The organism is Streptomyces sp. NPDC094143 (assembly GCF_040303825.1).
Taxonomy (GTDB): domain Bacteria; phylum Actinomycetota; class Actinomycetes; order Streptomycetales; family Streptomycetaceae; genus Streptomyces.
The window spans coordinates 141116-253317 of the sequence record NZ_JBEOTZ010000005.1 but is presented as its reverse complement, the minus strand read 5'-3'; the positions used below and the strand labels follow the sequence as shown (position 1 = coordinate 253317).

The following is a 112202-nucleotide window of genomic DNA, read 5'->3' as shown; positions in this document are numbered from 1 at the left end:
CCGCTGAGGTTCTGCATCCAGCCGGGCTGCTGGGAGTGCCAGGCCAGGGTGTGGCCGCGCACCTGCTTGCCGTTCTGCACCGCCCAGTTGTAGACGCGGTCGGCGGCGGTGAAGTTGAACTGGCCCCGCTGCGGCTCGGTGGCGTCGATCTTCATCTCGTTCTCGGCCGTCACCGAGTTGAACTCGCGGTTCGCGATCGTCGTGTACGTCGAGTCGCCCAGCTTGCCCGAGGCGATGGCGGTGCCGAAGTAGCGGCCGCTCTGGGCCGCGGCGGCGCCGAGCGTGCTCTCGGCGGCTTGCGCGGTCGGCGGCGCGACCAGTGCGCCGACCGTACCGAGGACGCCGACGAGCAGCGCCGGCAGCAGGCCGCGGAGTCTCCGGCGGCCGAGGGGTCCGGGAAGGGCGTAGCCCATGGCTGTGCCTCCAAGGTAGATGTCACGGAAGGACTGGAGCGCAGGGGGTGCGTCGTCCGCGTCCTTTCGGCGGGGCGGACGGAGGGGGGGGCCGAAAGCCGGCGGCACGGAACCACCGGAGTGTGCAGCTGTACGTGGATCTGCCGTGCGGCATGGGTGACTCAGGGCGGACATAGTTCGACATGCCGAACTGCGCTCGGTTCCTCAGACAGGGATGATTGAGGCGAGGGTGACGGGTCGTCAACAGCTTCCGCAGAAGAAATTTCGATTCATCGATCGAAACATTCGGAAGCGGGCTGTGCCACCTAGGTGAACTCTGCGACACCGCACGTCACTTATGAACCGCTTAGCGCAGCAGCTCCCGGCCCAGAGGCGGAGGCGCTGTTTGTGGACAGTTCAGCGACAAGCCTTGACCAGAGGACCCCACATTCCTAGCTTGGGCCGTCATGGCATCCGGGAACTCCTCGAAACATTCGAGGTTTGCCGCGCTCCCGGAACGTCCGCTCCGCGATTCATCGGGACCTCACCCCACTCCCCAAGGAGGCCCTCTGATGTGGTTCCACCCCCAGTCCCCGGCCCGTCCAAGACGCTTACTCGCCGTCCTCGCGCCCTTGTTGCTCGTGGCCACCTTCCTCGGCGCCCAGCCCGCCGAGGCCGCCACCGTAGACCCCGACGCCTCGTACGTGCTGGTCAATCGCAACAGCGGCAAAGCCCTGGACGTCTACAACATGGCGACCAGTGACGGCGCCCGCATCACCCAGTGGTCCAGAAACGATCAGAGCCAGCAGCAGTGGCAGTTCGTCGACGCCGGAGGCGGCTACTACCGCATCAAATCCCGCCACTCCGGCAAGGTGCTCGACCTCCACAACTGGTCCACCGCGAACGGTGGCTCGATCGTCCAGTGGGCCGACCTGAACGCCACCAACCAGCAGTGGCGGCTGGCCGACAGCCCGGACGGCTACGTGAGGCTCATCTCGCGCCACAGCAACAAGGCCCTCGAAGTACAGGGTGCCTCCACCGCCGACAACGCCAACATCGTCCAGTACGACGACTGGGGCGGCACCAACCAGCAGTGGCAACTCGTGAAGGTCGGCGCCGACAACCCCGGCTCGTGCAGCCTTCCGTCGTCCTACCGCTGGACGTCGACCGGGGCGCTCGCGCAGCCCAAGCCGGGGTGGGTCTCGCTGAAGGACTTCACCGTCGCCCCCTACAACGGCAGGCAGCTCGTCTACGCGACGACGCACGACACGGGCACGCGATGGGGCTCGATGAACTTCGGCCCGTTCACCAACTGGTCGGAGATGGCCTCGGCCAGCCAGAACGCGATGTCGACTTCCACGGTCGCCCCGACGCTCTTCTACTTCGCGCCGAAGAACATCTGGGTGCTCGCCTACCAGTGGGGCAGGACTGCCTTCTCCTACCGGACATCGAGCGACCCCACCAACCCGAATGGCTGGTCAGCGGAGCAGGAGCTCTTCTCCGGAAGCATCGCCGGCTCCGGAACGGGCCCCATCGACCAGACGCTCATCGCTGACGGCACGAACATGTACCTGTTCTTCGCCGGCGACAACGGCAAGATCTACCGGGCCGGCATGCCCATCGGGAACTTCCCGGGCAGTTTCGGCTCGACCTCGACAGTCGTCATGAGCGATACGACGAACAACCTGTTCGAAGCGCCGCAGGTCTACAAACTGCAGGGCCAGAACCGCTACCTCATGATCGTCGAGGCGATCGGCGCGCAGGGCCACCGCTACTTCCGCTCGTTCACGGCCACCAGTCTGAACGGTTCATGGACTCCCCAGGCCGCGACCGAGAGCAACCCCTTCGCCGGCAAGGCCAACAGCGGGGCGACCTGGACCAACGACATCAGCCACGGCGAACTGCTCCGCACCAGCGCTGATCAGACCATGACCGTCGACCCCTGCCATCTGCAGTTGCTCTACCAGGGCCGCAGCCCCAGCTCCGGCGGCGACTACGGCCTCCTGCCCTACCGCCCGGGTCTGCTGACACTGCAGCGCTGACGGCGTGACGTGAGTCCGGCCTCGGCAGGGAGCCGGCAACGGGCGGGTTCGGCGAAAGGCCGAGCCCGCCCGTTCACGCGACGGCGTCGGCACTCACGCGGCGACGCGGGCTCGGGGCCGGGCCAGGGGGCGCCGCAGCGGTGCGGCGCCCCTTCTCGGGGCCGAGGCCGGCCAAGGGGCCTACCACCGTCGGCGCGGCGGGTACATGATCAACGACCCCCGTCGGCGTCCTGCTTGTGGCGCCGGTAGTAGCGGGCCACCCGCATGCGGTTGCCGCAGCGGTCGGCCGAGCACCAGCGGCGGCGCGGGTGCGCGGGGAGGAAGAGCATGACGCAGCCGTCGGCTTCGCAACGCTTGAGCCTGCCGATCGCGGGGTCGGTGAAGAGGTCTGCGGCGGCTTCGGCGAGGCGGGCGGCGAGTCGGACGCCGAGGGTGCCCGAGCGGTGGACGACGGCGGTGACGCCCGCTCCGTCCCAGGTCAGTTCGCGTACGGCGGGAGCGGCCCGCTGGGCGTCGGTGAGGGCTCGCAGGTGTGTGTCTGCGGGTTCCGCGCCGTGCAGCAGGGCATGCAGCACCGCTTCGACGTGGTCGCGGACGGCGTGCACGGGGGCCAGGTCACTCGCAGCCGGTACCGCGCCGCCTGTCTCTGTGCTCAGGCGGTCGCTTTCCAGGGCCAGCCAGGCGGCGAGCCGCTGCGGGGTGTCGAGCAGGTCAGTGCGGGCGTCGCCGTCCGCCGGACGAGTGTTGACGAGGTCGATGGCGAGGGGTTCGCCGGTCAGTGGCTCACCGTCGTTCATGCCTCTAATGCTACACCAAGCAGTTGACGCATTAGCTCAAGGACTGGTAGATCTAATGCATCATCCAGCCCAGGAGGCATGTGACATGACTACGTCCGTGGACGCGCCCTACATTTCGATCCCTGCCCGCACGGCCCACCGGTACGTCGACGTCGATGGTGTGGAGGTCTTCTACCGGGAGTCCCTGCCCGAGCGCCAAGACGCCCCGGTGCTACTGCTCCTGCACGGTTTTCCCTCCGCCTCCCACCAGTTCCGGCGCCTCATCGACAGCCTGGGCCGTCGCTACCGGCTGATCGCACCGGACTACCCCGGCTTCGGGCACACGCGCGCTCCGGAGGACTTCACCTACACCTTCGAGCGACTGGCAGACGTCGTCGAGGGTTTCACCGAGCGGCTCGGACTCGCCAGGTACGCGATGTACCTGTTCGACTTCGGCGCCCCGGTGGGCTTCCGCCTGGCGCTGCGCCACCCGGAGCGTGTGACCGCAATGGCGGTGCAGAACGGCAATGCCTACCTGGAGGCCCTGTCGGACGCGGCCCGCGCGTTCACCGCGCTCACGCCCGAGACCCCGGGCGCCGAGTCCACCATCCTCGACCTGTTCACCCTGGCCGCCACCCGCGCCCAGTACGAGGGCGGCGTCACCGACCCAGCACTCATCGCCCCGGAGGGCTGGCTGCTGGACCAGCACTTCCTGGACCTGCCCGGCCGCAAGCAGGCCCAACTGGCTCTCGCCTACGACTACAAGAGCAATCTGGCCGCCTACCCCTCCTGGCAGGCATGGCTGCGCGAGCACCGCCCGCCGACACTCATCACCTGGGGAACCGGCGACCCGTTCTTCCTCGAATCAGGCGCCCGCGCCTACCTGAACGACGTCCCCGAAGCGGAACTGCACCTCTTCCGCACCGGCCACTTCGCCCTGGAGGACCACCTCCCGGACATCGCCCCGCTCATCGCCCGTCTCCTGGACCGCATCCCGGCCTGACCGGCCACGACGACAAGGGGTCAGATCGTGGCCGAGCTGATCAGGTGCCAGGACTATCCGGTGAGTGTCGACTACGGCGGATGGGCCCTGCAGGACTTCGACGACTCACAGGTTCCTGTGCTGTTCCCCGAGGGTTATGAGAGCGGCGTCTTCCTCACCGCCCACCCCGGCCGCCTTGATTTCCACAGCGCCGGGCACACCCACACCGCGTCTGTGACGGTGGAGATCTGGGACGGGGAGCCCCCGGTGCCCGCGGGAAAGTGGGACGAGATCGCTCTGGCCGGCATCGCTTGTTCCTCGGGCAAGTTGCGCGCCAGGGGAATGGCAGCGGGACCGATGCCGGAGGCGATCGAGTTGTCGGACGGGCCCGGCGTCTGGGCGGTACGAGTCGTCTGCACAGGCCGTGAGGCGGTGGCCGCGCAGACCCAGCACGGTGTGGTGCACGGAGTCGAGCGCTACATCGCGCAGTTCTGGCCGGGCACCTGAGCTGCCGGGCGGCGGCTCGCATCGCCCGAGCTTCCCTCGTCCCACCCGCAGACGGTTGATACCCGACATGCCCCGCAGGTCGCTTGTCGGCCAGGTTTCGGCTATGGCACCTGTCGCCCGGTCCACCGACAATCGGGGGATGACGTCGCCATCCACGATGAGACGCTGGGAAAACTGGGGCAGGGGCCGCGACTGGGTCCTCGGACGGGCCCTGGGGCCGTACGCCGTCGCGCGCCTGGCACGCCAGTTGCACCGGGACAGAGGCTCGCTCGCCGCCGGGAGCCTGGTGCGGATCGCGGCCAGCGCCTCACAACCGGTGGCCGGCAAGGCCTTCGACGCTCTGGTCGCCGCATGCGAGGAGCCCCGGGCGGCAGGGGAAGTGTTCTGTCAAAGCCTGTTGCAGTGCGGAGGCAGGCGGAACACGGGTGACGACCGGGGGTGGACAGCCGTGGCAGCGCCTCTGCTGCTGGGTGGCGGGCCGCCGCCCCGGCTGATCCGGTTCCTCGACGGTGAGCCGGGTGGAGACCATGAGTGGACCCGGCCGGAGGGCATCGTCAAGCACCTGATGATGCTCCTGTCCGACTCACCCCAACGCCCCGACCTGCTGCGGTTCCTGTCGGCCACGGACCAGCCACTGATCCTCGCCGCCCTGGCGGCACGGTGGGACGACGGTGGCTTCCTGCCCGGGGCGTTTGTGACGGAGGTGAGCATCGCCAACCCGCATCTCGACCCGGCGACCCCGCCGGGCGCCACCGGCGGCGTCCTGCTGGCGGTGGCGAAGGACCGGCCCGACCTCATCGACCTCACCCGCCCCGGCACGGTCGACGCCGTGCTGAGCGGCACACGGATAGCGAGCGCCGATCTGACCGAGAAGTACAGGCGGGTCCTGCGGGAGCTGCCCGAGGGCGTGGCACGAGAGCGTCTGTGTGAGATCGCCTGCTCCCGGCTGCCCGGCTACGAGGAGGCCGTCGCAGCGGCGATCGACGCGGGGTACGCGCCGGAGGGACGGCGAGAGCGCGCCGTGTTCTACTTCCTGACCGAGCAGTGGGAGAAGTACGACGCGGTCGACCCGGATGGGGAGCTGGTGTACGCCGCCTATCTCGACGTTCACCACTCCCCCGATCTCAGTGCCCACAGCCGGACCTGGCAGCTCATCGACACCGCCCGGCGCAACGGGCGACCGGACCCCGCCGCGCGTTACCTGCGGGAAAACCCGATACCCGAACGCCCGGAACGGGACCGGCCGCACCGCTCCGGAGGCGGCTACAGCAGCGACTACGGCGGTGGTGGTGACTATGGGGGCGGCTGGACGGGTGGGTCCTTTCACACCTGAGCCGCCTGCCCGTGCCCGTCCGAGCGGAGGCAGCGGACCCGGGAGTTCATTGGATCAGGTCGGTGTGTGGGTGCTCCGGAGAGGTCGGGCAGACGTAGAGCTGCATGTTGTCGGTGCTGCCTACTTCGACCTTGGTCGGCTGCGACGGGTCCTGGCCGGCGCGGTGACTGGGTGCGTAGGCGGCCTCTCGTTCTTCGCATGGTGCCCAGCCGCGCGTGGCACCGTCCCATTCGAAGGAGGCGACGGTCAGCAGCGGGACCATCCGGGCGTCGCAGACGGCGCAGAAGCGGGGGTACGGGTCGGTGCGGCCCCACGGGGGCCAACCGCCGGCCTTCCAGCCGGGAGCGTCCGCCAGATTGCCGTCGTAGAACTCCGCCGGATAGTCCGCGTACGAGCTGTCCACGTCGGCACCGGCTGCCTGCCACCTGCTCCAGTCCCCCACCGCCAGCTTCAACTCCGGGCTCAGATCGAGGCTGTTGGGATACTCGGTGATGGCTTCCGGTGCCAGCAGGCACGGCTCGGGCACATAGCCGTCCCAGTCGGCCTCGTACGGATCCGGCGGCAGGGCCAAGACCTCGCCGACGTCCGCGGCGGACCGCCAGAACAGCCGGGTCGCGGGCTTGGCATCCGGTTCGTGGTCGTAGGGGCACCACAGCACCTGGAGCACGTCGGCCTGCCCGGGTGGCCGCAGGAGGGGGACGTCTCGCACGTACAGCTGGGCGATGGGCAGCATGGGGACGGGGCTTTCCGCGGGCCAGGGAGGTCCGGCTTCGAGTCGCTCCATGAACGTCGCGGCGTTGCGGGCATGGATCTCCGCCTCCTCCGGCGTGTACTCCGGCCCTTTCGGATCGCGGTGGAGCCGGGCGAGTCTGCGCCTCTCCAGTCGTATCTCCGCCGGCGACTTGCACCGCCCGGTGCCCCGGTGTGTGGCTTCGCAGTGCGGCCATGGCTCGCCGGCGGGCCACAGCAACGGGCCACCCACGGAGCTGTCCCGTACCGAGGGCGACCCGGGACGGGGATGCAGCCGAACCGCGGCACGCGCGAAGGGGGTCAGTTCGGGGAAGACCGCGGTCACGTCGACGGGCCGCGGCGGAGTGGTACGGACGAATGCCATGCCGGTGATCCTGCCACCAGCCACTGACAACCCGTGACCGCCTCAGCCGGCGTCGGAGGCGTCCGGGGCGCCGGTGCCGGGCCGGCTGGAAGGGGCCGGCTCGATCTCTCCCGCGAAGACGATGATCTGGTCGATGAGGTTCCGCCGGAGGTGGACGACGTCCGTTCCCGCCAGGCGGGGGCCTCCGTCCGGCACGGTGAAGACCCACCGGTAACGGGCCCACTCGTCCGGCATGGACCGGGAGGCGCCGCCTACGCCGCTGCCACCGGCAGCACGGCCACAGGCCGCCGTCCAGGGTGGGCGAGGGCCGCAAGGAGGCGTCTGATACGGGCTGGTGCCCGACCCGCATTCCGCGGATCGGGCACCAGTCGCTCCTCCTAGGCGTCGCTTCGGCTCACCTCTTCGCGCGGCGGGATGCCAGCCACACCACTACGGCGCCCGCGGCGGCCGCCAGCAGCAGGGTGCGGTTGTCCCGCGCCAGTTGTGCTCCCTGGGCCGCCTTGTGCCGCACCGGCTCGGGCGCCTTCTCCTGGAGCAGGTGCGTGGCCTGAGCGGCCTTGGCCCGGGCCTGCTCGGCGGCCTGAGCAGCCTTGTCCTTCACCGGATCGGGAAGCTTGTCCTGCACGAGGGACGCGCTCTGAGCGGCCTTGGCCTTCAGCTCACCGGCCTTGACGGTGGCCTGCTCCCTCAGCTCCCCGGCCTTGGTGGCGGCCTGCTCCTTCAGCTCCCCGGCCTTGACGGTGGCCTGCTCCTTCAACTCCCCAGCCCTGGTGGCGGCCTGCTGCTTGACCTCGGCCGCCTTGTCCTGGGCGCGGGCCTTGACGTCGGCCTTGGCCGCGAGCGCCTCGACCGTCTGCCCGAGTTCCTGGCGGGTGCCCTCGACCTGCTCGCGCAGTTGCTCGGGGCTGGAAGCGGTCTGCTCGTCGTGGGGCGGCTGAGTCATCGCTGTGCACTCTCCTTGATCTCGGCCACGTCGGCCTTCACACTGTCGATCGTCTTCTCAGGCGTGGGCGGTGCGCCCTGCTGGACCTGCTTCTTGCCGCTCAGGGCCATCACCGCGGCGATCACGCCCAGCACCGCGGTGACGATCAGAGCGGCGGCCCACACCGGCAGCGGCACCGCCAGCGCAGCGATCGCGGTGACGACCAGCGCCTCCAGCGTCAGGAAGCCGAGCACTCCGGCACCGCCGAACAGCCCGCCGCCCTTGCCGTAGCGCTTGCCCTTCTCCTTCATCTCCGCCTGTGCCAGGCGCAGTTCGCCGCGCACCAGCTCTGTCAGCTGCTGCGACGCCCGCTGCACCAGTTCGCTCACCGGCTCGTCGCTGTGGTGTGCACTGCCGCGGCCGGGGTCGGCAGGGGGTGGCTGCATGGTCGACACGACGATCACCTCCCAACTCTCTCCTTCGTTGCGGATCCACGCCGTCGGGCCGTTCCGCGGCCGGTGGGCGTGGTGCGCACACGCGAGTACCCCGAAAAGGCCAGATCAGGTCACCGTTCTCGATCGGTTCTTGCGGGAGAGGCCGACCGGCGGACTGACGCGTCGCACGCACACGGGTGTGCACGGTGGCGCGGGTGCGTCGCCGCGGCGTTGTGGGGACCGGCGCACCCGCCTGCGAGCGGTGGGTTGAGGCTGCCGGACACACGTCGTCGACCCGCTCGGGCATCAGCCGAGCGGGCCGGCGCGTACAGGCGAGGCAGGCCGCCCCTGGCCCCCGGACCGCCCCCCTAGCGGTCGCGGGGCTCCTCGACGCCTTCGGTTTCGATGCGCTCCTTGCGGACCTGGCCGCGCACGGTCTCCTCGTCCGTGCGTTCGTCGGTCGTCATCCGCACCCGCTCCACCGGCACCGTCTCCGTCTCGGTCACGGGGCGCTCTTCGTGCAGGGTGACCTCGTGCTCGGCCTCAGTGATATCGGGCCCGGACAGAGCGGCGTCCCTGTTGTCGTCCGTGATCGGTTCGCGTTCGACGCGAACTTCCTCCCGGCGCACCGGAACGGTCTGCTGCACCTCTTCGGTGACGACGTACTTGCGCAGCCGCGCCCGGCCGACTTCACGCCGCTCGGTGCCGACGTGCATGCGCTCCTCCGAGCGCGTCATCGCGTCGTCGCCCACGCCGGTGTCCATGGTGTGGGACGTGCCGGTAGTGTCCTCGGTGCCGCTGCGGGCCCAGCCGGTCTCGCCGGGACGGTTCGCCTGCTGCCATGCCGCGTCCCAGTCGATGCCGTAGTGCTCATACAGGCGGTGCTCCTCCTGCTCGGACAGATGGCCGCCGGCATCGACGTCTACATTGGGGGCGTCCTTGACCCGGTTCTTGTCGTAGGGCACCTCCAGGTGATCCTCGACGACGGTGGCGTCGTGGATGGGTACGAAGGACTCGCTGGTGCCGAACAGGCCGGTGCTGACACTGACCCATTCCGGCTCACCGGTAACGTCGTCGAAGAAGACGTGCCGTGCCTCTCCGATCTTGTTGCCGTCCGTGTCGTAGACAGGGTGCTCCAGCACAGTCGGTATCTGCTCGCGAGTGATCATGTTTTCAAGTCCCTTACTCGTTGGTCTTTGCATACGAGTCACCACCGACAAAGAGGCGAAAACCGCCTAAATGGCATTTATTGCGTAGCGCGGGAGACCAGTAATGAAACGCCGTACGACCCAGTCAGCAGTCGGGGACACCGCCCACCCGCGCGGCCTCCCCTTCTCCCGTCTACGTCTGGGCACCTGGCCCACTCCTCTGGAACCGGCACCCCGGCTGTCCGAGGCCCTGGGGCTCCGCGCCGACGATCTGTGGATCAAACGCGACGACCTCACCGGGCTCGCCGGAGGCGGGAACAAGATCCGCAAGCTGGAATGGACCGTGGCAGGGGCGCTCGCCGAGCACGCGGACACCCTGGTCACCACCGGCGTCGCCCAGAGCAATCACGCCCGCCTGACCGCTGCGGCCGGGGCACGCCTCGGCCTGCACGTGGTACTCGTCCTCGCGGGAGAACCGCCGGCCGCAGCGTCCGGCAACCTCCTGCTCGACAGCCTCCTCGGCGCCCGCCTGGTCTGGGCCGGTGACGTGGACGCCGAGGGACTCGACACACTGGCCGGCGAGACCGTAGCGGAGTTGCGCAGGGCGGGCGCGGCCCCCGCCCTGATTCCCTTCGGCGGCTCCAGCGTCCTGGGCGCGCGAGGCTACGTGGAAGCCGGCGAGGAGCTGCTCGAGCAGAGTCCCGACGTTCGGCACATCGTCGTGGCCCTCGGCTCGGGCGGCACGATGGCCGGGCTGGTCGCCGCCGCCGGAGCCCGGCGTGTCCTCGGCGTGGACACCGGCGCCCGACCCGAAGCGGAGGAAGCCGTCCACGCGTACGCATCCGCGCTGACACAGGCCCCTCTCGCTGTCGCAGACCTTCGCGTGCGTACCGACCAGATCGGCGCGGGCTACGGGACACTGACCGAGGAGACGGCCGACGCCCTGTCGCTGGCTGCCCGGTGCGAGGGTGTGGTGCTCGACCCCGTCTATACAGGCCGCGCCCTCGCCGGCCTGCGTGCGGCCGTCCGCGACGGGGAGATCCGCCCCGGTGACACGACGGTCCTGGTGCACACCGGCGGACTTCCCGGCTTCTTCGGCCACTCGGAGGTCCCGGGCATGCTCGGCTGAGGCGGAGCCGACGGGTGCCGGTGAGGTGCCGGTGCCGGTGCGGTGGCACGGGAATCGTCCCGCGGTGCGTCTCCCTGCCGGCCGGGCGATGAAGACCCGGGCGGGCGGCATCCGTCCTCCCCCACGAGGTGCGTCTAGCGGGTCAGCCCGGCTCGCGAGCGTCCCCGGGGCTCATCGAGGCGTTCCCTGGCCAGGGCGAGGTGACGTCGGTAGGTGCCGTGGGGCACCGCGAGGCGTCGGGCGGCGGCCTGCTTCGTGGGCCTTTACGCCCGCGGGGCCGTGGCTGCCCGGCGACTTGGCGCCTCGTGATCCGCTGCGGTCTTCGCGGATCCGGTGCCTGACGAGTCCCTACGCTCCGCCCTTGCGGCGGCGGGACGCGGCCGAACGAGGCGGCGTCGAGCGCATGTGGTCGCGCACCGGCGCCAGCAGGTCGGCGAGAGCCCGGACGTCGTCGCGCGAAAGCGGTTCGAACAACAGGCCGCTGACCACCTCGACGTGCCCCGGCAGCACCCTCGCCAGCAGCTCACGTCCGGCATCGGTGATGGTGACGGTGATGCTCCGCTCGTCGTCCGGCGAGGGAGCACGGACGACCAGACCCTCCTTCTCGAGCAGACCCACCTGGTACGTCAGGCCGCTGCGGCTGTAGACCACACCGTCGGCCAGGTCGGTCATGCGGTGGCTGCCCGTCGGCGAGTCCCCGAGGCGGGCCAGCAGCTGGAACTGCACGTAGCTGAGACCGCCGCTTTCGCGCAGCTGCTGCTCGACCGCGTGCCGGAGGAGGCTGGTCACTTCGATGAGGTCGAAGTAGGCGCCGAGCTGCACGGGGTCCAGTGATGGCGGTGAGTCAGGCATGGCCGGAGTTTACTGCTTCGAATTCGAAGAGCGCGGTGTGCCGCTTGCCTACGCCCCCGAGCAGACCGTGCGGGCAGCGGTGGGCCCGACCGAGCAGCGCTGAGCATGGAGATCGCGGACTGGTGGTGGCGACCCCGTTCAGGTGCTGCGCAGGCACCTGCCGGCGTGCGCACGCCCCCCGGCCCCGCAATCGTCGTCACCTGTCCCGCCGACCGGCAGGGCACGGCCCACGGCGACGCAGGGCGGCTGCACGCCCGCATCGACCGGGCCGCCGCGGAAGTCGCCACGGCCATGCGCTCGCACCAGCGACGACCAGCGGCGACCGGACACCATTGCTTCGAATTCGAAGCAGGAGTACTATCGCCAACAGTTACTTCGAATTCGAAGCAACTTCGACCTCAGTGAAGGTGAGCACCGACATGAAGGCAGTGCGTTTCCACGAGTACGGCGACCCCGACGTCCTGCGCCACGAGGACGTGGAGCAGCCCGTCCCCGGTGCGGGCGAGGTCCGGATCCGGGTCGCCGCGACATCGTTCAACTCCGTCGACGGCAACATCCGCGGCGGCTTCATGCGCGGCCCCATACCGGTGGCGCTGCCCCACACCCCCGGCATCGACGTCTCCGGCACGGTCGACGCGCTGGGCGCGGGCGTGGACGGCATCGCGGTCGGCGACGACGTCATCGGCTTCCTGCCGATGGACGGGAACGGCGCCGCCGCGGAGTACGTCCTCGCGCCGGCCGGCATTCTGACGCCGGCTCCCCGGAGCATCCCGCTGCCCGACGCCGCCGCGCTGCCGGTCGTCGGCCTCACCGCGTACCAGGCGCTGTTCGACCACGGCAACCTGACGGCCGGGCAACGCGTGCTGGTCAACGGCGCCGGCGGCGCGGTCGGCGGCTACGCCCTCCAACTGGCCAGGAACGCCGGTGCCCACGTCATCGCCACGGCCAGCCCGCGCAGCAGCGAGGCGGTCACGTCCGCCGGCGCCGATGAGGTCATCGACCACACCGCCACCAGCGTGAGCGCGGCGGTGACCGAACCGGTCGATGTCGTGCTCAACCTCGCACCGGTCGACCCGTCCGAACTGGCCGCGCTCGTCACGCTGGTCCGGCCGGGCGGCGTCCTGGTCAACACGACGGTGTGGATGCCCGCACCCTCCGACGAGGAACGCGGCGTGCGCGGCATCGACCTGTTCGTCCGCAGCGACGCCGACCAGTTGGCGAAGCTGGTCGCGCTGGTGGACGGCGGGGAACTGCACGTCGCCGTCGCCGAGCGCGTGCCGCTGGCCGACCTGCCGGCGCTGCACGCACGAGCCGCCCAGGGTGCGGTGCACGGCAAGGTGATCGTCGTCCCGGCCGCCGCCTGACGCCGCACCTCCCCGGAACGGGGGCGTCGCGACCACCGTCGAGGCCCAGCTCGGTGGACGTCAGCCGCGGACTGACGTCGACGTGCGCCGCCGCGCCGCTCAGGGGAGCGTGACGACGACCTTGCCGCTGCCGTCCTGGGCGAGGGCGTGGGCTTCGGCGATGGAGGCCAGCGGCAGGACGTGCTCGACGCGGGGGGTGTACAGCCCTCGGCGGCCGAGGTCGGCGGCCTGGCGCAGGAGGGCGGAGTCGTTGCGGGCGTCGACCTTGCGCAGTCCCAGTCGTGAGGCGCCGTCGGTGTCGATGACCGTGATGACGCGGCCGGGGTCACCGACGATGTCCAGGAGGTCCGGCAGCGAGGCCGAGGGCGCGGCGTGAACGGCCGCGTCGACGCCTGCCGGGGCCAGTGCCGCGACTCGCTCGTCCAGTCCGGGGCCGTAGGTGGTCGCATGGATGCCGAGGTCGGTGAGATGGGCGTGGTGGGCCTGTCGGGCGGTGCCGATCACCGTTGCTCCCGCGGCCCGGGCGAAGGCGGCGACCGCGCTGCCGACCGCGCCGGAGGCCCCCTCGATCAGCAGGGTTCGCCCGTCGAGGTCACCGAGGGCGGTGATGACGCCTGCCGCGGTGGCCGCGGCGAGCCCGGCGGCGGCCGCCTGCTCGGTCGACCAGCCGGAGGGAACGGCGCTCCATGCGCTCAGCACCGCGTACTGGGCGGTGGTGTCGCTGAGTCCGCCCAGGCCGAAGACGAGGTCACCCACGTGTGTGCCCTCGACGGCCGGTCCCACTTCGTCCACGACCCCGACCGCGTCACGGCCGGGCACCGCCGGCAGTTCCAGGGGGAGGACGTCCCGCAGGTGACCGGCGCGCAGCAGGTAGTCGATGGGGTTGACGCTGGCGGCCTGGACCTTGACGCGTATCGAACCGGGTCCGGCGTGGGGTTCGGGGGCGTCTTCGACGACGAGGACGCCGGGGTCGCCGTATCGGTGGTAGCGCGCAGCCTGCATGGGAATCTCCTGAAGTCGGCGAGCGCAGCATTTCCTTGCCGCGGAAAGTAACCGTACGCGGAGATACTTTCCTTGGCAAGCAACGGTAGGATGACCCGCATGGCAGACCCCCAGCACCTCACGCCCCAGCAGGACCGCACCTGGTCCCTGCTGGTCGGAGTGATGATGTGGCTACCGGCCGAACTGGACGCCTACCTCGAACGCACAGCCGGGATCAGCCACGCCGAGTACCAGGTCCTGCGGTGGCTGTCGGTCAGCGAGGACCGCGAGGTCCACATGAGCCGGCTGGCCGCCACGGCCAGCGTCACCCCCTCCCACCTGTCCCGCATCGTGGGCAGGCTGGAGAAGCGGCAGTGGATCACTCGCAGCAGCGACCCGCACGACGCCCGCCGGACCTTGGCCCGCCTGACCGAGGCCGGCGCGCAGATGGTGAAGCGCACCGAACCGGGATACGCCCAGGCGGTACACCGGCACGTCTTCGCCCGTCTCGATCCCCGGCAGACCGAACGGCTCGAAGACCTCGCCGAGACCATCCTGACCCCTCTGCGCGAGGACTGCGTCCAACTGCTTCCGGCCCGAACCCCCCGCCTTCACGAGGGCGAAGAAGCGCGACGCGCCGGGTCGGGGTCCTGACGGCCGCGGGGTTGCGAGCCGGTCCTTCCCTCGAACCGCCGCCCCGGGCGGCGCGCCCCACACGCGGCCGGGCCCACTGGGGCAGCCGCGGCGAAGCACGGGCGCCCGGCCGTGGCGTCGCGCCGGCCCACCCCGCGCCGGCCCGCCGTCAGCGCACTGACACGTCCGGCCTCTGACCCTGACGCGTCCGGCCTCTGACCCTGACACGTCCGGCCTCTGACCCGGGCGTGCCGCCAAAGAAGGTCCGGCCTGGGCGGTCAGGCCTTCTTCTGGCGTGCGTAGTGGCGTTGCGCCTTCGCGCGGTTTCCGCAGCCGGCCATCGAGCACCAGCGGCGCGTGCCGTTCTTGGACACGTCGTAGAAGTGCAGGACGCACTCGGAGTTGGTGCACGAGCGGATCCGTTCGGGCCGTTCGGCGAGCAGCCGCAGGTAGTCCTCGGCCGCCCTCCAGGCGGGCAGCCAGGAGGGGGCCTCCACCTCGACGAAGGTGTCCGGCCCGTCAGGGCGCAGCAGGTGTCCGCGGCGTCCGTGGGCCAGGACGGCGTTGAGGGCGTCGATGGCGTCGGCGTCCGGATGCTGCGGGTTCGCGATCGCCTTGTCCAGGGCGGTGCGCGCCTGGAGCAGTCGGTCCAGGGTGTCGCGGTCCGCGGGAACCGCCGTGTCGCCGAGGGCCCGGCCGACCAGGGGCCCGGCGAGCCAGGTCGCCAGCCCGTCGAGCGAGTCCAGCAGGTCATGACGGCCGGTGGCGTCGATCCAGCGGGTGTTGAGCAGGTCGATGCAGAGGGGCTCGCCGGTCAACGGGCGAGGGTCGGCCCCCGGATTTGGCGACACGGTGCGGCGTCCTTCCTTCACGGCCACGGCGGACTCTGAGCACCACCATAACCGGTCATCGATTGATCAGCGGTTGACGCCTCTCTCCTCTAACCCCTAAAGTCCATTTCAATGGTTGCGAGACGGGCTCGTGACGATGAGTGAAGGCATGTGATGGACCATGGTTAAGGCGAAGACCCTGCAGACCGGTCACGTCGGAGTGAACGTCACCGACCTCGAACGTTCCCTCGCCTTCTACCGCGCCGTCTTCGACTTCGACGTGCTGGCGGAGGGCAAGGAGGACGAGCGCCGCTGGGTGTTCCTGGGCCGCGACAACCGGATGCTCGTGACGCTGTGGCAGCAGAGCACGGGCTCCTTCCCCGTCGACCGGCCGGGGCTGCACCACCTGTCGTTCCAGGTCGAGACGGTCGAGGAGGTCGAGGCCACCGAAGAGGTGCTGCGTGGCCTGGGCGCGGAGTTCGCCTACGACGGTGTCGTCCCGCACGGTGAGAACGCCACCTCCGGCGGCCTCTTCTTCACCGACCCCGACGGCATCCGCCTGGAGATCTACGCGCCCACGGGCGCCGACCCGGCCGACGCCCCGACCCCCACCGCCCCCACCTGCGGCTTCTTCTAGGAGGAAGCCCTCGGTCCGCCGGGCTGCCCCCACCCCCGACCCGGTACCCCGGCGGACCGCCCGACGACCGCCAGGCCAGTACGCCCGGAAAGGACATGCCGTGGCCACGTATCACAGCGGCGAGATCGCGGTGCAGGAGCGCGCGGGCCTCGCCCAGCAGGCGGAGGTCTCGCTCGGCGGGATCGGCGAGAGCGTCCCGGCCGTCGCGAAGGACTTCCTCGCCGAGCAGCCGATGATCGTGCTCGGCGCCGCCGATCGCACCGGCCGCCTCTGGGCCACCCAGCTGACAGGCGAGGCCGGGTTCCTGCGGGTGCCCGGTCCCCGCACCCTCCTCGTCGACGCCCTGCCGCTGCCGCAGGACCCGCTGGCCGAGGTCCTGACCGGGCCGTCGGCGGTCCGGGTAGGAATGATCGCCATCGAGCCCGCCACCCGGCGCCGGATGCGCATCAACGGCCTGGCCCGTCGGAAGGGCGACGGCCTGCGCGTCGACCTGGACCAGGTCATCGCCAACTGCCCCAAGTACCTGCAAAAGCGCGACCACCGCCGGGCCGGGCCGCACGAGGGCGGGGCCGCGGAACGCACCGTCACGGACGGCACCGCGCTCAGCCCCGCCCAGCGGCGGGCGGTGCGCGCGGCCGACACGTTCTTCGTCGCCACCGCCTCCGACCGCGGCGACGCGGACGCCTCGCACCGCGGCGGCAACCCCGGCTTCGTCCAGGTCCTCTCCCCCACCCTGCTGCGCTGGCCCGACTACGTCGGCAACGCCATGTTCCTGACCCTGGGCAACCTGCAGCTCAACGCGTCGGCGGGCCTCCTGCTCCCCGACTGGGAGACGGGCACCACCCTCCATCTGTCCGGCACCGCACACACCGTGTGGGACGCCGAGCAGATCGCCGAAGTGCCCGGCGCGCAGCGCCTGGTGGAGTTCTCCGTCCAATCCGTACGGGAGATCACCGCCGCTTCTCCGCTGCGATGGACCAGCCCCGGCTACTCACGCTTCAACCCCCCGGTCGGCTGACCGCCGCACCGCACACACCGCAGCACCACCGACCACCCCAGGCCCCAACGGAGCGACCATGCGTATCACCGTGGACATGAACCTGTGTGAGAGCCACGGACAGTGCGTCTTCGCGGCACCGGAGATCTTCTCCTTCGACGACGAGGACTACCTCACCTATGAAGCCGCCCCGCCCGACGCGCTGCTCGACCAGGCCGAGAAGGCCGCGGCCGTCTGCCCGGTGCGCGCCATCACCGTCTCGCCGGCCGCCTCATGAGGGCGGACGAACATCGCCACCTGCTCGTCGTGGGCGCCTCGCTCGCCGGACTTCGGGCGGCGCGGAGCCTGCGCGAGCAGGGGTTCACCGGCGCCCTGACCATCGTGGGCGACGAACCGCACCCACCCTACGACCGGCCCCCGCTGTCGAAGCGGGTCCTGACCGCTCCCGGCCACCCGCCCGACGTCGAACTGCCGCTGCCGCACGGGCTGGAGGCCCACTGGCGGCTCGGGCAGGCGGCCGTCCGCCTGGATCCAGCGACAAGAACCGTCACCCTGGCGGACGGCACACGACTGCCCTACGACGGCCTGGTCATCGCCACCGGTTCGGCCGCCCGCCGCTGGCCTGCCACCAAGCCCTCGCCACCGGCCGGTGTGCTGACCCTGCGCAGCCGGGACGACGCGCTCACCCTGCGGGCCGCACTGGCCGCGGGACGGCGGCTTGTCGTCGTCGGCGCCGGATTCCTCGGCGGTGAGATCGCCGCCGCCGCCCGCGAACGGGGACTCGACACCACACTCGTCGAAGCCGCCGCGCAGCCTCTGCAGGGCGCTGTCGGCACGACCGCGGGCGCCTACATCGCCGCCCTTCACCGCGCGGCAGGCATCGACCTGAGAACCGGCACCACCGTCGAAGGCTTCCTGGACGGGGCCGACGGCCGGCTCACCGGCGTCCACCTCTCCGACGGCACCACGGTCCGGGCGGACACGGCGGTCCTGGCCCTGGGCGGGACACCCTCGACCAGCTGGCTGGCCGGGTCCGGCCTCGCCCATGACGGCGGCGTCCACTGCGACCCGTATCTGCGCGTCCTGCGCACCGACGGCTCCGTCGTGCCCGAGGTGGTGGCGGCCGGGGACGTGGCACGTGCGCCGCAACCACTGGCCGACGGCGAACGCCTGACGCTCGGTCACTGGACCAACGCCGTCGAGCAGGGCGCCGCGGCCGCCGCCACGCTCCTGGCCGGGCGGCACCCTGCCCAGGCGCCCACACCCTTCACAACCGTGCCGTCCTTCTGGTCGGACCTGCACGGCGCCAGGATCCGCTCGGTGGGCCTGCCCGCCGTCGCCGACGAGACGCGGGTCGTCGAGCACGACCTTCCGGGCCGCCGGCTCGAGATCACCTACCACCGCGCGGGCCGGCTGGTCGCGGCGCTGACCATCGGACGGACCAAGCGGCTGGCGTCCTACCGCTCCGCGCTGCGGATGCGCGCGGCTTCGAAGGTCGTCTCCGACAATCGCGGCGTGGACGCCCCGGAACGGCTCAGTTGCCGAGTGGGGTGACCGGCGGGCCGGTCACGGTGGTGAGCTGGAGCTTGGTCTCGTCCTCGCTGCCGGGCGCCGCGCTCATAATGACGATCTTCAGCTCGGAGTCGCCGTCGGTCAGCACGTCGCAGTCCACCGTGACCAGCCCCACCGACGGGTGCTCGATCGTCTTGTGGTCCTCGCGGTGCGCGGCCACCTCTCCGGTCGCCCACAGTTCGGCGAACCTCTCGTTGCCCGCGATCAGGTCACGGATCAGTGCGGCCAGACGGCCGTCCCGGGGGAAGCGCCCGGTGGCGCGGCGCAGGTCGGAGACGACGGCGGCGTCCGTGGCGTCGCGGTCCGTCTCGGTGACCGGCCACAGCGCGAGGCGTGCGGGCCCGGCGTCCACCGGGAACCTGTCGCGGGCGAAGTTGCGCAGGCGCGGCGGTGCGGCGGAGGGGTCACCCAGCAGGGCGGCCCACCCACGGTTCCACCACACCAGGTGCCAGTCCGCCGCGAACACGGCGACCGCCACGTCCCCGAGGCGGGCGAGCACACGCTGCATGCCGGGCGGCAGGTGGTCGGAGATCGTGCCGTCCGCCGGTGGCACGAGCCGGGCCAGCAGGTACAGGTGGTCCCGCTCGGCGGTCGACAGCCTGAGGGCGCGGGCCAGGGACGCCACCACGGATTCGGAGGGCGTCGTGGCCCGCCCCTGTTCCAGGCGCACGACGTAGTCGACGGAGACCCCGGCCAAATCGGCCAGTTCCTCGCGCCGCAGCCCGACCGCCCGGCGGCCGTGGGCCACCGGCAGCCCGGCGGCCGACGGGGGCAGCCGTTCCCGCCATGTGCGGATCATCGCGCCGAGTCCGGTGCCGGGTGCAGTCGCCATGAGATCCATGGTCCCGCATCCGGGCGGCGCGGGACGGGCGCCAGGGTGGTACTGGTCCTCCTACCGTCGAGGTGTCCCTGGCCCACCTGCTCGTCCGGGACCACCATCGAACGCATGACGATCACTTTCATCACCGGAGCCAACAAGGGTCTCGGCCGCGAGACCGCCCGCCGCCTGACCGAGCACGGCCACACCGTCCTCGTCGGAGCCCGCGACCGTGAGCAGGGCGAGGAGGCCGCCGCAGCGCTCGGCGCGCGGTACGTCCCCATCGACGTGACCGATGACGCGTCCGTGGCCGCCGCGGCGGCGGACGTCGCCCGGCACGAGGGCAGGATCGACGTCCTGATCAACAACGCCGGGATACACGGACCGCTCGGCGATCCCGGCGACCTCACCGCCGCCGACGCCCTGGCCGTCCTCGACGTCAACCTCGTCGGCGTCGTCCGCACCACCACCGCCTTCCTGCCGCTGCTGCGCCGCTCGGCGGACCCCGTCATCGTCAACGTCAGCAGCGGCATGGGCTCCCTGGCCCTGACCCATGACCCCGCCCGGCCCGAGTCGCGCGTCGTGGCGCCGCTGTACACGTCTTCCAAGGCCGCACTGACGATGCTGACCACGCAGTACGCCAAGGCCCTGAAGGACATCCGCGTCAACGCCGCCGACCCCGGCTACACCGCGACCGACCTCAACGGTCACAGCGGCCCCCAGACCGTCACCGAGGGCACGGACGCGATCGTCGCCCTCGCCACCGAAGGGCCCGGTGCCGGCACCGGGCGCTTCGTCTCCCGCCACGGCGAGATGGGCTGGTCCTGAGGCGGCTCGGCCGGAGCTGTGGGGGTGACGCTCCAAGGCGGTGGGCAGGCGGGCCCGGCGCCGGCCCGCCCGGCGTGCGAAGAAGATCCCGTGCGCGACGAGCGGCGGTGACGGTTTCCCTGCCCCTCGCGGTGAGGCCGACATGGCGGATGCGGGCGTCACGAGGGCTCGGCAGTCGTTCGACGTAGCCGAGTCGTTCGAGTTCCGCGACGACCTTGGACGCTCCCTGTTGGGTCATGTCGAGCTTCGCCGCGAGGTCACTGACGGTCGGCTGCGCGTCGATCAGGTGCTGGAACACGTACCCGTGGACATCCGCAAGTCGCCGAACCCCATCGCGGAGAGGTCGTCCTGGATCGCGTCGGCGGCCGTGAAGCCGACGAACAGGGCGAGGCTGCCGAGGTCGAGGCCGGCGGGATCGCTGGTTCACGCTACGAACCCTTCGCCTGACGCCCGGCCCGCGCGCGGCTCCACGAAGCTCTCGCGGCCAGGAAACTCCCGTGCGTCGGTTCGCACAGATCTGCGATCATCCCCGAATGGCGCACGGTCTGGAATCACTGGTCCTCCGACACACCCACCGCATCCCCTCCCCCGCAGGCTCCGCCGGGCAAGGCGCCACCGCGGCGCGGCAGTTCGACGCGACGCTGGCGACCGTGGGCTTCAAGCTCTCGGCGGAGCTGCTGGAACGGCTGTCCGGACTCTCGGAGGCCGCCGTCGTCCACATCGCGAAGCGGACACTGCGCACGGTGCGTGAAATGGTCGGCGACCACGTCCGGCACAACTCGTACTTCATCGACTTCCCGGCGAACGTGCCGGACACCGAAGAGTTCTGGATGCGCTGCGTGACCAAGGCGCTCGCCGACGACAGCTCGCGCGGAAACGTACTGACCCAGCTGACGCACGGTGTGCTGAACCTGCTCAGCCTGCCCACGTACGGTCGCTACCAGCACACCTACGAGGAGATGCTCGCCGCGCAGGACGAGCTGATCGCCTCGGCGGGCGACCGGGTGACCGTCCTGCACCTCGGACGCGACCTCGACGAGGAACTCACCGACCTGTATCTGGCCCTGGCGGGCAGTACGACGCCACTGGGCGAGGAGCACCTGGGCGACCTCAGGATCCTCGCCGAGCGGTGCGCGCTCGGGCCCCAGCCGGAGTCGATCCCGGTCAGGGAGAACCGCGCGGTCGTCAACCAGGCCCGTCTCGCCGCCGGCGCTGACCTCATGCTCGACACCGTCGTCGACGTGCTGCGACTGGCCTGCGCGCTCTCGGGCGGTGACGTGACGCTGCAGGAGCCGACCCGGTTCAAGGGCTTCCCGCGGCCGGTGCGCCGCAAGCTGCTCGCGGGCCTGGACGCCGTGGTCGCGGCGAACCCCGCCAAGCTGGCCGACGTACACGCCTATCGCGAGCCCTTCAAGCGGCTCGGGGAACGCCTCCACCCGCACGAGTACCCCCAATGGCCTTACGCGGCCGATGTGTTCGCCGTGGCCCGGGGCGAGAAGGAGGCGCGGTCGTTCGACAGTCGCGTCGAGCGGTTGCTCGACGCGCACGACATCCTCGGTGCCGTGCGGCTGCTGGAATCCGCCCCCGGGAAGCTGTTCCGCGCCCTGGACCTTCTGCTGCGCATCGCCGCCGACGAGGAGGAGCGCGAGGCGGTGGTGACCGCCGCGGTGGAGGTGGCTCCCGAGGTCTCCGGCCGGGTCCTGCTGTCCGTCCGCGAACACCTCCTCAACCGTGAGCGGGCGAGCGATCATCCGCGGATCTTCGTCAACCGCCGGGGCCGCGGCTGGGTCGCTCCCGACACCCGCCCGCCGGTACCCGCCGCCGAACGCGATCGCCTGATCACCGCCCTGGACGCCGAGCTGCGCCGCAGGCTCCCGGCACCACGCCGGCTGCTGCTCGACCCCGATGTCCTCGACGTGGCGCTCCCGCTCAGCGGCGAAGCGTCCACGGCCGGGCTCGGCGTGCTGCCGCGCGGTTCGACCTCGGCGGTCGACGGCGAGCACCTGCGCTTCTTCGTCCACTGGAAGCAGGCCGAGAAGCGGACCGACTACGACCTGTCGGCCCTGCTCCTGCACTCCGACTACAGCACCGACTCCTGGCTCTCGTACACCTCCCTCAGGGCTGTCGGGGGCAGGCACTCCGGCGATGTCACCGAGGCACCCGACGGGGCCTCGGAGTTCATCGACCTGGCCCTGGAGCGGATGCGCAGCACCTTCGTCGTTCCGCAGGTCAACATCTACGCCGGCGAGGGATTCGACGAGGCCGAGGAGTCGTTCTTCGGTTTCATGGTGCGCGACGGCGCGCAGAAGGGCCGGCCGTTCGAGCCGCGCACGGTGCGGATGAAGTCGGAGCTGCGCGGGGTGGGCCGAGTGGCACTGCCGCTGGTGTTCCGGCGCGAGGACGACGGCCGGTGGAGCGCGAAGTGGCTGCACCTGTACCTGAGAGGCATCTCCTCGGCCAACCGGGTGGAGGAGAACCAGATGTCGGTGTCCAAGGTGGTGCGTGCCTTCGCGGAGCGCGAGTACCTGACGGTGCGTTACCTGGTGGAGCTGATGTCCGACGGTGCCACGGCCGTGGAACTGTGGGACAGCGAGACCGCCGTGGACGAGCCGGTCACCTACATCGGACTGGAACGCCCTGAGGGGCTGCCCGCGGACTCTCAGGTCGTCACCCTCGAAAATCTGCGCGACCTGATCCCGGGTTGAGTGCTAGCGTTGCCGTCGGCGAGGCCATGAAGGGGCTTCCTTCTCATCTCTTCTGCCGAAACAAGTTCCTTCGCTTTCCTCGCCCTTCGCGTCGCCTCGGGCGGCGCCCGCACTCAGCACGCGCGGGCGCCGCCCGAGGCGTTTCGGCTCGGAGCTGACGGGCGGCACCGCGGGCGGTGGGACAGGGCCCAGCCTCTGAGGCTGGTGGCCGGCCCCCGTCCCGCCCGGTATCACCTGCGGCCGTTCTTGCCTCAGCCGCCGCTCTTGCGCCGGAACGACCGCTGACTCGCGGCCGGACCATGCGCTCCGCGGACCTTCGACGCGTGGGTGTTCGCCACCTGGTCGGCGGCGTCCGCCTGCATACCGCGCTTGCGCGCCAGGGCCTCCCGGAACTTGCGCTTCAGGTCGTACTGACCGTCGGCGTCAGGCGTGAGAGCGGAACTCTCGGTGTCGGTCGGCTCGACGCCGGCCGCCTCCGAACCTTCTGGCGATGGAGACTCTGCGGTCATGATGACCTCCTGGGCTCGGACGGTGGAAAGCACAGCTTGTCATGCGGGGCGCGACGCGAGCGCCCGTCGGCCGGCTTCCACGCCCTTGCTGCGGGCGCCGCCCAGGTCCGGTGCGTGCAGCTGCGAGGCGGAGGAAGGAGTCGGCGGAGCGTCGGCGACTGACGACAACGCCGCAGATGTGCGTGCCAGACCGCGCGTCTGCGGCCTGATACAGACGACAGGCCCTAGAGCGGGGACCGGCCGTTGACCGCGCCGTCGAGGTCGTCGGCGAGAGCCAGGCGGACGGTGATGCGCTTGCCGACCGGCTCGCGCTGCACCTCGAAGCCCTGGGCGACGGCCATCACGATCTCCAGGCCGTGCTGTCCGACCCGGCCGGCGTCCGCGGCCCGGGCCACCGGCAGGACCGGGTCGGAGTCCCACACCACGACCTCGACCAGGTCACCGAGGATCCGCAGATCCAGCAGCATCGGGCCAGGAGCGTATTTCAGGGCATTGGTCACCAGCTCGCTGACCACCAACCGGGTCAGGTCCAGCGCGCGCCGCGAAACGGGCAGGCCGTACTCGGCCTGAACGCGTGCGAGGAAGCCGGCGGCGAGATGGCGGGCCCGGGCGATGTCCTCACCCTCGCCGTCCAAAGCCATCGCGGTCTGTATGTCCACCTCCGGCGTGCTGCCGTCCTCGCCCACGGGAAGGGCATCCATCGCAACTGCCTTCACAGACCCACTCACGTCATGGCACGTACCCCGTATCCGCGGGATGACGCCAGGAGGGCCACCGTCGGCTCCTCGGTGCCGTCGGGTCACTGCAGGCGGCCGCCAGGGCTTGCAGAGACGGCTCACCGGGTCCAGGGCCGGATGTGCCAGGATTCCCGGTATGGAAGAGGACAGCGTGTCAGGTGCCGAGTTCGCCGCGTCGAGGGGACGACTGTCCGTCACGGCCGCCACCGACGGCGGCATCCGTGTGCTGAGCGTGACCGGAGAGATCGACCATCTCAGCGGCGAGGCCCTGCGCGAAGCCCTGGACGTTTCCGGCACGCCCCGTGTCCGCGTCGTCGTGGACATGCGGCAGGTGTCCTTCATGGACTCCGCAGGCATCAACATCTTCCTCACCGCCCACCGCTCGCTCACCCGAGCCGGCGGATGGTTGCGCCTGGCCGCGGTGGGGCCCACCGTCATACGCACGCTTCAGATCGTCGGCCTCGACACCGTCCTCGACATCCACGAAACCCGAGAACAAGCCCTGGCCGGATAAGAGGGCATCACCCACGCTCCCCCCTGCGTCACCCGCACGGCCGCCACATCCGCAGGTTCCAGCACCCACCTCCGCACCCGCCGTCGCCGCGCGCAGACCGGTCTCTTCTGCGGTGGACGGGCACCGCGGCTGCCGGCGGTTCGTGGTCCGCTCGCCCGCGCCCGAGGTGCGGTCTCCTTCGTCCCGAGTGACAGTGAACGCGGTACCGATGGGCTGCCGACCTCACCTGTCCTCCGAAGGGAAAACACGACATGTCGCAACGCAACACCGTCCTGCGCAGCATGCACGACCTGGGGCTGTCCGCCTGGTTCGGCGGCGCCTTGATGGGCGCGGTGGGCCTCAACGGCGCAGCTCTGGCAGCAGGGGAAACGCAGACGGGTTCCGCGCGGATCGCCAGCTCCGGCTGGGCGAAGTGGACCCCGGTGAACGCCGCTGCGATCGGCGCCCATCTGGTCGGCAGCAGCGGCCTGCTCGCGGCGAACGCGGCCCGAGTCGTCAGCCAGCAGGGCGTGGCCGCCTCCACCGTGGTGAAGACGGTCCTGACCGGAGCCGCCCTGGCGGCCACCGCGTACAGCCGGGTCCTCGGGAAGAAGATCGAACTGGCATCTTCCACCGACCCGGAAGACACCGCGAAGGCAGCCGAGCACCCCGTCGACACGGACAAGGCGCAGCGACAGCTCGCCATCCTGCAGTGGACGATCCCAGCCCTGACGGGCGGCATCGTGATCTTGAACGCCCTGCACGGAGAGCAGCAGCGTCCCGAAGAGCAGGCACGGGGAATGTGGCAGCGGGCCATGAGCCGAGCCCCGCACCTGCCGCCCATGCCCCACCTGCAGGACATCGGGTCCGTGCCGGACTGGCGCTGGATGCAGTCGCACGGGTCCAGGCAAGGCTGACCTCGGGGCTCCGCCGGTGCTTCGGCCGAGGCCGGGAGGGGTGAGGTGGGAGACCTCCGGGACAGTGACGTCCCACCCTGCCCGGCCTCGTCGGTCTGGAACCGCTACGCGGCCAGTGTCTCGCCCTCGCGGGAGACGCCCGTACGGTCGCCGTACCGCTCAAGCAGGGCCTCTGCCGCGTGCAGGGCCTGCTCGATGGTGCGCGCGCCGGTCATCACGCACAGGGTGTACGTGGCGTCCTCCAGAGCCCGGCTGGTGTGCCCGGTGGGCCGCACGTCGTGCTCGATCCGCGCGTGCTCGAAACGAGCCAGCACCGCACGCAACTCCTTCTCCGCCGGAAGGATCATGGTGAAACCTCTCCCCTCGCCAGCCCCACTCCCGTCGGGCAGAACTTCGCATGCCCCCCATTCGCTGGTTCACGCAGCCGAGATGTGAATGCGGCAGCACCTGCCGCGCTCGCCGGCCGCTTCGACAGGAGAGGGCCCCGGCCCGCCGCGGCCGCCGTGATACGCCGACCGGCGACGCAGGACGCGTCGGACCACCGGCCCGCCGCCCCCAGGGCGATCTCCCCCCGGTCCGACGAATGAGGTTGACTCGTGCCCCTGGCCCGACCATGACAGGAGCTACGACGTTGACCTACGACATAGCCGCTCTGCGCTCCCAGTTCCCCGCACTGGCCGCCGGGACCGTCCACTTCGACGGGCCCGGGGGCACACAGACGCCACAGCCCGTCATCGACGCGATCGCCGACGCGCTGGCACGGCCCCTGTCCAACCGGGGGCAGTACTCGCCGGGCGAGCGCAACGCCGAGGCCATCGTCACCGGGGCGCGTCAGGCCATGGCCGATCTGCTGGGCGCCGACCCGGCGGGTGTCGTCTTCGGGCGCAGCGCCACCCAGCTCACCTACGACGTCGCCCGCACCCTTGCCGCCTCATGGGCGCCCGGCGACGAGGTCGTCGTCACCCGCCTCGACCACGACGCCAACATCCGCCCCTGGGTGCAGGCGGCGGAGCAGGCCGGAGCCACCGTGCGGTGGGCCGAATTCGACCCCGCCACCGGGGAATTGACGACCGACGACATCCGTGCCGTCCTGTCAGGGCGCACCCGCCTCGTCGCCGTGACCGCCGCCTCCAACCTCATCGGTACCCGCCCCCCGATCGGCGAGATCTGCCGCCTGGCCCACGAGGCAGGAGCGCTCGCCCATGTCGACGGCGTCCACTACACCGCGCACACGTCGGTCGACTTGCCGGCGCTGGGAGCGGACTTCTTCGTCTGCTCCCCGTACAAGTTCCTCGGCCCCCACCACGGCGTCCTGGCCGCCCGGCCCGCACTGTTGGAGACCTTGCGCCCCGACAAGCTGCTGCCCTCCAGCGACGCGGTCCCAGAGCGCTTCGAACTGGGCACCCTGCCCTACGAGTTGCTCGCCGGTACCCGTGCCGCCGTCGACTTCCTGGCCGGCCTGGACCCGAGCGCGACAGGCACCCGGCGCGAACGCCTGACCGCCTCCTTCACGGCGCTCGAAGCGCACGAGGGCACCCTGCGCACCCGGCTCGGCGAAGGGCTGGCCACGCTCCCGGGCGTCACCATCCACTCCCGTGCCACCGACCGCACCCCCACCCTTCTGCTGACCTTCGAGCACCACGACACCACCGACGCCTACCGCTTCCTCGCCGCCCGGGACATCCACGCCCCTTCCAGCCACTTCTACGCCATCGAGGCCTCCCGCCACCTGGGCCTCGGCGACACCGGCGGCCTGCGCATCGGGCTCGCCCCCTACAACGACCCCGAAGACGTCGACCGACTGCTGGCGGCGCTGGCCGAGTTCCTGGAGAAGTGAGCGCGGACAGGCGGCGCCCGCAGGCTCCCTGGAAACGGCCCGGTGTCACCCCCCTCTCAGTGCCGTACGACGTGCGGGCGACGAGTTCGGGCACCGGTGTGATCAGGGATGGCTCAGCCTCCGGAGGTGTGCCCCCGGCGTGGCATCTGGGGAGACTTCGCAGCCTCCGCTTCCGCCTTGGCGTCGCTCACCGCGGCGGCGGCCTGCTTCCCGGCCTCGTCGGCAGCCGCGGCCGCGTCGAGCGAAGCCGTCCGGCCCGCGTCGAGCTCCGGCGTCCGGCCTTGACCCGGCGCGTGGTCGGCGCCGCCAGTGGCTGCTTCCTCGGACTGCGCAGCGGCGGGTGGAGTCTCCGCCGGCTGATCGCCGAACGCACGCGTGACGGTCCGGACCGCCTCGGTCAGCTCCCCGGGGATCACCCAGAAGGTGTTGTTGTCGCTGTTCGCCAGGTGCGGCAGCGTCTCCAGGTACTTGTAGGCCAGGATCTTCGGATCGGCATTGTTGCGATGGACGGCCTGGAAGACCAGCTCCACCGCCTTCGCCTCACCGTCGGCCCGCAGGATCATGGCCTGCTGCGCGCCCTGCGCCTCCAGGATGTCCTTCTGCTTCGTGCCCTCCGCGGTGAGGATCTTGGCCTGCCTCTCGCCTTCGGCGTGCAGGATGGCCGCGCGTTTGTCGCGCTCGGCCCGCATCTGCTTCTCCATCGCCTCCTTGATGGTGTGCGGTGGATCGATGGCCTTGATCTCGACACGGTTGACCCGGATGCCCCACTTGCCGGTGGCGTCGTCGAGGACGGCGCGCAGCCGGGAGTTGATCTCCTCGCGCGAGGTGAGTGTCTCCTCCAGGTCCATGCTGCCGATGACGTTCCGCAGCGTGGTCACGGTGAGCTGGTCGATCGCCTGCAGATAGTCGGCGACCTCGTAGGCCGCCGCCCGCGGATCGGTGATCTGGTAGTAGAGGACGGTGTCGATGTTCACCACGAGGTTGTCCTCGGTGATCACCGGCCTGGGGTCGGACGAGTAGACCTGCTCGCGCACGTCGAGTTTGGTGTTGATGCGGTCCGCGACCGGCACGACGAGGTTCAGCCCGGGTTGCAGGGTGCGGCGGTACCGGCCGAACCGCTCGATGTTGTAGCGGCGCGCCTGCGGCACGATCCGCACGGTGGAGACCACGAGGAAGACGACGACGATGACCGCCACGAGGGCGAGGATGACAACTGGCTCCACGGTGCCTCCGTTGCTGTGTGTTCAGCCGTTCATGGCAGAAGGGCACGTGGGTAGACGATCGCCGTGGCGCCTTCGATCTCCATGACGTCCACCAACGCGCCGACCGGGATCACCAGGCTCTCGTCGAGGGCACGGGCGGACCATTCCTCACCGGAGAGCTTGATCAGGCCACGGGTCGCCGTGACCTCCTGCATGACCTCGGCCCGTCGGCCGATCAAGGCGTCGCTGCCCTCGCGGGTGAGAGGTTGCTGGTCCATGTGCCGCAGCGCGACGGGGCGGATGACGACGAGTCCCACTGCCGCCGCTGCCCCGAGCGCCACGAGCTGGCCCAGCAGGCCGATGCCCACGCCGGCGACCACGGCGGCGACCAGCGCGGCGCCCGCGAGCAACCCGAGGACCAGCGTCAGGGTGAAGAACTCCGCGGCACCCAGTGCCGCGGCGGCGACCAGCCATACGAACCAGGGCATCGCATCGCCCTCCTTCAGAGGCCTCTCCTCCACGCTACCGCTCGACCACGCCGGGCAGAACAGGGACGACATCCGCGGCTGTCGATCGTCGGGCACTGCCCGGCCGGTGCAGCCCGGGTCACCCCAGGAGGTGGCGTTCCATCCAGTCCGCCGCGGCCCGGCGGAACAGGCGCCGGTTGTCGGCGCGCAGGAAGTCGTGGCCCTCGTCGCGCAGGGTCAGCAGCTCGGCGTGGATGCCCCGTTCCCGCGCTGCCCGTACGAACTGCCGGGACTCCCCCGGCGGCACGTTGGTGTCGTGTTCGCCGTGGACGGCCAGCACGGGGACGCGCAGCGCCTCGATGCGGCTCATCGGTGACAGCGCGCGCAGCAGCTCGCGGTCGCGCTCCGGGTGACCGTACTTGTGCGCCGCGGACTCGGCGATCCAGGGCTCCGTGCCGGCGAAGAAGGTCAGCAGGTCCGACATGCCGCAGACGGCGATGCCGGTGCGGAAGAGATCCGGGTGCCACACGAGGGAGGCGAACGTCAGATAGCCGCCGTACGAAGGGCCCATGACCGCCAGCCGCGTCGGATCGGCGGGGCCCGCGGTGACCGCGTGGGCCGCGCAGTCCGCGACGTCGTCGAACGCGGCGAAGCGGCCCGCGCCCAGGTCCGCGTCGACGAACGACCGGCCGTGGCCCAGGGAACCGCGGACGTCGGGGGCGAAGACGTCCAGGCCGCGCCCGAGCAGCTCGTGGTAGAGCGGGTGGAACACCGGGCGTTCCTGTTCCTCCGGCCCGCCGTGCAGGTGGATGACGCACGGTGCCGGTTCGTCGGCGGCGCGCCCCGGGGCCCTGTAGTACCAGCCGCTCAGGGGCAGCCCGTCCCGTGCCGTCAGGCGCAGCGGCACGGGACGTACCGGTGGGCGGCCCGGCGGGACGGCGTCCTCGTCCCGGGCTGACCAGGGCGTGCGGAGGGTGGAGACGCCTTCGCGGGCCCACCAGACACCCGGGCGGCGCTGGGATCCGGACAGGGCGAGCAGCAGTCGCCCGGCTCCGGCGGCGGTCACGCGGGTGACGACCTCGTGGGGCAGGGGAAGGGGGCGTGCCGGGCCGTTGCCGTCGGGAGCGTGCCCGGTGGGGAAGGTCTCGACGAGTTCCAGCTCGCTGACGCCCTGCACGTTCCAGGCCAGCGCGGCGGTACGGCCGTCGTGCGCGAACGCGAGGAGTTCGAGGTCGCTCGCGTCGCGTTCCGCCGCGACGGACGTGCGCTGCGGCCTTGCCTCGCCGTCCAGGGCGACGGCGAGGAGCGCCGCGTGCTCCCGCTCCGCGTCGCTGCGCAGCCACAGCGTCCGCCCGTCCGGGGAGAACCGTCCGATCCAGGGGTCACCGTCGGCGACCGGGAGGGCGAAGGTGGTCGCCGAGTCGCCGGTGCGGCGGACGACCGCCTCGCGCCGTCCGCGCGGCCCGCGGCGCAGCAGGACGAAGCGGCCGTCACGGCTCAGGTCGCACGCGCGCAGGGAGGCCGCGTGTGCCTCCCTGGTGAGCAGCACGGGGGACGCGAGGCCGTCGGGATCAATCAGGTAGACCGACAGGCCGCCGCCGGGCCGGGCCGCCGGAGCCGCGGTGCCGTCCGGCGTTCCGTCCGGCGCCGTCCTCGGCGTGGGATCGTACGCCGCCGGGCCGAGGAGGGTCGCGTGCCCGTCCCGGTCCGCCCAGTCGCCCCGCGGGCGGGCCCCGGCGTACAGGCCGTCCGCCGGGCCGTGGTCGGGCACGGGCTGCCCGGCGAGGCCCGGCGGCACGACGGCTGGGTCCGCGACGGTGACGGCGACGGCCGAACCGTCGTGCGCCCAGCACCCCAGGTAGGCGGAACTGGCCGGGTCGGCCCCGGCCAGGATGCGGCGGCCGGTGCCGTCGGGCCGGACGCACAGCACCCGGGTGTGTTCGCCCCCGCCGGGCGCGGTGGTGTAGGCGATCCAGCGGCCGTCCGGTGACCAGGACACCTCTTTGACGGGGTCCGGTGAGGAGTCGAGCAGGCGCACCTCGTCGCTGCCGACGGGTGCGGCCCACAGCTGGGGGACGCCGCCCCGGTCGCAGATGAAGGCCGCGTGGGTGCCGTCGGCGTCGGCGGAGGGGTACCAGCAGCCGTGCGCGCGCAGCCGGGTCACGGCGTCCGCGGGGCCGGCCGCCTCGGGCAGCGCGACGGAAGCCGGCGCGGCCGCGGCCTCGGAGGTGCCCGGCCGGTCCTGTGCCCGGCCGTCCCGGAGCGGCGCGGGGGCCGGGCCGGGTGTCCCGGGGGCGGGGAGGACCGGCTGCGGTCCGTCCACCTCCCGCACGGCCGGGTGATCGGTCACTTGATTCCGTGGTTCTGCAGCCATATCTCCAGCAAAGCTATCTGCCACAGGGCGTTCGCACCCCGCCTGGTGCGGTGCTCGTCGGGCGCCTGGAGGAGCTTGGCGACGTACGGCTCGTTGAACAGGCCGCGCTGCTTCGCCTCCGGTGCCTCGAGTGCCTCGCGTACCCGCTGCAGGACGGGTCCGGCCATGTGCCGGATGGCCGGTACCGGGAAATAGCCCTTGGGGCGGTCGACGACGTCGCGGGGCAGGAGCTTGCGGCCCGCCTCCTTCAGTACGCCCTTGCCGCCGTCGGCCAGTTTCAGTTCCGGCGGGCAGGCCGCCGCCAGCTCGACCAGTTCGTGGTCGAGGAAGGGCACGCGGGCCTCCAGGCCCCAGGCCATGGTCATGTTGTCGACTCGCTTGACCGGGTCGTCGACGAGCATCACGTGCGTGTCGAGGCGGAGTGCGGCGTCCAGCGCGGTCTGCGCCCCCGGTACCGCCATGTGACTGCGGACGAAGTCGCCCGAGACGTCGGCGTCGGGCAGCAGCTCCGGTCGCAGGATCTCGGCGAGGTCGGCGTGCGACCGGTCGAAGTAGGTCTCGGCGTAGCGTTCCGGTTCGCCCTCGCGGGAGACGTCGGCCAGCTGGGGGTACCAGTGGTAGCCGGCGAAGACCTCGTCGGCGCCCTGCCCGCTCTGCACGACCTTGACGTCCTTGGACACCTGCTCGGACAGCAGGTAGAAGGCGACCGTGTCGTGGCTGATCATCGGCTCGCTCATCGCCGCGACCGCCCCGTCGAGCGCCGTGGAGACCCGCTCGGACGGGATCATCATCCGGCGGTGGTCGGTGCCGAACTCCCGGGCCACGAGGTCGGAGTACAGGAACTCGTCCCCCTTCTCACCGCCCTCCGTCTCGAACCCGACGCTGAACGTCATCAGGTCGCGCTGGCCCTCGTCGGCCAGCAGGGCGACGATCAGGCTGGAGTCGAGTCCGCCGGAGAGCAGCACCCCGACGGGTACGTCGGAGACCATGCGGCGGCGCACGGCCGTGCGCAGCGCGTCCAGCACCGCGTCCCGCCATTCGTCCGGGCTCATGCCGTCGTACTCCGCCCGGCGGGTGTAGGACGGCTGCCAGTAGCAGTGGTCCTCGTGGGTGCCGTCCGGTTCGACGACCCGCACCGTGGCCGGGGGGAGCTTGCGCACGCCGTTGAGGACGGTGCGCGGCGCGGCGACCGTGGCGTGCCAGCTCAGGTACTGGTGCAGGGCGACGGGATCGAGGGAGGTGTCTACGTCGCCGGCGGCCAGGAGGGCGGGCAGCGTGGAGGCGAACCGGAGCCGGTGAGGTGTCTGCGCCAGGTACAGCGGCTTGATGCCAAGGCGGTCCCGGGCGAGGATCACCCGGCCGGTGCGGTGCTCCACGATCGCGAAGGCGAACATGCCGCGGAGGTGCTCGACGCAGGAGGTTCCCCACTGCAGGTAGGCGTTGAGCACCACCTCCGTGTCCGAGGTGGACTCGAAGCGGTGCCCGAGGCGGCGCAACTCCTCCCGCAGCTCGGGATAGTTGTACACGCAGCCGTTGAAGACGCCGGTGACCTCTCCCCGGGCGTCCGTCATCGGCTGCCCTCCCCGGTCCGACAGGTCGATGATCTTCAGTCTCCGGTGTCCCAGCGCCACCGCGCCGCGCGTCCAGGTGCCCTGACCGTCGGGCCCGCGGGAGGCGAGCCGGTCGGTCATGCGCCCGACGGCCGCCAGGTCGGGCCGCCGGCCGTCGAAGCGGATCTCCCCACTCAGACCGCACATGACGTCCCGCCTCCCTTCCGGAAACCGGCGGGCACCGGCGGTATCCGCCCTCCTGTCGGTATCGGGGCGGTGCTGCACAACATGATCAAAACCTTTCTGCACGGGGACAGGAACACGTGCTGCCACGGGGCAGGGCGCACGGGGGGGGGCGGCGCGATCCGAGAGGGCCGCGACGCCCGTGACGCCGAGGCGGCGAGCGCCTGCGGGCGGGGACACCGCGCGCGGGGACTGCGGGACCGGTGGCGCTTCCCTGACACGTACCGCTCATCAGGGGCCGACGGCCTCCGGCGTCCCGGACCCTGCGGAGGAGTGCGGTCCGCGCGCTGCGACGGCCGGGGCGAGCCCGCGGCCGGGCGGCGTGGACCGGCGGTGTGCGCGTTCGCCGCGGGTCTCGGCGATCAGCAGGTCGACGCAGCCGAGGAGATCCTCCTCCTGCGCCGTACGGCGGATGCGCCGGGCGGCGCTTCCGTCCACGAGGACCGCCTCGGCCAGCTCCCGGACGGTGTGCCAGTCCCCGTGGGCCTCCAGCGCGGGGCGCAGCCGGACGAGCAGCTTGCGCAGGATTTGGCGCGCGGGTGCCTCGCGGTGGGTCTCGGGGTCCACCAGGACGCCTTCGAGCCCGGACCGGGCGGCACGCCAGCTCGCGCCCCGCAGCCACTCGTGCTTTCCGGGACATTCGGGGCCGCGCCTGTCCAGCCGTTCGCGGGCCTCGGTGACCAGGGCGCGGAAGAGTCCGGCGATCAGCACGACGGTCTCGGCACGCGGACAGGCGTCGCAGATGCGCAGTTCCAGCGTTCGCAGACGGGCGGAGGGGCGGACGTCGTAATAGATCATGCCCGGGTCGCTGATGACCCCGGCCCGCATGAAGTCCTCCACCGCCGCGTCGTACTCGGCCGCGTCGGCGAAACAGCCGGCCGGACCCGCGGTGGGCCAGCGCTGCCACACCATGGAACGCCAGCTCGCGTACCCCGTGTCGGCGCCCTGCCAGAAGGGCGAACTCGCGGAGACGGCCAGCAGCACGGGCAGCCAGGGCGAGACCTCGCACATGACGTGTACGGCGGTGTCGCGGTCGGGAACGTCCACGTGGACCTGGGCGCCGCAGATGAGCTGCTCGTCGGCGACCTTGCGGTACTCGTCGGCCATGTGGTGATAGCGGGCGTCGGCCGTGGGGCGCGCCGCGGCGGCGGGTGCCAGCGGGGCCGTCCCCGCGGCCACCACGGCCAGCCCCTGCGAGGACGCCGCCGCGTCCAACCGCCGTCTCAGTCGGACGAGGTCCGTGTACAGATCGTGCAAGGACGTGTGCACCGCGCTGTTGGTCTCCACCGTGCACTGGTGCAGTTCCGTCGTGAAGGTCTGCCGGGGAAGCCGACGCAGGATCGCGTCGGCGCGTGGCACGAGCAGTCCGCTCTCCACCTCCAGGACGTGGAACTCCTCCTCCACCCCGATACGCATGCTCACAGTCACTCCTAGGGATCCGAGCCGCTGCCCTCAGGGGGGGGTACGAGACCCGGCCCTGGACGATGGGCGGCTGTGAGCCTGCGGGTTCCCAGCTCACTCGTGGATAAGCCCAGAACTGCTCAGGTGTCACTCCGACCCCACAGATGAGCACGGCACAGCCGCCCCCTGGTCGTCACCGAGTACCCGTTGCCCCGCCAACCATGAGGCGTTTCCGGCGGGAGCCGAGGGCTGGAGGCGGACCGGAGCGGCGACCGGGGCCCGGCGCCGCTCACAGGCCCCGGACCGCGTCCCGCGCCGACCGCCAAGGCTGTGCAGCCACCGCCACCCGGCCGTGGCCATTCCCCCCGTCGGTCATCGGGCACCTGGCGAACAGTCGCTGCCCGCGGCGGCGGTGGCGGATGCGGAGCGTCGGGCGTCAGGTGCGGCGGGCCGCCCAGACCGTGCGTTCCGTGCGCATGGTCAGGTCGTCGCGGTGCAGGACGCTGTACGGGCTGTCGGTGTCGAGGAGCCGGTCGAGCGCGGCGAGGTCCTCGCGGGAGAGTGCCTCGACGACGGCGCCGCGCAGGCGCTGGAGGCCGCTGAGGGCGTAGCGGCTGACGGCCGCGTTGCCGAAACCGGTGATGGTCGCGGTGATGGTGCGGTGGCCCTCCACCGTGAACCCGGCGTCGGCGAGCAGCGGGGCCCAGTCGGCGCCGCGGTGGGGCATGTGTGCGGCCTGCATGCGGTCGGTGACGGCGTGGAGGCGCTCTTCCAGGCCGGGCCGGTCCTCGGGAGCGCTCGGGGGCAGGAAGCGCGGGAAGCCGGACAGCTCCACCACGGCGAACAGGCCGCCCGGCGCGAGCAGGTCATGGACGCCGCGCAGGACGCGGTCGGGGTAAGTCATGTGGTGCATCGAGGCCGACGCCCACACGAGATCCGGTGAGCCGAGATCGGGCCATCCGACGGCGTCGAGGTCGGCCTGCACGGTACGCACCCGCTCCTCCACGTCGCGGGCGCACGCCTTGGAGCGCAGGCGCCGGAGATGCTCGGACGAGTTGTCGACGGCGGTGACGTGTGCGTCGGGGAAACGGTCGAGGAGGGCGAAGGTACCCGCCCCGGTGCCGCAGCCCAGGTCCACGATCCGGCGAGGAGCGTTCTCCACGGGGAGCCATGCGGTGATGGAGGCCGTGTGTTCGGCGAGGACCTCGGCATCCAGGTCGAGGATGTCCGCCTGGCCGCCGGCTCCGTACTGCTGGTCGGGGCCGGGCGAGGCGTGGTGGTGCGGGGGCGAGGCGTGGTGGTGCGGGTGGGCGTGAGTCATGCCTTCACCGTAGGACGTTCATGCGCCTGGAGCACGACCTCTCCCGATCAACGCAAGGTGATGGCCCGGGCCGTTGCGCACCGCGCAAGGTGCCGCACCTGGGCGAGGCCGTCTCGCGGACGCGTCGTCACGCGGGGCTCCGTTTCGTGCCGCCGTCCGGATCCTCGTTCTGGTGGCCCCGGCGGGCGTCACGGTCGAAGATGCCCAGGATCTCGCAGGGCCCGCCGGCGACGCCGATGGCGTGCGGCATCATCGTCGGGAACTCGGCCGCCTGGTTGGTCTCGATGCGGAAGCGGCGGTGGCCGAGCATGAGGATCGCGGTGCCGGACAGGACGACGAGCCATTCGCGCCCGGGGTGGGCACGCATGCGCGCCGGGTTCTCCGGTGGCGGTTCGACCAGGCGCTGGCGCACCACGCTCATGCCCGGGTCGCCCTTCACGGGCCAGCGCATGCGCCCTTGGGCCGCGTCGATCGTCGGGCTGATGACGACATCGTCGGTAGCCGTCTCGACGAGCTGGTCGAGCGAGGTGTCCAGAGCGCGGGCGAGCGTGACGAGCTGGTCCAGGGCGAGGCGGCGCTGCCCGTTCTCGATACGGCTGAGCGAGGACTGGCTGAGGTTCGCGCGGCCGGCCAGTTCCTCCAGCGACCAGCCCTGCGCCACCCGCAGAGCGCGGATGCGTTTGCGTACGAGGCTGTCCAGATCCTCGGGTTCTTGCGTCATGAGCAAGATTGTATGCCCTGACCGCAACGCGGGCGGAGCGTCGTGGGACTCGCAGGGCGGCATCGCCCCCTGACCTCTTTCTCCGGGCCTGACGCCCAGGAGTACCACTCCCCGGGGGCGTGCGCACGCAAATTTGCGTCGATCAGTCACCGCATTGCAGATGAGGAACGCCAATTGAGCGCTGCCACGCGCTCGTTCGGACCCTCGTCTCGGGTTGCGCGCCCATTCCCGCTGGCAGGTGGTCTCGTACGGACCGTGAGGAAACACGTAAGCGCCCGCAAGTACCGCAAGCGGCTTGCGGGCGAACTACCGCTTCTTCCGGGGCCGTTGACAAAGCAGAGGCCCGCTAGAAATCTGTTGAACGAGGTTTCCGCAAAAAATCGACCGATCATCTGAAATCGCGAACAAGCCCTGCGCGATCCGCAGTGGAGATCGTCTCCCCCTGCACCACCCCTCCGGCCTGTCGCGCTCCCGCACCCCACGGAACTGAGGACCTCATGCGATGGAGACCCCTCGGCCGCCGGTCAGTGACCGGTGCCGTCATAGCCGCGCTCACGACCACCGGGCTGATACCACTGGCCTTCTCGTCACCCGCCCATGCCGCCGATCCCGCCGACACCGGGGGGACCGCTGCCGCGGCCGACGCCAACCTCGCGCTGGGACGTCCGGCCACGGCGGGCGGCTCGAACGGCGGCTACACCGCCGTGAACGTCACCGACGGCGTCCAGGCCTCCTACTGGGAAGGGCCGGCCGGCTCGTTCCCGCAGTGGGTCCAGGTCGATCTCGGAGCGACCCGCACGATCGACCGGGTGGTGCTCAAACTGCCCGCCGCCTGGGAGGGCCGCAAGCAGACGCTGTCGGTGCAGGGCAGCGCCGACGGCACCGGCTTCCGCACGCTCTCGGCCTCCACGGACCGGACGTTCGACCCCGCCCGGACCAACACCGTCCAGGTCGACCTCTCCTCCCCCACCACGACGCGCCACGTCCGCGTCCACATCACCGGGAACACCGGCTGGAACGCCGCCCAGCTCTCCGAGCTGGAAGTGCACGGCGACGACGGCGGCACCACCCCTCCGCCCGCCGGCACCAACCTGGCCCGCAACAAGCCGGCCGAGGCCACCTCGTCGGTCCACACCTTCGTCGCCGCCAACGCCACCGACGACTCCACGTCCACCTACTGGGAGGCGGCCGGCCACCCCTCCGACCTCACCGTCAAGCTCGGCGCCGACGCCGACATCGAGGCGGTGGTGGTCAGGCTCAACCCGGACCCGGTCTGGGGTCCGCGGACCCAGGGCATCCAGGTGCTGGGCCGTGCGCACTCCGCGAGCGGCTTCACCTCGCTGAAGGACCGTGCCGACTACGCCTTCAGCCCGTCCCGCGACAACAACTCGGTGACCATCCCGGTGAGCGGCCGCGCCTCCGACGTACGGTTGCGCTTCTTCTCCAACACCGGTGCTCCCGGCGGCCAGGTCGCCGAGTTCCAGGTCGTCGGAACGGCCGCGCCCGCGCCGGATCTGACCGTCACCGGCCTGGACTGGACGCCCTCGGCCCCGTCCGAGCGGGACGCGGTGACCGTGCGCGCCACCGTGCGCAACGCGGGCACGGCCCGCTCGGCCGCCACCACCGTCGAGGCCGGCCTCGAAGGCACCGTCGCCGGCAGCGGGAACGTCCCCGCGCTCGACCCGGGTGCGTCCACCACCGTGGCCGTCGCGGCGGGCACCCGCCCGGCCGGCGACTACTCCGTCTCCGCCGTGGTCGACCCACGCGGCACGGTCGCCGAACTCGACGACAGCAACAACAGCCGCACCGCCGCGACCCGGCTGGTCGTCGGCCGGGCGCCGGGCCCCGACCTCGAAGTCAGGGGCATCACCACCAACCCGGCCGACCCGGCCGCCGGCTCACCCGTCTCCTTCACCGTGGCCGTGCACAACCGCGGCACGAGCGCCGCGGCGGCCGGTTCCGTCACCAGGCTCCAGGCCGGCTCGACCACCCTCGACGGCACCACCGGTCAGGTGGCGGCCGGAGCCACCGTGAACGTGGCGATCGCCGGAACGTGGAGGGCGACCAGCGGCGGAGTCACCCTGGCCGCGACCGCCGACGCCACCGGAGTCGTCGACGAGACCAACGAGAACAACAACGTGCTGACCAAGTCGCTGGTGGTCGGCCGGGGCGCCGCCGTCCCGTACACCGAGCTGGAGGCCGAGGACGGCCGCTACCAGGGCACGCTGCTCACCGCCGACGCCAAACGGACCTTCGGGCACACCAACTTCGCCACCGAGTCCTCGGGCCGCAAGTCCGTCCGGCTCGACGCGACCGGACAGTTCGTCGAGTTCACCTCGACCGCGCCCGCCAACTCCCTCGTGGTGCGCAACTCGGTTCCGGACGCGGCACGCGGCGGCGGCGCGGACGCCACCATCAGCCTGTACGCCGACGGCACCTTCGTACGCAAACTCACGCTCTCGTCGAAGCACAGCTGGCTGTACGGCAGGACCGACGACCCGGAAGGGCTCACCAACACCCCCGGCGGCGACGCCCGGCGGCTCTTCGACGAGTCGCACGCCCTGCTGACGCAGACCTACCCCGCCGGCACCAAGTTCCGTCTGCAGCGGGACGCCGGCGACACGGCGGCGTTCCACGTCATCGACCTCGTGGACCTGGAGCAGGTCGCGCCCCCGGCCGAGAAACCGGCGAACTGCACCTCGATCACCGAGTACGGGGCCGTCCCGAACGACGGACTCGACGACACCGACGCCCTCCAGCGGGCGGTGACCGCCGACCAGAACGGCCAGATCTCCTGCGTGTGGATCCCCGCCGGGCAGTGGCGCCAGGAGCAGAAGATCCTCACCGACGACCCGCTGAACCGCGGCCAGTTCAACCAGGTCGGCATCCGGGACGTGACCGTCCGGGGTGCGGGCATGTGGCACTCCCAGCTCTACACGCTCACCCCGCCGCACCAGGCCGGCGGGATCAACCACCCCCATGAGGGCAACTTCGGCTTCGACATCGACCACAACACCCAGATCTCCGACATCGCGATCTTCGGCTCGGGCACCATCCGCGGCGGCGACGGCAACGCCGAGGGCGGGGTGGGCCTCAACGGCCGGTTCGGCAAGGGCACGAAGATCACCAACGTGTGGATCGAGCACGCCAACGTCGGCGTGTGGGCCGGCCGCGACTACTCCAACATCCCCGAACTGTGGGGCCCCGGCGACGGGCTGGAGTTCTCCGGCGTACGCATCCGCAACACCTACGCCGACGGCATCAACTTCGCCAACGGCACCCGCAACTCCACCGTGTACAACTCGTCCTTCCGCAACACCGGGGACGACGCCCTCGCCGTCTGGTCGAGCAAGTACGTGAAGGACACCTCGGTGGACATCGGCCACGACAACCACTTCCGGAACAACACGGTCCAACTGCCGTGGCGGGCCAACGGCATCGCGGTGTACGGCGGCTACGGCAACACCATCGAGAACAACGTCGTCGCCGACACGATGAACTACCCGGGCATCATGCTCGCCACCGACCACGACCCCCTGCCGTTCTCCGGGCAGACCCTCATCTCCGGCAACGCCCTGCACCGAACCGGCGGCGCGTTCTGGAACGAGGCCCAGGAGTTCGGCGCCATCACCCTCTTCGCGCAGGGACAGGACATCCCCGGCGTCACCATCCGTGACACCGAGATCCTCGACTCGACGTACGACGGCATCCAGTTCAAGACGGGTGGCGGCGCGATGCCGGGCGTGAAGATCACCGATGTCCGGATCGACGGCTCCAACAACGGCTCCGGCATCCTCGCCATGAGCGGGGCCCGAGGCAGTGCCACCCTGACGAACGTGACGATCACCGACTCGGCCGAAGGGAGCGTACTGATCGAGCCGGGCTCCCAGTTCACCATCACCGGCACACCCAACGGGGCGTCCGCGGCCCGTACGAAGCACTGAGCCCACGGCCTCCGGCCCCCTCGACCGGGGCCGGAGGCCTGTCGCCGGTGCGGCGACCGTCCTCATCGCCTCCCTGCCGCGGCGCTAGGTGCGGCGCCGTGCGCCCTGCCGTTCCCGGCCCTCGTCACGGGCCTGCTGGAAGGCCTCGGCGATCGTCTCCGCCGCACCGGACAGCGCTCCCTTGGTCTTGCCCCGGGCGCCGGACTCGGTGACCTTTCCCGCGAGGTCCGTGAGCCCGGCCGGCTTGCGCGGCCCGGCCTCCAGGTCGAGGCGGTTGCACGCCTCGGCGAAGCGCAGGTAGGTGTCCACGCTGGCCACCACGATCCGTATGTCGATCTTGAGGATCTCGATGCCGACGAGGGAGACGCGCACGAACGCGTCGATCACCAGCCCGCGGTCGAGGATGAGTTCAAGAACGTCGTAGAGGCCGCTGGAACCGCCCCCGCCACCCTGCTGCGTCGCGACGGTCATCGCGTTCACCCTTCGTCGCCTGCGTCGTCTCTCCGCGTGATCCTTTCGGCGCTGCCCTGCCTGGGGCAGGCTTGGCATGCGAATGACCGCTATTCGCCGCATCAAACGCACGTACGACCCTCCGAAAGGGGACGCGGCGGTCCGCAGCCGCCCTTTCGCGTGGTCAGGAGGGCCTGGCCAGTACGCGGTTGAGGGCACTGGCGGGATCGCTCGTGAGGGTCTCCCAGGTGCCCTCTTCCGTGATGCGGCCCTGGTCGAGGACGGCGATGCGGTCGGCGCGGCGGATCGTGGCCGGCCGGTGGGCGATGACGATCGTGGTACGGCCCTCCTCCCGTAGCGCGGCGGACAGTTGAGCGTCACCGGTGTTGTCCAGGTGGGCGGTGGACTCGTCCAGGACGAGGACGCGCGGGCGGACCAGCAGCGCACGGGCGAGGGCGATGCGGGCCCGCTGCCCTCCCGAGAGGGTGGCGCCGCGCTCCCCGACCAGCGTGTCCAGCGCGGCGATGCGGTCCACACCGCACCGGCGCGCCACCGCGGCGAGTTCGTCGTCGTCCGCCTCGGGGGCGGCGAGCCGCAGGTTCTCGGCGAGGGTGCCGTGGAAGAGGGGGGTGTCCTGTCCCACGAGGACGACCGCGCGCCGCAGTTCGGGGTCGCTCACGTCCCGGACGTCCACGGCCTCGCCGTGACCGGACAGCAGCTGCACCTCTCCCCGGGAGGGGTCCCAGAACCGGGCCAGCAGGTGGGCGCAGGTTGACTTGCCGGCGCCCGAGGCACCGACCAGGGCGAGGGTCCGCCCCGGAGGGACGGTCAGGTCCACACCGTCCAGGACGGGCTGTCCGCCGTAGTCGAACCGCACGCCCTGCAGCCGGACGCCCAGCGGCCCCGGTGGCAGGGGGCGGGGCGCGGTGGGCGGCGGGGCGAGTGCCGGAGCCTTGACGGCCGCGCCGACACGGGCGGCCGCGGCGCGCAGGGTCACGGCCTGGCTCAGGGCGCGGGCGGATTCCGCGACCGGGCCGAGGACGGACAGGGCCAGGGCCATCGCCGCCGGGGCCCACGCGCCGTGCAGCCGTCCGGAGGTCACGGACTGCGCCGCCGCGGCGACGACGCCGAGGACGGCGGCCACGATGAGGAGGTCGCGAACCGCGGCGGCGACCGCCTCCCAGGTCGCCTCGGCGCGCTGCGCGTCGCCCACCTGCCGTCCGCGGTCCGCCAGCTCGCGGCGGCGTGCGGCGAGCCGGCCGAAGGCGAGCAGTTCGCGCAGTCCGTCGACGGTCTCCACCGTGTCGGCCGACAACCTCGCCGTGGCCGCGCGGGTGCGGCCGCCGTGTGCCGCGCGGGTGCGGGCGTCGGCGAAGGGTGCCGCGGCGAGCAGGGCCGCGACCGGCAGTACGGCCGCCAGCAGCCACGGTTCCACCACGGCGAGGACCAGGGACCCGCCGGTGAGGACGGTTCCCGAGGCCAGGAGCTGGGCGGTGGTGTGGGCGTAGAAGAACTCCAGTGCCTCCACGTCGGCCATGGCGGTGGCGGCGAGGTCGCCGCTGCGCCGGCCCGCCACCCGGGCGGGCGCGCTGCGGGCGAGTCCGTCGAAGACGCGCACCCGCAGCACGGCCAGCACCCGGTAGGCCAGGTCGTGCGAGAGGTCCATCTCCCGCCAGGTCGTCAGGGCGCGGACGAGGACCAGGGCGACGAGCGCGGTGACAGCGGTGGCCGAGGGGGCCCGCCCTTCGATGACCGCGGTCCCCACGGTGTGCGCGGCCAGGGTCAGCAGCGCGACGAGAGAGCCCTGTTCGAGGAGAGCGGCGGCGCAGGTCCGGGCCGTCATGGCGCGGTGTGCGGCGAGGGCGGGCAGGAGGGCTCGCAGGGCGCCTCGCGCGGGTACGTCGGCGTCGGTGGTGGCGGTAGTGGCGGCGGCGGTGGTGCTCATGCGGCGAGTTCTCCTCGGTGGGCGCGGCCGGCGTGGACCAGGCGCGTGTAGACGCCACCGGCCTCCACCAGGTCGGCGTGCGCGCCGATGGCGTCCACCCGTCCCTCGTCGAGGACGACGATGCGGTCGGCGTGCCGGACGGCGGCCAGCCGGTGGGCGACCACCAGGACGGTCCGGCCGCGCGCGGCGTTCGTCAGTTCCCGGACGATGTCGGCTTCGCGGCGTTCGTCGACGGCGCTGGTGGCCTCGTCGAGGACCAGCACCGGGGCGTCGGCGAGCAGGGCCCGCGCGAGGGCGAGTCGCTGTCGCTGGCCGCCCGAGAGGGTGGCGCCGCGTTCGCCGAGGACGGTGGCGTAGCCGTCGGGAAGGGCCGCTATCTCGTCGTGGATGCCGGCGACGCGCGCCGCCCGGGTCAGGTCGTCGTCGGTGGCGCCGGGCCGGGCCAGGCGCAGGTTGTCGGCGATGGTGGCGTGGAAGAGGTAGGTCTCCTGCGAGACGACGGCGATGCCCTGCCGCAGCGAGTCGAGTGTGTACGCGGTGGTGGGGCGCCCGTCGAGCGTGATGCGGCCCTCCTGCGGGTCGTGGTGGCGCAGCAGCAGGGCCAGCAGCGTGGACTTGCCCGCGCCGGAAGGGCCGACGATCGCCGTCGTGCGTCCCGCCTGCGCGGTGAAGGAGACGCCGCCGAGGACGGGCGCCGGTGTGCCGTCGTACGTGAAGCGGACGTCGTCGAACCGCACTTCGGGCGGGGCCGTCCAGTGGGCGGGGGTCTCTCCGGTGTCGGGGACGGCCGGCTCCGCGGTGCGCAGGGCCGCGAGGCCGTCCGCGGCCGACACCCCCAGGTACCCGGCGTGCCATTCGCGGGCCAGGTCGCGGACCGGCCGGAAGCACTCCGAGGCCAGCAGCAGCACCAGATAGGTGCCGGTCGCCGTGGTGGAACCGGTGACGGCCGACCAGCACGCCAGGAGCGCGGCGGCGACGGTGCCGCCCTGGATGGCCAGGTCGGTGATGGCGGTGTCGACCAGGGACACCCGCAGTTTGGCGACGGTCGCGCGGTGCAGCGCGGCGGACCGCTCCTCCAGGCGGGCCCGGGTGCGCGCGACCGCGCCGGCGGCACGCAGGGCGGGCATGCCCTGGAGCGCCTCCAGGTAGTCGGCACCGAGCCCTTCGTAGGTGTCCCAGTGCTCCTTGCCGCGGGCGGCCAGGAGCCGGTCCCAGGCGCGCGGCCCGGCGAGGGCCAGCAGCAGGGCGGGGACCAGGCCGAGGAGTGCCCACGGTTCGACCACGGTCAGGGCGGTCAGTACGAGGGGCGGCACGGTGAGGGTGATCAGGAGCTGGGGCAGGTAGCGGGAGACGTAGGCGTCGACGCCCTCGACCCCGTCGACGAGCGTGGTGCGCACGGCTCCGGCCCGGGCGGTGGTCAGATGGGCGGAGCCCAACCTGCCCAGGTGGGTTAGGAGTTCGTCCCGCAGGGCCACCCGGACCGCGGCCCCGGCACGGGTGGCGGTGCGCCGCTGCCACACGGAGAGTCCCGCGCGGGCGGCGACGACGGTGAGCACCGCGGCCAGCAGCCACGGGAGCCGGCCGGTGTCCCCGCGGGCCAGGTCGGCGAGCGCGAGGGCCAGCAGCGCGGCCTGCGCCAGGTGGGTCAGGGTGACGGCGCCCTGCAGGAGGGTGGCCGCGAGCAGGGGGCGCCGGGCGCGTCCGGCGGCGCGGCGCAGTTCGGGGTGGACGATCACGTGGTGTTCTCCTCGTCGGCGTGACAGGTGCCGAGGGCCAGTCCGTGGACGACGAAGTCCCGGCCCGGGGCGGCTCCCAGGGCGGCGCCGAGGTCCGCCTGCTGCCAGGAGCCGACGGGCCGGGCCGCCAGCCCGTGGCGCTGGGCGGTGACATGGGCCAGGTGGACGGCGAAGCCGGCCCGGAGGTGGGCGCGGCGGATGTGCGGGGCGTCGGCGTCCGCGGGACAGCCGCGGGCGAGCAGGACGGCGCCCGCGTCCGCGAGCCACGCCTGGCCCGCCGCCCAGACCGCGAGCGTCGGGCGGGCCTCTCCGGCCGCGATCCGCCGCAGGGCCGTGCCGTCGGCGGACAGTGCCACCAGGGCGGGCTGTGGCGGGCCCACCGCGGCGCACCAGCGCAGGTCGCCGGTGCCCGCCCCTGCGGCGGCGGTGAGGACCGCCCGCAGGGCGTCCCGGGGCGGGGTGCCGGGCATCGGTGGTGGGGTACTGCGGCGCGCCAGCAGCTCGGCGGGGGTGGGCGGACCCACCCCCGCCTGCGAGTCCGGGACGGGGGTGCCGCCGTCGGGGCGAGGGGCACGGGCGCCTGCATCCGGGCGCGGGACGCGGGTGCCACCCTCCAGGCCCGGGACGCGGGCGCCTGCATCCGGGTGCGGAACGCGGGCGCCGCCGTCGGGGCGCGGGACGCCGGTGCCACCATCCAGGCCCGGGACGCGGGCGCCTGCATCCGGGTGCGGAACGCGGGCGCCGCCGTCGGGGCGCGGGACGCGGGTGCCACCCTCCAGGCGCGGGACGCCGGTGCCACCCTCCAGGCGCGGGACGCCGGTGCCACCATCCAGGCCCGGGATGCCGATGCCGCCATCCGGGTGCGGAACGCGGGCGCCGCCGTCCGGGTGCGGGACGCGAGTGCCTGCGTCCCGGTGCAGGATGCGGGCGCCTGCATCCGGGTGCGGGACGCCGGCGCCGTCATCCAGGCACGGGACGCGAGTGCCGTCGTCCGGGGGCGGGACGCGCGTGCCCGCGTCCGGGGGCGCCGGGCTCCGCTCGCCGGGCGGTGGGATGTGCACGGTGGCCAGTGGGGTCTCGGTGAGACCGTCCAACCGGACCTCGGGCTCGTCCGTGCCCAGCGCGCGGGCCGCGAGGAACAGGGCCGCTGCGGCGTGCCCGGTGTCCAGCAGCAGCAGCGGCCAGGCTCGGTGGCCGTAGTGGGAGGAAGTGCGCCGTGCGGTGACGGAGAGTTCGGCCGTCACACCCGGCGGTGTGCCCTCGGGTTGCGGGCCGAGGCGGTGGACGCGGTGACGCAGCGGGTCATAGCCGTAGCGGCCCGGCGGCAAGGAGCAGCCCGCGCCGACGACGAGCTGGGTGTCCACCGGGTGCAGCGCACCGGCGGAGGAGACGGGCCTGAGGCGTCCGGTGTCGTCCGCGGCGGCCAGCGACAGACGCAGCAGCATCCCCAGGTCGAGGCCGGTCGGGCTCGCCTGCGCGAGGGGGCGCGGCGGTCCGGGCCAGGCCCGGACCGCTTGCCCGGCGGGTGTGTCGGGCCCGGGTGGCTCCGGGGAGCGTGCGCGGGCGAGGGCGGCGACGAGGTCCACGGGACGGTCCTCGCGGAGGTCTTCCACGGCTGCGGCCCTCACATGTGCGGCGGAGGCGCCAGCGTGAAGTCCTCCGGCGCGCTCGGCGGGCTCGTGCGCCATCCTCGGGTGACGGCGGCCTCGGCCAGGCGCGGGCAGCCGAAGTAGCCGAAGGCGGCCGGGGCGTTGGGCAGCAGTCCGGAGACGAGGACCCGGGCGACGCGCAGGGCCGTCTCGGCCACGTCCTCGGTGGTGAGGTCGAAGGTCATGACACGGTGGCCGCCGGCCTGCAGCACGGCGTCCAGCCGCTGCCGGCTGCCGGGTTCGATCTCGTCGACGGACACCGTCCCGAGCGCGGGCTCGGTGAACCGTCTGGCCTCGGGGGCCATCCTGGCGTCCAGCCACACCTGCACGTGTGCGCCCAGGTCCCGTACGTGCTCGAACTGCCCGCCGCACGCGTCGAGGTAGCGGCCGTCGGCCCGGTGGTCGAGGTACAGCCCGCGGGCGAGCAGCCCGGCCTCCACGGCCTGGAACACCCAGCCGTCCGGGTCGGTCAGGCCCTGGGTGAAGACCCAGGTGTGGACGGCTTCCAGGACGGCCTTGCGGGCGGCTTCGGCCGGGTCGTACTTGCAGGCGAAGCCGGCGGCGTACAGGCCGAGGCGCGGGTCGTGCACGAGGGCGGCCATGCAGGGGGCGAACTCCGAGTGCATCTCGACGATGTGGACGTCGAAAGCGGAGCCGGCGAGGTCCTCGGCGAGGCCGGGCACGCTCGCCGGGTCGATGCCGCGGGCCGGGCCGTCCAGATGCCACCACAACTCCAGGGCGTCGCGTTCGACGATCTCCAGCAGGCCGCGTTCGACGGCGTCGTCGAAGCCCTGTCCGGTGGCGATCCCGGCGTAGTTGAGGTGGTGGGTGCGGGGCAGCTCGCGCAGTTCGCCCTGGCGCCAGTTGAGGTGGGTGAGCGCGACGGGCGCCCAGACCTCCGTCGTCCCGCCGCCGGGCAGCAGTTCGCTGCCGCGGGTCCACAGGGCCGGGGTGCCGGGGGTCAGCCGGCGGTAGGGGAACTTCTCCCGGGCGTACTGCCAGTCGGCGTAGGCGGGCAGGTCCCCCGGGCCGTAGAGCCGCAGACCCTTGTCGGCCAGTTCGGTGGCGGTGGCCCGCACGGGGGCGTCGGGGTGGCCGGGCGGCGGCACGCGGTTGCCGCAGTAGCGTTCCACCCCTTCGGCTATCGCGGCGACGCGGGCTTGTGCCGGGTCGCCGAAGGTGGTGCCGAGGGAGACCCGGTCGGCGGGCCAGAGCCCGTGTCTGCGGGCATCGGATATCTCGGCCGTGAGGGCGGTGTACCGGGGCGGGGCGCCGGCGGGGTGTTCGACGGGTTCCACCTTGCGGACGATGCCGCAGACGGGGTCGACGAGTGCTTCCAGCGGCAGCGTCGTCATCTCAGGATCTCCTCCGCGGGGTCGACGGGGGTGGGGCGGGACGGGAGCACGGGCAGGATCAGCTCCACACTGTCCGGATCGATCTCTCGCCGGGAGGCGTGCAGCCGGGTGGCCGCCACCGGGTCGTGCCCGGTGTGCGGGTTGCGGGCGTGGGCCGGGAAGTGGTGTCCGGTGATCTCCAGGCGCAGCCGGGTCCCGGCGGGCAGCCGGCGCGCGATCCGGCCGAGGCCGATGGCGAACGCGGCCTGGCGTCCGGCCGCTTCGGCGCGCCGGACGATCCCGACGGCGAGTCGCTCGGCGGCCCCTTGCGGTGTGAGGGCGACCAGCCGGGCGGCCCAGTCGGCGGACGGCGTGTGGGCCGTGGCCCGAAGGTGGACGTGCACGGGGCCGACGAGGTCGAGGGGACGCGGCAGCGGCGGGGTGACCAGCAGGCAGCGGTCGGGCGGGCCGTCGTCGGGCACGGTCAACGAGTCGGAGCGCACGGGCCGTTCGGGGTCGGCGGTGAAGACGGCTCCGCGCAGCAGCCGCGGCCGTCGGGCGCGCGGTTCGCCGTCCGTACCGGCGGGCAGCCACAGGTCGGCCCCGCCCAGGCCTTGGGCGCCGTGGCGGCCGGGGGCGAGTTCGCCGTTCAGGGCGCGGCGTGCCCAACGTACATACAGTGCGCCGAGGTTGATCCGGTGGGCCGGGCCGGCGTCGGGTCCGGGCGTGCTGCCGGGGCCGTGCCCCCAGGGGCCCAGCAGCATCCGCGCCGAGGGTCCCGCCCAGGCCTGCCACAGTGCGACGGTGTCCTCGGTGAAGTGGTCGTGGTGGCCGCCCACCGCGAGCAGGGGTACGGCGGCGTGCGCCGCACGCGCGATCAGGCGCCCGCGGTCGCGGTGGCGCCACAGGCCCACCCAGGAGGGCAGGGCGCGGCCCAGCCGTTCGGGCAGGCCGGTGAGCGGCAGGTGGGTGAGGAGGCCGGGGTCCTCCGCGAGGGCCTTGTCCAGCGCCTGTTCGTCGGAGTCGGGCCGGTCACCGTGGGCGGCCCACCATCCGGCGCGGGACAGCAGCCGCTCCACGCCGGACGTCTCGCGGGCCGTCTCCGCCGGACCGAGGGCGGGCACGGCCGCGAGGACCGCGTCGGGCCGGGCGTCCTCGGGCACGTCGAGGGCGAGGACGAGGGCGCAGTGGGCCGCGTAGGAGGCGCCGACGGCCACCAGCCGGCCGTCGCTCCACGGCTGCCGCCGGATCCAGCGCACGGCCGCCGCGCCGTCGGCGTCCTCGTGCGCGTACGGATGCCACTCCCCCGGTGACGCGAACCGGCCGCGCACGTCCTGGACGACGGCGGCGAAGCCGCGCCGGGCCCAGCCGAGCGCCTCGGCGCCGTGCCGGGTGCGGTCGTAGGGGGTGCGGATCAGCACGGCCGGGAAGGGACCGTCGCCGGCCGGGAGGACCACGTCGGTGGCGAGTTCCCCGACGGCCGTGCCGAAGCCCTTCATCGGTCCGTCCTCGCCGATGGCCTTGCCGAAAGCCTTCATCCGTCCGTCCACACCGACGGCCCTGCCGAATGCCTTCATCCGTCCGTCCACACCGACGGCCCTGCCGAAAGCCTTCATCCGTCCGTCCACACCGACGGCCCTGCCGAAGGCCTTGGACCGCCCCTTCCCGCCAACGGCCGTGCCGGACGCGTCGGTCCGCCCTTCCCCGGCATCAGCCGGACTGACGGCTTTCATCCGTCCTTCCTCGGCATCGGTGCGACGTCCGGCACCGGCAGGACGGGGTGTTCGGTGACGGTCAGGGTGCGCAGGTCCACGCGGCGGAGCCGGCGCCGGGCCGGGAGGCCGGCCGGGGCGGGGGCGCCGGTGGCCCATCGGGTGAGTTCGTCCGCGAGCAGCGCCGCGAGCAGCGTGGCGGCGGGTGGGGTGAGCCGGGCCGGCCCGCCGGAGGTGCGCGGCCCGCTCCAGTACGCGGCCAGTTCGCGGTGGGCGGCGGTGGCGGCGAGCCGGCGGGAGCGGACGTGCGCCGAGGTGACGTCGCCGGGGGCCGCGGCCACCGGTTCGACGTACGCCTGCCACCCTTCGCGGTGACAGCGCAGCCACGCGACGCCGTGGGAGGGCAGGCGGTCGGCGGCGTCCCACAGCCCGTCGGGCACGGGGCCGTCGAGGCACCACACGACCGCGGAGGGGTCTCCGTCGAGCAGGTCCTCGACGGCCACCGGTGACGCGCCCGCGGCGGGGGCGGTCCCGGTCGTGCGGGGCCGGGCGCCCAGGGCGGCCAGCTGCGCGGCGAGCGGTTCGGTGAGGACCGGGTCGCCGAGGACCCTGATGTCCCGGCGAGCGGCGGGCCACGGCGCGTCCTGGGGCTCCGGCGCGAGGTAGCCGGCCTCCTCGAACGCCCGCACCACACGGTCGAGTTCCTCGCCCACCGGGCCCGTGGTCGCGCCCGTGAGCCGGGAGAGCAGGACGTCCTCGTCGGCGCCTGCCGTCCTGACGCTGAGGAATTCCCCCTCCTGGGTCCGGACGGCGAGCCCTCGCCTGGGTACGGCGACGACCTCGACGCCGGGGACGAGTCGGCTGCGGGACACGGTGATCCTCCTGACGGAAAGCTCGGGGATGGGCGTGGGCCCGCCCGCAAGGCAACGGGCGGGCCCACGGTCGAGGGTGGGTAGGCCCTCGCTTACTCCTCGTTGTCGTCGAAGGGGTTCTCGACGAGCGCGTTGGAGTGGGAAGCCGAGGCGTGGGCCAGCTGCCCCTGGTCGGCGATCGGCGTGAAGATCTGCTCGTTGTCCATGAACTCTCCTTGTTCATACGGGAGTTACGGCGTTCGACTGAGCGCCGCAGACGCCACACTAATGAATCTGATTTTCATATTCTAGAGCTGGGAGAGGGTGATCTGGGTAACACACCGGCCAGCCCCCCTCGGGGTCCCGGCCGACCCGCCCGGCCACCTTCAGCACATCCGCCAGCAACGCGGGGGTCACGACCTCGGCCGGCGGTCCGTCGGCCACCACACGGCCGTCGCGCAGCGCCACGACGCGTTCGGCGAAGCGGGCCGCGTGCGCCAGGTCGTGCAGCACCATCACCACCGTGAGCCCGCGTTCCTCGCGCAGGCGGACCACCGTCTGCAGCACGTCGAGCTGGTGGTGCAGATCCAGGTAGGTGGTCGGCTCGTCGAGCAGCAGGACACGCGTGTCCTGGGCGAGCGCCATCGCGAGCCGCACCCGCTGCCGCTCGCCTCCGGACAGCGCGTCGACGTCGCGGTCGGCCCACTCCTCCACCCCGACGTCCCGCAGGGCCCGGCGCACGACGGGGTCGTCGCCCTCGCGCAGCATGCCCAGCGGCCCGCGCGCCGCGTATCTCCCCTGGCGTACGAGGTGACGCACCGTCATGCCGGGTACGGACGGAGCGGACTGGTGCAGCAGAGCCACCCGCCGGGCCGTGGCGCGCCGCGACAGCCGGGCGAGGTCGTCCCCGCCGAGCCGGACGCGCCCCGCGTCCGGTTGCAGCAGCCCGGCGGCCAGCCGCAGCAGGGTCGACTTGCCACAGCCGTTCAGGCCGATGAGGGCGGTCAGTTCGCCCGGCCGGACGGTCAGGTCGACGCCCCGCAGTACGGGCCGCCCGGGGTAGCCGAAGTGGACCCCCTCGACGTGGATCCCCACGGACTCGGTCATGCTCTGTCCTCGATTCGACGTCAGAACGAACGGCTCGGCGTGCGGCGGACGACGAGCAGCAGCAAGGCGGCCCCGAGGCAGGCGGTGAGCGCCCCGACCGGAAGGGTGAGCCGTCCGGAGTCCAGCGCCTGCGCCAGCAGCCGCGAGGACAGTTGCGCCGCCGCGTCCGCCCCGCACACCACCACCGCGCCCAGCAGGGCGGCGCCGGGCAGACCCACCCGCAGGTCCGCCCCGAACACGGCCACGGCCAGATGCGGGACGAGCAGCCCCACGAAGCCCAGCGCTCCCACGGCCGCCACCGCGCCCGCCGTCAGCGCCACCGCGCACAGCAGGGCCAGCGTCCGGGCCCGGCGGGCGGAGAGGCCGGCGGCCAGGGCGATGTCGTCCCCGCAGCGCAGCAGGGTCAACGGCCCCGCCAGCAGCCAGGCCGCGACCCCCCAGGCGAGGGCCCACGGCCACAGCAGATGCCAGTGCTGCCACACCCGGCCCTCCGTGGTGCCCACCAGCCACTGGACGACGCTGCCGAGTTCGCCCGGCTCCACCAGGAGCACCATGGCGGTGAGACCGCCCAGCACCGCCGACACCAGCACCCCGTGCACGGCGGTCTGCGCGGGGTCGCCGCGCCCGCGGCCGGCGAGCAGCCACAGCAGTGCCGCTCCGGCGCACCCGCCCGCGCACGCGGCGAGGACCACGGCCAGGGGCGAGTCCCACCCGGCGAGTCCCAGCGCGGTCGCGGTGACGGCCCCGAGCACCGCACCCGGGGTCACGCCCGTCACTTCCGGCCCGGCCAGGGGATTGCGCAGGGCGGACTGCAGGACCAGCCCCGCGACGGCCAGACAGGCACCGGCGCAGAGCGCCACCAGCAGTCTGGGCAGGCGCAGTTGGAACAGGATGTGGCGCTCCGTCGCGTCACCGCCGCCGTTCAGGACGTCCCAGGCCACGCCCGGGGACATACCGCGTCCGGCCACCAGTTCCACACCGGCGCACACGACGGCCAGGGCCGCCAGAGCCATGAATCGCCGGGTCACCGTACGTCCTCCGTTCCGGTCGTCGTCCCGGAAGCGCCACCGCTGGGCCCACCGGACCGGGACTCCTCTCCATCGACGCCGTCCGGCACCCCGGGGCCGGGGACGTGGCTCGGCGCACCGGGCGCCGCCTTCCGTTGTCCGGGCAGCGCATCGCCCGGCGCGGCCGAGGGTGCCGGCCGGCGCCGGGTGGCCCGGCCGCGTCCGCCCGACCGCATCAGCGCGACACCGGCCGGCACCCCCAGCAGAGCCGTCCACGCGCCGGCCGGGGTCTCCACGGGCGCCAGCGCCAGGCGGGCCGGGACGTCGGCGACGATCACGACGACCGCGCCCCAGGCGGCGGACCATCCGAGCCAGCGCACCGCTCCCGCCGCGGGGGCGAACCACCGGGCCAGGTGCGGGGCGAGGAAGCCCACCCACGCCACGGGCCCGCACACGGCCGTCACCGGGGCGATCAGCACCACCGCGATGGCCAGCGCCGTCAGCCGGGCCCGCTGGGCGCGCACCCCCAGCGCCTCGGCGTCCTCGTCGCCCAGCCGCATCACCGACAGCACAGGCGCGCACAGCACGAGGGCGGGGGCCGCGACGAGCAGCCACGGCCACAGACCCGCCACGTCGTCCCAGGTCCGAGCGGACAGGGAACCGAGCAGGTAACGGTAGATCAGCTGGAGGTCCAACTGGTCGGCCATGACCATCAGCACCAGCAACGCGGCCTGCAGCGCGGCCGCCACCGCGGCGCCGGTCAGCAGCACCGCGGACGGACTGCGGCCGAGCCCGGCGGCCAGGAGCGTGAGCCCGCCGCCGAGCGCGGCCCCGCCGATGGCCAGCAACGGCTGGGCGACGGCGGGCAGGGACAGGCTCAGTACCAGCGGCGCGGCCACCCCCAGCGCGGCACCGGACGACACGCCCAGCATCTCCGGCACCGCCAGGGGATTGCGCACCGCCTCCTGGAGCACCAGCCCGGCCGCCCCCAGACAGGCTCCGGCGACGAGGGCCAGGACCACGCGGGGTACGCGGAGTTCGGTGACGACGATCCCGGCGAGCGTGGTGTCCCCGTCCAGCACCGCGGCGAGCAGCCGGTGCGGTGGGACGTAGGGCGTGCCGAGGCTGAGCGCGCAGATCGCGGAGACGGCCAGCAGGACGACCACCAGGAGCGGCTGGCCCCTGCGGGCGCCGGGCGACGTCCGTTGTCCGCCCGCCGCGGCGGGATCCGCCGCGCCGGGCGCCGAGAGGGGCGGGCTCACCGCAGCGCGGCCGTGGCCTCGTCGAGGACGATGCCCAGCGAGCGGGTGCCGCGGCCCTTGGCCCACACCTCCGGGTTCACCTCGTGGACGTCGCCGTTCCGCACCGCCGGGATCTTGCTCCAGAGGGGGTTGTCGGCCAGCTTCTCCGACAGTTTGCCGTCCGCGTCGCCGAAGCTCAGAGTCTCGACGAACAGCACGTCGACGTCCTGGGCGAGAATCTCCTCGAGGCTGTAACTGCCCTCGATCCCACGGGACTTCCACGGGTAGTCGGCGATCTTGGGGAAGAGGCTGGCGGCGACGTCGGACTCCGGGGTCGCGACGCCGAAGTTCTCGTCACTGCCGTAGATGATCAGAGCGGTCTTGTCGCTGGGCGTCTTCTCGGCGGCGGCGAGCTTGGTCCGGAAGGTCTTCTCGGCCTTCTCCCCCTCGGCGGTGCGCCCGGTGAGCGCGGCCAGATCGCGCAGGTAGCCGACGCTGTCCTGCCACGTCTCGGGCTGCATGGCCCAGAACGTCGTGGCGCCCTTGAGCGCCGGAGCGAGCTTGCCGTGGGTGTCGCCCAGGCCGATGACGAGGTCGGGCTTGTGGGAGAGGATCGCCTCCACCTCCGGGGCGATGAATCCGCCGGGGATGACGTCGACCTCCTTGGCCTTCTCCTCGCCCAGGAAGTCCGGGTGGGCGAGCAACGTGCTGTTGGTGGCCGTCGGGACGATCCCCAGCTCGGTCAGGATGTCGTCGCAGAGCGCGAACAGGCAGACGATCCGCTCGGGTTCCTTCTTCAGGGAGACCTTGACGCCGTTGGTGTCGGTCACCTCCGTGGACGCCTTGATCGGTTCGACGGTGACGTCGGTCTTCGTCGCCGGCCCGGCCTTGTCGCTCGCGGGTTCTCCGGACGACGAGCCGCAGCCGACCAGGACGGAACCCACCACCGCTGCGGTGATCCAACTACGGACGAATCTCGACGGTGCGCGCAGCATCGATGCCCTCGCTCTTTTCAGGTATCGGGAACGCACCGAAGATACATGATAATCGTTTTCACCAGACCGTTTCCGGAGGACCCATGCCCACTGACACATCCGTCCTGCTCGTCTCCGACCACGTGGACGGAGCCGTCCACGCGCTGACCGTGCCGGACGGCGCCGTCGTGGGACGCCTCACCGGCCGTCACCTCTCCGAGCACGCCGGGTTCCTGGCGCTGCCCGGCGGGCGGGTGGCGTGTGTCGACGACCGCCGGGGGGAACTGCTGGTGCTCGACCCGTTCTCGGAGAAGCTCGTGGAACAGACGGTCCCGGTGGCCGTGCCGGCCGAGCACCTCGCCTGTGACCCGGCAGGGCGCCGGCTGGCCGTCACCACCGGCCTGGGCGAGAACACCGCACCGTGGTCGGACCTGTTGACCGTTCTCGACCTGGCCACCGGCGACACGGCGAGGGTGCGTACCCGTGTCGGCGAACCGGGCGTGACGGTGCTGGGCGGTGACGATCCGCTGGTCGTGCTGCGGCACCGGGAGCCCGGCGAGCTGGCCGTCCACCGGTTCGCGGACCTGCTCGCGGGTCCACCCGGCTGCCCTCCGGTCGCACCCCACGCGGTCCTGCCCCTGCCGGACGACGGACACGGGGACGCCCAGGCGCCCGGTACAGGACACGTGTTCGCGGCCACGGGCGCCGGAGTGCACCGGGCCCGGAGGAAGGGCGACACCCTCACCGCCGAGACGGTCATCCCCTGGGGGGCGCCCGCTCGCGGCTGGTACCTCCGGTTCGACACCCGCCGGCAGGCGCTGTGGAGCACGCTGCGCGGCGGCGACCCGGACCCGCTGCGATGGCCGGAGTGGACCAACCAGGCATGGCACCACGACCTGGGAACGGGCCGCACGCTCCTGACGGAACTCGGCCCGGGACTCGTCTTCCGGCTGGCCCTCGCCCGGCACCACACCGCCTTCACCCGCATTCACCCCGACGGCGACGAACTCGTCCTCCTGGGCGCCGACGGAACCGTCCGCGGGGTTCCCCTGCCGGCCATGGACGGCGCCCCGCGTCGCGGCGATACCCCCTGGGAGGGCGTCCAGCGCCGAGCGGTGGCCGCCTCCCCGGGCTCCGACTGGATCGCCGTCACGCGGGGCGGCCACGGCGAGGTCCACATCGTCGACGCGGAAACGGGGCACGAGGCGGTCCGCCTGCGGCCCGGCACGCCACTGCACCACGGCGGCCACGTGGCCCTGCGCAGCCGCGGCGACGGTGCCGAGGGCGACCCCGTGGGCCGGTAAGGACGGGCGGGCCGAAACGGCCCCCACGGCCACCGGCAAACCCATCGAACCACAGAATCGCAACGACATTCATTTTCATATATCGTCTGTCCCGCTCACCGCTCGCCCCAGGAGGCTGATCCCCACATGACGACTCGGGCTCCCTCGTCTCGCCTTCCCGTCACCGTTCTGTCGGGCTTCCTCGGGGCCGGCAAGACCACCCTGCTCAACCACGTCCTCACCAACCGCGAGGGCCTGCGCGTCGCCGTCATCGTCAACGACATGAGCGAGGTCAACATCGACGCGGCCCTGGTGCGCGGCGGCGAGGCGGCACTGTCGCGCACCGAGGAACGTCTGGTCGAGATGACCAACGGATGCATCTGCTGCACCCTCCGCGACGACCTGCTGGAGGAAGTGGACCGGCTGGCGCGCGAGGGACGCTTCGACTACCTCCTCATCGAGTCCTCCGGCATCTCCGAACCCATGCCGGTGGCCGCCACCTTCGCCTTCGCCCGGGACGACGGCGCCACCCTCGACGACCTGGCCCGCCTGGACACCATGGTCACGGTCGTGGACGCCGCCAACTTCCTGCCCGAACTGGCCGGCGGCGACGAACTGACCGAGCGGGGCCTGGACCAGTACGAGGACGACGAACGCACGGTCAGCGACCTGCTGATGGACCAGATCGAATTCGCCGACGTCATCGTCCTCAACAAGCTCGACCTCGTCGACCCCGCGTCCGCCGACCGGCTGCGGGCCACCCTGGCCCGCCTCAATCCCGCCGCCCGCATCGTGCCGGCCGTGCGGGGCCGCGTACCGGTCGGCGAGGTCCTGGGCACCGGCCGTTTCGACCTGGAGCGGGCACAGCAGGCTCCGGGCTGGGTCAGGGAGCTCAACGGCGACCACGTACCCGAGACGGAGGAGTACGGCATCTCCTCGACCGTCTTCCGCTCCACGGTGCCCTTCCACCCCGGGCGGCTGTGGAGGTTCGTCACGGAGACCCTGGACAGCGGCAGCCACGGACAGGTGCTCAGGTCCAAGGGCTTCTTCACGCTCGCCAGTCGGCCGCACGTGACGGGGCGGTGGTCCCAGGCCGGCGGCGTGGCGCGCTTCGAGCCTTCCGCCGCGCGCGATCCGGACAGCCCTCACGCCCAGGAACTGGTCTTCATCGGCACGCACTTGGACGCGGAGTCCCTGCGGACGGCCCTGGCCGGCTGCCTGATGCGCGAAGGCGAGACTCCGCCCGCCACCGACCCCTTCCCCGCCTGGGACACCTACGGGCTCGACGAGAGCTGTGCGCACGAGCACGACCCCCTCACCACCGTGACGGGGCACTGAGGCTCCGGGCCGGACGGTGGTCGCAGCCACGGCACCGTCCGGCCCGGTACACACCCGCGTCAGGGAGAGAGCTCGATCCACACCCCGGCGCAGCCGGAATGCCCTCCTTGAATCACTGATGAAAATGATTACCATGTGTGGCGTCTTCGGGAGGTGAGCGGCCCTGCGCGAAACGTCAGTCACACAGCTGCCGGCGCCGTTGCGTACGACACGACAGCGGAAGGCCGTCCTGAGCGCCCTGCATCAGCGGGCCGACTTCACCTCCGCCCAGGAACTGCACGAGGCACTGGAGGCCGACGGCATCACCATCGGACTGACCACGGTGTACCGGACCCTGCACGCCCTGGACCGCTCCGGACAGGTCGACGTCGTGCGGGAGAGGAGCGGGGAACGGCTCTACCGGCCCCGGCCCGCCGACGGACACCGCCACTACCTCGTCTGCCGCGACTGCGGCCTCAGCACCGAGGTGGAGGCGGCCGTGGTCGAACGCTGGGCGGAAAGGGTGGCCGAGGCGACGGGCTTCGCGGAGGTCGAGCACACGGTCGAACTGAGTGGCGTGTGCGACCGTTGCCGCTTCACCCGGTCCACCTCGTCGGCGCTCACGGACCGGCACACCTGAAGGACCTTCGATCCACCCACCGCGGCCCTGCCGGGCGGCGCCGGGTGTGCGGAACGCCCGCCGGCTGAGGGCCGGCGGGCGTCGCGCGCAGCGGGTTCCCGCGCGGGTCGGTCAGTGACCGGCAACCGTGCCGGACAGTTCGTTCGTGCTCTTGGGCAGCGTCACGGACGACAACTTGTCACCCGAGTCCAGGTCGAAGGCGTGCAGTTGGCGCTTGCCCGGCTCGGAGACGTACGCCGTGTGGTCCCGGACGAACAGGGTGGGCCTCGGCTGCTGCCAGTCCAGGGGCTCCGTCCAGTCGGCGACCGCGTCGATCTTCCTGTCCACCTTGCCGGTCTCCGGGTCGATGACGTGGAGGACACCGTTGGTGCCGAGCACCAGTGCCTCGCCGCGGGGGCCGCGGCCGAGGGAGCGGAAGGAGTAGCTGGTACCGAGGTCGACCAGCTTCATCTTCGCGGTGCGTGTGTCGATCAGCGAGATGCGGGTGGGCCGCTCCAACTCCGCCTCGGGGTCGGTCTTGTAGTCGCCCAGGAGGATCGGGGAGACGTCGCTGCCCGCCTGGTTGCCGGTCCGGGCGTAGTCGTCGGCGGCGTCGACCTTCGTGAACTTGCCGTCCTTGTAGAGCAGGACGCCGTCCTCGCAGCCGAGTCCGACCACCTCGCCCTCGGCCGCGGCCTCGCCGTGCACGCCCGGGCAGTTCTCCGCGCGGGCGATCTCCTTGTCGTTCTTGTCGAGGACGAGGGCGCCGGTGCGCTTCTCCTCGGTGCCCAGGGTGCTGACGAGTTCGCCGTTGGCCAGTTCGATGGCGACACCGTGGTGGGGCTCGGCGGACGTGTAGGTGCGGGTCTGCGGCTTGGCGCCGGCGCCGAGTTCGGCGGGGTCGAACACGTTCACCTCGCCCGTGCCGTCGGTGAACAGCACCGTCTTGCCGGCGTGCCGCACGACGTGACCGGGCTTCGGGCCCTTGAACGCGGTGTCCGTGAAGGTCTGCCGGGCGGCGTCGAGGACGCGGAAGCCGCTGTCGGTGGAGATGACGACGTGGTCCTCGTCGCCGGCCGGGTTGATCCGGTTGAAGCCGGGCAGTTCGATCGTCTTCGCGAGCTTCAGGGTCTCGCCGTCGAGGACGTACAGTCCCCCGTCGAAGGAGGCGACCAGCGGGTTGTCGACCGCGACGGCCCCGTCGCTCTTCGTCCGCTTCGGCTCGGCTTCGGAGGCGGCGTCGCCGTTTGCGCCGCAGGCGGTCAGCGCCATCGATGCCGCCAGGGCGAGGGCCGTGCCCGTGAGCGTTCTGGCGCGCGTCGGCTTGTTCATGGTGTGTGCTTCCTCTCCGGCCCCGACGGGGGCGGGTTTCGGGGGTGGAGCGGCCGGCGTCTGGTCCGCCGGCCGCGGTTGGGTTCGTTCAGGCGCCGGTGAGGCCCTCGGTCATGGCCGAGGTGTTGGCGCGCATCATCTCCAGGTAGGTGCCGGCGCCCTTGCCCTTCTCGGTCAGCGACTCGGAGTACAGCGAGACGACGTCCACGTCGCCGCCCATCTCCCGGCGCAGGACCTCCGCCAGCCGGGTGGGCTGGGACGAGTCGGCGAAGACGGTGCGCACCTCGGCCTGTTCCATGGCCCGCGTCAGCGAGCGCAGGTCGGAGGAGCTCGGGGAGGCGAGTGTCGTGCCGCTGGGGATGACCGCGCCGATCACACGGAAGCCGAAGCGGTCGGCGAGGTAGCCGAAGACGTGGTGGTTGGTCACCAGGGCGCGCCGGTCCTCGGGGATGGCCGCGAAGGACTTCTCCATCCAGGCGGTGAGGTCGGCGAGTCGTGCGTCGTAGCGCCCGGCGTTGTCCCGGACGGCCTTCTCGTCCACGCCTGCCACGTGCTCGACGACCTGGTCGGCGATCAGGCCGGCCACCTTGCGCACCCGGTCGGGGTCGGTCCAGAAGTGCGGGTCGGGCTCTCCGGCCTCGTCGGCGGGACCGCCCTCGCCCCCGGTGTGGAAGGTGAGGGGGTCGGCCGCCTCGCCGGCCGCGAAGGTGGCCACACCCGACTCGCGGGCCGCCTCCACGTGCCGCAACACGTTCTCCTCCAGCCCGAGCCCGTTGTGGACGACCAGGTCCGCGTTCTCCAGCTCGGCGGCCTGCACGGCCGACAGGCCGAAGGAGTGCGGGTCGGCGTTGGGCTTCATCAGCACGCTGACGCCCGCCTCGTCCCCGACGATCTCCCGGGTGATGTCACCGAGGATGTTGGTCGTCACCACGACCCGGGGCCGGTCGTCGTCGCCGCCCGCGCAGCCGGTCACCGCACCGGCGAGGACGAAGAAGCTGACCAGGGTCAGCACCAGGGCGCGCACCCGCGCCGCTCGCACCGGCATGCTCATCGGCCCGTCTCCACCATCAGGGACGGCCGGACATCCACGTCGAACGTGCGGGCGACACGCAGGCTGTCGTTGTAGTCGATCTCGTACACCCGCTTGCCTGCCGGGTCGTTGAGGTAGGCCCGGCTCCGGTCGACCTCGATCACCGGCGCCCTGCTCCCGCCGGAGGCGGTCTCGGGGACGTCCCCCAGCAGGGGCGCGGTGACCGTGGTCTCCTTGCCGCTGGAGATGTCGTAGCCGTGGAGGGCTCCGTCGTTCTCCAGGACGAGCAGCGGCGAACCCTCGCCCGCGGTGTTCGCCGCGATCACCGGGCCGGTCTCCACCCGGGTCCAGGCACGCCCGGTCACGTCCAGGACCCAGACGGCGTCCCTGCCCGCGGGTGCGGTGAGCGTGGTGCTGCCCGGACGGTGCCGGAACTCCGCTGCCCGCTCGTTCCTCGGCACGTACTCGCCGTACGGGATCTTCTCGGCGCTGAAGGTGCCGTCGTGCTCTTGGACCAGCAGGGCGCCGTCGGCGCAGCCGAGGACGATCCCACGCCGGGTGACCGCGTCGCCCTTCGGGTCCTCGCACTCGGACTCCGGAGAGGCGACGCGCCGGCCGGACCGGTCGAGCACGACGACCCGCGCGGGGTCGTCACCGGCGCGCGTGAGTGCGATCAGGTGTTCCGCGTACGGGACGACCGCTGCCGCGTAAGTCCCGGGAAGTCCGACGGGGGTGCCCGGCTCGCCCTTCTCCAGGTCGGCGCGGGAGTGGACACCCGCCTTCCCGTCCGCGCCCGTCACGACGGTCACGCCCGCGTCGCCACGGACGCTCGCGCCGGCGCCGCCGGGGAGTTCGCCCACCTTCTGGATCTTCGCGCGGTAGTAGTGCACGTGGTCCCCGTGGTCGACCATCCACGCGCCGCTGTCGAGGACGTGCGTGCCGTCGGCGCCGTGGAAGTAGCCGAAGCGGCCGTCCGTGGTGAGTTCGGTGACTCCCGTTCTGCGTGCCGCCCGGTGGACTTGGCCGCTGATCAGGTCCAGTACCCGGATCTCGCCGGTGATGTGGTCGCCGAGAAGGAGCCGGGACTGCTGTTCGGCCGCCTCGGTGGCGCCCTCGACGTAGCCGTGGGGGGTGGCGGAGGAGGAAGCACGCCCCGATGCGGGCTCGGGGTCTTCGTTCGGGCCGGCGCAACCAGCGGTCAGCAGGACCGCCGAAAGGAGTGCCGGCGCCAGGGAAGTGACGTTTCTTCGGACGAGCAAGGAGATCGCCTCAGGTTTCGTTCGGTCGGGTCGTGGGGGCGGCGTTCGCGGGGATGGCGACGGTGCCGGGGCGGCCGGTGCGGCGCCGGTGCAGGAACCCGGACGCGAGGTGGGACACGAAGAAGAGGCTGACGGCGAGGGCCGACACGGTCGCGCCGGCCGCGGTGCTCAGATGCCAGGAGAGCAGCAGTCCACCGAAGCTGGCGCCGGCACCCAGGACGGCGGCGAGGACCATGACGCCGCGCACGCCACGCGCCCAGGGCAGGGCTGCCGCCGGTGGCGCGATGAGCAGACCGAGGACGAGCAGCGTTCCCACGATGTGGAAGGAGGCGACGATGGCCAGGGCCAGCAGACCGAGCAGCACGGCGTGCGCCGACCGGGGACGCAGGCCGAGCGTCTCGGCCTTGCGCGCGTCGAACGCCAGCGCCAGGAAGGCGCGGTGACCGAGCACCGAGACGGCCAGTGCCAGCGCCAGCGCCACCCCGAGGAGGACCAGGTCGCTCTCGCGGACCGCGAGGACGTCGCCGAAGAGGAACCCGGTGAGGTCCACGGCGAAGGACTGTGAGCGCGACACGATGATGACGCCGAGCGACAGCATGCCGACGAACAGCAGGCCGATGGAGGTGTCCTGGGACAGCCTCGGCGTGCGGCCGAGGGCGGTGACGCCGGCGGTCATGACGGCCGCGCTCACCACCGCGCCCACCAGCAGGTTGCCGCCCAGCAGGGCGGCGACCGCGACGCCCGGCAGCAGACCGTGGGACATGGCGTCACCGAGGAAGGCCATCCCCCTCAGCACCACCCACGTCCCCGCGAGGGCGCAGATCGCCGACACCAGGATCCCGGCCCACAGGGCACGCTGCACAAAGGCCACCTCGAAAGGGGCCGTCAACCACTCCATACGACGACACTACAATGATAATCATGTTCAAAAAACACTGCCCGAGGGGCCCTCGGGCCGAGACGACCGATCTGCGCGTTCGGATCACCGACCTGGACGCCGGGTATCCGGGCAGACCCGTTCTCCGTCAACTCACCGTCACCATCCCCGCGTTGGCCATGACGGCGCTCGTCGGACCGAACGGCAGCGGGAAGTCCACCCTGCTCGGCGTCCTCGCCGGCGTGATCCAGGCCACTTCGGGACAGGTCCAGTACGCGGAGGGCCGCCCGCCGGCCTTCGTCCCACAGCGCGGCGCCGTCGGTGACGCACTCCCCCTCACCGCGCGGCAGACCGTGGAGATGGGCCGCTGGGGCGAGCGCGGGCTGTGGCGGCGGCTGACCCGCCACGACCGGGCGGCCGTCGACTTGGCCATGGAACGACTGGGCGTCGCCGACCTGGCAGACCGCCAGCTCGGCGAACTCTCCGGTGGTCAGCGCCAGCGTGTCCTCATCGCCCAGGGCCTCGCCCAGCAGTCCGACCTGCTGCTCCTGGACGAGCCGACCACCGGACTCGACCCCGGGGCCCGGGAAAGGATCACGGCCCTTCTGACCGGCCTGATCGCCGACGGTACGACGGTCGTCCAGGCCACTCACGACCTGGAGGCCGCCCGCTCGGCCGACGCCTGCCTCCTCCTCAGCGACGGACGGCTGGTCGGACAGGGCCCGCCGGAGGAGGTGCTCACCGCTACGGGCCTGTCCTGAACACGAAGTCCTGCGGGTCATCGCCCGCATCCGTGCCTCGCTGCTGCACACCTGACGTCCTGGCGGCAGTCATCTCTGCAGGATCGCCTCTGCCCGAAGCCGCGTACGGCGGTGGGTCAGCGCCAGTCGTCGATCACGTAGGCGTCCGGGTGGCTGTAGCCGGGTTCGTTGGGCTTGTGCATGGTCACGCCTTGCAGGCCCGCACGGAACCCGCGGGCGGCCATGCGCTCGTAGGCATCCTGGCGGGCCAGGTTCACTCCGGCGTCCAGTTGTCCCAGTCCCTTCTCGGTGGCCAGTTGCTCGCACGCATCCAGCAGTCGTTCGAACCGGTCCGCGGCGTCCGGGCCGGGGCGTGCGGCGCCGAACTTGACGAAGCACACGTCCTCACCGGCCTCCGACCCCGCTCCGCAGTGGCAGACGGCGAGACCGTCGAGGTCGGAGCCGGCGCCCTCCAGGAGGATGGTGTCACCGAGCCCCTGCGCCTGCACGGCCACGATCTCGCGCTCCAGGCTCAGGCCCTCGTACACGGTCCCCGTGAGTGCACGGCTGAGACTCAGTGCGTCGGGCCGCTCGGCGGCGGTCAGCTCGCTGTACAGCACTCGGCCGGGGACCGCGGGACTGACGGTGACCTGCTCCTTCATGATGGCTGTCAGGAATCGGGGCCAGAAACCGTACCGACGGTAGAGCTCCAGGTGCTTGGGACTGTGCGAGAAGGTGAACAGGCCGAGGTGGCGGTTCTCCCAGGTGTCGAAGCAGGCCATGACCGGCTCCATGAGGCGCCTGCCGATGCCCTGGTCCCACAGGTCCGGATGTATCGTCAGCGGCCCGAAGAACCCGACGCTGCCCCAGTTGGCGGCGAAGTTCGACCCGACGACCTCGCCCTCGACGGTCGCCGCGAAGGCCGCGTGCGGATCAGCGGCCCAGCGGGTGTGGACATAGTCGGCGGTGCCGAAAAACTCCTCTGGCTCGGGGGCCCCGAGGAAGGTCCCGAAGGCGACCCTGAAGATCGCGTCGGCCCGGTCCAGGTCCGGCTCGGCCAGCGGGCGGACCGACACCGGGGCGGCGACACTCGTTCGCTTCGCTGAGGGCATGATCGCTCTCCTTTCCGCCCCCACTCCCATCGCACCACGGACGTGCGCTCCGGGCGATACGACAGGTCACGACGGTGTCCCGAAGGCCGTGTAGCAAGATCATCGAAGGGTCGGCACAGCTCGGACTGCTCGCGACGTGTTCGGCTCCGTCTTGTGCCCCCACGCCATCGCCCGATGGATCCGGGATACTCACCGCGGTGGTGGTTCGGCCGCCAGTGAACGCCACCTTCCGGCCTCCCTTACCGCGTACCTTCCGGACATGGCTGATCACCGCTCGGTCGACGTGCGAGGGATCCGGCTGGCCTATCAGGTGTCGGAGCCGCCGGACGCGCCGCCGCTCGTCCTGCTCCACGCGCTGGGTGGGAATGCCACCGACTGGGAGCCGCTGATGCCCGTCCTTGCCCGCAGCCGACAGGTGTACGCCCTCGACCTGCGTGGGCACGGCCGAAGCGACTGGCCCGGGGACTACTCGCTCGAACTCATGCGGGCCGACGTGCTGCGGTTCCCGGACGCACTGGGACTGGGCCGCGTGGAGCCGATCGGACACTCCATGGGCGGGGTCGTGGCCTACCTGCTCGCACAAGACCATCCTCACCGGGTGAGCCGACTCGTCCTGGAGGACGTGCCGGCCCCCCGTCCCCGGGAGCCGGGTACCCCGGCCAGGCCGGACGGCGACCTGGGCTTCGGCTGGGAGATGGTGCCGGCCGTCAGGCGGCAGATCGACCGGCCCGGTCCCAGGTGGCTGGAGCGACTCGGCCAGGTCACCGCGGAGACGCTCGTGGTGGCCGGCGGCCCGCGCAGCCACGTGCCCCAGGTCGGTGTCGCCGAGTCGGCCTGCCGCATCCCCGGCGGGCACATGGTCACCGTCCCGGTCGGGCACCTGATCCACCGCGCGCCGGAGGCGTTCACAGAGGTCGTGGCGGCGCTCCTGCTGAGCAGGCTGGGGGATCATGGTCGTCGACCAGCCGGCGGAGCCACACGGGGGTAGGGGAATCATGGTCGCGTTGCACGCGTCCGCGCTGGACGGAGTCGCCCGTAACCCGGCGCTGCCGACACCGTTGCTGCTGCGCTTGCTCGGGTTCGACAACGGTGGTGAGGGGCCGCCCCGTCATGCCGTGCAGCGGGCCGGCCTCCCCGAGTCGGCCGTCGCGGTGATCCTGGCTCACCCGAACCCGGGCGCTCGTATCGACTTCGCGATGAGCACCAGGGCCGAACCCACGCGGCGGGCCCGGCTCGTGGACGACCCTTCCCCCAAGGTGCGGGCCGCTCTCGCGTACGGACCCGAGTGGCACGACCCGCGTACGACGGTCGCGCCGCTGCCGGACGACGTATGCGCCCGCCTGCTCGACGACCCCGACGCTTCCGTACGGGCGGCCCTGCTGGACTCGCACCATCTCGCACCCTCGTTCGTGGGCTCCCTGGCCACGCACCGCCATCCGGCAGCGCGCCGGAGCGCGACGCGCGCGTGGGAGAGGCTGACGCCGGACGAGCGCGCGGCGCTGCTCGCCGACCCCGAACCCCACGTGCGGCGGGCCGCCGCACTGCGGGAGTGCCAGCGGGACGCGCGTCTCACCGCCGAGCTTCTCCGCGATCCGACGTCCGCCGCCGAGGCGCTGCGCCGTGGGCGCATCCACCGCGCCGACGCCGAACGGTGCGTCGCCGAGCGTACGCACCTGGCCGCCCTGGCCGAGAACCCGACGCTGCCCTCCGGCCTCGTGGAGCAACTCGCCGTCGACCCCGACGAGGCCGTACGGCTCGCGGTCTCCCTCAGGCCGGAGCTGGACGAGACACGACGCATGTCGATCGACTTCACGGTGGAGCCGTTCGCCAGGGGAGACGTGGAGTGGGTGCGGGACGGGCTCGCCGACCCCGAGGTGCTGCGCCGGGCGGCGACCTCCGCCCACCCGCTCCTGCGGCGCACCGCCGCCCGGAGTCCTCACCTGCCGCCCGACCTCATGCGTCTGCTCACACGCACTGAGGATCCTCTGGTGGAGGACCTCTTGAGCGTGTACCACCCGGACACTCCGGAAGAGGTGCTGATGCGGGTGTACGCACGGCTCGGCGGCACGTTCTCCGCCTGGATGGCGGAGACGCACCCCCGCTTCCCCCGCGAGGGTCTCGCCGAGCGCTACGCGGACCACCCGGACGGCACCTGCCGACGGCTGGCCGTCCGGGACCCGGCCGCCACCCCCGCGCTGATCGAACGGCTCAGCCATGACCCCGCGGTCCGGACACGCCAGGCGGCGGTCGGCGATCCGCGCCTCCCGCTCCACCGCCTCCGCGAGGCGCTCCTTGTCCCGGAACTGGCCTCCAGCGCGGGGGCCAACCCCGCGCTCCCCCACGGCGACATGGCTGCCGTCCTGGACCGGGCGGGCGTTCCCGCCTGACCGCCGGTCCTGCCTGCATCCTGCCGGGTCCCATCCGGCCACCGGAACCGGCAGCGAGATGTCCACGACCTCGCACCTGGGCCCCCCTCCGGTTGGCTCCTCGGCGGCGACGCTCCCCCTCCTGTGACCGCATGACGCAGAACGGGCCCCGAGGCAGGCCCGACCGACCTGCTGCACCGGGCAGACGGCCGGCCCACGTCAAGAAGCGCTCCCAACACGGGTGCCACTGGGCAGACTTGACGGCCCGGGCAATGTGCAGCGGGCACGAGGCCGAGGAAAGTCGCGGGGTATGTCGGTGGATCTCAGCTCAGTCATCATCGCAGTGGCCGGCGTCGCAGGAACCCTGGGAGGGGCACTCCTCACCCAGCGCGGCTCCGAACGAGCCAAACGCTTGGAGATAGACCTCGTCCGAGACCACGAGGAGGCACGCGAGAACCGTTCGCTGCGACGCACCTGCTATGTCGAACTCAACCGGGACGCCCGGCAGTTCACCACCGCGCTCAACCGCCACCTGCACGTCATGAGGGAACACGGCGTTGCCGAGGCCGACAGCGACGCACTCGAGGAGGCGAAGAACGCGCATCGGGACCGGTACTCCGAGGCGCAGATGATCGCCCCCGAAGAAGTACTCCGGCGGGCGAGTGTCGTCAACCAAGCCCTGACCAGGGTCTACGGCCAGGTCAAGCGCCTCGAGCGCGGTGCCCCCGAACCAGGTGAAACGATGGAGACCGCAGCCCGGGCCCAGTCCGAGATCTGGGAGATGCTCCGCACCATGCGAACCGCCATGCGTCACGACCTCGGTGTGTCGCAGGGCCGTCACGGTGGGCGGACCGGTGAGGGCTGGCGGCATGATGCCCCGGGTGGGCCCGATGAGTGACATGCCCGACCGGAATCGAACGCGATGGGGGGTTCTGGCCCGACCGGACTTCCGACTGCTCTGGGTGGGCGAGACGGTGAGTGGGCTGGGCAACAGCATCACCGTCGTGGCTCTGCCACTGATCGCGGTGGTGGCGTTGAACGCCAGTTCCACAGCCGTCGGTTCGCTCGCCGCGGCTGTGTGGCTGCCGTGGCTGCTGGTGGGCCTTCCCGCAGGCGCATGGGTGGACCGGATACGCAAACGGCCACTGATGATCATGTGCGATCTGGTGGCCGCCGCGGCGCTGGTGAGCATCCCGGTGGCGGCGTGGCTCGGTGCGCTCACCTTTTGGCAGCTGGTCGTCGTCGCGTTGACCTGCGGCAGCGCGATGGTGTGCTTCAACACCGCCTACCACTCGTACATCCCCATCGTGCTCGACGGCCACGACCTGCTGGAAGGCAACGCCAAGCTGCAGGGCAGCGAGGCCGCCACCCAGCTCGCGGGGCCGGGGGTGGCGGGGCTCCTGGCCCAGGCGTTCGGTGCGGTCACCGCGCTCGTGGTCGACGCGGTGACGTTCCTGATCTCCGCGTCCTGCCTGAAGCGGATCAGTGTGGTCGAGCCGGACAGCCGTCGTCACGTGGAACGCGCCTCCCTGCGACGGGAGATGACGGAAGGGCTCCGCTTCGTGGGCCAGGACCCGTATCTGCGGCCGATGGTCACGTGGGGCGCCGTGATCAACATGGCGCTGACGGGTTACCAGGCGGTCCAAGTCGTGTTCCTGGTCCGCACCGTCGGGCTGAACCCGGGCATGGTCGGTCTCGTGCTGACCAGCGGCAGCGCGGGCGGCATCGTGGGTGCGCTGGTGGCCACCAGGGTGAGCCGGCGGTTCGGCAGCGCGCGCGGGCCCCTTCTTCTGCAGGTCGCCACCTCGCCGTTCGTGCTGCTGTTGCCGATGACGACGGCAGGACCGGGGCTGCTGCTGTTCGCGCTGGGAGCCTTCCTCGTGGGGGTCGGCATCACCGTGGCCAACATCGTGTTCGGCAGCTTCCGGCAGACCTACTGCCCGCCGCACATGCTCGGCCGGGTCGTGTCGACGGCCATGATGATCAACCACAGCACCATCCCGCTCGGATCACTGCTCGGCGGCGTGCTCGGTGACGCCGTCGGGCACCGGCCGGCCATGTGGATCATGACGGGTGTGGTCGCGCCCTCCTGGCTCATCCTCGCCATGGGCCCGATACACCGCGAGCGCGACCTCCCGCACACTTACGAGCCGTCGCACGCCGCCGGGCGTCCGGCCCGGCCGGTGAACGAGCGAAGCCACGACTCGTGAGCGGCCCACCACAGGAGTGGAAATGGTGGGCGAGGCGGCTGTGCGCCCGGGCGGCGGGCCGGTCGTCGGGGTTCACTGAAATGACGTGAAATCATCCGTCCGGGAAAAGACGCCTCCCCATAAATGGCTATACCAAACGTGTTGATGAGGGGGAAGGGTGACGCTACGCTCGCAGACATCGTGACCGCTTGTATGCCATTCGTGACCGGAATGACAGGGCGACGCAGCGGGGGAGGAAAGCCGACGTGGCGTCGGCTTGAATTTCGACGTTCGACTCACACGGGGGAAATATTGGATACGCGTCATCTCGAGGCATTCCTGGGCGCCGTGGACGCGGGAAGTGTGACACGGGCGGCCGGCATGCTCCGAGTGACCCAGCCGACGGTGACCAATCGCATCAAGGCACTGGAACGGTCGCTCGGCCTGATCCTGCTGGAGCGCTTACCGGGCGGTGTCCGGCCGACGAGAGCCGGTCGCTCCATCCTGAAACAGGCCCGCGAGATCGTGCGGCTCAGCGGTCACGTCCGGCGTATCGCGGACGCGTCACTCACACCGCAGGGGAAAATCTGCGTCGGTGCGCCGGAAAGCCTCGTCAACCACCGACTGCTCCCGCTCATCGAATACCTGCTCCTGCGCTATCCGGACATGGACGTGTCGCTCAGGCTGTCCCCTCCCCAGGAAGCGGTCACCCTGCTGCGCAACGGGCAGGTGGACTGCGTGTTCATGATAGGAAGCGGAACCTCGGACGAGGATCTGGAGCACTGCGATCTGTGCCCCGAGCCGTTCGCCCTGGTGGCCGGAGGGCGACTGGGCCCCGGCCGCCAGGGTCCGGAGGAGACCGTGTCGTCGATCCTCGTCAGCGCCGACCTCGACGTCCGTCACTGCGGCGGACTCCTGGACGAGGTCGAGTCGACCCTGCGGGCGGGGCGGACCCTGCACCTCGATTCCATCACCGCGGTCAAGCGCATGGCCGAGAACGGCATCGGCGTGGGACTGCTCCCCGAGGTCACCGTGGCCGAGGACATCGCCGACGGCCGGCTCCGCAGGGTCGTGGACTGGCGGCCCGTCACCCCCACCTACACGCAGGCCCTGTGGCGGCGCGGCGACATCGGGCACCCGGCACTCGACGCCGTGCTGAAGGCCGCCTCCGACGTGGTCAGCGCGGGCTGAACGGGCTCCGGGCCCCCCTGTGGAGCCACGAAGCCCGTGGGCCGGTCAAGCGGCGTCGGTGAGGAGCTGGGCGAGCAGACGCCGGTGGTCGGTCTTGCCGTGCTGGTTGACGGGGAGACTCTCCACGATGCGCACGACGCCCGGTGCCATGTACGCCGGCATCGAACGCAGACAGAACGCGAGCAGATCGCTCTCCGCCGTACCGGCCGCGCCGTCCGCCAGGACGACGAACGCGCTCAACTCGGCGTTGCCGTCAGGGTCCTCGTACACCACGACGGCCGCCTCGCAGACCTCGGGGTGGGCGAGGAGCCGGCGCTGCACCTCGGCCGGTTCCACGCGGTTGCCGCGGATCTGCACCTGGGAGTCCCTGCGCCCGCAGAAGCGCAGCGCGCCGTCGGCGTCCCGGTAGGCCAGGTCACCGGTCCGCAGCAGCCGCTGCCCGGAGCGGGGCTCCAGCGGGTCGGTGACCAGGACGGCGTCCGTGGCCTCGGCGTCCCCCCAGTAGCCGGTCATCAGGGCCGGACTGCGCAGGTACATCTCGCCGACGACACCCTCCTCGCGCACGGGCGCCCCCTCGGCGTCCAGCAGGAGGATGTCGGTGCCCCGGTGCCCGTTGCCGATCGACAGGTGCGTCACGTCGTCGGGCAGCGGGTCGGGCACCTCGGCGAAGCTGGCCGCCATGGACTCCGTCGCCCCGTAGCAGTTGACCAGACGGATGCCGGGCCGCAGCCGCTGGAGTAGGCGCAGTTCACCCAGCGGGAACTCCTCCCCGCAGAACAGCACTCCGCGCAGCTCCGGCAGGTCGGCCAGCTGGTCGGGGATGTGGCGCAGCGACTGCCGCCAGATGGACGGCACGCCGTTGACGTGGGTGGCCCGGGTGACGCGCAGCACCTTGAGGAACCGCGTCGGCCAGCGCAGCAGAGCCCGCGGGACGGGGGCCACCGCCGCTCCGCTGCCCAGCGCCATGCCGATGTCCAGCAGTGAGAAGTCGAACTGGAGCGGGGACGTCGACGCCACCCGGTCGCCCGTCGACACGAACCCCTCGGCGATCATGCCCCGGTAGAAGGCGACGACGGAACGGTGGCTCATCACCACGCCCTTGGGCCGGCCCGTGGTGCCCGACGTGAAGATGATGTAGGCGGTGTCGGTCGGTGTCACGGCGCGCCTGAGCCGCTCACGGCGTGCCGGCGGGCGCGGCACGTCGATGGTCCCTCCGCCGAACCGGCCGTGGCCCACGGCCGGTTCCGGTTCCCCGTCGGCGGTCAGGCACAGCGCGGGCTCGGCCAGCCGCTCGATCGTCTCTCTCCGTTCGGCCGGGGTCTCCGGGCTGACCGGGACGAAGGGCAGGCCGCGCGACGAGCACGCCAGCACGAGGGCGACGGCGTCGGCGGACGTGTCCGACACGATCATGACGCGGTCACCGATCCGCAGACCGAAGCGGTCCAGTTCGGCGGCGTACCGTTCGGCGGCCTCGCGCAGGTCGTGGAAGGTGGTCACCCGTTCCGCGCCGTCCGCGTACTCCACCACGGCGGGATGGTGGGGGTGCGTGGCCGCGGCCGCCAGGAGGAACTCGTCGAAGCGTTCGTCGGGCCGGTGGGTCACCGCGGGTGCGGGAGTCGCTGGCATGGTCTCTCCAGGTCAACGCAGATTGTCGGTCGCGGCCGGGGCGGGCGGTACGGGTGTGGCGATGTGCGGTTCGCCGGTGACGAGCACCAGCGGGGAGTTCGGGGCCGTGCTCAGGTGCCGTACGGTGCCGACGACCAGGACGTGGTCGACGGAGGTGAAGGTCTCCGCTACGTCGCAGGTCATCACGAGGGCGGCGTCGTGCAGGACCGGGACGCCCCGGAGCACGGCGTGCGGGGTGTCCCGGAAGCGCTGTGCGGGGGTGCCGGTGGCGAAGCGCCGCACCAGCGGTCCCTGCGTGTGGGACAGCACGTTGACGGCGAAGCGGCCGGCGCGGAGCAGGTCGTCCAGGGTGCGTCCGCCCGTGCCGAAGGCCAGCAGCACGCTCGGCGGTGCCACGGACAGCGACATCAGCGAGGTCGTGGTGCAGCCCACGGGCCCGTTCGGTCCGAGGGCGGTGGTGACCGCGACGCATTTGGCCAGACCCGTCATCGCCGCGCGGAAGAGCGCTTCGTCCACCCCCGTCCCGTCCGGCGGGGCCGCCTGGGCCGTCGTCGTCTCAGCCCCGAGCACGGCTGACCTCCCGGCCGGACGTGAGCCCGGCGAGGGTGTCGAGCGCCCGCTGGACTACAGCGGTGCGGGGGCGTCCGCGCCGCGCGGAGTCGGCGGCGAAACGCAGGGCCTTGGGCAACTGCGTCCAGGCGTCGGCGAGATCCGGGCCGGCGTGCGGCCCCAGGCGGTGGAGCTGGTGGCGGGACGCCGCCCACAGGTCGTCGAGGTGCCGCTCCAGCAGGTCCCCGTCGGAGGTGAGGCGGTCCCGCAGGTACGCGAACACCTCGCGCGGCTCGCGCAGCCAGGTGCCCGGCCACCGCGTCGGGGCGGCGGCCGGGGGCGCGGGGGCCCGGCGCAGCCAGCGGTAGGCATCCACGGGGCCGCTGTCCACGGGTTCCCCGAGGGCGTGCACGTCCCGGTTGCGGACGGCCGGGTCGAGCGGGCCCACCGGCGTCAACGCCCGGCGCAACGAGTCGTCGTCGAGCACGCCGGCGTAGGGCAGTTGCTCGCCTCCGGGCATCAGGGCGTGGAACGGGTCGGCCACGAGCCACCCCGGTGCGTCGTGGGCGCGCAGCAGGAACCAGTGGGGGACGGTGCGCACCCCGTGGTGCGGGGACCAGGGCAGGTGGAAGGCGTTGCCCGACACGATCACGCGGCCCTGCTCGGCGAGCAGGGCGGTGAGCGCGGCACGGGCCGACGGCCAGTCCGGGCGGTGGTCGTGGACCAGGGTCCCGCCGTCGATGCGGTCGTGGTGGGAGAAGGCGAGCGTGCCGTCCGGTGCGTCGGTGCGCACCCACAGGTGCACCGCCGACGCCAGCCGGTCGGCCGCCGCGCCTCCCAGGTACTCCACCAGCGTGGTGGTGTAGCAGGACAGGGCAGGTGTCATGGTGTCGCCTCCCAGGCGCAGGCCACGGGTACGTCGATGAGGTCTCGCACCTTGCGCCAGCGCAGTCCGCGCCAGTCGCCGTGGTCGAGATACGGGGGCACGTCGATGCTCCAGGGGCGCCCTCCGATGCCGGTGCCGTCGGTCTTCACGCAGGCCTCCTGGACCGTCCAGATCTCCGTGAAGACGGTGTGCCGCAGAGGCTCCGGCATGCTGGACAGGTGCGTGGCGTACGGGGCGGCGCACCGCCGGACCATGGCGTGGCCGACGTGGAGCGGCGGCACCTGCACGTCGACCCCGACGCGACGGCCGGACGCGACGGCCACGACGGTGTGCTCCCCGTCGTGGGAGATGCTGATGCCGGGCCGGGAGCGGCCCGCCAGGAGCGGTTTGCCGTTGTGGCCGGCCACGACCGGTTCGCCGGCACCGTCTGATGCCACCTCGGCGAGCAGCCCGCGCAGGAGTGCGCGCCCCGCCAGGACCTCTCGGGCGCGCCAGGCGGGCAGGCCTCGGGCCGTGGCGAGGTCGGCGGGGGTGAGGCGGCCGGCGGGGGCCGCACCGGTGGCCACCCACACACCCGGGCTGATCTCCAGGACCCTCACGGCAGTTCCCCGGGATCGCTCTGGGGGGCCGTTTCGGCCACGATGCCCAGGACGACCTCGGTCGTGCCGCCGCCGATCCCGAACAGGGCCCCCTGTGCCCGCAGCTGCTGCGGGCCACCGGTGCGGAAGCCGTGCGCGCCCTGGAGGTGGGCGCACACGTCGAGGACGTGCTCGACGGTCTCGGCGGCGCTGGCCTTGAGCAGCGCGGCGGCCGAGGTGTCGCGGCGGGCGGCGACCGCCTCGGTGAGGCTCTCTGTCAGGGCGCGGTGCTGACGGGAGCGCAGCAGGGCACCCGCCCAGCGCTGGCGTATGCCCTCCCGGTCCCACAGGACGCCGCCGCCGTGGCGGCGCCGCCCCAGGTAGCGGGCGGTGTCGCCCAGCACCCGCTCGCACAGCGCGACCGCCCACAGGGCCCCGGCCAGCCGCTCGGTGGCGATGTGGGCGGCGAACGCGCTCAGTCCCCGGCCGGTCCCGCCCACGACGTGGTCATGGGTCAGCCGGACGCCGTCGAAGGTGAGGTGACCGGTGCCGGAGCCGTCGAACAGCCGCGTCTCGGCGGGTTCGGCGCGCACACCGGGCGCGTCGGCCGGTACGAGCACCCAGGTGAAGTTGGTGAAGTGGGGGCCGGGCCGGTGGCGGGCGAGGACCAGGGCGGCACCGCACGTCGTCGCGTTGGTGATCCAGCGCTTGGTGCCGTCGAGCCGGACGTGGTCCCCGTCGAAGGAGACACGCGTGTCCAGGGCCGCCAGGTCGCAGCCGGACGCCTCGTCGGTGGCGGCGAGGGCCATGATGGTGCGCCCGTCGAGGCTGTCGGCGAGCGTCCGGGCGGCCGGGCCGGTCCCCCCGGCCAGCAGCGGCAGGCAGGTGGCCAGCGGCACGGTCACGGCCAGCGTCGAGCCGACGCCGAAGCGGCGGTCCAGGTCGGTCAGCAGCGCGCCCAGCGCGGCCGCGTCGACGCCGCCGCGCGGATCGCTGCCGCGGTAGACCCCGGCCAGCCGGTTCTCCGCTCCGAGGACGCGCCAGAGGTCGGCGCCGCTCGCGTCGGCGGGCAGTGTGCCGAGGCGGGAGCCGGCCCCGGCGGCGGGCTCCCGCACCGCGGGGACGCTCATGCCGCCGCCCTGTCGTCTCCCTCGGCGGCGCCCTGCGCCCGCCGCACCGCGGCCCACAGGCTGCCGGCGGTGGCGAAGGTGGCGTCGTTGAGGTCCTCGTCCGGCAGGGAGACCCCGAGCCCGTCCTCGATGGCGAAGAGCAGGTCGATGGCCTTCATGGAGTTCATCCCGAGGTCGTGCAGGCGGCTGTCCTCGGTGAGGGGACGGTCCCCGAGGTTGGGCAGGAAGGGCGTCAGCAGGTCGATGAAGGGCTGGTTCACGGCTTCTCCGTCGCTTGGGTGGTGGTGCGCATCGGTCAGGGTCGGTGGGGCCGCACGGCGAACACCCAGCGGTCGGCGGTGAGCAGGGACGCCAGTTCGGGCAGCAGGCCCCCGGGGGCCGGCCGGCCCCGTTCGGCCCGCCGCTGGGCGATGAACGCGGTCGCGGTGAGCCGGTCCCAGCGGCGCAGGTGCTCCGCCGCGTCCAGCCGCTCGCCGAGGTGCTCGCGGTAGGCGGCGTGCAGGTGCCGGGCCCGCGTCAGCAGCCAGGTCTCCGCGGTCAGCCGGCGTGCGGCGGCGAGCCGGTCGGGGTGGGCGGTGTAGGCCTCGACGTAGGCGGCCGGATCGTCCAGGGACAGCTCCGGCCGGGGCGGGCGGTACTCGGGCACCGGCGACAGGGCGCACGCGAAGGAGGCGGTGGGCAGGCGCTCCCAGGGGTAGGTCCACCGGCCGGGGCGGGCCGGGCCCCACGCCGTCTCGTTGTCGTACGCGTCCTCGACCTCGGCTCCGTCGGGGTGCGCGCGGGCCAGGAAGCTGTGCTCCATGCGCGCCCGGCCCGCGTAGGGCAGCCAGGGCATGTCGTAGGAGTCGGCCACGGCGTAGACCACCGAAGCCCGTTCGGCCATGGCACGCAGCCCGTCGGCCGGGACGTGGTGGGCGAAGGCGTCCGGCCGCAGGCCCACGAGGGCGGCTCCGTCGCGCAGGTGGTCCTCCGGCGGGGGGTCCACCGTGGGCAGGCCGTCGGGGCCGGGCCGCGGCCGGAAGCGCAGCCGCGCCCCCAGCGCGAGGTGCCGTCCCGGCCCGTGCCGGCGGTCCGCGAGGACCGCCAGGTTGACCTGCACGCAGTCGAGGATCCCGGTCCGCACGGACGGGACCGCGACGGCCGTCACGGGCGGGCCTCCACCCGGGACAGCCCGGCCACCGCGCGGGCGAGCGCCTCGTCGGGCGGGGACTGGTCCTCGACCCCGCCGTCGAGGAAGTGCTCGTAGGCCCCGAGGTCCAGGTAGCCGTGGCCGCTGACGCACACCAGGACCCCGCCGGTGGCGTCGGGCGAGGCGGCGATGCGGGCGGCGGCCGCCAGGGCGTGGCCGGACTCGGGCGCCGGCAGGACGCTCTCGTGGCGCGCGAGCAGCCGGCCCGCGTCCAGGGCGTCCGCCTGGCTGACCGCCACGGCGTCGACGTCGCCGCTGTGCCGCAGCGCGGAGATGAGCTTCGCCGCGCCGTGGAAGCGCAGGCCCGCGGTGTGCGCGTCCGGGATCCGGTAGTCGCTGCCGATGGTGTACATGGCCTCCATCGGGCCGCTGCCGGTGGCGTCGGTCTTGTCGTAGGCGTAGACGCCGCGGGTCAGTTTCGGTGTGCTGCTGGACTCGGCGGCGACCAGCCGGGGTCCCTGCCTGCCCGCCGCACGGGCCGTGGCGTGGAAGGGCAGCGCGATGCCGCCGAAGTTGGATCCGGCGCCCACGCAGCCGACGACCGCGCCGATCTCGGCGTCCAGTTCCGCGAGTTGCTCCTCCGCCTCCAGGCCGATCACGGACTGGTGCAGGATGCTGTACGTCTCCCCGCTGCCGATGCAGAAGGCGACCCGGTCGTGTTCGGCGGCGTACTCGACGGCCTCCCCGATGGCGAGCGAGAGGCTGTTGCCGGCGGCCGGGGCCTCCGTGGCGGAGACCTTGGTCATGCCGCTGGGGCTGGCGTGCACCTCGGCGCCCAGCATGCGCATCAGCACCCCGCGGTAGGGCTTGCGCCGGAGGCTGGACTCGACCATGAAGACCCGGCAGCGCAGTCCGAACAGGGCGCACGCGGCAGCCATGGCGGTGCCCCACTGGCCTGCCCCGGTGCCCGTGACCAGCTCCCGCACACCGGCCTTCCGGTAGTAGTAGGCCTGCGCGAGCGCCGTGTTGAGCTTGTGGCTGCCCGAGATGTTGACGCCCTCGTTCTTGACGTACACCGGGACGCGGGCGCCGACGGCCTCCTCGAAACCGCGGGCACGCCACAACGGGGTAGGGCGGTACTGGCGGTAGCGCTCGACGACCGGGGCGGGGATGTCCCAGTACTCGCGGGCGGAGACGCTGTGCCGGATCAGCTCCGTCGGGAGGTTGATCTTCAGCGCTCCGTCACCGGTGCGGGGCGGGGTACGGTCCGGCGGCAGGGGCTCGGACAGGTGGGGCAGGATGCTGCGCCAGCGGGTCGGGATCCCGTGCGTCACGGCCGCACCTCCGCGGCCGTCACGACGTCGATCAGGTCCCGGACGGTGCGGAAGCTGCGCCCCACGAAGAGGTCGTCGGGGAGGGTGACGTCCAGCTCGTCCTCGATCCGCACGAGCATGCCGACGAAGCCGAGGGAGTTCACGTTCAGCAGGTCCCCGACGAGCGGTTCGTCGTCGCTGACGCTGCCGGGCGGAAGGGACAGCCGTGACTCGGCGATGACCACCTTCTTGACGACGGTGGCGACGGCGTCCCGGTCGAGGGACAGTTCCTGGGGCATGGCACGCCTTTCGGGAAGGAGGGAAGGCCGGCCGTCAGCCGCGCAGCGCGCCGGCGCCGTCGGTGACGTAGCTGTGGGTGACCAGCGCGCCGAGCGTCACGGGACCGCGCACGTGCAGCCGGCCGGTGGCGATGGCGATCTCGGTGCCCAGACCGAGGGTGGGACCGTCGTGCAGCCGCAGCGAGCCGTTGACCACGACCATCGCGGCGTCGCAGCGGCGGCGGAAGGCGTCGACGACGTGCCGGTCGCGGGCGATGACGCCCTCGGTGTGCCCGGAGCCGTGGCGGCGGACGTGGTCCAGCGCGGCGTTCTCGTCGTCGACCGGCACGACGGCGACGACCGGGTCGAGGAACTCCCGGCCCAGGTCGTGCGCGGCGAGGGGTTCGGTCTTGAGCGCGGCGGGGACGAGGGCGTCCAGTTCGGGGGCGGTGTGCAGGGTCAGCTCCGTCTCACGGCCCGCCAGCCCGCGCGCCAGGGCCTGGAGGTAGTCCCGGGCGACGGCGCGGTCGAGCAGCAGCGTCTCCACGGAGGTGCAGCCGGCCGGTTCGGGCAGCTTGCTGTCCAGCGTGGCACGCACCGCGAGGTCCAGGTCGGCGCTGCGGTGGACGTAGAGGTGGTTGACGCCGCCGCCGCTGGCGATCAGCGGGATGGCACTGGTGCGGCAGTACTCGACGAGCGCGGGGCTGCCCCGCGGGATGAGCACGTCCACTTCGTCGGGCCGCTTCAGCAGGGCCCGCAGCAGCCGGCGCTGCGGGTCGTCCAGCACCGTGACGAGGCCCGTGGGCAGTCCGGCCCGGGTGAGCGCGGCGTGCACGGCCCGTTCGAGGGCGGCGTTGGTGGCGGCCGTCTCCTTGCCGCCGCGCAGCAGCACGGCGTTCCCGACGGCGACCGGGAGCAGGGCGCCGTCCACGGTGACGGTGGGCCGTGCCTCGTAGACCATCAGGACGACGCCGAGGGGTCGCGGGACGCGGTGGACGTGCCGCGCCGCACCGGAGACGGGCACCTCGCTCTCGCGCACCTCCCGCAGTTCGTCCCGGGTCATCGCGGTGAGTTCGACCATCCGGTCCCGGTGGGCGTCGGTCAGCCGCAGCCGCTCCACCAGCGTCGGCGGCAGGCCCAGCCGCCGGGCCGCGGCGACGTCCGCCGCGTTGGCCCGGGCGATCCGCGGCCAGTGGGCGGCGAGTTCCTCGCCCAGGACGCGGCAGTACCGGTCGTAGGCGGGGTCGCCCACGGGCGGGGCCGCGTCGAACGCCGCGCGGGCCCGGCTCAGGAGACCGTCAGGCATGCTGCTCCTCCGTTGCCGTGAGGAAGGCCCCGAGGTGGTCCAGGAGAAGGGGCAGTCGCTCGCTGTCGAACGCGGTGAAGTGGTCGCCGGGCAGCGGCCGTACGGTCAGCCGCGGGGCCACCTCGCGCCAGGCCGCCAGGTGGTCGTCGTTGTCCTCGTCGGCGCACGGCATGAGCAGTGCGGGGCAGTCGTGGCGCGCCTCTGCCCGGTAGGAGACGACGGCGTCCAGGTGGGCGTCGGCGGTCGCGGCGGCCCGGTCGGCGGGCAGGCCGCTGTCGTCGGCGGTGAGGGAGGCGTGGACGCGCTCGCGCCATCGCCGTGCGGCGGCCGGGTCCCGGTCGATGCGGGCGGCGGGGCTGTCGACCATCACGACCCGTGGGCGCCGTCCCTCCGCGGCCAGCCGGGCGGCCAGCTCCCAGGCGACGACGCCGCCGAGCGACCAGCCGAACAACAGCCCCGGCGGCTCGGGCAGTTCCGCCAGCAGCGACCAGTAGCGGTCCGTCATGGCGGCGACGCTGCGGTCCGGCTCCTCCCCCGGCGCGAGCCCGTACCCGCGCAGGGCGAAGACCGGACCGGAGCGGCGCAGGGCGAACCCGACGCCCGTGTAGGCCCCGACGCCACCGCCGGCGGCGTGCACGAGGACGCTGCACCTCCCGGGACGGGGCCGGCCCATCGGCATGAGCACCGGCTGGGTGACGTCCGCGCGGCTCACGGGGTGCGTCCGCGAAGCGGGCAATCGATCATCAATGATCTTTCCTTCCACACTCAATGGCATCGACGAGAAGCGACTTCCGCGCCACCCACCTTTCAAACGAATTACGCCCCCACCCCATAGAGGGCTCTTATCGTCTGCGACTTCGGGCATTATGAAAGCAGGTCAGGGGGCGTAATTCGGCACTCTTATCGACGCCATGCGAAGCGTTTATGGCTTCGGGAACGAACTCGAATCAACGATTCCCAGCGGGGTAATCGGCGCTCGACGCCACGACCGCCGACTAGGGACGGCCTGCCGTCGCCCAGCCATTCCGCCGAGTTCAGAGGAACCCCGCATGACACTGATGCTCGACCAACCGGTCGGCACTACCCGCTTCCGTGCCTTCGGCCCGCGGCAGATCGACGACATCGCCCGGCGCTACGGGCTCTCCCCGGAGATACGGGACGGCATCGCCCTGCTGGCACACGTCCTGCCGTTCCGCGTCAACGAGTACGTGCTCGACCAGCTGATCGACTGGACCGACCCGGCGCAGGACCCGATCTTCCGCCTGGTCTTCCCCCAGCGGGGCATGCTCCCCGGGGCCGACGAGCGCTCCCTGGAGTCGCTCGTGCGCTCCGGGGCGGCCAAGCGCGAGATGGCCGCCGAGGTCGCGCGGATCCGCGCCGGACTCAACCCCCACCCTTCCGGGCAGCGCGAGTACAACGTGCCGGTGCACGAGGGCGAACGGCTGGCCGGCCTGCAGCACAAGTACCGCGAGACGGTGCTGTACTTCCCCACGCAGGGGCAGTCCTGCCACTCCTTCTGCACCTACTGCTTCCGGTGGGCGCAGTTCGTGGGAGACCCCTCCCTGCGCTTCGCCGCCCCCGGCCCGGACCGGCTCGTCCGCTACCTGCACGACCACCCCGAGGTCAGCGACGTCCTGGTGACGGGCGGCGACCCGATGGTGATGAGCACCGACCGCCTCACCGGACACCTGGAGCCGCTGCTCGGCGTGGAGAGCGTCGACACCGTCCGCATCGGCACCAAGTCCCTGGCCTACTGGCCGCAGCGCTTCGTGAGCGACGCGGACGCCGACCCGCTGCTGCGGCTCTTCGAACGCGTCGCGGCCGCGGGCAAACAGGTCGCCGTCATGGCCCACTTCACCCACCCCCGCGAACTGCACACCGACCGGGTGACCGAGGCCGTGCGGCGGATCCGGGCCACGGGAGCCGTGGTCTACTGCCAGGCCCCGATGGTCGCGCACATCAACGACGACGCCCGGACCTGGGCCGCCATGTGGAAGGCGGAACTCGCGCTCGGCGCCGTCCCGTACTACATGTTCGTCGAACGCGACACCGGCCCCTACGACTACTTCAAGGTGCCGCTGGCCCGCGCGATGGAGATCTTCCACACCGCCTACCGCACCCTGCCGGGACTCGCCCGCACCGTGCGCGGCCCGGTGATGTCCACCACGCCCGGCAAGGTCGTGGTGGACGGCGTCGAGAGCCTCGGCGCAGACCGGTACTTCCAGCTGCGGCTGGCGCAGGCCCGCAACCCCGCCCTGGTCGGCCGCCCGTTCCGGGCGCACTACGACCCCAGGGCCACCTGGCTCGACGACCTGGAGATCGCGGCGGACACGCCGCAGGACATCCGGGAGGCGCTGCGGCCGTGAACGCCTCGATGTCGCCCAACCTCGCCCTCAACGAAGAGGTCGCGCGGCTGCGGGCCCAGGGCCGGTCCGTCGTCCACCTCGGCTTCGGCGAGTCCCGGCTGCCCGCCTTCGCCCCCCTGGTGGAGCAACTGCGCGCCGGCGCCCACCGCAACGCCTACGGGCCCGTGGCCGGAGCGCCCGACGCCCTCGCCTCGCTCGCCGGCTACTTCGAGCGCCGCGGCCTGCCCACCGGCCCGCGCGACGTCCTGCTCGGCCCCGGCAGCAAACCCCTGCTCATGGCACTGAACCTGGTCCTGCCCGGGGACGTGCTCCTGCCGCGTCCCAGCTGGAACTCCTACGAGCCGCAGGCCCGCATGGCCGGGAAGAAGGTGTACGGCGTCCCGATCCCCGCGGCGTGCGGCGGCATCCCCGACCCGGACGTCCTGCCGGAGACCATCGAGCGGGCCCGGCGGACGGGGGGCGACCCGCGCATCGTCGTGCTCACGCTCCCCGACAACCCGACCGGCACGCTCGCCGGCGCCGGGCTGGTCGAGCGGGTGTGCCGGATCGCCGAGGCGGAGGATCTGGTCGTCGTCTCGGACGAGATCTACCGCGACGTCATGCACCGGCCGGGCGCCCCCTTCCTCAGCCCCGCCGAAGTGGCCCCCGGCCGCACGGTGGTGACCACCGGGCTGTCCAAGTCCCTGGCGCTCGGCGGCTGGCGCATCGGCGGTCTGCGCGTGCCCCCCGGCGCCTGGGGACGCGACCTGCGCGACCGGCTGGTCGCCGTGGCCAGCGACCTGTGGTCCACGCTGGCGGGCCCGATGCAGCAGGTCGCCGCGTACGCCTTCGGCGACCCGCCCGAGATTTGGCAGCGGCTGGCGGCGAGCGCACGGCTGCACGGAGCCGTGGCCCGCTCCGTGCACGCCGCGGCGATCGCCGCCGGGGCCACCTGCCGGCCGCCCACCGGGGCGTTCTACGTCTACCCCGACTTCGAGCCGCGGCGCGAGGCGCTGGCGCAGCGCGGGGTGACCGGATCGGCGGCGCTGGCCCGCCACCTGCTGGACGAGCACGGCCTGGCCGTCCTCGCGGGACACCACCTCGGCGACGATCCCGGCGCCCTGCGCTTCAAGGCCGCCACCAGCATGCTCTACGGCGACACCGACGAGGAGCAGGAGGCCGCCCTCGCGGCCCCCGACCCGCTCGCCCTGCCACACGTCGCCGACGCCCTCATCCGCGTCGCAGAAGGCCTCGCCAAACTCGGCGCCTGACCCCACCCGGGAGACACCATGGAGACACCCGACGTCCGCGCGGTCGTCACCGGCATCACCGCCGAGGTCCTCGGCGTCGACGAGGCCGACCTGCACGGCACCACCACGCTGACCGGCCTGCCCACGTTCAGCTCCTTCCGCATCGTGGAGATCGTCGAGCGGGTCGAGGAGGAACTCGACACCGAGGTCGAGGCGAGCGAACTCACCCCGGACAACCTCAGCCGCCTGGACACGCTCATCGCCCTCTTCGAGCGGACCCTGAGCACCAGCGGGGTGCCCGGATGACCGTCACCGACCTCCCCCGCACGGCGTGGCGGCCCGCCGACCTCGAACGTGCCGTGTCCGAGGTCGAGGCGGAGGCCGCGCGGCACGTCGAGGCCTGCGACCGCGAGGCGCGATTTCCCGCCGAGGCGCTGGAGGCGATGCGCCGCACCGGACTCCTCGGGCTCCTGGTGCCCGCCGAGGACGGTGGTCCCGGCGGTGACCTGGCCGACCTGCTGGCCGTCAGCAGCCGTCTGTCCCGCACCTGTATGTCGGTCGGCATGATCTTCACCATGCACTGCCAGCAGGTGGCCGCCGTCGTCCGGGACGGCGGCCCCCTCCGGGAACGGCTGCTGCCCCGCATCGTCCGCGGCGAGCTCTACCTGGCCTCGGTGACCACCGAGGCCGGCACCGGCGGGCACCTGCTGTCCTCAGGGTCCCGGCTGGCGGCCGGCGACGACTCCACCGTCCACGTGGACCGCTTCGCCCCCGTGGTGACCGGAGGCAGCCACGCCGACGCGTTCCTCATCACCGCCCTGGCCCCGGACGCCACGTCCCCGTCCCGGCTGTCGCTGGTCTACGCCGAGCGCGACCAGCTCACGGTCACGGTACGGGGCGAGTGGAACCCGATGGGCATGCGCGCGACCCACAGCGCGCCCCTGCACCTGGCCGGCGACATCCCCCGCGACCAGGTCGTCGGTGAGCACGGGGCGTTCCGGGACATCGCGGTGCGCACCTTCGCCCCGCTGGCCCACCTCGGCTGGGCGGCGTGCTGGCAGGGCGCCGCCGACGGCGCGCTGCAGCGCGTGGTGACGCTGCTGCGGGCCGAGCGGCGCCACTACGACCTGGACTCCCCCCTGCTGCTCGCCCGCCTGTCGCGGGTGCGCCAGCGCCTGGACACCGTCCACGCGCTGATCACGCACGCCGCGTCGGTCCTCGCCTCCGCCGAGGACACCACGAGCGCGCCGGTGCAGCTCCTCGTCAACGCGGTGAAGCTGACCGCGTCGGAGCTGTGCCCGGCGGCGGCAGCGGAGTTGACGGACCTGATGGGCATGCGACACGGCTACCTGCGGGACTCGCCGACCGGCCTGGAGCGGACGCTGCGCGACCTGCGATCCGCCCCGTTGAACTACAGCAACGACCGACTGCACGCGGCGGACGGCGTGCTGACCCTGATGGACCGGGAGGTCCGCCATGTCTGACTCGCTGTTCGGCCTGTTCTCCGCAAGCGCACGGCGGCACGCGGAGCGGCCCGCCCTGTGCGTGGCCGGAGCGACCCTCACCTACGGGGAGCTGGCGCGGGCCGCCGACCGCCTGGCGGCCCACCTCGGCCCGCTCCCGCCGGGAGCGCGCGTCGGACTGCTGGCCTCCCGCTCGCCCCTGGCGTACGCCGGATACCTGGCCGTCCTGCGCGCCGGGGCGACCGTGGTGCCGCTCAACCCGATCTTCCCCGCGCAGCGCAACGCCGCGATCGCCGCCCGGGCCGGCCTGCGGACCGTCCTCACCGACGTCGCGCTGCGGGACCTGATGCGCGAGAGCGCCGTCCCGCTCGCCCTGGCGGCGGCGGACGGCACGCCGTCGGGGCACCACGTCCCGGCGGCGCCCGGCGGGACCACGGCCGGGCCGGGTGACCCGGCCGCGACACCGCCGGCCGGCGAGGCCCCCGCGTACATCCTCTTCACGTCGGGCTCGACGGGTGTCCCCAAGGGCCTGCCCATCGCGCACGGCAACGTGCTCCCCTACATCGCCCACCAGGTGGAGCGCTACGAGGTCGCCCCGGGCGACCGGCTGAGCCAGACCTTCGACCTGACCTTCGACCCGTCCGTGTTCGACATGTTCGTGACGTGGGCCGGCGGCGCCACCCTGGTCGTGCCGCAGCGGGAGGACCTGGCCGACCCGGCCGCCTTCGCCCGGGCGAACCGGCTCACGCACTGGTTCTCCGTGCCGTCGGTGGTCTCGCTGGCCGCGCGCATGCGCAGGTTGCCGGCCGGGTGCCTCCCCGACCTGCGGTGGGGTCTGTTCGCGGGGGAACAGCTGACCCTCAAGCAGGCGGCCGCCTGGCACCGGGCGGCACCGCGGGCGGTCATCGAGAACCTGTACGGCCCCACCGAACTCACCGTCACCTGCACCGCCTACCGACTGCCCCCTGATCCGGCCGACTGGCCGAGCACCCGCAACGCCTCCGTCCCGATCGGCCACCGCCTGCCGCACCTGGAGCACGTCGTCCTGGACGGGACGGGCAGTCCCGCGGCCGAGGGCGAGCTGTGCGTACGCGGCGTGCAGCGCTTCGCGGGTTACCTGGACCCGGAGAACAACGCGGGCCGCTTCCTCCACTGGGAGCCCGGCGCCGGCGCCCGCGTCCACGACACGCACGACGCCCCGGCGGCACGGCTGTGGTACCGCACCGGTGACCGGGTCGTGGAGGAGGACGGGGTGCTGACCCACCTCGGCCGGCTGGACGCCCAGGTCCAGGTCCACGGCTACCGCGTGGAGCTGGGGGAGGTCGAGGCGGCCCTCGGCAGCCACCCCGGCGTCGAGGACGCCGCCGTCCTCTTCGACGGCACCGACCTCAGGGCCCTCTACGTGGGCGCCTCGGTGCCGGTGGCGGAACTGGCCGGATGGGTGGCGGCCCGGCTGCCGGCCTACATGGTCCCCGGCCGGTTCCTGCGGGTGGACCGCTTCCCCCTCAACGACAACGGCAAGCTCGACCGCAAGAAGCTGGAGACGCTGGCATGCTGAGGAACGACCACGACGCACTCTGGCACAACTCCCTCACGCCGCAGACCGTTGGGGACGGCGGGTTCGACGACACCGCCGTCGTGCACGGCAAGGGCTGCCGCCTCCAGGACGCCACGGGCACCTGGTACCTGGACGCCCGGGCGGCGATGTGGAACACGACCCTCGGCTACAGCTGCGAACGGATCGTGGACGCCGTCACCGAGCAGCTCCGCCGGCTGCCGGTGGCCCAGATCATCCGCTACGAGGAGCCCGCCGAGGTCTCCCTGCGCTATGCCCGCCGGCTGGTCGCCGAACTGCCCGCCCCCCTCAACCACGTGCGTTTCGGCAGCACCGGCTCCCAGATGACCAGCGCCGCGGTGCTCATGTCGCGGTTCGTGCGCAAGGTGCGCGGCGAGACGCAGCGCGTCAAGGTCCTCGCCTTCACCAACGGCTACCACGGCACCGGGGGCCTGGCCGGCGCGCTGACCGGCGAGCGGCAGATGCACGCGCTGCAGGCCCCGCTCGCCCCCGAGGTGCACCACGTCCGGCCCTGGGACGTGGACGCGCTGGAACGGGCCGTCGAGCGGCGCGGGCCGGAGAACGTCACCGCCGTGATCGTGGAGCCGATCATGGGCACCGACGTCGTACCCGCCCCCGAGGGCGCCCTCGCCCGGATCCGGGACCTGTGCGACCGGCACGGCATCCACCTCATCGCCGACGAGGTCACCACGGGGTTCGGCCGGACGGGCGCGATGTCGGTGATGGCCGCGCAGGGCGTCCTGCCCGACATGCTGGTGCTGGGCAAGGGCATCACCTCCGGCTACTTCCCGCTGGCCGCCCTGGTCTGCTCGGACGCCGTCTTCGACGAGGCGGTCTCCCGTCCGGAGTACGTCTTCCCGCACGGCTGCACCGCCGACGGCCATCCCGCCGCCATGGCCGCCGGCCTGGCCGTGCTGGACGAACTGGCCGACGGCACGCTGCTGGAGCGGGTGCAAACGACCGGGGCGGAGATCCGCCGGCGGCTGCGCGCGGCGGCCGAGGAACTCCCGCTGATCCACGAGGTGCGCGGCGAAGGGCTGATGATCGGCGTCGAACTGCGCCGGGAGTCGGGCCGGTTGGGTGCGAGCGAGATGGCGCGGGTGCGCGCCGCCTGCAAGGCCGCCGGTCTGCTGCTGACCAGCACCAACAACACGCTCGTGCTGATGCCTCCGCTCGTGCTGGGCGAGGAGGAGGCCGACGAGCTGGTGGAACGGCTGACAGCCGCGCTGCGCACCGTCGTCGGGCACCTCTCGTGACCGGGCGTCCCGCGGTCGCGGTCGTCGACGGCTTCGGGTCGGCCGCCCGGCTGGCGAAGGCGTTCGACGCCGCCGGGCACGACTGCGTGCGGGTGCAGAGCACCGTCGACATCCCCGCCCACTACCGCAGCGAACTGGACCTCGGCCTGTACGCCGACAACCTCGTGCACACCGGCGACGTCGAGGCGACCGCCGCGCGGCTGGCCGGCTACCGGACGGTCGCCGTGATCGCCGGAGCCGAGCAGGGCGTCGAACTCGCCGACGCCCTGTGCGAGGCCACCGGCCTGCCGGGCAACGGCACCGCGCTCAGCCACGCCCGGCGCACCAAGGACGTGCAGACGCGTACCGTGGCGGCGGCCGGCCTGCCCACGGCACGTCAGCTGACGGTCGAGGACGCCGCGCAACTCCGGGCCTGGCACACGCGGCTGGGCGGGCGGGTCGTGGTCAAACCGGTCCGCAGCGCCCGCAACGACGGGGTGAGCGTCTGCGACAGCCCGGCCGAGTCCGTCGCCGCCTACGAGCGGATCCGCGGTGCCGTCAACGACTTCGGCCTGCGCAACGAGGGGGTGGTGGCGCAGGAGTACCTGACCGGCACCGAGTTCGTCGTCAACACCGTCAGCCGGGACGGACGCCACCGCGTCACCGACACCTGGCGCTACCAGAAGATCGACGTCAACGGCGTCCGGGACCGCATCAACGGCATCCTCTCGCTGCCGCCGTCGGACCCGCGCTGGAGCCGGCTGCGCGACTACGCCTTCTCGGTGCTCGACGCCCTCGGCATCGCCCACGGCCCGGCCCATCTGGAGATCATCATGACCTCCGGCGGCCCCCGCCTGGTGGAGCTCGGCGCCCGCCTGTGCGGCGCGGACGTGGCCCGGTACGCCGTCCTCGTCACCGGTGAGTCGCAGATCGACCGCACGGTGCAGGCGTACACGGACCCGGAGGGCTTCCTCGCCGACGTCGACACGCCCTACCGCGCGGACGGGCACGCCGCGATGGCGTTCCTCGCCTCCCCGCTGGAGGGCCGCCTCCGGTCGTACCCGCTGCTCGGCGAGGTGGAACGCCTCGACAGCTACCAGGGCATGGCGCTGCGGGTCACCCCCGGACAGCAGCTGCGCCGCACGGTCGACGACGGTACCGAGCCCCTCACGATCGGTCTGGCGCACGCCGAGGCCGCGATCGTCGAGAAGGACTTCCAGACCGTCTGCTACCTCGACGGACACGGGTTCTACGAAGTGGAGCGTGGACACCATGGCTGAGCCACGCACGATCGCCCTCGTCGATCCCTACGGCGCCGTCAACAAGGTGGGCCAGGCGTTCCGCGAGGCCGGGCTCGACTGCGTCCGTGTCCAGTCCACACCCCAGGTCCCGCCCTCCTACGGACCGGCGGACCTGTCCGGCTACCGGGACAACCTCGTCCACGACGGCACGTTCGAGCACATGGTCGAGCGGCTGGCGAAGGCCGGCCCGGAGGCCGTCGTGGTGGGCAGCGAGCTGGGGGTGGAGTTCACCGACCGGCTCAACGAGGCCCTGGGTCTGCCCGGCAACGGAACCGCGCTGAGCGAGGCCCGCCGCGACAAGTACGTCCAGATCGAGACGCTCAGGGCGGCCGGAGTGCCGGCCACCCGTCAGGAACGTGTCGACTCACCGCGGCAGTTGGCAGCGTGGCACCGCTCCACGGGCGGCCGGATCGTGGTGAAGCCGGTGCGCAGCGCCCGCAACGACGGGGTGTCGTTCTGCGACACCCCCGAGCAGTCGGTCGCCGCGTACCACCGGATCATGTCCCGGGACAGCGTCTTCGACGTCCCCAACGAGGGCGTGGTCGCCCAGGAGTACCTCCGGGGCGAGGAGTTCGTGGTGAACACCGTCAGCTGCCGGGGCCGGCACCGGGTCACGGACGTCTGGCGCTACCAGAAGATCACGGTCAACGGCATGCCCGACCGGATCAACGGCATGACCTCGGTGCCGAGCGACGACGCGGACGGGCACGCCGTCACCGAGTACTCCTACCGCGTCCTCGACGCCCTCGGCATCCGCTGGGGGCCGGTGCACCTGGAGGTCATGCTCACCGGTGCGGGGCCGCGCCTGGTCGAGGCCGGTGCGCGGCTGTGCGGAGCGAACGTGGCCCGGTACGCGGTCCTGCTGACCGGCGAGTCGCAGATCGACCGGACCGTGCAGGCGTACGCCGACCCGGAGCTGTTCCTCGAGGAGATCGACGCCCCGTACGCCGTGGAGAACCACGGCGCGATGGCCTTCTTCGCCTCGCCGTACGAGGGCGTCCTGCGAGGCTATCCGCACATCGGCCTGATCGAGGAGCTGGAGAGCTGCCGGGGCGTCACCCAGCGGTTCAAGCCCGGAGAACGCCTGGTACGCACGATCGACGACGAGAGCGAACCGGTCACGGTGGGTCTGATCCACCCGGACCGCTCCGTCCTCCTGCAGGATTTCGCCACTGTCTGCTATCTGGACGGCTTCGGCTTTTACGACGTGGAACCGGGGCACTGAGAAGTCTCACCGCCGTTCCCGCAACCTGTCCTGCCGGGGGCGGCGGCGCCGGTGCCGAACGGCACCGGCGACAGGACCGAGACCTAGGGAGCATCGTGGCCGAAGGCTGGCGCAGGGACTTCAACTTCGTCTGGGCGGGCGAGACCGCCTCGCTGGTCGGAACCCAGGTGTACCAGCTGGCCATGCCGCTGACCGCGGTTCTCACCCTCGACGCCAACCCCGCACAGCTGGGGCTGCTGGGCGCGCTGACGTTCGCCCCGTACGTCGTCCTCGGTCTGCCCGTCGGCGTCCTGGTCGACCGGTGGCAGCGGCGCGGCGTGCTGATCCTCTCCAGCCTGGGGCAGGCGGTGTCGATCGGCGCCATCCCCCTGCTGGCGGCGCTGGACCTGCTGACGTTCGGCCGGCTGCTGGCGCTGGCCTGCGCGGCCGGGACCGCCCGGGTGTTCTTCACCATCGCCTACCGCTCGTACCTGCCGGCGATCGTGCCGCCGGAACACCTGACCGGTGCCAACTCCCGCCTCACCGCGAGCGAGTCGGTGGCGGAGATCGGCGGCCCGGGGCTGGGCGGCGCGCTGGTGCAGGTGGTGGGCGCGCCGTTCGCCCTGCTCGTGGACGCGGTCTCGTACCTCGCCTCCGCGCTGGGCGTCTCGGCCGTGCGCAAGCGCGAGAAGCCCGTCCGCGTCGACCCCGCGCCGTTACGGTCCCAGGTGACCGAGGGTTTCCGCTTCACCTTCTCCAGCCCTTACCTGCGGGCCACCCTCGGCGAGGCCGCCAGTTACAACCTGTGCTGGCAGATCGTCCTGACGATCCTCACCCTGTTCGCGGTGAAGGAGCTCGACATGAGCCCGGGGACGCTGGGCCTGGTGCTGTCCGTCGGCGCCGTGGGCGCACTGCTCGGCGCGGCGTTCACCGACCGTCTCGCGCACCGGGTGGGTCTGGGCCGCACGCTGGTGATCGCCGCGGTGATCGGCGACCTGGCCCCGCTGCTGCTGCCGGCCGCACACCGCGGCACCTGGGCGGCTCCCCTCATGGCCGTCGCCTTCTTCGTGCAGGGCTTCGGCATCACCGCCTGCAACGTGCACACCATGACGATCCGCCAGACGGTGACCCCGGAGCGGCTGCTGGGACGCACCAACGCCGCCTACCTCTTCGTCGCCCTGGGCATGAAACCGGTCGGCTCGCTGCTCGGCGGGTGGCTGGGCACCCATCTGGGGCTGCGCGGGGCGCTGGTGGTGGGAACGGTGGGGCTGCTGAGCACCAGTCTCTTCCTGATCTTGTCCCCGCTGCGCAAGGTCCGCACCCTGGACAGCATCAGGCCCGTGCCCCCCGAGGAGGCCCGGGCCACCGCACCGACCGGCACCCCCTGACCCCGGGGCCCGGCGGCCGGGCAGGGCGTGGGCGGTCTCAGGCCACGTCCACCCGCAGGGCGTGCCCCGCCTTGTCCAGCGCGGCACGGCAGGTGTCCGCGTCGGCGGCCAGGGCGATCGCGTAGGCGACCCGGCCGTCCATCAGTCCCCGGGGCGGGGGCGACTTGACCTCCCCCGCCGCCGCCAGCGGGCCGCAGCGCACCACCTGCTCCGGCAGCCCCGGCTTGTCGAAGCGGACGTCCGCGATGACGGAGTCGTCCTCGGGCGGGTAGTAGAAGCGGATGGCGGCGACCCGGCGGTCTCCGGAGGCCGCCCGCAGCCTGGGCGGCCTGCCGCACGCGACGTCGGCCGCGGCGAGCGCGAGGTCCGGGCCGCCGCCCATGAGGTTCAGCAGGGGGATCATGCCCCCGCCGATCCGGGCGTTGACCTCGATGACCTTCGGCCCGGTCGGCGTCAGCCTGATCTCCGTGTGGGTCACTCCGTCGCTGATGTCCAGCGCGGCGTGCGTACGCGCGACCACGTCCGCCAGCGTCGGGTCGGACTTCAGCGGGTCGTCCGGGTCGACGACGTGCCCGGTCTCCTCGAAGTACGGCTCGAAGCCGACCTCCTTGCGGGCGAGGCAGACCGGGGTCACCGTGCCCCGGTGGACCACGCTGTCGACGCTGATCTCCGGTCCCCGGGCGAACTCCTCGACCAGGATGTTCCGTTCGTGCGTCGGAAGGTCGGGCGCCCACTCGCCGCTGGCGTCCGTGAACGCTACGGCCTCCTCCAGGCCGGCCGGTGAGTCGGCCCGTACCACGCCGAAGCTCCCGGCCAGGGCCCGCGGCTTGACGACGACCGGGTAGCCGATGTCCCCGGCCGCCGCGAGGGCCTCCTCGCGCCCGGAGACGAGCACCGAGCGCGGCTGGGGCACCCCGCCGGCGTCGAGGGCCGCACGGGTGCGGTACTTGTCCCGGCAGCGCTCCACGCACCGCGGGTCCCCTCCCGGCAGGCCCAACGCGGCGGCCACGTGCGCGGTCTGCTCGATCCAGGTCTCGTCCCAGCAGATGACGCCGTCCAGCGCCTGCCCGGCGTCGACCGTCCGGGCGACCCGCACGAGGCCGTCGACGTCGGCCAGACCGGCGACCACGGTGTGGCCGGCGAGGTACGCCCGTTCCCACGTGGGCGGTTCGGCCAGCACGAGGTGGACGCGGAAGTCGCGGCTGATCGACCGCAGCAGGTACTCGCGGTATGCGCGGATGCCGGGCGTGATCACGAGCAGGTGTCCCATCGTCATGGGCACCGGTTACCCGTGCGCCGCCGGGCGAGTCCCCGGCGGCGGGCCCTGCCGCCTTGTGCCCGCGAAGGCCGCCCGCCGCCGTCCTTACCTGCGCCCTCCGGCTAGGTGTCTCGCTCGGCGACGAAGATGCAGAACGGGTGGCCCTCGGGGTCCCGGTAGACGCGGAAGCGCTCCTCGTCGTCGGGATCCGGCCGATCCCGGTTGCTGAGCAGGCGCCCGCCGAGGGTGAGCACGCGCTCGTGCTGGTTGCGCAGTTCCTCCAACGAGGCGACGCTCAGGTCGAGGTGCATCTGCTGCGGCACCGGGCCGTCGGGCCAGTCCGGTTCGCGCAGACGCTCCACCTGCTGGAAGGCGAGCTGCGGACCGCCGCCGGGAGTGCGCAGGACGAGCCAGTCCCTGCCGTGCTCGTCGGGCCGGCCGGCCGGGGGCGGCTCGTCCCCTTCCGCGTAGGCGAGGCCCAGCAGGGACCGGTAGAACTCGGCGAGTTTGCGGGCGTCGGTGCTGTCGATCACGGTCTGCACCAGCCGGAGGCGGCTTGCGTCGTCGGTCATGGACTCCAGGTGCCCGTCCTGACCCGGTCCCGAACGGTCCACTCGGGGGAACAGCTGCGACACCCCGAGGCCGGCCTGCTGAAGCTGACCTACCAGTCCCCGGAGCCGCCCGTGTCGCACCGGACCGTGCCCGACCTGAGCCTCTGCACCGCCGCACTGAGCGGCTGTCCGGCGTGGCTCGGTGTCGTCGGTGCGCACGGCGCCCTACGGCCCTGATCGCCGGGGCCAGGGCCGTAGACGCCGGGGAGGCCGTCGCGGGTGTCCGCCGAGGACCATGGCGGCGGAGGCGTCAGCGCATGCCTGCCGCGTCGAGCAGGGTGATCACCGTGGGCGCGACGAGCCCGGGCAGTCTGTCGGCTCCGATGCCGGCACGGGCGCTGGCGCCGTCGAAGACCAGGCTGAGCTGCCGGGCCAGCAGAGCGGGATCGCTCGCCCCGCCCTGTTCGGCCTCGGCCCGGAAGAAGGCGGTCAGGTGCTCCTTGACCTGATGGGCGACGCGGCTCGCGGGGTGGCTCCGGTCCTTGAGCTCGATCTGCGCGGCCAGGAAGGGACAGCCGTGGAACTCGGGCGCGCCCGACTGCGCTTCCACCTGCTCGAAGACGTGCAGGATCCGCTCCCGGGGGGAACGGTCGTCGTCCGCCGCGGGCAGGAGTGCGTCCACGTAGACGGACGTGCGCCGCTCCAGACTCGCCGCGAGCAGTTCGTCCTTGCTCTCGAACAGCTGGTACATGGAGCGCTTCGACACCCCCGCCGCCTTGCACAGCGCCTCGACGCCGATGCCGACGCCCTCTCGGTAGGTGAGTGTGGCCGCCGCCTCCAGCAGCCGCTCCCGGGGGCTCGGTCTCGCATCGGTGGTCATACCGCGAGGCTAACGCGATTCCGGCCGAATGAAAACTGATCGGTTTCCAGGGGGGCGCGCCCGGCGGAGTCCCGGGCTTTCGGCCCGCCGGGACCGCCGCCTCCCCGAGGCGTTACCCACGGTTCAGGGCCCGACGGACGCCGGGCCCTCTCAGTGCTTGCGTTCCGGAAACCGATCGGTTTACCGTGATTGGAAACCGATCGGTTTCTCACCCTGTGGAGGCAGTCATGACCGCTCTCAAGGGCGCCAACGTCTTCGTCACCGGCGGCAGCCGGGGCATCGGCAAGGCGCTGGTGGAAGAGCTGTACGCGCGTGGAGCCGCCAAGGTCTACGCCACGGCCCGTGACCCGCGCTCGGTGACGCACCCCGGTGCCGTCCCCGTGGCCCTGGAGGCCACCGACCCGGCCTCCGTCGCGGCGGCCGCCGCGCGGGCGGACGACGTCACCGTGCTGATCAACAACGCCGGTGCCGCGGTCAGCGCCTCCTTCCTCGACTCCCCCGTGGACGACGTGCGCGGGGAGTTCGAGACCAACTTCTACGGCCCGCTGCTCGTCACCCGCGCCTTCGTGCCGGTCATCGAATCCAACGGCGGCGGCCACATCCTCAATGTGCACTCCGTGCTCTCCTGGCTGGCCCTCGGCGGCTCCTACAGCGCCTCCAAGGCCGCCCTGTGGTCGCAGACCAACTCCCTGCGCCTGGAGTTGCAGCCGCGCGGCATCGCCGTCACCGGACTGCACGTGGGTTACGTGGACACGGACCTGGCGGCGGACGTCGACGCGCCCAAGTCCGACCCCCGCGACGTCGCCGCGCTCGCCCTCGACGGCGTCGAGACGGGCGCGTACGAGGTGCTCGCCGACGACGTCTCGCGCCAGGTCAAAGCGGGCCTGGCAGGCGACCTGACCGGGCTGTACGCCCAGCTGGCCCGGTAGGACCGGCAGGGCACGGAGACGGTGAGATGCCCAGCCGGGAGCCACGTCCCACGACGCACGTCCCGGGGACCACCAGCCGCACCATCGCCCCGCGCCCGGGAGCCACAGCCGTGAGGGAACGCTCCGCCACCTCAAGGCGGGCAGCGGATCACCCGCGGTCCTGCGGCACACCGTACGCACCCGGGCCGAGCACGGTGTCCGCGCGCCGGGAGCGGGCCCCGTGATCGCCGGCGTGAAGCCGCGACCCGCCCTCCGCGAGACCCTGTCCGAGCAGCCAACGACTCCCGTCGGCGCCCAGGCGTGCGAACCCCCGCGCCGACGCGGTCGACGCGGGGGAGGCGGGCCGGAGCCGTTGCGGGACTCACGCCCGCGCGCGGTCGGTCCGTTACCGCTCGGTGGGGCCTGTGTCGTGGCTGCCGTAGCCGGAGGCGCCGCCGCGTGAACGGCGGCCGGAGGGCATGTTCGCGCCGGCGGCTGCCGCGAGAGCCAGCAGACAGGCGATCACACCCACGATCACGTTGTTGGTGATGGTGCGGGTCGTGTCCACCTCCCCCGCCACCACCCACGGCGCGACGATCGTCCACGCCCCGAGTGCCGCGGCGGCCCAGGCCATGCTGTGCGTGCGCTCGAAGGCGTGCCCGAAACCGCCCATCAGCAGCGCGTAGGAGAGGCCCACGATCAGGTTGGTCACGGCCAGGGTCGAGAACCCGTTGAAGCCCGCTATCCAGGGCGAGGCCGCCAGATACAGTCCGGTGATCACACCCAGGGCCTCAATCGCCTGCGCGCGCGGCGTGGTCGCCGCCCGCTCGTGCCGGGCACGCATCTCGAGGATGTCGGGGTGGGACTCCATGGTGGGTTGGTTGTAGCTCACGGCCGCCTCCAGCAGCGAGATGTTCCTTGACATGCCCCCGCGTACCCGTAAAAGGAGGATAAAACCGACAACAGCACCATTTGTCACCGAACAGGCGAGGCTGGTGTGGCGCGCAATGGCCGGCAGTGTGCCATCGGCGGGCGCCCGATCTGACGCGACGGGCCGGTCAGTCCACCGTCATGTGCAGGCGCACGGTGAGACCGGTGGTGAGCATGCGCATCTCCACCAGGTCGCAGAGCTGGTGCATCATCCACACGCCTCGGCCGCCGGCCGCCGAGAAGGGATCGGGGCGCTGCCGTCCGATCAGCGGATCGGCCATCCGGCCGCGGTCACGGATCTCGGCGATCACCGACCGCGCGCCACGCCAGAGCCGCAGGGTGCCCTTGCCACCACCGTGACGGACGGAGTTGCTCGTCGCCTCGCTGACGGCGAGCAGCCAGTCGGTGCCGCGGCGAGGCGACAGGCCCGCCGTCTCCGCCCACTGCCGCGCGGCGTCCCGGACACTCGCGAGCTCCTGCTCCCCGAAGTGGAGAACAGTGGCGTCCGCGGGTTCGGGCAAGGGGGTGTCACAGTCCCGGCAGACCTCGTGCGGGTCCGCGTGCGCCGGGCTCGGTCGATAGCCGCCGGAACCGGCGATGACGGGATGGGTGCGGCCGGCCTGGGCCAGCACCGGCTCGGGCAGCGCGGTCTCGTACGGGCACAGGATCGTGGCATCGCGGCGGGCGAAGGCGAGGTTGATCAATGCCTCGTGCCGGGTGGCCTCCCGGGCCTCCTCGGCGGTGCGCCCCACCCAGATCGGCTCGCCCACGATGGACGGGCGTCCGGTGCGGTTGCGGTCGGCGAAGTCCTGCAGCATCGACAGGATCCGTCCGGGGTTGCGGCCGGCCTGGCGCATGTCGACCCAGGTGATCCGCGGGTGATCGGCGCCGAGCGCCTCCTGCAGCAGGCTCAGACGCTCGCCGGGCACGGCCACCAGCACCGGACGGCCCCGGGAGGCGTCGGCACGGATGAACTCCCCGACGCCGTCCAGGTACTCCTCCTGCGTGGAGTAGAAGACGGCGGGGTGGTGGAAGACCGCGTCGTGGTCCCGGCCTGGCGACGGCCGTGTCAGAGTCGTCATCAGCCGGCCATCTCCAGACCTCTGCCGAGCTCGGGGAAGAGCTCCAGGATGCGCGTCAGCGCGAGGGGCGCCCCGAGGACCTGTACGGGCGCGTCGGTGGGCCGTCGTATCGCCGCGTGGGCGAGGTCGGTCAGCGCCGCGGCGTCGAGGTGGTCGAGATCTGTCAGGTCCAGGGTCACGCGCTGCGCCGGGGTCCGGGCGAGAGCGGCCGCTGCGGAGGCGGTGACGTGGCGGTTCTCGTACCCGGCCGATCCGGCGAGCCGCAGGCCGGGGCGGTCGGCCAGGGGAACGACCGCCATACCGGGCTTCCGGTCCGGGCTTCCGTGCGTGCCGAGCTGTGTCACATGTGCCCCCGCCAGCACGTCGAGGAGATCGTGGGGCAGCAGCCGCCGGTCGTAGAAGCACCATGCGGTCAAGGGCAGACGGTCGAAGACCTCGTGGTGGATCCGCAACTCGTATTCGAGCATCCGTTCGCCACCGACCACGTCGCGGGCTCCCCAGGACATCTCGCCGATGGCCCGCATACCCGCGTGTCCGCGTGCGGTGGCCGCTGCGACGGCTTCGTGCCACAACCCCACCATCGCGTCCGGATCGAACGCGGCTCCGGCCAGATAGGTCTCGGCGGCGGTCGTCACCGCCAGCTGACCCCGGCGCACGGCGGAGTCGGCGTCGACACCGCGGTCGGCGAGGGTGCGCATCACGAGACCGGGGTCGGTGGTGTCGGCGAAGTACTGCACCTGTTCGCCGCGCCGCAGCCCGGTCCGGACGAAGGCGACCACGTGGTCGGCCCACTCGGCGTCGGTGGAGAACACCACACTCGAATGCCTGTCCCCTGCCGCTTCTGCGCCCACGGAGGCGGATGCGTCGTCCATCGGAACCACTCCGCCTCTCTGTCCGACCGGGTGCGCCCGAAAGGACGCACCGTGTCGGACAAGCACACTACAGGCCGAGGCGCCCGCCGGTGACGGCGCCGATCCGTCCCGTCCCGCCCAGCGGACCGGCACGCCCGGGCCTGGACGGGTGGAGCCGGGGATGGAGCAAGATCGGACACCGGCAGTGTGCTCTTCGGATGTCCGACCAACCGCATGTCGCGGCAGTCGTCGACGAGCTGGTCCAGGTCGACCTCAGGTTGCGTAATATGCCCTCCATGCACTCAAGCATTACGCCCCCGTCTGGCGAGATCGTCATACGGCGGGCTGCAGCCCGGGACGCCAAGCGGCTCACGCGACTCGTGCGCGGCTCGCGCGCCTATGAAGGCCAGTACGCGTCGATGGTCTCGGACTACCGGGTGGGGCCCGACTACATCGAGACGCACCGCGTCTTCGTGGCTGTCGGCACCGCCGGGTCCGCGGGCCGGGTGCTCGGTTTCTACTCGCTGGTCCTCGTACCGCCGGAGCTGGACCTGCTCTTCGTCGAGGACGGGCTGCAGGGCCGCGGCATCGGCCGACTGCTCGTCGAGCACATGAAGGCCGAGGCGCGCGCGGCGCGGCTGGATCGTGTCCGGGTGGTGTCGCATCCCCCGGCCGAGGGTTTCTACCGCAGCGTGGGCGCGGTGCCCACCGGGACCGTCCCCGCGAACCCGCCCGCCGTGGCCTGGGACCGGCCCGAGCTGGAGATCGTGATCCCGTAGCCGCTGACCCGCCCTCGGGCACCGGTCACGGGAACTCCAGGCACCGCGGCATCGACAGGCCGGTCCTCGGTTACGATCACGTCGGCCGTCGTCGTCGCGACCGGGAGGAAGCCCATGTGGCGCAGGCTGGTCGGCCCGGTGGCTGGTCTGCTGGTGTTGTTCGTCGGCAGTCTCGCCTTCAACGCCGCCTCCGGGCAGAGCCGTTGGCCAGGACCACTGGACTTCGTGCGCCTCCACCCCTGGGTGGTGCTCCTGCTGCTGGTTCCGCTCGCCTGGCTGGGACTGCGGCCCGAGTCGCGCGGTGACCGACCGCACCACCGCCCGGCCGCCCCGACGACGTACCGACTGCCGCCGCGCAACACCCGCTTCACCGGCCGCGCCACCGCGCTGCAGGCGCTGCGCCGGCAGCTCGCCTCGGCGGGTGAGGTCACGACGGTGGCCGTGCACGGGCTGGGCGGCGTGGGCAAGACACAGCTCGCGGTCGAGTACGCGTACCGCTACCTGTCGAAGTACCGGTTCGTCGCGTTCGTCGACGCGGAGGAACCCGACCTGCTGGCCTCGCAGTTCGCCGCGCTGGCCCGCGAGTTGGGCCTGGTGGACGCGGGCTCGGGGCAGGTCGTGTCAGGGGTGTACACCACGCTGCGGGACCACCGGCCGTGGTTGATCATCTTCGACAACGCCGAGAAACCGGGAACGCTGCTGCACGCCCTGCCGTCGGGCGACCTGGCGAGGAACGGCCACGTCCTCGTCACGACGAGGCTGAACACCTGGTCGGGCGTGGCCGATGTCCTGGATCTGGAGGTGTTCACGCGGAAGGAGTCCGTCGACCTGCTCATGCGGCGAGTGCCCGGCACGGACGCCGGTACGGCGGACCGGATCGCGGAGCAACTGGGCGACCTGCCGCTGGCGCTGGAGCAGGCCGCCGGCTACATGAACTTCAACCAGACGGCCCCCGACGCGTATGCGGCGCTGCTGACGACGCGCTTGGAAGACATGATCGCGCGGGGCGAACCGGCCGGCCGGCCGGCGGTGGTCGTCGCGACCCTGTGGCAGTTGAGTGTGCGCAGGCTGGAGGAACAACACCCCGCAGCCGTGCAGCTGTTGCGGCTGTGCGCCCTGCTGGCCCCGGAGCCCATCCCGCTCACCCTCTTCACCGACGGCCCGGAGCCGTTGGTCGCGGCGGCGAGGGACCCGCTGGCGTGGGACACGACGGTCGGTGCGCTGGCCGGCCTCGGCCTGGCGCGGCGCGAGGACTCCGCCCTGGTGCTGCACCGGCTGGTGCAGGCGGCCGTCCGGGCCACGATGACGCCCGAGGCGCTCACGACGGGCCGGGCCCGGCTGAGCCGTGCGCTGCTGGAGGCCGCGCCCAACGACGTCCACGGTGACGCGCACGCCCGGCCGCGCTGGCACCGGCTGCTCCCCCACGTGCTGGCCGTCACCAAGGACGACCCGCCCCTCCCGTACGCGCCGGCGACGGCCTCACTGCTGCGGCTGGCCTCCGAGTTCCTCCTCGCGATCGGCGACCGCACGGTGGCGCTGCCCCTGTGCGAGCGCGCCCTCGCACTCGACGAGGCACTCGACGGCCGGGACGCAGAGGTCGGCTTCGACCTGATCACCCTGGCACAGATCCACCGGGACCTCGGCGCGCCGCAGACGGCACGCCCCCTGGCCGAGCGGGCGCTGCGGGTGCACGAGTCCTGCCTGCCCGCCGGGAGCCCGGCCATCGCAACGGACCTGGCGACGCTCGCCAGGACGCTGTGCATGCTCGGCGAGCATCGGGCGGCACTGCCCCTGGCCGAGCGGGCGCTGCGGATCGACGAGGCCGCGCACGGGCCGGACGACCCTTACGTGAGCTTCGACCTGATCGCCCTGGCGACCGTCCACCACGACCTGGGAGATCCGGCGACAGCCCTGCCGCACATCCGGCGGGCGCTGCGGATCCGTGAGGCCCACTATCCGCCGGACCACCTGTACATCGGCTACGCCCTGCTGTTCGAGGCCAGGGTCCTGCACGCGCTGCACGACCCGTCCGCACGGGAACCCGCCCGTCGGGGCGCGGACATCCTGCGCGGTCAACTCGGCGCGACCCACCCCAAGACGGAGGAGGCCCTGGCTCTGGCGGACAGCCTGAGCCGATGACCGCCCGCGCCGGGGAGCGGGCCAAGAGGAGCGGCGGCTCGGACTCGGGCCTGGGTCGGCAACAGGTCAGACGTCCGGCTCCGGTGTCAGTCGGCTGACGTATCCTTCCCGCCACCGCACAACGACCAGGAAGATCAGGCGCATTGACCAGCTCGTCAGCTTTCCCCTTGCCGTTTCACGCCGCCCGTTCCATATCTTTGGCGCCACCACGAACGCTGCGCGAGCTTCAGATGATGCAGTGCAGTGCCCACATCCGGGCGAAGCCGGGGTGGTTCGACAAGATGAACGACCCCGCCATCGTCGCGAGGTGGACACGCGAAGCGGTCGCCCAGGGCCTCACCCAAGCGCAGATCCGTTACGTGCTCGACGAACTCACGCACTACGCCGCGCTGCGGGACGCGCGGACCGGTGTCGAGGTGTCCGCCGTCGACGGGGTGTGGCAGTCGGACACGCTGGTCGACGAGCAGCTCAGAGAGCGGCTGCGCGCGGCGGTTCAGGTTCTGGAACAGGTCCCGGACGCGGAGCGGGACTGGCACCCCGGATCCGAAGGCCAGGTGCTGGACCTGGTTCATCCCTCACTGTTCTGCCTGGTGAGAGAGGTGAGCGGCGCGCCCGAGGAGACGTGGCGGAACCCTACGAGCCGCTATTCGAAGTACGAGTTCTCGGAGAAGTTCCAGTGGCTTCCCACGGACGTCGACGTGCGTGCCGACGGCGATGTCGCCTTCCGCTCGTACGTCAACAACGTCCACCCCGAGAAGCATCGCGAACTGGCGGCCGTCCTGCCGGAGGTGTTCGCCCGCATGCGCCCGCTGCTGGAGAACGTGCTCACCGATCTGCGTCATCCACGGCCCCTGCGGATCGAGGCTGATCCTTACGGATGGTACGAGTCGGAGCCCGAGTACCCGGCCAAGTCCTCCTACAGCGATGAGACGGCCTACGCGGAAGCAGTCCGCGCGTGCGAAGAGGCGTATAACGACTGGTGGGAGAACCGCCGCCCGGTCGTTCCGGACGCCCCGGCCTTCACCCCGCCCGGGCTGCCCGACGCATCGGCCCGAGTCGATCTGCGCGGCCGCCGTCTCCAGGTCATCGTCAAGCTCGCCACCATTCACCTCACCCCGGACATGCCCGAGTACCCCGGCGGTTCCTGGCATGTCGAGGGGATGCTGAACGAGCGGATCGTCTCGACCGGCATCTACTACTGGGACAGCGAGAACATCACCGAGAGCCGGCTGAGTTTCCGGGCGGCGCTCGACGACCCGAACTACGAGCAGAACGACGACAACGGTCTGCGCGAGGTCTACGGCCTGGAGGACGAAGACGCCCTGAACCAGGTGCTGGGATCGGCATCGACCCCGGCGGGCCGCTGCCTGGCATTCCCGAACATCCTGCAACACCGTGTCGGCTCGTTCCGCCTCGCGGACCCCACCCGCCCGGGACACCGCAAGATCCTCGCGTTCTTCCTGGTCGACCCGTCGGAGAGGATCGTCTCGACCTCCGATGTGCCGCCGCAACAACCCTGGTCGGATACCTCGACCATGACGCTCGAACAGGCCAAGGAGTACCGCGAACAACTCATGCAAGAGCGCAAGTTCTTCGTCGACGAACACAACGAGCTGCTCTACGAGCGGGAGTTCTCCCTCTGCGAGCACTGAACCCCGGTGAACAGCGCTCGATGCCGGGCCGGGCGGCTCAGGCCTCCCGGTCCGGGGCTGCCGCCGTGACAAGGCTCGGCACACGTCAGCGGGTGTCCCCTCCACGGCTCTTGACCTGGAGCGCGCTCCAGATCCGAGCATGGAGGCCATGAACACCACCGAATCCCACATCGTCCTGGGGACCATGGACTTCGGCACGCGCGTCGGGCCCGACCGTGCCTTCGCGATCCTCGACTCCTTCGTCGCCTCCGGCGGTGTCTGGCTGGACACCGCCAACTGCTACTCCTTCTGGAGTGACCCCAGGGGCACCGGTGGCGCGAGCGAGCGCCTCATCGGCGCCTGGCTGCGGGCCCGACCGGGCATGCGCGGCAGGGTGCGGATCGCGACCAAGGTCCGGCACAACCCGCTGGTGCCGCACTCCTGGCCGGAGAGCGCCGAAGGCCTGTCCGCCCGCGCCGTCCACGCCGGTGTGGAGGAGAGCCTGGGCCGGCTCGGCGTCGATCACGTGGACCTGCTGTGGGCCCACGCCGAGGACCGTACCGTGCCGCTCGAGGAGACGGTCGGTGCCTTCGGTGAGCTGGTCACCAAGGGAACGGCACTGCGGGTCGGGGCTGCCAACCATGCCGCCTGGCGTGTCGAGCGTGCCCGGGCTCTCGCGCGGGAGCAGGGCGTGGAGCCGTGGTCGGCCCTGCAGTTGCGCCACTCGCTGGTTCAGCCGCGTCCGCTCACCCCGCTCGCGGAGGCAGGCCACCGGATGCTCACCGCCGAGGATCTCGACCTCGCGCGGTCGGAGGGGCTGTCCGTGTGGTCCTACAGCTCACTGATGTGGGGTTCGTACGTGCGTGCGGAAAAGCCGCTGCCGGACACCTATGATCACCCCGGGACCACCCGGGTGCTCGCGGTCCTGGAGGAGGTCGCGGCCGAGCTCTCGGCCACACCGAACCAGGTCGTCCTCGCCTGGCTGACGCGGCAGGGCATCGCCCCCATCGTCGGTGCGAGCCGGGTGGAGCAGATCGAGGAGGCACTGGCCGCGCGCGGTGTGCGGCTCGGGGAAGAGCATGTCGCGCGGTTCGCTCAAGCGCGATAGCGGCGGTGACGAAGGAGTTCCATGACCACCCTCACCCCGGCGGCGGCGGCCGACCGCACCGGCGTCTCCATCGACACGCTGCGCTACTACGAGCGCGAAGGGCTCATCGGCCCGATACGGCGCACGGCCGGCGGGCGCAGGCAGTACACAGAGGACGACCTCTTCTGGATCGGCCTGGTGACGTGCTTCCGCGAGGCGGGACTCGGCATCGCGGACCTGCGCGGCTTCGTCGCCATCCTGCGCGCCGAGCACTCCTCCCAGGACCGGGTGGCGTTCCTGCGCGAGCGGCGTACGGTCCTGGAGGAGAAGGTCGCGGCGCTGCACCGGGCCATGAAGGTCCTCGACGACAAGATCGCCTACTACGGCGGAGCGTGACGACCCGAGTGGACCGGGGCGCCGGCCGCCGACGCGGCGAGGGGCCCGGCTCATGCCGGGCCCCTCGCCCTGGAACGGGTGACGCGAACGGCCTCGTCAGCCGCGCACGATGTTCTCTGCCTGGGGACCCTTCTGGCCCTGGGTCACGTCGAAGGTGACCGCTTCGCCCTCGACCAGTTCCCGGTAGCCGTTCCCGGCGATGTTGGAGTAGTGGGCGAAGACGTCGGGGCCACCGCCGTCCTGGGCGATGAACCCGAAGCCCTTTTCGGCGTTGAACCACTTAACGGTGCCGCTGGCCATGCTGCTTGTCCTTCTCTATTGCCGAGGGGTCCCGGCTGGTCTGTGGGTGGGGTCGCCCGTCACCGGAGGACACCCGCAGACCGTTCTACCCCCCTGGCCGCCGATTATCCGACTGCGACCCCCTGATTTTGATCTCTCACGCGGAAAGGTGATCCGTACGGGAGTCCCCCCTGACGGCACAGGGCCCCCGACGTGGTCGGCGTACGTCGGGAATTCCGCCCGGGCGGCGGCGGCGATCTCGCGGGCCGGCCGGCGCGGGACGGTCGCATGCCGCTAGGCCAACCGGACCAGCGCCGCTTCGGACGGCCGGTGGTCACGCCGTACTCCACGGGCTCCATCAGCCCCACCCCCTCCGCCAGCGGCCGCCCCGGGGCGGCACGCACCACAGGGCGGCGAGCCCACCCGTGCCGTCCTGCCGAGGGCGTGGCCGGAACATCAACTCATCCCACCTGAAACACAGTTGTCGTCCGCCCCATCGGTTGGCAGACTCGCCTCGCCGACGGAACACGCGAACTGGCGTGCGACCACGCTGCGGAGGCTGCGCGTCGGCCGACGGGGCCTGTCTCATCTCATCAGGGGGAACATCCTTGAACCTCAACCTGCCCGGACGCGTCCTGGCCCGTGCCACCGCCACCCTCGCGCTGGCGCTGGCCATGGCCACCGGCACCACCGGCCTGCTCTCCGGCGCCGAGGCGCACGCCCTGCCGGTCACCGAGGGCTCCTTCAGCTTCAGCGGCGACGAGGGCGACTACATCAGCGGAGGCCGGTCCTACGCCTACTCCACGGCGTCCCAGGACCGCATGAACATCTCCGCCGACAACGCCCACAACGCGGTCCGCCTCTGGGTCGACGGGGCGGACGGCGACTGGTGGTCCCTGGACCTCGCGGCGCCGTCCGGCAAGGTCCTCGCACCGGGTACCTACACCGGCGCCACCCGCCACCCCTTCAACGAGCCGACCGAGCCGGGGCTGGACCTCAGCGGCAGCGGCCGCGGCTGCAACCGGCTCACCGGCACCTTCACCATCTCCGCCGTGGAGTTCGGCCCCCAGGGCTACGTGCAGAAGCTCGACGCCACGTTCGAGCAGCACTGCGAGGGAGCCGCTCCCGCGGCGCGCGGCGAGGTCCACATCGAGAATCCGGCCCCGCCGGCCGAACTCGGTCTCGGCCTCGACATCGCCCTGGACGGCACCGCGAGCTCCCTCAACGGCAAGGCCACCGTGCACGGCACGGTGAGCTGCAACAAGCCGGTGCAGGTGACCGTGGCGGGCGACGTCACGCAGGTGAAGAAGCGGGACCTCATCCGCGGTTCCTTCTCCACGTCGGTGTCCTGCACCCCGGGCTCCCCGGTCGCCTGGACCGGCACGGCCGTACCCACCGGCGCGGTCCCCTTCCAGAAGGGGGACGTCGAGGTCGAGGGCCGCGCGACGGCGACGGACCCGGACTACGACCAGCCGGTGACGGCCGGCGAGACGGTGGCGGTCCGCCTCACCCGGGTCTGACCCCCCGGCGCACGGCCTCAGCAGCAACGCCCGGGCCTGCTCCGTTCCGGAAGCAGGCCCGGGCCGCGTTGCCGACGGCCCCGGCCGAACGTCACGGGCCGGTCGTCAGCGCCTCGTCGACCGTCGGGTGGACCGGGAGCAGTTGGGCGATGCCGGTCATGGTCACCATGCGTTCCAGTCGTTCGGGCACGGCGGCGAGGTGGAGGGAACCTCCGTTCCTCTGGGCCGCGTGCAGGAGTCTGATGAAGGTGCTCAGGCCGGTCGAATCGATGTACTGCGCTTCCGACAGGTCCAGCACCAGGTGCCGGATTCCCTCGGCCAGGAGCGCCGAGACGTACGCGCGCAACGAGACGGCCGTGTGCAGGTCCACATCTCCCAGGACGGCGACGACCGCGGTGCGGTCGTCGATGTGCTGGACGGTCATGTCGAGCGCGTCGGACACGGTGGTCATCACTCCTGGCGAGGGCGAGGGCTCGTCGACGGGTGCGTCGGGTGACGCCGGTCGGGGACTACTGCGCACCATCGCCGCCGAGGTGGTGGACGGTGGCCAGGTCGGCGATACCGGAGACGGCGAGTACCGGCCCCAGCAGGGGCGTGACGATCAGCTCCAGCCGGTCGGCGTGGGCGAAGAGCACGCTCAGGCCGGCGCTGTCCAGGTACTCCACCGCGGTCAGGTCCACGACGAGGGGACCGGAACCGCTGTCGAGGGCCTCGGCCAGGGCTGAGGCGTTGCTCATGTCGATCTCGCCGCTGACCGAGAGCCGCGGGGTGCCGTCCGCACGTCTACCGGTGGTGAGGGTGAGCGGAGTGGTCATCGGGCGATCCTCATCTGCATGTCGACAGTGGTGCCGTGGGGGCCGGGAGCGATGGTCACCTGCTCCATCATGGCCCGCATGAGTGCCACTCCCCTGCCGCGGTTGGCATGGGGCTCCGGCCGCGGGACCTTCCAGCGGCCGGAGTCGGCGACCGTCAGGCGCAGACGGTCGGCGAAGGCCTCGACGCTCAGGCGTACGGCCTCCCCCGGTGCGTGCCGGTGCCCGTGCTCGATCGCGTTGGCGCACGCCTCCCCCGCCGCCACGAGAACGTTCTGCACCTCGAACCGGGTCAGGTCGCAGTGGGCGAGCCAGGCGCGCAGCGCGTTGCGGACGGGAGCGAGTTGCGAGGCCTCGGCCGGGAAGGTCACGTCGAACGGCGCCGGGTGGCGATAGAGCAGCAGCGCCACGTCGTCGTCGTAGCCGCCTTCGGGCGCGAGCCGTGTCATCACCTCGGTGGCGAGGTCGTCGACGGGCAGGTCGCGGCCTTCCTGGACAGCTCTGCCCGCTTCCTCGATCCCGGCGCCGAGCGAGCGCCGGCGGCGTTCCACGAGCCCGTCGGTGTACAGCAGCAGCGTGGACCGCGCGGGCAGGGTGCACCGTGCTTCCGGACGGCGGCCGCCCGGGCGGACGGCCAGTGGCAGGGAGCGCCCCTCCTCCAGGAGCCTGACCGAGCCGTCGGCGTGCGCGAGGATCCCCGGCGGGTGCCCGGCGGTGGAGTAGGTCAGCTCTCCCGTGCCGGGGTCGAAGACACCGCAGAAGACGGTCGTGCACAGCGCGCCGGGGACGCTCGCGGCGAACTGGTCGAGCGCCATCAGCGCCCGGGACGGGCTGGGCTCCTGCAGCAGCAACGCCCGGCAGGCGCTGCGCAGTTGCCCCATGACGCTGGCCGCCTCCAGGCCTCGTCCGACGCAGTCGCCCACGACGATGCCGATCCGCCCGTCCGACAGGGCGACGGTGTCGTACCAGTCGCCGCCCACTTCCAGCGGGCGTGTGGCGGGCTCGTACCGTACGGCGAAGCCGTCCGGGAGCCGCGCCGGGCCCAGGATGGCGCGCTGGAGCGCGATGGCGGTCTCGCGCTGCTGGTCGATCTGGTGCGCCCGCACCAGTCCCTGTGCCAGGCGCCCTGCCAGCAGCGACAGCAGAACCTGGTCCTCGGCGGTGAACGGCCGGTGTTCGCCCAGGTCGATCCAGACGGCCAGCGGTCCGTCGGGGTGTTCCAGCAGGACGCCTGCGCCGGTGCCCTCGGTGACCGGGGTGAGCGGTGGCCTGTGGCGCAGTCCGCTGAGGAACTCCCGTGCGTCGGCGTCGAGTCCGTCCCAGTCGGCTCCGGGTTCCGTGGCCGTCAGGGCCGGCACGTCGCCGGGGTGGAAGACGACGGCCAGCACGCACCGCGCCCGCCACAGGGCCTTCAGTTCCGTCAGGGCGCTGGTGAGCGCCTCGGGAAGGCTGGCGGCCTGGGACAGCACGGTGTTCAGCGCCGCCAGCGCCGTCGTGCGCTGGACGGCGTAGTGCTCGGCCGTGACGTCGCGGAACGTTCCGACGGTCACCCGGCGCCCGGTGTCCGGGTCCCGGGCCTTGTTCCAGGTGACGGCGACCCACCGCCGTTGGCCGTCCCGGTGGGTGACGGGGACGGTGGTCGAGCCCTGATCGCGTTCCAGCAGGTCGGTGAATGCCGCACCGACCTGACGGTGGGCCTCGGGATCGGCGGCGGCGTCCGGCCACCAGGGGTGGATCGGCTCGTACGGCAGATGCTCGGGGCCGTAGCCCAGGATGTGGGTGAAGGCGGCGTTGATCTCCACGACGGCGCCTGCCTCGTCGCAGACGAAGAACGCCTCCTGCAGCGAGTCGATCAGCGCGGTGCGCCATCGCAGGTGGTGGCCGCGCAACCGGGCCAGTTCCACGTTGGCCCGTACCCGCGCCAGCAGTTCGGCGGCGGCGAAGGGCTTGACCAGGTAGTCGTCCGCGCCCGCCTGGAGGCCCTCGATGGAGGCCTCCTGCCCGGCCCGCGCCGACAGCAGCACCACGGGCACCGCGGCCGTGCGCGTGTCCGCGCGCAGTCTCGCCACGAGCCCCAGCCCGTCCAGCCGGGGCATCATGACGTCGCTGACGACGAGGTCGGGAACGTCGCGGCGGGCGGCCTGCAGGGCTTCGACGCCGTCGGCGACGGCGGTCACCTGGTATCCAGCTCCGGCGAGGGTGCGGGAGAGGTACTCACGCATGTCGGCGTTGTCGTCGGCCACCAGCACGCGGCCACTGGCGGAGGAACCCGGCACCACGGCCGGGTTCATCCCGTCCGGCACCCGGCTGCCACCGGACTCGGGGCCGCCGGGCGCCGGCAGCCAGCGCAGTGCCTCCTGGACGTAGGGATCGGCGGTCGCGGAGACGGTGGAGCCGCCGGCCTCGGACACCACGGAGTCCGGCGGCAGATGGGCGGTCCCGAACGGAATCCGAAGGGTGAAGGCGGTGCCTTCGCCCAGACGGCTCTCCGCGGTGATCGAACCGCCGTGCAGGCCGACCAGCTCCCGCACCAGGGCCAGGCCGATGCCGCTGCCCTCGTTCGAGCGGGAGCGGGCGTTCTCGATGCGGTGGAAGCGCTCGAACAGCCGGGGCATCTCCGCCTCCGGCACGCCGACACCGGTGTCGGAGACGACCACGACGGCATGGGTGTCCGTCCGGCGCACGCGGACGCCGACCGAACCCTCGAAGGTGAACTTCAGGGCGTTGCTCAGCAGGTTGAGCACCACCTTCTCCCACATGCCGCGGTCGACGTGGACCGGCTCGTCCAGGGGCGGGCAGTCCACTTCGAAGGCGAGCCCGGCCCGTTCCACGGCCGAGCGGAAGACGCTGGCGAGTTCCGCGGTCACCACGGCCAGGTCGACCGGCTCGTGGCGCGCCTGCATGCGGCCGGCCTCGATGCGGGAGAAGTCCAGCAGCGTGTTGACCAGCTTGCCCAGCCGCAGCCCGTTGCGGTGCACGACGTCCAGGTCCTGGCGAACGGCCTCGTCGGCGTCGGAGAACCGGCCGCGCAGCTCCTCGACGGGGCCCATGATCAGCGTCAGCGGGGTCCGGAACTCGTGGCTGATGTTGGAGAAGAAAGTGGTCTTGGCCCGGTCCAGCTCCGCGAGTTCCTCGGCCCGCCGCTGCTGGGCCTGGTAGCTCCGGGCGCTGCCGATGCCCGAGGCGATGTATCCGGCCGTCAGCTCGATGAACCCCCGGTACCCCTCGTCGAGCACGCGGTAGCGGTTCAGCGCCGCGACGCAGAAGCCGTAGGGGGCGCTGCCCTGTTGCACGAGCGGGACGACGAGTGCCTGCCGGGGCGGTCTCGGCCAGTCCCCGGCGGGCAGGTCGGCGAAGGCACCGCCGTCCAGCGGCACCAGGACCGTCTCGCCCCGGGCCGGGGCCGCGACCGGCCACACCCCGTCCGGCTCGTCGACCGGGAGGACGGCGGGCGCCGCGGGGTGGCCCGCGGGAAGGCCGGTGGCGGCGGACAGCCGGGCGGTGCCCTCCTCGAAGAGATAGGTCAGGGTGAAGGGCAGATCCTTGCGGTTGCGGTCCAGTTGCCGGCCGGTGAAGGACAGCACCTCCTGCTCGGTGCGGATCACGCTCGGGTCCGAGCCCAGGTCGCGCAGCGTGGCCATCCGCCGCTCCCCGATCACCCGGTCGGTGTCCTCGCTGACGACGCACAGCATGCCCACCACGGCTCCGGAGTCGTCACGCAGCGGGCTGTAGGAGAAGGTGTGGTACGTCTCCTCGCTGTAGCCGGAACGCTCCAGGAAGAGCAGCAGGCCCTCGTCCCAGGTGGCCTCCCCCGTCCGGAGCACGGTCTCGATGCGCGGGCCGATGTCGTCCCAGATCTCCGTCCAGACCTCGTTCGCGGGCCGCCCCAGCGCCCACGGGTACTTACGGCCGAGGGTGTCGCGCCGGTAGGCGGCGTTGCAGAAGAAGGTGAGCTGCTCGCCCCAGGCCATCCACATGGGAAAGCGGGAGGACAGCAGGATGCTGACGGCTGTCTGCAGGCTCTGCGGCCACTTCTCCGGCGGCCCGAGCGGTGTGGACGCCCAGTCCACCAGGGCGAGATCGGCGCCCACTTCGCGGTCGGCGGCGAACACCTCGCCGCCGGCCGCCGCGAGCCGCGGCTCCGGCTCAGCCACGTCTGTTTCCTCCACGCGATCCCTGCCCCCTCATACGACCACCCCTCAGGCCGTTCCCACACGAATCCCACACGACCACGCACGCGTGTAACCCCTTGCCGCGCACCTAACCCTGTCCGCCGGGCGGACGCGAGCGACACGCCCGGGCCCCGCGCCCTGGGGCCGGCAGCGCCGACGCGGCCAGGCAGACCGTACTTCGGGGGACCCGCTCACGCTGCTCCGGCGTTGTCCTGTCGCAGTGCCGCGCGCAGCCAGTCGTCCGCGGAGCCCGGGGTCGGCCGCGCGGGGCCGCCCGGCTCGCTCAGGACGACGGCGGCGAGGTGCCAGTACTGGTCCAGGCGCGCCTCGGCCGCGAGCCGGCCGGCCAGCCGGCGGCGGAAGTCGCGGGTGTCGCGGCTGCCGTAGGCGCTCGCGTAAGCGGCGACGTAGGCGTCCAGGGCCTCGCCCGGGCGCGGGTCCTGTGCCCGGCGCAGATGTGCGGACGCCAGTTCGAAGGCCTCGGCGAGGCCCGCGTAGAGCAGGGCCGCGCCGCGAGCCCCCGCCACCCGGTGCACGTCCGGTTGGGGCCGACGGCCGTCCGGACAGGGAGCCGTCGTCATCGCGTGCAGCCGGGCGAAGGCGAGTACCTGCGCCGGGCGCGGTGCATCGGGCGGCTGGGGGACGGCGGCCTCCAGGAACGCCGCGGTCGCTCGCGGAGGCATCCGGGCCGGCAGCCAGGTGCGCCAGAACCTCGCCAGGGGCGCGGTGCTCGGCGGTGTGCTCAGCGCGCCGAGCAGCCTCAGCCGGCCGGCGCGCTGGGCCGGTGGGCAGTCCCGTACCAGTTCGAGTGCCGCTTCCCGCCAGCGCAGGGTCTTCAGCTCGTCGCCGAGTTCGCGCAGCCGGCTGTCGACCGCGGTCTCCAGGAGCGGGCCGGCCGCGTCCTCGTCCTCCAGGACACGGCGTATGGCGGGCAGGGGCAGGTCGAGGCCGCGCAGGGAGCGGATCAGCCGCAGTCGTTCCAGGGCCCGGGGGCCGTAGCGGCGGTGTCCGCCGCTGCTGCGGGCGGCCTCGGGGAGCAGGCCCCGGTCCGAGTAGAAGCGGACGGTCTTCACAGTGGCACCGGCTCGCTCGGCGAGCTCCCCGATGCTCCACAACGGCTCGTGCGACGCGGACAGTTGAACCTCCCTCAGGGGGAGTTCCTACGGTACCGGCACGTGGTCCGGGCGGTCGGCGCGGCCCGCGGACCCAGGGCGTACGCGACCGGCGCGGTGTCCTGCGAGGTATCCGGGGAGGGGTTTTCCGTGCATGTGTTCATCCTGGTGGCGGGTGTGTTCACCGGCGCCCACGTGTGGGAGGAGACGGCCGGGCGGCTGGTCGCCGCGGGCGGCGAGGCGCACGCGGTGCCGCTGACGGGAGTCGACGCGGCCCGGCCGGCGGCGGCGCACGTCGGTCTGGAGACGCACATCGAGGACGTGATCGCGGCGATCGACGCGGTGGACGCGGCGTCCGGGCGGGAGATCGTGCTCGTCGGCCACGACTACGGGATCCACCCGGTGCTGGGCGCCGCCGACCGGCGGGCCGAGCGCGTCGCACGCATCGTGTACCTGGACTGCGGGATGCCGCAGAACGGCGTTCCGGCGCTGGCCGCCGTGCCGGACCAGTCGCTGCGCGCGCAGCTGGCCGAGCGGGCCGGGGCGGGAGAGCGGGAGGGCGTACTGGCGCCACCGGCTCTCGGCGAGTGGGAGCGCTGGGGCAGTACCGCCGGCATCGGCGCGGCGGCGCTGGAGCGGCTGACCGCCCTGGCCGCGCCGCAGCCGCTGGGCACCCTGCTCCAGCCGTTGCGGTTGAGCGGGGCGGTGGCCGCGGTGCCCGTCACCGGCGTGCTGTGCACCCGGAACGGGGCGGGCATCGACTCGGTGCAGCGGCTCGTCGACTTCGGCGATCCCGCGCTCGCCGCCCTGACCCGGCCTCAGGTCAGCTTCTTCGAGCTGCCCACCGGGCACTGGCCGATGCTGTCCTGTCCCGACGACCTCGCGGAGGTCCTGCTGCGGGCCGCGTCCGGTGCGGGGCACCGCCTGCGGGCGGCCGGCGACGACGCGCCGGTACCCGCCCACCTGCGCCCGTTCCCGTGGGACGTGCCCGAGCTGCCGCGCGACCGCCGGGACCACGTCGATCTGTACGTCCCGGACGGCGAGGGACCGCGACCGGCCGTGGTCTTCGTGCACGGTGGACCGGTACCCGCCGCAGCGCGGCCGGGTCCGCGTGAGTGGCCGACCCTGGTGGGCTACGCCCGTCTGGCCGCCGCCGAGGGCATCGTCGGTGCCACGGTCGAACACCGCCTGCACGACATCGCGGACTACGAGCGCGCCGCCGAGGA

Annotated in this window: 104 protein-coding genes and 1 pseudogene (2 of these 105 running past the window's edge); 44 read left to right on the top strand and 61 right to left on the bottom strand. The window is 72.4% G+C overall.

The features are described 5' to 3' along the window. Positions 1-413 carry the 5' end (the start) of an endo-1,4-beta-xylanase gene (locus tag ABTZ58_RS09260; RefSeq protein WP_351352505.1) on the bottom strand. 1015 nt of this gene lie to the left of the window's left edge, so the window shows 413 of its 1428 coding nt (coding positions 1-413); the start codon lies at positions 411-413; its stop codon lies off the left edge, out of view. 551 nt (positions 414-964) lie between these two features. Between ABTZ58_RS09260 and ABTZ58_RS09255 the strand changes: the two genes are divergently transcribed. Then, positions 965-2434 (top strand): non-reducing end alpha-L-arabinofuranosidase family hydrolase, encoded by a 1470-nt coding sequence (locus ABTZ58_RS09255; RefSeq protein ID WP_351352502.1) that lies wholly within the window; start codon positions 965-967, stop codon positions 2432-2434. Between the two features lie 209 nt (positions 2435-2643). On the opposite strand, the gene ABTZ58_RS09250 is transcribed toward ABTZ58_RS09255, so the two are convergent. Next, positions 2644-3231: a CGNR zinc finger domain-containing protein gene (locus tag ABTZ58_RS09250; protein WP_351352499.1), complete on the bottom strand. Its 588-nt coding sequence runs from the start codon at positions 3229-3231 to the stop codon at positions 2644-2646. An 85-nt stretch (positions 3232-3316) separates the two neighbouring features. Between ABTZ58_RS09250 and ABTZ58_RS09245 the strand changes: the two genes are divergently transcribed. The 3 genes from ABTZ58_RS09245 (at position 3317) to ABTZ58_RS09235 (ending at position 6032) form a co-directional block, all read left to right on the top strand. Next, positions 3317-4213, top strand: coding sequence for an alpha/beta fold hydrolase (locus tag ABTZ58_RS09245; RefSeq protein ID WP_351352496.1), 897 nt, complete (start codon positions 3317-3319; stop codon positions 4211-4213). Positions 4214-4240: 27 nt separating this feature from the next. Continuing rightward, the gene (locus ABTZ58_RS09240; RefSeq protein WP_351352493.1) at positions 4241-4699 is read left to right on the top strand and encodes a hypothetical protein; all 459 of its coding nucleotides are present in this window, start codon (positions 4241-4243) and stop codon (positions 4697-4699) included. A gap of 448 nt (positions 4700-5147) precedes the next feature. Beyond that, the gene (locus ABTZ58_RS09235) at positions 5148-6032 is read left to right on the top strand and encodes a hypothetical protein (protein WP_351352490.1); all 885 of its coding nucleotides are present in this window, start codon (positions 5148-5150) and stop codon (positions 6030-6032) included. 46 nt (positions 6033-6078) lie between these two features. On the opposite strand, the gene ABTZ58_RS09230 is transcribed toward ABTZ58_RS09235, so the two are convergent. From ABTZ58_RS09230 to ABTZ58_RS09210, 5 genes and pseudogenes are all read right to left on the bottom strand, one after another. Then, positions 6079-7146: a hypothetical protein gene (locus ABTZ58_RS09230; RefSeq protein WP_351352487.1), complete on the bottom strand. Its 1068-nt coding sequence runs from the start codon at positions 7144-7146 to the stop codon at positions 6079-6081. A 42-nt stretch (positions 7147-7188) separates the two neighbouring features. Next, positions 7189-7383 (bottom strand): annotated as a pseudogene (locus ABTZ58_RS09225) (hypothetical protein); the annotation flags it as partial. Positions 7384-7540: 157 nt separating this feature from the next. Beyond that, positions 7541-8089, bottom strand: a complete 549-nt coding sequence (locus ABTZ58_RS09220; RefSeq protein WP_351352484.1) for a DUF3618 domain-containing protein — start codon at positions 8087-8089, stop codon at positions 7541-7543. Further along, positions 8086-8514: a phage holin family protein gene (locus tag ABTZ58_RS09215; protein WP_351352733.1), complete on the bottom strand. Its 429-nt coding sequence runs from the start codon at positions 8512-8514 to the stop codon at positions 8086-8088. The genes ABTZ58_RS09220 and ABTZ58_RS09215 overlap by 4 nt, the downstream gene beginning before the upstream one ends. A gap of 356 nt (positions 8515-8870) precedes the next feature. Beyond that, entirely contained in the window at positions 8871-9671 is an 801-nt protein-coding gene (locus ABTZ58_RS09210; RefSeq protein ID WP_351352481.1) for a DUF2382 domain-containing protein, read from the bottom strand. Positions 9672-9774: 103 nt separating this feature from the next. Here ABTZ58_RS09210 and ABTZ58_RS09205 point away from each other — a divergent pair, with 103 nt between their 5' ends. Next, complete coding sequence (locus tag ABTZ58_RS09205) at positions 9775-10779, top strand: D-cysteine desulfhydrase family protein (RefSeq protein WP_351352478.1); 1005 nt, start codon at positions 9775-9777, stop codon at positions 10777-10779. A gap of 348 nt (positions 10780-11127) precedes the next feature. Here ABTZ58_RS09205 and ABTZ58_RS09200 read toward each other — a convergent pair whose 3' ends face one another. Continuing rightward, positions 11128-11631, bottom strand: coding sequence for a MarR family winged helix-turn-helix transcriptional regulator (locus ABTZ58_RS09200; RefSeq protein ID WP_351352475.1), 504 nt, complete (start codon positions 11629-11631; stop codon positions 11128-11130). 419 nt (positions 11632-12050) lie between these two features. Here ABTZ58_RS09200 and ABTZ58_RS09195 point away from each other — a divergent pair, with 419 nt between their 5' ends. Then, positions 12051-12995, top strand: coding sequence for an NADP-dependent oxidoreductase (locus ABTZ58_RS09195; RefSeq protein WP_351352472.1), 945 nt, complete (start codon positions 12051-12053; stop codon positions 12993-12995). A gap of 99 nt (positions 12996-13094) precedes the next feature. Here ABTZ58_RS09195 and ABTZ58_RS09190 read toward each other — a convergent pair whose 3' ends face one another. Continuing rightward, on the bottom strand, positions 13095-13997 hold the full coding sequence (locus ABTZ58_RS09190) for an NADP-dependent oxidoreductase (protein ID WP_351352469.1): 903 nt from the start codon (positions 13995-13997) through the stop codon (positions 13095-13097). Between the two features lie 99 nt (positions 13998-14096). Here ABTZ58_RS09190 and ABTZ58_RS09185 point away from each other — a divergent pair, with 99 nt between their 5' ends. After that, positions 14097-14630 (top strand): MarR family winged helix-turn-helix transcriptional regulator, encoded by a 534-nt coding sequence (locus ABTZ58_RS09185; protein WP_351352466.1) that lies wholly within the window; start codon positions 14097-14099, stop codon positions 14628-14630. Between the two features lie 257 nt (positions 14631-14887). Here ABTZ58_RS09185 and ABTZ58_RS09180 read toward each other — a convergent pair whose 3' ends face one another. Next, entirely contained in the window at positions 14888-15460 is a 573-nt protein-coding gene (locus ABTZ58_RS09180) for a CGNR zinc finger domain-containing protein (RefSeq protein WP_351352463.1), read from the bottom strand. A gap of 160 nt (positions 15461-15620) precedes the next feature. Here ABTZ58_RS09180 and ABTZ58_RS09175 point away from each other — a divergent pair, with 160 nt between their 5' ends. The 4 genes from ABTZ58_RS09175 (at position 15621) to ABTZ58_RS09160 (ending at position 18627) form a co-directional block, all read left to right on the top strand. Further along, positions 15621-16076, top strand: a complete 456-nt coding sequence (locus ABTZ58_RS09175; protein ID WP_351352460.1) for a VOC family protein — start codon at positions 15621-15623, stop codon at positions 16074-16076. Positions 16077-16176: 100 nt separating this feature from the next. After that, a complete protein-coding gene (locus ABTZ58_RS09170; protein ID WP_351352457.1) occupies positions 16177-17094 on the top strand; it encodes a pyridoxamine 5'-phosphate oxidase family protein in 918 nt (305 codons plus the stop codon). Positions 17095-17152: 58 nt separating this feature from the next. Beyond that, entirely contained in the window at positions 17153-17350 is a 198-nt protein-coding gene (locus ABTZ58_RS09165; protein ID WP_351352454.1) for a ferredoxin, read from the top strand. Further along, on the top strand, positions 17347-18627 hold the full coding sequence (locus tag ABTZ58_RS09160; RefSeq protein ID WP_351352451.1) for an NAD(P)/FAD-dependent oxidoreductase: 1281 nt from the start codon (positions 17347-17349) through the stop codon (positions 18625-18627). Before ABTZ58_RS09165 ends, ABTZ58_RS09160 begins: the two co-directional genes overlap by 4 nt. Here ABTZ58_RS09160 and ABTZ58_RS09155 read toward each other — a convergent pair. Further along, a complete protein-coding gene (locus tag ABTZ58_RS09155) occupies positions 18608-19477 on the bottom strand; it encodes a helix-turn-helix transcriptional regulator (protein ID WP_351352448.1) in 870 nt (289 codons plus the stop codon). The genes ABTZ58_RS09160 and ABTZ58_RS09155 overlap by 20 nt on opposite strands. A 114-nt stretch (positions 19478-19591) precedes the next feature. Here ABTZ58_RS09155 and ABTZ58_RS09150 point away from each other — a divergent pair, with 114 nt between their 5' ends. Then, positions 19592-20290 carry an SDR family NAD(P)-dependent oxidoreductase gene (locus tag ABTZ58_RS09150; RefSeq protein WP_351352445.1) on the top strand — a complete coding sequence of 233 codons (699 nt, stop codon included), beginning with the start codon at positions 19592-19594 and terminating at the stop codon, positions 20288-20290. Here ABTZ58_RS09150 and ABTZ58_RS09145 read toward each other — a convergent pair. Beyond that, the gene (locus tag ABTZ58_RS09145; protein ID WP_351352442.1) at positions 20190-20588 is read right to left on the bottom strand and encodes a MarR family winged helix-turn-helix transcriptional regulator; all 399 of its coding nucleotides are present in this window, start codon (positions 20586-20588) and stop codon (positions 20190-20192) included. The two genes, ABTZ58_RS09150 and ABTZ58_RS09145, sit on opposite strands and share 101 nt — an antisense overlap. 235 nt (positions 20589-20823) lie before the next feature. On the opposite strand from ABTZ58_RS09145, the gene ABTZ58_RS09140 reads away from it, so the two are divergent. Next, positions 20824-22995, top strand: coding sequence for a TerD family protein (locus ABTZ58_RS09140; RefSeq protein WP_351352439.1), 2172 nt, complete (start codon positions 20824-20826; stop codon positions 22993-22995). A 251-nt stretch (positions 22996-23246) separates the two neighbouring features. Here the strand turns inward: ABTZ58_RS09140 and ABTZ58_RS09135 are convergent, their stop codons facing one another. Together ABTZ58_RS09135 and ABTZ58_RS09130 are read right to left on the bottom strand one after the other, a co-directional pair. Further along, on the bottom strand, positions 23247-23504 hold the full coding sequence (locus ABTZ58_RS09135) for a DUF5302 domain-containing protein (RefSeq protein WP_351352436.1): 258 nt from the start codon (positions 23502-23504) through the stop codon (positions 23247-23249). A gap of 224 nt (positions 23505-23728) precedes the next feature. Continuing rightward, positions 23729-24205, bottom strand: a complete 477-nt coding sequence (locus ABTZ58_RS09130; RefSeq protein ID WP_351352433.1) for an ATP-binding protein — start codon at positions 24203-24205, stop codon at positions 23729-23731. Between the two features lie 172 nt (positions 24206-24377). On the opposite strand from ABTZ58_RS09130, the gene ABTZ58_RS09125 reads away from it, so the two are divergent. Both ABTZ58_RS09125 and ABTZ58_RS09120 read left to right on the top strand, forming a co-directional pair. Next, positions 24378-24755 carry an STAS domain-containing protein gene (locus tag ABTZ58_RS09125; protein ID WP_351352430.1) on the top strand — a complete coding sequence of 126 codons (378 nt, stop codon included), beginning with the start codon at positions 24378-24380 and terminating at the stop codon, positions 24753-24755. 251 nt (positions 24756-25006) lie between these two features. Next, positions 25007-25651, top strand: a complete 645-nt coding sequence (locus ABTZ58_RS09120; RefSeq protein WP_351352428.1) for a hypothetical protein — start codon at positions 25007-25009, stop codon at positions 25649-25651. Between the two features lie 104 nt (positions 25652-25755). Here ABTZ58_RS09120 and ABTZ58_RS09115 read toward each other — a convergent pair whose 3' ends face one another. Then, positions 25756-25998 carry a DUF5133 domain-containing protein gene (locus ABTZ58_RS09115; protein WP_351352425.1) on the bottom strand — a complete coding sequence of 81 codons (243 nt, stop codon included), beginning with the start codon at positions 25996-25998 and terminating at the stop codon, positions 25756-25758. A gap of 284 nt (positions 25999-26282) precedes the next feature. Here ABTZ58_RS09115 and ABTZ58_RS09110 point away from each other — a divergent pair, with 284 nt between their 5' ends. After that, a complete protein-coding gene (locus tag ABTZ58_RS09110) occupies positions 26283-27488 on the top strand; it encodes a cysteine desulfurase-like protein (protein WP_351352422.1) in 1206 nt (401 codons plus the stop codon). A 113-nt stretch (positions 27489-27601) separates the two neighbouring features. Here the strand turns inward: ABTZ58_RS09110 and ABTZ58_RS09105 are convergent, their stop codons facing one another. The 7 genes from ABTZ58_RS09105 to ABTZ58_RS09075 all read right to left on the bottom strand — a co-directional run bounded on the left by ABTZ58_RS09105 (position 27602) and on the right by ABTZ58_RS09075 (position 36767). After that, on the bottom strand, positions 27602-28711 hold the full coding sequence (locus tag ABTZ58_RS09105) for an SPFH domain-containing protein (protein ID WP_351352419.1): 1110 nt from the start codon (positions 28709-28711) through the stop codon (positions 27602-27604). A gap of 29 nt (positions 28712-28740) precedes the next feature. After that, the gene (locus ABTZ58_RS09100; protein ID WP_351352416.1) at positions 28741-29178 is read right to left on the bottom strand and encodes an NfeD family protein; all 438 of its coding nucleotides are present in this window, start codon (positions 29176-29178) and stop codon (positions 28741-28743) included. Positions 29179-29296: 118 nt separating this feature from the next. Continuing rightward, positions 29297-31531 (bottom strand): prolyl oligopeptidase family serine peptidase, encoded by a 2235-nt coding sequence (locus tag ABTZ58_RS09095; protein ID WP_351352413.1) that lies wholly within the window; start codon positions 31529-31531, stop codon positions 29297-29299. Next, a complete protein-coding gene (locus tag ABTZ58_RS09090; protein WP_351352410.1) occupies positions 31504-33288 on the bottom strand; it encodes an N-acetylglutaminylglutamine amidotransferase in 1785 nt (594 codons plus the stop codon). The genes ABTZ58_RS09095 and ABTZ58_RS09090 overlap by 28 nt, the downstream gene beginning before the upstream one ends. 267 nt (positions 33289-33555) lie before the next feature. Then, positions 33556-34740 (bottom strand): carboxylate-amine ligase, encoded by a 1185-nt coding sequence (locus tag ABTZ58_RS09085; RefSeq protein WP_351352730.1) that lies wholly within the window; start codon positions 34738-34740, stop codon positions 33556-33558. 421 nt (positions 34741-35161) lie between these two features. Continuing rightward, positions 35162-36046, bottom strand: coding sequence for a class I SAM-dependent methyltransferase (locus ABTZ58_RS09080; protein WP_351352408.1), 885 nt, complete (start codon positions 36044-36046; stop codon positions 35162-35164). Positions 36047-36173: 127 nt separating this feature from the next. Beyond that, a complete protein-coding gene (locus ABTZ58_RS09075; RefSeq protein ID WP_351352405.1) occupies positions 36174-36767 on the bottom strand; it encodes a helix-turn-helix domain-containing protein in 594 nt (197 codons plus the stop codon). Positions 36768-37264: 497 nt separating this feature from the next. Between ABTZ58_RS09075 and ABTZ58_RS09070 the strand changes: the two genes are divergently transcribed. Then, positions 37265-40711 (top strand): CARDB domain-containing protein, encoded by a 3447-nt coding sequence (locus ABTZ58_RS09070; protein WP_351352402.1) that lies wholly within the window; start codon positions 37265-37267, stop codon positions 40709-40711. An 84-nt stretch (positions 40712-40795) separates the two neighbouring features. Here ABTZ58_RS09070 and ABTZ58_RS09065 read toward each other — a convergent pair whose 3' ends face one another. The 12 genes from ABTZ58_RS09065 to ABTZ58_RS09010 all read right to left on the bottom strand — a co-directional run bounded on the left by ABTZ58_RS09065 (position 40796) and on the right by ABTZ58_RS09010 (position 54738). Continuing rightward, complete coding sequence (locus tag ABTZ58_RS09065; protein WP_351352400.1) at positions 40796-41182, bottom strand: gas vesicle structural protein GvpA; 387 nt, start codon at positions 41180-41182, stop codon at positions 40796-40798. Between the two features lie 163 nt (positions 41183-41345). Beyond that, positions 41346-43106 (bottom strand): ABC transporter ATP-binding protein, encoded by a 1761-nt coding sequence (locus tag ABTZ58_RS09060; protein ID WP_351352397.1) that lies wholly within the window; start codon positions 43104-43106, stop codon positions 41346-41348. Beyond that, entirely contained in the window at positions 43103-44842 is a 1740-nt protein-coding gene (locus tag ABTZ58_RS09055) for an ABC transporter ATP-binding protein/permease (protein ID WP_351352394.1), read from the bottom strand. The genes ABTZ58_RS09060 and ABTZ58_RS09055 overlap by 4 nt, the downstream gene beginning before the upstream one ends. After that, positions 44839-46455: a nitroreductase gene (locus tag ABTZ58_RS09050; RefSeq protein WP_351352391.1), complete on the bottom strand. Its 1617-nt coding sequence runs from the start codon at positions 46453-46455 to the stop codon at positions 44839-44841. Before ABTZ58_RS09050 ends, ABTZ58_RS09055 begins: the two co-directional genes overlap by 4 nt. A gap of 11 nt (positions 46456-46466) precedes the next feature. After that, positions 46467-47846, bottom strand: a complete 1380-nt coding sequence (locus tag ABTZ58_RS09045) for a YcaO-like family protein (protein WP_351352388.1) — start codon at positions 47844-47846, stop codon at positions 46467-46469. Further along, positions 47843-49324: a CocE/NonD family hydrolase gene (locus tag ABTZ58_RS09040; protein ID WP_351352727.1), complete on the bottom strand. Its 1482-nt coding sequence runs from the start codon at positions 49322-49324 to the stop codon at positions 47843-47845. Before ABTZ58_RS09040 ends, ABTZ58_RS09045 begins: the two co-directional genes overlap by 4 nt. A gap of 230 nt (positions 49325-49554) precedes the next feature. Next, entirely contained in the window at positions 49555-50409 is an 855-nt protein-coding gene (locus ABTZ58_RS09035; RefSeq protein WP_351352385.1) for a hypothetical protein, read from the bottom strand. Between the two features lie 92 nt (positions 50410-50501). Next, the gene (gene amiA / locus ABTZ58_RS09030) at positions 50502-50615 is read right to left on the bottom strand and encodes a streptamidine family RiPP (protein WP_240797855.1); all 114 of its coding nucleotides are present in this window, start codon (positions 50613-50615) and stop codon (positions 50502-50504) included. Between the two features lie 58 nt (positions 50616-50673). After that, on the bottom strand, positions 50674-51495 hold the full coding sequence (locus tag ABTZ58_RS09025) for an ABC transporter ATP-binding protein (protein WP_351352381.1): 822 nt from the start codon (positions 51493-51495) through the stop codon (positions 50674-50676). 20 nt (positions 51496-51515) lie between these two features. After that, a complete protein-coding gene (locus tag ABTZ58_RS09020) occupies positions 51516-52508 on the bottom strand; it encodes a FecCD family ABC transporter permease (RefSeq protein WP_351352378.1) in 993 nt (330 codons plus the stop codon). Between the two features lie 11 nt (positions 52509-52519). Beyond that, complete coding sequence (locus ABTZ58_RS09015; RefSeq protein WP_502996041.1) at positions 52520-53656, bottom strand: FecCD family ABC transporter permease; 1137 nt, start codon at positions 53654-53656, stop codon at positions 52520-52522. A gap of 104 nt (positions 53657-53760) precedes the next feature. Next, complete coding sequence (locus ABTZ58_RS09010; protein WP_351352375.1) at positions 53761-54738, bottom strand: ABC transporter substrate-binding protein; 978 nt, start codon at positions 54736-54738, stop codon at positions 53761-53763. Positions 54739-54821: 83 nt separating this feature from the next. Here ABTZ58_RS09010 and ABTZ58_RS09005 point away from each other — a divergent pair, with 83 nt between their 5' ends. The 3 genes from ABTZ58_RS09005 to ABTZ58_RS08995 all read left to right on the top strand — a co-directional run bounded on the left by ABTZ58_RS09005 (position 54822) and on the right by ABTZ58_RS08995 (position 57957). Beyond that, positions 54822-56021 (top strand): YncE family protein, encoded by a 1200-nt coding sequence (locus tag ABTZ58_RS09005; RefSeq protein WP_351352372.1) that lies wholly within the window; start codon positions 54822-54824, stop codon positions 56019-56021. Between the two features lie 126 nt (positions 56022-56147). Continuing rightward, a complete protein-coding gene (locus ABTZ58_RS09000) occupies positions 56148-57338 on the top strand; it encodes a GTP-binding protein (RefSeq protein ID WP_351352369.1) in 1191 nt (396 codons plus the stop codon). A 199-nt stretch (positions 57339-57537) separates the two neighbouring features. Beyond that, positions 57538-57957 (top strand): Fur family transcriptional regulator, encoded by a 420-nt coding sequence (locus tag ABTZ58_RS08995; RefSeq protein WP_351352366.1) that lies wholly within the window; start codon positions 57538-57540, stop codon positions 57955-57957. Positions 57958-58068: 111 nt separating this feature from the next. On the opposite strand, the gene aztD is transcribed toward ABTZ58_RS08995, so the two are convergent. The 4 genes from aztD to aztB all read right to left on the bottom strand — a co-directional run bounded on the left by aztD (position 58069) and on the right by aztB (position 62455). Further along, a complete protein-coding gene (gene aztD / locus ABTZ58_RS08990) occupies positions 58069-59268 on the bottom strand; it encodes a zinc metallochaperone AztD (protein ID WP_351352363.1) in 1200 nt (399 codons plus the stop codon). An 88-nt stretch (positions 59269-59356) separates the two neighbouring features. Next, positions 59357-60319 carry a zinc ABC transporter substrate-binding protein AztC gene (aztC, locus tag ABTZ58_RS08985; protein ID WP_351352360.1) on the bottom strand — a complete coding sequence of 321 codons (963 nt, stop codon included), beginning with the start codon at positions 60317-60319 and terminating at the stop codon, positions 59357-59359. Next, a complete protein-coding gene (locus ABTZ58_RS08980) occupies positions 60316-61557 on the bottom strand; it encodes a hypothetical protein (RefSeq protein ID WP_351352357.1) in 1242 nt (413 codons plus the stop codon). Before ABTZ58_RS08980 ends, aztC begins: the two co-directional genes overlap by 4 nt. A gap of 10 nt (positions 61558-61567) precedes the next feature. Further along, positions 61568-62455 (bottom strand): zinc ABC transporter permease AztB, encoded by an 888-nt coding sequence (gene aztB, locus ABTZ58_RS08975; protein ID WP_351352354.1) that lies wholly within the window; start codon positions 62453-62455, stop codon positions 61568-61570. A 14-nt stretch (positions 62456-62469) separates the two neighbouring features. Between aztB and aztA the strand changes: the two genes are divergently transcribed. Continuing rightward, on the top strand, positions 62470-63195 hold the full coding sequence (aztA, locus tag ABTZ58_RS08970; protein ID WP_502996034.1) for a zinc ABC transporter ATP-binding protein AztA: 726 nt from the start codon (positions 62470-62472) through the stop codon (positions 63193-63195). A 116-nt stretch (positions 63196-63311) separates the two neighbouring features. Here the strand turns inward: aztA and ABTZ58_RS08965 are convergent, their stop codons facing one another. Continuing rightward, positions 63312-64286 carry a GNAT family N-acetyltransferase gene (locus tag ABTZ58_RS08965; RefSeq protein WP_351352347.1) on the bottom strand — a complete coding sequence of 325 codons (975 nt, stop codon included), beginning with the start codon at positions 64284-64286 and terminating at the stop codon, positions 63312-63314. 259 nt (positions 64287-64545) lie between these two features. Here ABTZ58_RS08965 and ABTZ58_RS08960 point away from each other — a divergent pair, with 259 nt between their 5' ends. The 5 genes from ABTZ58_RS08960 to ABTZ58_RS08940 all read left to right on the top strand — a co-directional run bounded on the left by ABTZ58_RS08960 (position 64546) and on the right by ABTZ58_RS08940 (position 70032). Then, the gene (locus tag ABTZ58_RS08960) at positions 64546-65274 is read left to right on the top strand and encodes an alpha/beta fold hydrolase (RefSeq protein WP_351352344.1); all 729 of its coding nucleotides are present in this window, start codon (positions 64546-64548) and stop codon (positions 65272-65274) included. Positions 65275-65281: 7 nt separating this feature from the next. Continuing rightward, complete coding sequence (locus ABTZ58_RS08955) at positions 65282-66673, top strand: Mucin-2 (protein ID WP_351352341.1); 1392 nt, start codon at positions 65282-65284, stop codon at positions 66671-66673. A 289-nt stretch (positions 66674-66962) separates the two neighbouring features. Continuing rightward, positions 66963-67550, top strand: coding sequence for a hypothetical protein (locus tag ABTZ58_RS08950; protein ID WP_351352339.1), 588 nt, complete (start codon positions 66963-66965; stop codon positions 67548-67550). Beyond that, positions 67522-68862 (top strand): MFS transporter, encoded by a 1341-nt coding sequence (locus ABTZ58_RS08945; RefSeq protein WP_351352336.1) that lies wholly within the window; start codon positions 67522-67524, stop codon positions 68860-68862. The genes ABTZ58_RS08950 and ABTZ58_RS08945 overlap by 29 nt, the downstream gene beginning before the upstream one ends. A gap of 291 nt (positions 68863-69153) precedes the next feature. After that, positions 69154-70032 carry a LysR family transcriptional regulator gene (locus ABTZ58_RS08940; protein WP_351352333.1) on the top strand — a complete coding sequence of 293 codons (879 nt, stop codon included), beginning with the start codon at positions 69154-69156 and terminating at the stop codon, positions 70030-70032. Between the two features lie 45 nt (positions 70033-70077). Here the strand turns inward: ABTZ58_RS08940 and ABTZ58_RS08935 are convergent, their stop codons facing one another. From ABTZ58_RS08935 to ABTZ58_RS08885, 11 genes are read right to left on the bottom strand one after another with little or no spacing between them, the layout of a single operon-like run. After that, a complete protein-coding gene (locus ABTZ58_RS08935; protein ID WP_351352330.1) occupies positions 70078-71658 on the bottom strand; it encodes an AMP-binding protein in 1581 nt (526 codons plus the stop codon). Between the two features lie 12 nt (positions 71659-71670). Then, the gene (locus ABTZ58_RS08930) at positions 71671-72228 is read right to left on the bottom strand and encodes a flavin reductase family protein (RefSeq protein WP_351352328.1); all 558 of its coding nucleotides are present in this window, start codon (positions 72226-72228) and stop codon (positions 71671-71673) included. Further along, complete coding sequence (locus ABTZ58_RS08925; protein WP_351352325.1) at positions 72215-73093, bottom strand: hypothetical protein; 879 nt, start codon at positions 73091-73093, stop codon at positions 72215-72217. The genes ABTZ58_RS08930 and ABTZ58_RS08925 overlap by 14 nt, the downstream gene beginning before the upstream one ends. Then, a complete protein-coding gene (locus ABTZ58_RS08920; protein ID WP_351352322.1) occupies positions 73090-73692 on the bottom strand; it encodes a 4'-phosphopantetheinyl transferase family protein in 603 nt (200 codons plus the stop codon). Before ABTZ58_RS08920 ends, ABTZ58_RS08925 begins: the two co-directional genes overlap by 4 nt. After that, positions 73689-74801 carry an acyl-CoA dehydrogenase family protein gene (locus tag ABTZ58_RS08915; RefSeq protein WP_351352319.1) on the bottom strand — a complete coding sequence of 371 codons (1113 nt, stop codon included), beginning with the start codon at positions 74799-74801 and terminating at the stop codon, positions 73689-73691. The genes ABTZ58_RS08920 and ABTZ58_RS08915 overlap by 4 nt, the downstream gene beginning before the upstream one ends. After that, complete coding sequence (locus tag ABTZ58_RS08910) at positions 74798-75061, bottom strand: acyl carrier protein (RefSeq protein ID WP_351352316.1); 264 nt, start codon at positions 75059-75061, stop codon at positions 74798-74800. Before ABTZ58_RS08910 ends, ABTZ58_RS08915 begins: the two co-directional genes overlap by 4 nt. A 35-nt stretch (positions 75062-75096) precedes the next feature. Beyond that, complete coding sequence (locus ABTZ58_RS08905; protein WP_351352313.1) at positions 75097-75948, bottom strand: hypothetical protein; 852 nt, start codon at positions 75946-75948, stop codon at positions 75097-75099. Then, positions 75945-77264 (bottom strand): TrpB-like pyridoxal phosphate-dependent enzyme, encoded by a 1320-nt coding sequence (locus ABTZ58_RS08900; RefSeq protein WP_351352310.1) that lies wholly within the window; start codon positions 77262-77264, stop codon positions 75945-75947. Before ABTZ58_RS08900 ends, ABTZ58_RS08905 begins: the two co-directional genes overlap by 4 nt. Further along, positions 77261-77542 carry an acyl carrier protein gene (locus tag ABTZ58_RS08895; protein WP_351352307.1) on the bottom strand — a complete coding sequence of 94 codons (282 nt, stop codon included), beginning with the start codon at positions 77540-77542 and terminating at the stop codon, positions 77261-77263. Before ABTZ58_RS08895 ends, ABTZ58_RS08900 begins: the two co-directional genes overlap by 4 nt. Positions 77543-77576: 34 nt before the next feature. Further along, positions 77577-78827, bottom strand: coding sequence for a glutamate-5-semialdehyde dehydrogenase (locus tag ABTZ58_RS08890; RefSeq protein WP_351352304.1), 1251 nt, complete (start codon positions 78825-78827; stop codon positions 77577-77579). After that, positions 78820-79539 carry a thioesterase domain-containing protein gene (locus ABTZ58_RS08885; protein ID WP_351352301.1) on the bottom strand — a complete coding sequence of 240 codons (720 nt, stop codon included), beginning with the start codon at positions 79537-79539 and terminating at the stop codon, positions 78820-78822. Before ABTZ58_RS08885 ends, ABTZ58_RS08890 begins: the two co-directional genes overlap by 8 nt. A 337-nt stretch (positions 79540-79876) precedes the next feature. Between ABTZ58_RS08885 and ABTZ58_RS08880 the strand changes: the two genes are divergently transcribed. The 9 genes from ABTZ58_RS08880 (at position 79877) to ABTZ58_RS08840 (ending at position 90589) form a co-directional block, all read left to right on the top strand. After that, positions 79877-81193, top strand: coding sequence for a KamA family radical SAM protein (locus ABTZ58_RS08880; protein WP_351352298.1), 1317 nt, complete (start codon positions 79877-79879; stop codon positions 81191-81193). A gap of 8 nt (positions 81194-81201) precedes the next feature. Beyond that, the gene (locus ABTZ58_RS08875) at positions 81202-82443 is read left to right on the top strand and encodes a pyridoxal phosphate-dependent aminotransferase (protein ID WP_502996040.1); all 1242 of its coding nucleotides are present in this window, start codon (positions 81202-81204) and stop codon (positions 82441-82443) included. Between the two features lie 18 nt (positions 82444-82461). Next, a complete protein-coding gene (locus ABTZ58_RS08870; protein WP_351352292.1) occupies positions 82462-82728 on the top strand; it encodes a phosphopantetheine-binding protein in 267 nt (88 codons plus the stop codon). Beyond that, positions 82725-83906 (top strand): acyl-CoA dehydrogenase family protein, encoded by a 1182-nt coding sequence (locus tag ABTZ58_RS08865; RefSeq protein ID WP_351352289.1) that lies wholly within the window; start codon positions 82725-82727, stop codon positions 83904-83906. Before ABTZ58_RS08870 ends, ABTZ58_RS08865 begins: the two co-directional genes overlap by 4 nt. Further along, complete coding sequence (locus ABTZ58_RS08860) at positions 83899-85443, top strand: amino acid adenylation domain-containing protein (RefSeq protein WP_351352286.1); 1545 nt, start codon at positions 83899-83901, stop codon at positions 85441-85443. Before ABTZ58_RS08865 ends, ABTZ58_RS08860 begins: the two co-directional genes overlap by 8 nt. Next, positions 85437-86717 (top strand): aminotransferase family protein, encoded by a 1281-nt coding sequence (locus ABTZ58_RS08855; protein ID WP_351352284.1) that lies wholly within the window; start codon positions 85437-85439, stop codon positions 86715-86717. Before ABTZ58_RS08860 ends, ABTZ58_RS08855 begins: the two co-directional genes overlap by 7 nt. Next, entirely contained in the window at positions 86714-87976 is a 1263-nt protein-coding gene (locus ABTZ58_RS08850; RefSeq protein WP_351352281.1) for an ATP-grasp domain-containing protein, read from the top strand. Before ABTZ58_RS08855 ends, ABTZ58_RS08850 begins: the two co-directional genes overlap by 4 nt. Then, positions 87969-89222, top strand: coding sequence for an ATP-grasp domain-containing protein (locus ABTZ58_RS08845; RefSeq protein ID WP_351352278.1), 1254 nt, complete (start codon positions 87969-87971; stop codon positions 89220-89222). The genes ABTZ58_RS08850 and ABTZ58_RS08845 overlap by 8 nt, the downstream gene beginning before the upstream one ends. A 95-nt stretch (positions 89223-89317) precedes the next feature. Then, entirely contained in the window at positions 89318-90589 is a 1272-nt protein-coding gene (locus tag ABTZ58_RS08840) for an MFS transporter (protein WP_351352275.1), read from the top strand. 37 nt (positions 90590-90626) lie between these two features. Here the strand turns inward: ABTZ58_RS08840 and ABTZ58_RS08835 are convergent, their stop codons facing one another. Both ABTZ58_RS08835 and ABTZ58_RS08830 read right to left on the bottom strand, forming a co-directional pair. After that, on the bottom strand, positions 90627-91865 hold the full coding sequence (locus ABTZ58_RS08835) for an ATP-grasp domain-containing protein (RefSeq protein ID WP_351352272.1): 1239 nt from the start codon (positions 91863-91865) through the stop codon (positions 90627-90629). A 104-nt stretch (positions 91866-91969) separates the two neighbouring features. After that, positions 91970-92419 carry a VOC family protein gene (locus ABTZ58_RS08830; RefSeq protein WP_351352269.1) on the bottom strand — a complete coding sequence of 150 codons (450 nt, stop codon included), beginning with the start codon at positions 92417-92419 and terminating at the stop codon, positions 91970-91972. A gap of 9 nt (positions 92420-92428) precedes the next feature. Here ABTZ58_RS08830 and ABTZ58_RS08825 point away from each other — a divergent pair, with 9 nt between their 5' ends. After that, a complete protein-coding gene (locus ABTZ58_RS08825; RefSeq protein ID WP_351352266.1) occupies positions 92429-92635 on the top strand; it encodes a hypothetical protein in 207 nt (68 codons plus the stop codon). A gap of 73 nt (positions 92636-92708) precedes the next feature. Here the strand turns inward: ABTZ58_RS08825 and ABTZ58_RS08820 are convergent, their stop codons facing one another. Further along, on the bottom strand, positions 92709-93278 hold the full coding sequence (locus tag ABTZ58_RS08820) for a TetR/AcrR family transcriptional regulator (protein WP_351352263.1): 570 nt from the start codon (positions 93276-93278) through the stop codon (positions 92709-92711). Between the two features lie 227 nt (positions 93279-93505). Here ABTZ58_RS08820 and ABTZ58_RS08815 point away from each other — a divergent pair, with 227 nt between their 5' ends. After that, positions 93506-94207, top strand: coding sequence for an SDR family oxidoreductase (locus tag ABTZ58_RS08815; RefSeq protein WP_351352260.1), 702 nt, complete (start codon positions 93506-93508; stop codon positions 94205-94207). A 385-nt stretch (positions 94208-94592) separates the two neighbouring features. Here the strand turns inward: ABTZ58_RS08815 and ABTZ58_RS08805 are convergent, their stop codons facing one another. The 3 genes from ABTZ58_RS08805 to ABTZ58_RS08795 all read right to left on the bottom strand — a co-directional run bounded on the left by ABTZ58_RS08805 (position 94593) and on the right by ABTZ58_RS08795 (position 97070). Beyond that, positions 94593-95057: an SPW repeat protein gene (locus ABTZ58_RS08805; protein WP_351352722.1), complete on the bottom strand. Its 465-nt coding sequence runs from the start codon at positions 95055-95057 to the stop codon at positions 94593-94595. A gap of 187 nt (positions 95058-95244) precedes the next feature. Continuing rightward, the gene (locus ABTZ58_RS08800; RefSeq protein WP_351352257.1) at positions 95245-96198 is read right to left on the bottom strand and encodes an anti-sigma factor RsbA family regulatory protein; all 954 of its coding nucleotides are present in this window, start codon (positions 96196-96198) and stop codon (positions 95245-95247) included. Then, a complete protein-coding gene (locus ABTZ58_RS08795; protein ID WP_351352254.1) occupies positions 96198-97070 on the bottom strand; it encodes an MEDS domain-containing protein in 873 nt (290 codons plus the stop codon). Before ABTZ58_RS08795 ends, ABTZ58_RS08800 begins: the two co-directional genes overlap by 1 nt. 275 nt (positions 97071-97345) lie before the next feature. On the opposite strand from ABTZ58_RS08795, the gene ABTZ58_RS08790 reads away from it, so the two are divergent. The 5 genes from ABTZ58_RS08790 (at position 97346) to ABTZ58_RS08770 (ending at position 103081) form a co-directional block, all read left to right on the top strand. Next, positions 97346-97828: a GNAT family N-acetyltransferase gene (locus tag ABTZ58_RS08790; protein ID WP_351352719.1), complete on the top strand. Its 483-nt coding sequence runs from the start codon at positions 97346-97348 to the stop codon at positions 97826-97828. A 114-nt stretch (positions 97829-97942) separates the two neighbouring features. Continuing rightward, positions 97943-99967, top strand: coding sequence for an FxSxx-COOH system tetratricopeptide repeat protein (fxsT, locus tag ABTZ58_RS08785; protein WP_351352251.1), 2025 nt, complete (start codon positions 97943-97945; stop codon positions 99965-99967). Positions 99968-100110: 143 nt separating this feature from the next. Continuing rightward, the gene (locus ABTZ58_RS08780) at positions 100111-101619 is read left to right on the top strand and encodes a DUF4246 domain-containing protein (RefSeq protein WP_351352248.1); all 1509 of its coding nucleotides are present in this window, start codon (positions 100111-100113) and stop codon (positions 101617-101619) included. A 148-nt stretch (positions 101620-101767) separates the two neighbouring features. Further along, positions 101768-102706, top strand: coding sequence for an aldo/keto reductase (locus ABTZ58_RS08775; RefSeq protein ID WP_351352245.1), 939 nt, complete (start codon positions 101768-101770; stop codon positions 102704-102706). A gap of 21 nt (positions 102707-102727) precedes the next feature. Then, a complete protein-coding gene (locus ABTZ58_RS08770; protein WP_351352242.1) occupies positions 102728-103081 on the top strand; it encodes a MerR family transcriptional regulator in 354 nt (117 codons plus the stop codon). Positions 103082-103177: 96 nt separating this feature from the next. Here ABTZ58_RS08770 and ABTZ58_RS08765 read toward each other — a convergent pair whose 3' ends face one another. Then, positions 103178-103381: a cold-shock protein gene (locus tag ABTZ58_RS08765; protein ID WP_351352239.1), complete on the bottom strand. Its 204-nt coding sequence runs from the start codon at positions 103379-103381 to the stop codon at positions 103178-103180. Between the two features lie 587 nt (positions 103382-103968). Here ABTZ58_RS08765 and ABTZ58_RS08760 point away from each other — a divergent pair. After that, positions 103969-104880, top strand: coding sequence for a hypothetical protein (locus ABTZ58_RS08760; RefSeq protein ID WP_351352237.1), 912 nt, complete (start codon positions 103969-103971; stop codon positions 104878-104880). Positions 104881-104971: 91 nt separating this feature from the next. Here ABTZ58_RS08760 and ABTZ58_RS08755 read toward each other — a convergent pair whose 3' ends face one another. The 4 genes from ABTZ58_RS08755 to ABTZ58_RS08740 form a co-directional block, all read right to left on the bottom strand. Further along, positions 104972-105331 carry an STAS domain-containing protein gene (locus tag ABTZ58_RS08755; protein WP_351352234.1) on the bottom strand — a complete coding sequence of 120 codons (360 nt, stop codon included), beginning with the start codon at positions 105329-105331 and terminating at the stop codon, positions 104972-104974. Between the two features lie 58 nt (positions 105332-105389). Next, positions 105390-105695, bottom strand: a complete 306-nt coding sequence (locus ABTZ58_RS08750; protein ID WP_351352231.1) for an STAS domain-containing protein — start codon at positions 105693-105695, stop codon at positions 105390-105392. After that, entirely contained in the window at positions 105692-109669 is a 3978-nt protein-coding gene (locus ABTZ58_RS08745; protein WP_502996039.1) for a SpoIIE family protein phosphatase, read from the bottom strand. Before ABTZ58_RS08745 ends, ABTZ58_RS08750 begins: the two co-directional genes overlap by 4 nt. A 386-nt stretch (positions 109670-110055) precedes the next feature. Next, positions 110056-111000 carry a MerR family transcriptional regulator gene (locus ABTZ58_RS08740; protein ID WP_351352716.1) on the bottom strand — a complete coding sequence of 315 codons (945 nt, stop codon included), beginning with the start codon at positions 110998-111000 and terminating at the stop codon, positions 110056-110058. A gap of 126 nt (positions 111001-111126) precedes the next feature. Here ABTZ58_RS08740 and ABTZ58_RS08735 point away from each other — a divergent pair, with 126 nt between their 5' ends. Beyond that, positions 111127-112202, top strand: partial view of an alpha/beta hydrolase gene (locus ABTZ58_RS08735; protein WP_351352225.1) — the 5' portion only. 445 nt of this gene lie beyond the right edge of the window; 1076 of the gene's 1521 nt are visible here — the first part of the coding sequence; it begins with the start codon at positions 111127-111129; its stop codon lies off the right edge, out of view.

What these genes read in the sequence shown, in the direction of transcription:
- ABTZ58_RS09255 (WP_351352502.1), top strand. Translation starts at nt 965, where the DNA reads ATGTGGTTCCACCCCCAGTCCCCGGCCCGTCCAAGACGCTTACTCGCC.
- ABTZ58_RS09250 (WP_351352499.1), bottom strand. Translation starts at nt 3,231, where the DNA reads ATGAACGACGGTGAGCCACTGACCGGCGAACCCCTCGCCATCGACCTC.
- ABTZ58_RS09245 (WP_351352496.1), top strand. Translation starts at nt 3,317, where the DNA reads ATGACTACGTCCGTGGACGCGCCCTACATTTCGATCCCTGCCCGCACG.
- ABTZ58_RS09230 (WP_351352487.1), bottom strand. Translation starts at nt 7,146, where the DNA reads ATGGCATTCGTCCGTACCACTCCGCCGCGGCCCGTCGACGTGACCGCG.
- ABTZ58_RS09220 (WP_351352484.1), bottom strand. Translation starts at nt 8,089, where the DNA reads ATGACTCAGCCGCCCCACGACGAGCAGACCGCTTCCAGCCCCGAGCAA.
- ABTZ58_RS09215 (WP_351352733.1), bottom strand. Translation starts at nt 8,514, where the DNA reads ATGCAGCCACCCCCTGCCGACCCCGGCCGCGGCAGTGCACACCACAGC.
- ABTZ58_RS09210 (WP_351352481.1), bottom strand. Translation starts at nt 9,671, where the DNA reads ATGATCACTCGCGAGCAGATACCGACTGTGCTGGAGCACCCTGTCTAC.
- ABTZ58_RS09205 (WP_351352478.1), top strand. Translation starts at nt 9,775, where the DNA reads ATGAAACGCCGTACGACCCAGTCAGCAGTCGGGGACACCGCCCACCCG.
- ABTZ58_RS09200 (WP_351352475.1), bottom strand. Translation starts at nt 11,631, where the DNA reads ATGCCTGACTCACCGCCATCACTGGACCCCGTGCAGCTCGGCGCCTAC.
- ABTZ58_RS09195 (WP_351352472.1), top strand. Translation starts at nt 12,051, where the DNA reads ATGAAGGCAGTGCGTTTCCACGAGTACGGCGACCCCGACGTCCTGCGC.
- ABTZ58_RS09190 (WP_351352469.1), bottom strand. Translation starts at nt 13,997, where the DNA reads ATGCAGGCTGCGCGCTACCACCGATACGGCGACCCCGGCGTCCTCGTC.
- ABTZ58_RS09185 (WP_351352466.1), top strand. Translation starts at nt 14,097, where the DNA reads ATGGCAGACCCCCAGCACCTCACGCCCCAGCAGGACCGCACCTGGTCC.
- ABTZ58_RS09175 (WP_351352460.1), top strand. Translation starts at nt 15,621, where the DNA reads ATGGTTAAGGCGAAGACCCTGCAGACCGGTCACGTCGGAGTGAACGTC.
- ABTZ58_RS09165 (WP_351352454.1), top strand. Translation starts at nt 17,153, where the DNA reads ATGCGTATCACCGTGGACATGAACCTGTGTGAGAGCCACGGACAGTGC.
- ABTZ58_RS09160 (WP_351352451.1), top strand. Translation starts at nt 17,347, where the DNA reads ATGAGGGCGGACGAACATCGCCACCTGCTCGTCGTGGGCGCCTCGCTC.
- ABTZ58_RS09155 (WP_351352448.1), bottom strand. Translation starts at nt 19,477, where the DNA reads ATGGCGACTGCACCCGGCACCGGACTCGGCGCGATGATCCGCACATGG.
- ABTZ58_RS09150 (WP_351352445.1), top strand. Translation starts at nt 19,592, where the DNA reads ATGACGATCACTTTCATCACCGGAGCCAACAAGGGTCTCGGCCGCGAG.
- ABTZ58_RS09140 (WP_351352439.1), top strand. Translation starts at nt 20,824, where the DNA reads ATGGCGCACGGTCTGGAATCACTGGTCCTCCGACACACCCACCGCATC.
- ABTZ58_RS09135 (WP_351352436.1), bottom strand. Translation starts at nt 23,504, where the DNA reads ATGACCGCAGAGTCTCCATCGCCAGAAGGTTCGGAGGCGGCCGGCGTC.
- ABTZ58_RS09130 (WP_351352433.1), bottom strand. Translation starts at nt 24,205, where the DNA reads ATGGATGCCCTTCCCGTGGGCGAGGACGGCAGCACGCCGGAGGTGGAC.
- ABTZ58_RS09125 (WP_351352430.1), top strand. Translation starts at nt 24,378, where the DNA reads ATGGAAGAGGACAGCGTGTCAGGTGCCGAGTTCGCCGCGTCGAGGGGA.
- ABTZ58_RS09120 (WP_351352428.1), top strand. Translation starts at nt 25,007, where the DNA reads ATGTCGCAACGCAACACCGTCCTGCGCAGCATGCACGACCTGGGGCTG.
- ABTZ58_RS09115 (WP_351352425.1), bottom strand. Translation starts at nt 25,998, where the DNA reads ATGATCCTTCCGGCGGAGAAGGAGTTGCGTGCGGTGCTGGCTCGTTTC.
- ABTZ58_RS09100 (WP_351352416.1), bottom strand. Translation starts at nt 29,178, where the DNA reads ATGCCCTGGTTCGTATGGCTGGTCGCCGCCGCGGCACTGGGTGCCGCG.
- ABTZ58_RS09095 (WP_351352413.1), bottom strand. Translation starts at nt 31,531, where the DNA reads ATGGCTGCAGAACCACGGAATCAAGTGACCGATCACCCGGCCGTGCGG.
- ABTZ58_RS09090 (WP_351352410.1), bottom strand. Translation starts at nt 33,288, where the DNA reads ATGTGCGGTCTGAGTGGGGAGATCCGCTTCGACGGCCGGCGGCCCGAC.
- ABTZ58_RS09085 (WP_351352730.1), bottom strand. Translation starts at nt 34,740, where the DNA reads ATGCGTATCGGGGTGGAGGAGGAGTTCCACGTCCTGGAGGTGGAGAGC.
- ABTZ58_RS09080 (WP_351352408.1), bottom strand. Translation starts at nt 36,046, where the DNA reads ATGACTCACGCCCACCCGCACCACCACGCCTCGCCCCCGCACCACCAC.
- ABTZ58_RS09075 (WP_351352405.1), bottom strand. Translation starts at nt 36,767, where the DNA reads ATGACGCAAGAACCCGAGGATCTGGACAGCCTCGTACGCAAACGCATC.
- ABTZ58_RS09070 (WP_351352402.1), top strand. Translation starts at nt 37,265, where the DNA reads ATGCGATGGAGACCCCTCGGCCGCCGGTCAGTGACCGGTGCCGTCATA.
- ABTZ58_RS09065 (WP_351352400.1), bottom strand. Translation starts at nt 41,182, where the DNA reads ATGACCGTCGCGACGCAGCAGGGTGGCGGGGGCGGTTCCAGCGGCCTC.
- ABTZ58_RS09060 (WP_351352397.1), bottom strand. Translation starts at nt 43,106, where the DNA reads ATGAGCACCACCGCCGCCGCCACTACCGCCACCACCGACGCCGACGTA.
- ABTZ58_RS09045 (WP_351352388.1), bottom strand. Translation starts at nt 47,846, where the DNA reads ATGACGACGCTGCCGCTGGAAGCACTCGTCGACCCCGTCTGCGGCATC.
- ABTZ58_RS09040 (WP_351352727.1), bottom strand. Translation starts at nt 49,324, where the DNA reads ATGAAGGGCTTCGGCACGGCCGTCGGGGAACTCGCCACCGACGTGGTC.
- amiA (WP_240797855.1), bottom strand. Translation starts at nt 50,615, where the DNA reads ATGGACAACGAGCAGATCTTCACGCCGATCGCCGACCAGGGGCAGCTG.
- ABTZ58_RS09025 (WP_351352381.1), bottom strand. Translation starts at nt 51,495, where the DNA reads ATGACCGAGTCCGTGGGGATCCACGTCGAGGGGGTCCACTTCGGCTAC.
- ABTZ58_RS09020 (WP_351352378.1), bottom strand. Translation starts at nt 52,508, where the DNA reads ATGGCTCTGGCGGCCCTGGCCGTCGTGTGCGCCGGTGTGGAACTGGTG.
- ABTZ58_RS09010 (WP_351352375.1), bottom strand. Translation starts at nt 54,738, where the DNA reads ATGCTGCGCGCACCGTCGAGATTCGTCCGTAGTTGGATCACCGCAGCG.
- ABTZ58_RS09005 (WP_351352372.1), top strand. Translation starts at nt 54,822, where the DNA reads ATGCCCACTGACACATCCGTCCTGCTCGTCTCCGACCACGTGGACGGA.
- ABTZ58_RS09000 (WP_351352369.1), top strand. Translation starts at nt 56,148, where the DNA reads ATGACGACTCGGGCTCCCTCGTCTCGCCTTCCCGTCACCGTTCTGTCG.
- aztD (WP_351352363.1), bottom strand. Translation starts at nt 59,268, where the DNA reads ATGAACAAGCCGACGCGCGCCAGAACGCTCACGGGCACGGCCCTCGCC.
- aztC (WP_351352360.1), bottom strand. Translation starts at nt 60,319, where the DNA reads ATGAGCATGCCGGTGCGAGCGGCGCGGGTGCGCGCCCTGGTGCTGACC.
- aztB (WP_351352354.1), bottom strand. Translation starts at nt 62,455, where the DNA reads ATGGAGTGGTTGACGGCCCCTTTCGAGGTGGCCTTTGTGCAGCGTGCC.
- aztA (WP_502996034.1), top strand. Translation starts at nt 62,470, where the DNA reads ATGATAATCATGTTCAAAAAACACTGCCCGAGGGGCCCTCGGGCCGAG.
- ABTZ58_RS08965 (WP_351352347.1), bottom strand. Translation starts at nt 64,286, where the DNA reads ATGCCCTCAGCGAAGCGAACGAGTGTCGCCGCCCCGGTGTCGGTCCGC.
- ABTZ58_RS08960 (WP_351352344.1), top strand. Translation starts at nt 64,546, where the DNA reads ATGGCTGATCACCGCTCGGTCGACGTGCGAGGGATCCGGCTGGCCTAT.
- ABTZ58_RS08955 (WP_351352341.1), top strand. Translation starts at nt 65,282, where the DNA reads ATGGTCGCGTTGCACGCGTCCGCGCTGGACGGAGTCGCCCGTAACCCG.
- ABTZ58_RS08950 (WP_351352339.1), top strand. Translation starts at nt 66,963, where the DNA reads ATGTCGGTGGATCTCAGCTCAGTCATCATCGCAGTGGCCGGCGTCGCA.
- ABTZ58_RS08945 (WP_351352336.1), top strand. Translation starts at nt 67,522, where the DNA reads ATGATGCCCCGGGTGGGCCCGATGAGTGACATGCCCGACCGGAATCGA.
- ABTZ58_RS08935 (WP_351352330.1), bottom strand. Translation starts at nt 71,658, where the DNA reads ATGCCAGCGACTCCCGCACCCGCGGTGACCCACCGGCCCGACGAACGC.
- ABTZ58_RS08925 (WP_351352325.1), bottom strand. Translation starts at nt 73,093, where the DNA reads ATGACACCTGCCCTGTCCTGCTACACCACCACGCTGGTGGAGTACCTG.
- ABTZ58_RS08915 (WP_351352319.1), bottom strand. Translation starts at nt 74,801, where the DNA reads ATGAGCGTCCCCGCGGTGCGGGAGCCCGCCGCCGGGGCCGGCTCCCGC.
- ABTZ58_RS08895 (WP_351352307.1), bottom strand. Translation starts at nt 77,542, where the DNA reads ATGCCCCAGGAACTGTCCCTCGACCGGGACGCCGTCGCCACCGTCGTC.
- ABTZ58_RS08890 (WP_351352304.1), bottom strand. Translation starts at nt 78,827, where the DNA reads ATGCCTGACGGTCTCCTGAGCCGGGCCCGCGCGGCGTTCGACGCGGCC.
- ABTZ58_RS08880 (WP_351352298.1), top strand. Translation starts at nt 79,877, where the DNA reads ATGACACTGATGCTCGACCAACCGGTCGGCACTACCCGCTTCCGTGCC.
- ABTZ58_RS08875 (WP_502996040.1), top strand. Translation starts at nt 81,202, where the DNA reads ATGTCGCCCAACCTCGCCCTCAACGAAGAGGTCGCGCGGCTGCGGGCC.
- ABTZ58_RS08870 (WP_351352292.1), top strand. Translation starts at nt 82,462, where the DNA reads ATGGAGACACCCGACGTCCGCGCGGTCGTCACCGGCATCACCGCCGAG.
- ABTZ58_RS08865 (WP_351352289.1), top strand. Translation starts at nt 82,725, where the DNA reads ATGACCGTCACCGACCTCCCCCGCACGGCGTGGCGGCCCGCCGACCTC.
- ABTZ58_RS08860 (WP_351352286.1), top strand. Translation starts at nt 83,899, where the DNA reads ATGTCTGACTCGCTGTTCGGCCTGTTCTCCGCAAGCGCACGGCGGCAC.
- ABTZ58_RS08855 (WP_351352284.1), top strand. Translation starts at nt 85,437, where the DNA reads ATGCTGAGGAACGACCACGACGCACTCTGGCACAACTCCCTCACGCCG.
- ABTZ58_RS08845 (WP_351352278.1), top strand. Translation starts at nt 87,969, where the DNA reads ATGGCTGAGCCACGCACGATCGCCCTCGTCGATCCCTACGGCGCCGTC.
- ABTZ58_RS08835 (WP_351352272.1), bottom strand. Translation starts at nt 91,865, where the DNA reads ATGACGATGGGACACCTGCTCGTGATCACGCCCGGCATCCGCGCATAC.
- ABTZ58_RS08830 (WP_351352269.1), bottom strand. Translation starts at nt 92,419, where the DNA reads ATGACCGACGACGCAAGCCGCCTCCGGCTGGTGCAGACCGTGATCGAC.
- ABTZ58_RS08820 (WP_351352263.1), bottom strand. Translation starts at nt 93,278, where the DNA reads ATGACCACCGATGCGAGACCGAGCCCCCGGGAGCGGCTGCTGGAGGCG.
- ABTZ58_RS08815 (WP_351352260.1), top strand. Translation starts at nt 93,506, where the DNA reads ATGACCGCTCTCAAGGGCGCCAACGTCTTCGTCACCGGCGGCAGCCGG.
- ABTZ58_RS08805 (WP_351352722.1), bottom strand. Translation starts at nt 95,057, where the DNA reads ATGGAGTCCCACCCCGACATCCTCGAGATGCGTGCCCGGCACGAGCGG.
- ABTZ58_RS08800 (WP_351352257.1), bottom strand. Translation starts at nt 96,198, where the DNA reads ATGACGACTCTGACACGGCCGTCGCCAGGCCGGGACCACGACGCGGTC.
- ABTZ58_RS08795 (WP_351352254.1), bottom strand. Translation starts at nt 97,070, where the DNA reads ATGGACGACGCATCCGCCTCCGTGGGCGCAGAAGCGGCAGGGGACAGG.
- ABTZ58_RS08790 (WP_351352719.1), top strand. Translation starts at nt 97,346, where the DNA reads ATGCACTCAAGCATTACGCCCCCGTCTGGCGAGATCGTCATACGGCGG.
- fxsT (WP_351352251.1), top strand. Translation starts at nt 97,943, where the DNA reads ATGTGGCGCAGGCTGGTCGGCCCGGTGGCTGGTCTGCTGGTGTTGTTC.
- ABTZ58_RS08775 (WP_351352245.1), top strand. Translation starts at nt 101,768, where the DNA reads ATGAACACCACCGAATCCCACATCGTCCTGGGGACCATGGACTTCGGC.
- ABTZ58_RS08770 (WP_351352242.1), top strand. Translation starts at nt 102,728, where the DNA reads ATGACCACCCTCACCCCGGCGGCGGCGGCCGACCGCACCGGCGTCTCC.
- ABTZ58_RS08765 (WP_351352239.1), bottom strand. Translation starts at nt 103,381, where the DNA reads ATGGCCAGCGGCACCGTTAAGTGGTTCAACGCCGAAAAGGGCTTCGGG.
- ABTZ58_RS08755 (WP_351352234.1), bottom strand. Translation starts at nt 105,331, where the DNA reads ATGACCACCGTGTCCGACGCGCTCGACATGACCGTCCAGCACATCGAC.
- ABTZ58_RS08750 (WP_351352231.1), bottom strand. Translation starts at nt 105,695, where the DNA reads ATGACCACTCCGCTCACCCTCACCACCGGTAGACGTGCGGACGGCACC.
- ABTZ58_RS08745 (WP_502996039.1), bottom strand. Translation starts at nt 109,669, where the DNA reads ATGTGGATGGCCTGGGGCGAGCAGCTCACCTTCTTCTGCAACGCCGCC.